Origin of the sequence: Paraburkholderia sp. BCC1886, from assembly GCF_900996245.1 — a bacterium.
In the GTDB taxonomy this organism is placed as follows: Bacteria; Pseudomonadota; Gammaproteobacteria; order Burkholderiales; family Burkholderiaceae; genus Paraburkholderia.
On sequence record NZ_CAAJGK010000085.1, the window covers coordinates 173,015 to 288,357 of the forward strand.

Genomic DNA, 115,343 nt, shown 5'->3' on the forward strand with positions numbered 1-115,343 from the left:
GCGTGTCCGCTGACCGTCCTGTATCTGAGCATCACCACCGAGCCGAGCCGCGGCACCGCCTGCTCGGACGTCGATTCGAACTCGACATCCGTCGAACTGCCTTTCGGATCGAGATCGACGGTATTGATGCCATAGGGCGTGAGATACGGCACGACCGCATAACCGCGACTGTCGAGCCTCACGCCCGGCGAACTGCTCACGGCCGCACCGGCCGCGCCGGGCGCCTCGACGATCGCGAAGGTATCGCCGACGGTCTGCGACAGCGTCACGCCGCCCGGATGCGCCACCACGGTTCCGCTGATCGCCGCCGATACCTGGCTGACGCCCGCCCCGACGCTCGCCGACGTCGACAACTGCGCATACGGCGCGCGCCAGGCGCCGCTCGCACCGGCATTGCCGCCGTCGCGGCCGTTGCCCGTGCCGTACGTCCCGTACGCGTTGTACGAAACCTGGCTGCTCTCGCCGAGCGTGCCGCTCAGATTGGCCTGCAGATTCGTATAGCCGCGCGACGTCGACAGGTTGGTCGACAGCAAGGGCGCGTGCTGGACGTGTCCGAGCGGCAGCGTCGTGCTGACCATGAACTGATTGGACATCGAGCCGTCCGCGTTGCGCGTGCGGCCGGCGCTCAGACTGTAGGTGCCGAACCGGAAGCCGTTCGTATAGCCCGCCTGATAGAACGAGTCGCTACCGCTGCGATTCCAGTATTGCTGGGCCGACGCGCTGACGAACACCGTGCCGTACCCGCCGAACGACTGGTTGACCGTCATCTGGAAACGGTTGCGCTGACGGTAGAGCGAGTCGGTGTCGCGGCCGCGCATGGCCAGATCGCGCACCGACGCGGCGTCGGACAGATTCAGATAACCGGCGGTCGAATAGCGGTACGCCGCGACCGCGATGTTGGTGTTGGTCGGATCGATGAATTTGGAGTAGCCGACCCGCAGGCTGGTGCCGCGCTGCGTGCCCTGGTTCGGCACCTGGGTCTGCGAGCCGGTCACGTCGGCGGAAAACGCGCCGATCGTCGTGTTCAGGGCGGCGCCGAGATTCGCCGTCACGTAGCCGTTCGCGAGCGCCGCGCCGCCGTAAGCCGTCACCAGGTTCGTGAGGCCGCGTTGCAGCGTGAATTGCGCGAAGTTCGGCTGACTGTCGAGCCCGGCGTTGCGCAACTGGCCGCCGGTCGCGGAGAACCGCGTCGTGCCCGGCCGCAGCGACTGGACCACCGCCGCGTACGGCACGGTGAAGCTCGTGGTGCGGCCATCCGCCTCGGTGACGACGACATCGAGGTTGCCGCCGTAGCCCGTCGCATACAGGTCGTCGATTTCGAACGGACCGGGCGACACGCTGGTCTCATAGATCACCTGGCCGTTCTGCCGCACCTGGACCCGCGCATTCGATTCGGCCGTGCCGCGCACGACCGGTGCGTAGCCGCGCAGCGATTCGGGCAGCATGCGGTCGTCGGTGGCGATCTGCGCGCCGCGAAACTGCACGCTGTCGAACACGTCGCCGGTCGTGTAACCGTCGCCAAGCGTCAGCTGCGATTTGAGCGCGACGAGGTCGTGTTGCACGTAGGTCGCGAGATTGTCGAACTGCGCGCTATACCCGCTTCTCTGCGACAACGACGACTGATGCCGCAGATGCCAGCCGCCGATATTCAGGCCGGCATTCAGGCCGAGATAGTTCTGCGCCGACTGCGCGCCCTTGCCGACGGTGTAGTACGTGTTCGCGACGTAGCTGACGAAGCCGGCGTTCACGCCGCTTTGCCACATGTCGGGCGGCACGTAGCCGCGCGCCGTGCTGCGCAGGTATTTCTGCGGCACGCTTAGCTCCAGCTTCTGTTCCGCGAAATCGAATTCGACGCTCGATTCGGGCACGCTCGCCTGCAGGTCGATGCACGCCGAGGCCGGGTTTTTAGCCGTGGACGCGTCCTTGCCGGCGAGCGCGTCGAGCCGGGCGAAATCGACGCCGAGCGCTTCCAGCGTCTTGCGGTCGAAGCAGGGCTGCGCACTGCCCCCCTCGTGAGTCACGACGAAGGCGATGTCCTGATGGGCCACGCGAATGTCGTTGATCCAGATATCGACCGGATACATCCCGGGCTGGATGGCATTGCCGTGCGCGAAGCGGGACACGTCGACCGGCTGATGCGGGTCGTAATGGAGAAACGTCGTATCGAATTCGACGGCCGTGCCCGCGTCGTTGACCTCCGCTGCATGCGCCCGCACCGGGCAAACTCCGCCGGCGAGCGCGAAGCTCGTCAGCACCAGCGCGGCGACGGGGCTGAGTCCGGTCGAAGCCGGGGCAATGCCGGCTTTGGCGGGCAGCGAGGAGCGGCGTGAAGCGTTCATGATCCGATGTGTCCAATCCTTCCCAGCGGGCGAACAGGGACCCGAGCGTTGGCCGGGGCGCGCTCGCGGCGGGGCGAAACTGAGATTGAAATGGGCGGAGAACGCCGCCCTGCGACAGATCGGTGAGGCTTGCCGGCCCTGGCGGTGAGGTGCCGGGCGACGGGGTGGATGTGGGGCGGTTGTTGTCGGGGTGAGTATTTGGCTCAGCGGCCTTGTGGTTCAGCGGCCTGGTGGCTTAGCGGTTTGGTGGCTCAGCGGCCTTGTGGCTTAGTGGCCGAGCGCGGCGTCGCCGCTGATCGCGCCGCCGTAATCGCTGATCGCCGTGTAGTGGACCTTCGCATCCGACGCCACGCCGTTCATTGCGTCGATCGGCAAGCGGGTCGAAGCCCGCGGCGCCACCATGCCGCCGAGTTCGTTGTGATAAGTGCGCCCGCCGCTTTCGACCGCGACCTCGCTGAAAGACACGTAGTACGGCGTGGGGTTCGACACGCTCAACGCCCGTCCAGGGCCTCGGCCCGGGTCGTCGTCGGGTGTGTCGGTGAGACGCCAGGTCAATTGCGCGGGCGCCTCCTCGGGTTTGCCGGGTAACGAGGCCGGCCGCGCGAACACCTTGATGCGGGTTCGGTAAGCCAGTTGCAGCGAGTTGCTGGCGGCGTCGGCCTGCTTCGGCGGAATATCCAGCACGTTGAGCCAGTAGACCGATTCACGGTCCGTTGGCAGCGCCTCGCCGCTATACATGATGCGCAAGGTCTGCGCTTTCTTCGGATCCATCCGGAAAATGGGCGGCGTAATGACGAACGGGACCTTGGCGTCGCCGGGTTTGGCCTCGGCGTCGCCGTCGTCGATCCAGACCTGCACCAGCGACGGCGTATGACTGTCGTTGTCCAGTTTCACGGTGACTTCGCGCTGATCGAGCGGATACACCACGCGCGTTCCGCCTATCGTCACGCTCGCCACGGCCGAGGCCGTCAAGCAACACGCGGCGAAGGCGAGTCCTGACTTCGTCGATTGAAACCACTTCATGGTCTGCTCCCAGGCACGATCCGCAAATGCTGATTGGAAAAAGGCGTTCGCCCGAACGAACGCCCGATGCGCCGGTTACTGGTATTGCATCGTGTATTGCACCGACGTACTCAGTGCCCCCGCGGCCGCCTTGCCGGTCGCGTAGTACTGCGCGAAGTACTGCAAGGCGGCGCTACCGGAGGTGATGGCCGCGCCGTTCGTGGCGATGTCGTTGTTCGCGCCAGTGGTGATGTTGATGGGTTGCATCGACGCGTTCAGCAGGCGGACTTCGACGTTCGTCGCCGCGCCCGTCGCCGACTGATTTTTCAGATAGCCATTGGTCTGGTCGACGGTCGAGCCGTTTTCGAAGCGGGCTACGGCTTTGGTCGCTGTGCCCGTGCAACCGGTGAGATTGAAGGTCAGGTCGGTCGGATTCGAAGTGCCCGCGACCGCGCCCTGGGTCGCCAGACTGCTGGCGGATACCGTCGGCAGCACGACGGATTTGTCCGCCGCCGAACCGGTGGCCGTGCCGTTGATCGAGCACGTTGTGTCGGTAATCGTGCCGGTGATGGTGATGGTGCCGTCCGCCGCGTGAGCGCCGATCGCGACCACACACAGAAGACTGCAGACGACGATTCGGGACGCGCTGAAAATGGCTTTCATATGGGATGTCCGATTAGTTTTTAGGAACTGACCGACCCGCTGTGCATCGCGACGTTTCAACGGTTCGTGTCAGAAAAGACAGCCTGTACGACGGACTGTCGGCCGCCTCTGGAGACGGCGTAGGACGCATCCTATATTTGGGCATCCTGACGGTCGTTAGGACAAATCCTATTTACTTGGACGATTCCAAGGGGTCTCTCGGACGTTGCCAAACCCGTGGCGACGGGTGTTCGCGGGATCGATGCCGACTTTCCGTCAACGCGTTAGGACAATTCGACGCGGTGTTCGAGTCGAAGGCAAAGGTGAGGGTTTCCGGGACCCGACACGGTCCCAGTGCGGATAGCGCAAAACGGGACGCGCGGACCGGCATGGTGAAGAACCGTTCAGCACGAGGATGACGCTGGCTGAACCCATTGGCCGGTATGCGAACGCGGCGTGGCAACGATACTTCGCATCGCCTGGGAAGGCCCGCCAGCAGGGGCTAACGAGAGTTTTGAGGAAAGCGGCGCCAGGTGGCCGCGAAGAAACGAAGCGTCGCGCACACCCTACTTCGCAAGGCAATACGTCTGGCGCCACGAAGAACGGCGCGCCACGTCGAGCGTGCCTGAATGCTCGCACCCGACACTCGGCGCCCCCTCGAAGGTGAGGGTTTTCAGGACCCGCCGAGCGGTGCGGGAAAGCCGCCCGGCGACTTCACTTCAGGCGTCGATCAGGAAGCGCTCGCGGTTCTTGCCCACCAGCCAGTTGGGCGAACGGCCGCGGCCGCTCCAGGTTTCACCGGTCTTCGGATTGCGATACTTCGCGACAGAAGAAGTCGAGCCCGAGGCCGCGCCGCTTTTACGAGGCGGTGCTCCGCTGCTCGAAAAACCCAGCTCTTCGGCGGTCAGATCGTATTCCGCGACTTTCTGCTTGATCTCGGCAATGGCTTCCGCGATTTCCTTCGCGCGCGCCGCCGCGACTTCCTTATGGAGTTTCTCGAGCTGGGCGGTTAACTGCTTGTAAGAGGCCATGCGAATGCTCCGGTCGATTTGACGGACTGTGTGCAGTGCGCACACTATCAGACGAAAAAAGTGTCGGATAGAGAAGGCCGGAAGCGGCTGCCCTTGAGCATTGCGGAGCCAGTTAGCGCCCCGCGCTTCTAGATGTCAATGGCGTCGTAGACCCGGCGTTCGAAGTCGACCGCCATCGGAAACGGTTCGAGCCCGCGCCGCTGGATCAGCATCAGGCCGATCATTTCTTCGACCGGATCGGCGAACCAGCTGGTGCCGAATGCGCCCGGCCAGCCGAACGAGCCCATCGAGCGATAGCCGAGCGGCAACTGCTGCGCCGGATCGTCGACCACCGACACACCCAGACCGAAACCCTGGCCCGCCCACAGGACGTGACCGAACGCCGGCACGCGGCGCTGATCGCGCGTCAGGAAGTTGGAGCGCATCAGATCGACCGAACGATGCGAGAGCAGACGCGTGTCGCCGACCCGTCCACGGCCGAGCAACAGTTGCGCGAACTGGAGATAGTCCTGCGCCGTCGACACCAGGCCTCCACCTCCGCTCTGGAACCGGTCGGTCCTGGACCAGCGGCTCGCCGACGGATGATCTTCGACCACCAGTCGCTGCGTACCCGGCTCGACGCCATAAGCCGTGGCAAGCCGGCCGAGCTGCGCGTCGGGAATGGAGAAAGCGGTGTCGCGCATACCGAGCGGTTCGAAAATGCGCGTGCGGAAAAAGTCGCCGAGCGGCATACCGGTGACACGCTCGATCAACACGCCCAGCACATCGGTCGCAATGCCGTAATGCCAGCGCGTTCCCGGCTGAAACATCAACGGCAACCCGGCGATGCGCGCGAGCCATGCGCTCCCGTCGCCGCGAGCGTCGATTCCGTTGAAGGCTTGTGCGTAAGCGTCGGCCATCGGGCCGCTCGCGGTGAAGTGGTAGGCAAACCCGGCCCGATGCGTAAGCAGATCGAGCACGGTGAGCGGCGCCTTAAGCGGATCGGTTTCGTCGAGCGGACCGCTCGGATCGCGCAACACGCGCAGCGCGCCGAGTTCAGGCAGCCAGAGAGAAACCGGCGTGTCGAGCGCGAGCCGATCTTCTTCGATCAGCATCAGGATCGCCGCGCTGGTTACCGGCTTGGTCATGGATGCGATGCGAAACAGCGTGTCGCGCTCCATTGGTAGCCCGGCTTCCTGGTCGCGCCAGCCGAGCGGCTCGAAATAGCCGATCTCGCCGCGCCGCCAGACCAGCGACACCACCCCCGCGACTTCACCCCGTTCAACATAGCCTTGCATGGCATGGGTCAACGCCGTGAGCCGCGCGGCGGCTAGTCCTGCTGGTTGCATGTCGGTCCTGGATCGGAGAGTAGGTTTCGGCCGTGAATGCCAACGCGGCAGGCGAAGCATGAGTAAAGCGGCACTGGCCGGTCGCCGTCATTCTCTCACTTGTGTGGAAATCAGTACCCGATCGCACTCACTCCTGCGCCACATGCCGCAACCTTGTCTCGCTACGAACCTTCAGGCTTTTTGCCCGCTTTCCAATACCGACAATGCCGCGTTCAACCGTTTGACACGGCTGGCTTGAGCCGGCATACGCACCGCGCCGGATACCGAGTCGATCCGGTTGCGCCAGTATGAAAGCGGAATTCTGTCCTGGCGGGAAATATGAGAGATAACGTGCTCGAGATGCAGAATGTCTTTTTCGAGTTGATGGTGATTCATTGTGTTTCCCCGTATTGCTTCTGAATAGTTTCAAGGCAATGCTATCAGCATAAAGTGTGCCGCGTGAACCGCGCGCATTTTCTTATTAGAAACGGCAATTATTTCTGTGTTATGCGGCGGCGCTGATAATCATCGGAAAACCTGCCCAACTGGATTCATTGCATGCTACGAGACGACGATACTGCCGCGTATCTTCGCGTTCCGTTAGGTTCCGCACGGAGTCAGCATAACGCGCCAGATTTTGGCCTAATCCGTAAAACGAAACTGTTAAAACTACACGGTCGATTAAGCCAAAATTGTTAAAGAGGTTTAAATGCCCTATTCCGGAATCAGCAAAATGCGAAGTCTAACAAAATTCAGCAATGCTTGCCGGATTTCGCGGTAATTAATAGCAAGAAAGGGAATTCCGTACCGGGTAAGCGATTCCGGATTTAAAACCGGCGGTCAGCAAGGTTGACCGCCCGGAGTTATTTTGCGCGGCAGGCGTAGATAAGGCTGAACGTACCGTTGTCGCGCGACTCGCGCACGGTGTCGTACGCGCCGCCACAACTGGCATTGGCCTGCTGCACGCACGAGTCGGAACCTACCGGGCACTGCACGAGTGTGGTCGCGCGGCCGTCCGACATGAACAACGGCGGGCTGCTGCTGCAGCCGCTCAGGGCGGCAATCGCGGCGATCGCGGCAATTGCGCCAATCGCGATATTTGCCGTCAGCGTCAGCGAAACGCTGGCCCTGCATGCGACGAAGAAGAGACTGTGTTTCATGGCAAACCCCGCTCACATCTTGTTTTTCGATGCCGCGATTGTGCCATGCAGTAATTACCCCGCGTCATTCGAAGTTACCGGTCGGTCTCCACCTCGATCCCGTACGCGGCAATCTTCTTGTAAAGCGTCGCGCGACCCATGCCGATGCGCGTCGCCGCTTCGCTGACCCGTCCGCCGCTTGCGCGCAGCGCGTCGGTGAGAAACCGCTTTTCGAACGCCGCCATGGCATCGGACCACGACGCGGCGGCGAACGCCTCGGGCGCCGCATTTTTCCCCGGCGCCGCCTCCCCCAGCGCCGGCGGCGCTGCCGGCCGGTTGCCGGCGCGTGTCGAACCCATCACCGGCGCCAGCAAACGTGCGTCGATCCGCTCGCTATCGGCCACCATCACGGCCCGCTCCAACGTATTGCGCAGTTCGCGCACATTGCCCGGCCAGTCGTACGCGCAAAGCAGGCGCAACGCGTCGTCGGCCAACTCGAAGTGAGCGCGCCCGCGCGTTTGGTTCGCCAGGTCTTCGAGCATGGCGTACGACAAGGCTTCGATGTCTGCGGTCCGCTCGCGCAAAGGCGGCGCGTGAAGAGTCAGCACGTTCAGCCGATAGAACAGGTCGGCGCGAAAACGTCCCGAGGCGACCAGCGCGGGCAAATCCAGCGACGTCGCTGCGATGATGCGCAAATCTACGCGGACGCTGCGGTTCGTGCCGGGCAGCTCGAACGCCTGATCCTGCAACACGCGCAGCAGCTTGCCCTGCAGGGGCAACGGCAACTCGCCGATCTCGTCGAGAAACAGCGTGCCGCCGTTCGCCAGCTCGAGCTTGCCGGCGCGACCTGGAGACTCGACACCCTGTGCCGCATCGGCCGGAGTATCAGGCGCGGCGCCGAACAATTCGACTTCGAGCGCCGCGGCGGGCGTCGCCGCGAGATGCACCGTCACGAGCGACTGGCTCGCCCGCGCCGACGCCCCGTGGATCGCCTGCGCGAGCAGCGCCTTGCCCGTGCCGGTTTCGCCGAGCAGCAGCACCGGCGCTTCGAGTAGCGCCGCGCGTCGCGCCTGGCGTTTGACTTCGAGGCTCGCCGGGCTGCTGCCGACGAAACTCGCGAACGTCGACTGGGACTGCCGCGCCTGGGCGAGCGACTGTCGCGTCGCGATCAACTCGGCCTGGACGCGCGAGTAATGGGAAAAAAGCGGCGTGAGCGCCTTCAGTTCGTCGAAGAGCGCGAAACCGACGGCGCCCACCGTCACGCCCGCGTCGTCTTTGAGCGGCAGGCGCGTCACGACCAGCGGTTCGCGATCCGTTTCGAGGATGTCGAGCAGAATCGGCTTGCCGGTGCTCACGACCTCGCGCATCAGGCTGTTCGGAATGACCGCTTCGCAATCGCGGCCGATCGCCTGCCCGGGATCGGCGAAACCGAAGCGCGCCGCGTACCGTTTGTTGATCCACACGACGCGCGCCTCGGCGTCGACGATAAACGTACCTTCGCTAAAGTTTTCGAAGGTGCGAAACAACGAGTCCATCGCCCGGCGCAGCACGTCGCCGTACGCGGCGGGCAAACCTGCCCAGTCGTTCATCATGGTGTCGCTGTCTCCGGCTATCGTTATTTCTGCTGTTGTCTCTATTTGGAGACGATGTTATCTCACGATGGAGATCTCCAAGAGGCTTTGCTCGTAGGGGTTTAACCTCATTTCCCCGTTTGAACGGCGGTTATGCGTCCCGTTTACGAGACGCTTGGGTACAATCGGCGCCGGGTCGTCGCGCCGGTGTCGCTAAGGCGTACAGATCGAACAATCAAGCTTTGGAGACTTCATGTCCTTTGTCATCGTCCTCGCCGCGCTGGCGTTTCTGATGTTTGCCGCGTATCGCGGCTACAGCGTCATTCTGTTCGCGCCCATCGCCGCGCTCGCCGCCGTTCTGCTCACCGATCCCGCCGCGGTCGCGCCGGTCTTCACCGGCATCTTCATGGAGAAGATGGTCGGCTTCGTGAAGCTGTATTTCCCCGTGTTTCTGTTGGGCGCCGTGTTCGGCAAGGTGATCGAACTGTCCGGCTTCTCGGAGTCGATCGTGGCCGCCGCGATTCGCTATATCGGCCGCTCCCGCGCCAACGCCGTGATCGTCGCGGTGTGCGCGCTGCTCACTTACGGCGGCGTGTCGCTGTTCGTGGTGGTGTTCGCCGTGTATCCGTTCGCGGCCGAGTTGTATCGTCAAAGCAATATTCCGAAGCGGCTGATGCCGGGCGCCATCGCGCTGGGCGCGTTCTCGTTCACGATGGACTCGCTACCCGGCACGCCGCAGATCCAGAACATCATCCCGACCACCTTCTTCAAGACGACGTCGTGGGCCGCGCCCGTGCTCGGCGTGAGCGGCTCGGTGTTCATCATCGTGGTGGGGCTGGCTTATCTGGAATGGCGCCGCCGTGCGGCAATGGCGACCGGCGAAGGCTACGGCACCAATCTGGTCAACGAACCGGAGCGCGTCGAGTCGAAGCAACTGCCGCATCCGCTGCTGGCCGTCGCACCGCTGGTGCTGGTGGGCGTCGCCAACTTCCTGCTCACGCGCTGGATTCCGAACTGGTACGGCACGTCGTACACCATCGCACCGGAGATCCTGCCGGGCATCCATGCGCCGGTCACCACGACGATCAAAAGCGTGGTCGCCATCTGGGCCGTCGAAGGCGCGTTGCTGCTGGGCGTCGTGATGGTCGTGGTCACCGCATTCGGCCGCGTACGCGAGCGTTTCGCGGTCGGCACCAAGGCTGCCGTCGCGGGTGCGCTGCTGGCTTCGCTGAATACCGCATCGGAATACGGTTTCGGCGGCGTCATTGCGGCATTGCCGGGCTTTCTGGTGGTCAGCGACGCATTGAAGAGCATTCCCAATCCGCTTGTCAACGCGGCCGTGTCGGTAAGTTCGCTGGCGGGCATTACGGGTTCGGCGTCGGGCGGCATGAGCATCGCGCTCGCGGCCATGTCGGATGTGTTCATCAAGGGTGCGGAAGCCGCGCATATTCCGATGGACGTTCTGCACCGCGTGGTCGCCATGGCCAGCGGCGGCATGGATACGCTGCCGCACAACGGCGCGGTGATTACGCTGCTGGCGGTGACCGGGTTGACGCACCGTCAGTCGTACCGCGAGATTTTCGCGGTCACGGTGATCAAGACGCTGGCGGTGTTTTTCGTGATCGGCCTGTATTACGCGACCGGGCTGGTTTGAGTGGGAGGCGGGAGGCGGGAGGCGGGCCGGATGCCGGCGCCGCCACCCGCGCTCGAGCGGACGGATCTGTCCGCTATACGGATCGACGTGCGCGGCAGACGCGCTAGCCGCGTCATACGCCACGCCGATCAATCATCGAGTCCGTAGTGCTCGCACAGCGCGTCGTGCAGGGAAACCGCGTGTTCGTCCAGCTCGGCGCTCCAGTGTTCGCTGGCTCTGCAGAGCGCTTGCAACTGCTGGCATCGGTCGACGAAACCGGTGTGTTTCACGACCAGAAACGCACCGCTCGCGCTATGCAGCCAGCCGGCCAACGCCCGCAGGTCTTCGGCATCGACGATTGCTAGCAGGCGCGGCAAGTCCGTGCGCAGATGCTCTTTGAGCATCGCGACATAACGCGCCTTGTCGTCGGGATCGAAGACGCTGGCGGGACGCGCATCCGCGACCCATGCGTTCTGCGCGTTCGCCGCGTCCCCGTCGCGCCCAGCCACCGCCGCAAGCAGAGCGGACTGCAACTCGGCCAACGAAGCCGGCTTGGCGACATAGCCGCTAAACCCGCGCTCGGACCAGTTTTCTTCAGGCTCGCTTTCGGTCACCGCGCTGAACGCGAGCACCGGCAACTGCGTATCCGGATGACGCCGCCGCAGTGCGGCCAGCAGTTCATAACCGTCCATCACCGGCATGTGGATGTCGGTCAACACCACATCGAAGCGCGTCTGTTCGAACAGGCTCAGCGCCTGTTGGCCATCCACGCCGATAGTCGGCACGCAGCCGAGCTCGGCAAGCTGCTCGACGATCAGGCTCTGGATCAGCGGATTATCTTCGGCCACCAGAATCGCAAGTCCCCGCAATGCAGGGTCCGCAGTCGTAGCAGCCGACGCAGCCGACGTTATTGACGCTGCGGGCAAACCCGTCGGCCCGGCGGAAGCGGTACTCGCATCCGCGCCGCCCTCCACTGCCGCTTCGATCGCCGATAAAAACGCGCCCCGGTTGAAGGCGCTCACTTCGAGCACCCCGTCGGCGCGCCGCTCGGGACGATGCGGGCCGGCACGCGTAATCCACACGGCGCCAAGCGGCCGCACCGCACGCAGGCTGGCGATCGCGTCGAGATCGTATTCGCCGGACACGATCATGAGCGCCGGACGATTCGCCTGCAGCCAGCTTTGCGCGCTCGCCACCGACGCCAGCGAATGTCCGACCCAACCATAACGATCCAGCCAGCTATTCAGCAGCACGCCGGCCTCTTTCTCCTGGCACAACACGAGCGCGCTGCCGCGCCGCGCCGGCTTCTCGACTTGCTGTGAGCCCGGCGGCCCGGCGAGCGGAATCGTCACCTGAAACGCGCTGCCCACGCCGACCACGCTCTCGGCCGCAATCCGTCCGCCCATCAGCTCGCACAGCCGCGCGCAGATCACCAATCCGAGTCCGGTGCCGGACGTCCCGCGCGACGTGCCGGCGTCGCCTTGTACGAACGGTTTGAAGAGCCGCGCCAGCAGGTTCTCGCTCATGCCTGTGCCGGAATCGGCGACCCGGAAGCTCAGCGTCGGGCCGCCGTGAACGTCGTCGCTCACGTGCGCCTGCAAGGTGATCTTGCCGCTCGACGTGAACTTGAAGGCGTTGCTCAGCAGATTGTTGGCGATCTGCGCAATGCGCATGCGGTCGCCGATCAGCGTGCGCTCGAGCGTCGGCGACAGCAGCGCATAGAACCGGATCGCCCGGTTGCCGTGCATCGGCGCATACGCAAGCGCGATGTTTTCGAATTCGTCGATCACGCTGAAGGGTTCGGCGACCAGCAGCATTTCGCCCGCATCGATCTTCGAAAAATCGAGGATGTCGTCGACCACGCGGCGCAGCGCGTTGGCCGCGATGCCCAGCGTCGCGAGCCGCTGCGCGTGCGCATCGAGCCCGGGCGTGCGGGCGAAGAGTTCGAGATTGCCGAGCAGTGCGTTCAGCGGCGTGCGGATTTCGTGGCTCATCGCCGCAAAGAAGTTGGTGCGCGCTCGCATCATCGCTTCGGAAGCTCGCTGCGCGTCGCGCAGTTGCTGTTCGAGCGCGTGCTGCGCGGTGACGTCGAGGATCGCGCAAAACAGCACGCTTTCGCCGTCGTAGCGCGCGGGAGCGTAGGTGAATTGCAGAAATCGCGGGCGGGTCGTGTTGTCATCGCTGGCGGCGGCGCATGATGGTGGCGGCTGATGCTGATGCTGCGCAAGATTCGGGGCCGGGGTCGGCGCGGGCACGACGAAAGCCGCGATCTGCGCGAACGCCGCCGCGCTCGGGCGCTCGGGCGTCATCGCCAAGAATTCGCCGACGATAGGCAATGGCAAGCGGCTTGCCCCGGGCTCGATCCGCAACAAGCCGGTGGCCAGCGCATTGGCGGTGAGGATCGAGTAATCGCTTTGCCGCACGATGCACAGACCGACCGGCGTCGCGCTGACCAGAATGTGATTGAGCGTTTCGCTCTCCAGCGCACGGGAAGTCTCGGCGAACGCGCTCTGCAGCAGACGCAGTCCGAACACGCGTGCCGTAACCGCGATACCCAACAGAATCAGCAAGGTCAGGCAGGCGATAGTGGCCAGTTGCCAGTCGAGCGCCACGATCAGCGCGCTCCAGGATAGCCAGCCGACCAGCATGCCGAAGCCCGGTCTCAGCGGCTCGTGAAAACTCGCGCCGAGGCGGCCGTAATGCACCACGTGGAAAGGCGTGATGGCCACCGCCCGCTGCAACGCGTCGGCGACCGGCGCCGTCAGCGGCGACGAAGCGACCACGATGCGCCGGTCGCCGCTCATCAGCAGGGTCGCGCCCGCGCCGTCCGCAGGGGCGACGCGCGTCGCAAGCTCGTCCAGCGGCAGGTTGATGACGATCAACGCTGTCGGTTGCCCGCCGCGATAGTAGGCGCTCACTGCGGAAATGACCGGCACGCCTTGCAACGGATCGCGGTACGGCCCGAGCCAGACGAGTTCGCCTCTGGCCGGCCAGCGTTTGCCGGTTTGTCTTTCTAGTTGGCTTTCGAGCGTGGCACGCAAGGTAGTCACGAGCGCTGCTTGCGGCGGTGGTGGCGCGGTTTCCGATGTCGAGGCGGAATTCAGAGCCGAACCCGAAACCGAACCGACCGCCTGCGCCAATGCCGGCAAGATTGCCGCGTAGTCGTCCGTCAAGCCGATCAGCAGCGCGCGCTGCCGCAACTCGAAAGCCTGCTGGGTAACCAGCGTCGACTGCGCGGCTTCGTAGAGACGTCCGAGCTTGCCACCCAGCTGCGCGCCCCACGCGGCGCGCGTCGCTTCGCCGACCAGCAGATCGAACTGCGCGCCGATCCCGTTCACCGTCCCGTGGGCCGCGCCCCGCTGCTCGATCGACTGCTGGAATTCGGCGGGCACGCCGCGCACCTGCTCCGTGCCGTCGTAGTAATCGAGCGTGAATTCGGCGCGTCGTAAAAACGAGGCCTGGCGCTGCAGCAGCAGCGAGATATCGGTGGCGCTCTGCAGCGCCAGCGTGCGCCGATATTCCAGTTGCTTCAGCCCGGCGACCACCGCCAGCACGAGCGCGAAAATCACCACGATCAGCATCAGCGACGCGATTGTCGCGAGATACATACGACGCTGCCGCTTCGCGCTCTGGGCAAGCGCCGCGAAGGCTTGCGCCAGCGATTCCTGCGTGCGATCGAGGATTTTCTGCATCACTGCGTGGGATGTGTTTGCGCAGGCAGACCGCTGCGAAACGGGCGGCGTCCTGCCATTTACCGCCTCTGCGGGACACGTAACGGCGCAGTGTAGTCCTTTTGCCGATGCGCAAACCGTCATCCAGCATAGGTCCGATGCGGCTGTCCGACCGGCATCAAGGAACCTGAGGTTGACGGCACGAAACGGACTAAACCTGAGTGGTTTAGTGGGAAACCCTAAAGCGCATAGGGCCAATTGCCGTTATGCCTTGCACGATGTACGCGACCCGCCGTCGCAGTCGGCACCGGCGAGTCGGCACCAGCAAGGAATGCCATGCGCAACAACCAGCCCGTCAGCGGGCACGAGTACGACTTCCCTTCTTCTCACATGCTGGTTTCCGCGACCGACCTGAGCGGTCGCATCCAGTATTGCAATCCCGCGTTCATCGCCGTGTCGGGTTTCACGCGCGACGAGCTGATCGGGGAACCGCACAATCTGATCCGTCATCCGGACATGCCGCGCGAAGCCTTTGCCGACATGTGGACGACCATTCGCGATGGGCGGCCGTGGACCGCGCTGGTCAAGAATCGCCGCAAGAACGGCGATCACTACTGGGTGCAGGCGAACGTCACGCCGGTCGTCGAGAAAGGCAAAGTGGTCGGCTACCTCAGCGTGCGCGTGAAACCGGAACGCGATGCGGTGCGCGACGCCGAAGCGCTGTACGCGCGGATGCGCGCAGGCCAGGCGCAGGGCTGGGCGCTGCGGCGCGGTGCGGCGGTGCGCACCGGTCTGCGCGGCCGGCTGCAGGCGATGCTGCGTCTGCCGGTGGCGACCCGCGCGGCGTTCGGCTATGCGGCCACGCCGCTCGCGCTGCTGGCAACCGGCCTCGCCGCCTGGCAAGGCACGCCGCCGACGCCGTTCTGGATGGCGGTCGGCGTCGCGACGCTGATCAACCTCGCGTCGTGGCGTGTGCTGAAGGGGCAACTCGGCACGCCGATCCGCTCGATGGCCGGTTTTGCAACCCGTCTCGCGGCGGGCGACCTGACCGCCGACCTGCCGATCGGCCGCCACGACGACCTCGGAGACGTACTCCAGGCGCTGAACCAGTTGAAAGCGAATCTGGCGGCAATCGTCTACGACGTGCGCGCGCAGATCACCGGCATGCTCGACAATGCGCGCGAGATTTCGAGCGGCAACGTCGATCTGGCGCGCCGCACCGAGTTGCAGGCCGCCTCGCTCGAAGAAACCGCCGCGACGATGGAGCAGCTGACCACCACCGTGCAGGCCAACGCCGACGCCAGCGTGCGCGCGCTCGATCTGGCGCGCGACGCCCAGGATGCGGCGGCGCTCGGCGGCCGCATCGCGGGACAGGTCGAGCAGACCATGGCCGGTATCACGGCGGCATCGCAGCGGATCGCGGACATTACTGGCGTGATCGACGGGATTGCCTTCCAGACCAATATCCTCGCGCTGAATGCCGCGGTCGAAGCGGCGCGCGCGGGCGAAGCAGGGCGCTCGTTCGCGGTCGTCGCGGGCGAAGTACGGATGCTGGCGCAGCGCTGCGCGGCGTCGTCGAAGGAAATCAAGTCGGTGGTCGAGGCGAGCGCCAGCGAAGTCGCGGCGGGCACCGAACTGGTGGCCCGCACCACGGCGCAGATGCGCGCAATCGACGAGGCGGTCGGCCGCGTGTCGTCGATCATCGTCGAGGTCGCCAATGCCAGCGGCGAACAGGCCGAGGGGATTCGCCAGGTGAACCAGGCGGTCACGCATCTGGATGGCGCTACGCAGCAGAATGCGTCGCTGGTCGAACAGGCCGCCGCCACGGCGCGACGTCTCGTCGACCAGGCCGACGTGCTCGACGAAGCGGTGCGGCTGTTCACCCTTGCCGATGCGCAGCCTGCGGCGCGCGCCGCCGCTTGGAGCACGCCGCAGCCGAAGCAGACCGAAGCAGCCGAAGCCGCATTGCTCTGACAGATCCGCATTAGCCCTACCTCGACAGCGAGCTATTGGCGCATCACGATCTACCTGGTCAGTGTCCGCAATATTTGGTAAGGACCGACTGACCCCAAGTAAAACGGCGTTTAATGGCCCGCCCTCTCACGGACGGGCTATTTTTTTGCCTCTGGGGTTGTGTCGCGTGGCGCTGGCCGCCGTCCTTGGCCTTCTCCCCCCGCTCCTCTTAACCGATTCGGGCGTCATCCGCATGACAGCCGGGCCGAAGCCGCGCACCGCCTCGGGGCACGAAAAATGCAGCTAACGTTGTCGGCAGTCGCGTTAAACTGATTGCCGAACGTGAACGCGGCGCGACAGACGGCATGCTTTCGTGCCCGTACAATGGCTCGATCAACCACGAAACAAGGACAACTTCGATGCGCACTACCGGGTCCTCCGGGTCAATGGCCCTGCTCACCGAATACGACGACGCAACTTCTCGCGAACTACGCTCGCTGCGCCTCGAATCGACAGAAGACGGCAAAGGCATTCTTCTGATCGAAGTCGACGAGCGCAAGCCAGGCATCCACCGCGAAGTGCGCTATGAAATCACCCCGGCCGAACTCATCGCGGCCATCCGTGCACATGGCGCCGAACTCCCTGGCGAGCAGCATAATCATCGGCAGTAAAACCCGTTTGCGGTGTGGCGCTTCGGGTTGAAACCGAACCTCCACATCGCCTGTTTCCCCTCCTGAGCGCCGGCACACCCCAATGCCGCGCGTGTGCCCGAAAGCAGCCGGGCATTATTTCCGGCCAGTCTCCATAGCGCGAAGTTTTAACCGGTCGCGGATCGTTCTAGCCGCGCGAATAATCCTTCGTGCAAATCGCTTCAACGTATTGCAATAACGTTATCCGCACTCAGATAAAGGGCTTGTTTTGTGCGGGTTTTGCACGTCTCGAAAATGCGTCCATAATCCCCGAATTCCTCTTCGCTTCGCCAACCTGCGCCGTACCCGAAAGGGCAGCGGAATTTGACCGATGCTACATGACCTCGTCGAGCAATATGGGCCGGCGCTCGTCTTCGCCAACGTACTCGCCGCCTCGCTCGGGCTGCCGGTGCCGGCGATGCCGGCGCTCGTGTTGTTCGGCGCCATGGCGGCCATGCATCCGGGTTCGGTCGGCACGCAATTGGCACCGGTTCTGATCCTGTCGATATTCGCCACGTTGATCGGCGACAGTGCCTGGTTTCTCGCCGGTCGTCTATATGGCGGCAATACGCTAAAGACCATTTGCCGCCTCTCGCTTTCCCGTGACACCTGCGTGAAAAAGACCGAACGCTTTTTCGGCCGTTGGGGAGTGCGCGTGCTGGCGGTGGCCAAGTTCGTCCCTGGCCTGTCGATCGTGTCGATTCCAATGGCCGGCGCCATGGGCACGCGCTATCGCACCTTTCTCACGTACGACAGCATCGGCGCTGCGCTGTGGTCGGGCACCGGGCTGATCATCGGCGCGCTGTTCGCCCAGCAGATCGACATGCTGTTCGGCATCGCCGGACGTCTTGGCCGCACGGCGGCTCTGGTGGTCGTCGTGTTGCTGCTCGCGTATGCGACTTATCGTTGGGTGCGCCGCCGGCAGTTGATCGCCAAGCTCGCGTCCGCGCGCATCGAAGTCGACGAACTGGCCGTGCTGGTCGCGGCGGGCAAAACGCCGGTGCTGTTCGATATCCGCTCGAACGAGAAGCGCAAGCTCGATCCCTTCGTGATTCCAGGCTCGGAGTTCGCCGACGAAAGGCAACTCGACGAGATCGTCGCCAGATATCCGCACGATCAGAAAGTGGTGATTTATTGCTCATGCCCGAATGAGATTTCCGCGGCATGGATGGCCAAACAGTTGAACGAAGCCGGCTTCGCCGACGTGCTGCCGTTGCGCGGCGGCATGGAAGCCTGGCGCGATTCGGGCAAGCCCGTGGATGCGCTGCCCAATATGCCGCCGCCGCATGTCGCCGTGGACGACGTCGCGCCAAAGGCCGTATAGCGCAGTCGTGCTGTCGTGCTGCGCGCCGTACGCTCGCCCCTTCGCCACGACAGTGGCGACCAGGCGCGAGCGTTGCACGCGCCGTTGCACGCGCCGTTGCCGCGCTCTCGCCTTCGTATCGAACTTATCAGAATGAAGCTGCATCAAGCTGAAGGAGCGGTTCAATGCTGTCGACTCAAGAAATAGACGCCGTAGCAGATCCCGACGTCACCGCCGTGGACGCTACGCGTGCCGTCGTCGCCGACGCGCCGTTTTCGTCGCTTTCCACCCGGATGCATCAGATGTTCCCCGCACTGACCTGCGCGGAAATCGACCGCCTGCGCCGTTTCGGCGAAGTCGGTCATTGGGAAGCCGGCGAATTGCTGTTCGAGACCGGCCATACCGGACCCGGCATGTTCGTGCTGCTGAGCGGCCGCGTGAAGGTGTATCAGCGCGACGGGATCGGCCGCGAAGTGCTGATCGGCGAACATGGCGCCGGGCATTTTCTCGCCGAAGTCGGCCAGTTGTCGGGACGGCCTGCGCTGGTCAACGGCATGGCGCTCGCGCCACTCGACGCGCTGCTGATTCCGCCGGACCGATTGCGCGCGCTGATCGTCGCCGAAGCCGAACTGGGCGAACGCATCATGCGCGCACTGATTCTGCGGCGCGTCTCGCTGATCGAAAAGGGCGCGGGCGGCCCGATCCTGATCGGCAACAGCAGCGACTCCCGGCTCGTGATGTTGCAAGGCTTTCTGTCGCGCAACGGCCATCCGCACTCCGTGATCGACGAACGCGACGAAGACGCGCTGCGTCTGATCGAACAATTCGGCGCGCAACGCGAAGACATGCCGCTCGTCATCTGCCCGGACGGGTCGGTGCTGCGTCATCCGAGCATGCCGGAACTCGCCACCTGTCTCGGCCTGCTGCCCGATCTCGACGATTCCGTGGTGTACGACGTCGCCGTCGTCGGCGCGGGACCGGCGGGCCTTGCCACCGCAGTGTATGCCGCGTCCGAAGGACTCTCGGTGATCGTGCTCGACAGCCGCGCGCCCGGCGGTCAGGCGGGCGCGAGTTCGCGAATCGAAAACTATCTCGGCTTTCCGACCGGCATCTCCGGCCAGGCGCTGGCAGGCCGCGCGTTCGTGCAGGCCCAGAAGTTCGGCGCGCATATGGCGATTCCGGTGCACGTCAAGGCGCTGCATTGCGCCGAGTCGCCGCATCGGCTGGAGCTGAAGTGCGGCGGCCACATCTCCGCGCGCGCGATCGTCATCGCGAGCGGCGCGGTGTACCGGCGTCCCGCGCTCGCCGGTCTCGACAAATTCGACGGACGCGGCGTGTATTACTGGGCGTCCCCGGTCGAAGCCAAGCTGTGCAAACGCCAGCAGATCGTGGTGGTCGGCGGCGGCAATTCCGCCGGCCAGGCCATCGTCTATCTGGCGAGCCACGCCGCCAAGGTGCACGTGTTGATCCGCCGCACCGGCTTCGAAGCGACGATGTCGCGCTATCTGATCGACCGTATCCGCTCGTTGCCGAACGTGTTCGTGCATCCGCAATCGGAAGTCGGCCGGCTGGAGGCGGACGATAGCGGTCTGTCGGCAGTCGGTTTAAAGAAGCCGCTACCCGACGGCACCGATCATATCGACACGCGCCATCTGTTCCTGTTCACCGGCGCGGATCCGAATACCGACTGGCTGCGCACGTGTGGCGTCGGCCTCGATGCGAACGGCTTCGTGCTGACGGGCTCCGCGAGCGACGGCGCGTCGGCCTGCGACCTGGCCACCACGGTGGAGGGCGTCTACGCGATCGGCGATGCGCGCGCCGGATCGACGAAACGGGTGGCGGCGGCGGTCGGCGAAGGCGCGGCCGTGGTCGCGCAGATTCATCAGATGCTGGCGGCGACGGCGGTGGCCGAAGGAGACGTCGCGGCGGCCGTGGCGTTGGGAGCGTAGGTGCGTTGGCGGATCGAGGTGAATGCGCTCGCGCCTGAACGCTCGAGCGTCGACGCGCTGCCGGGCGACGCAACATTGATTAACCACCTCTTCCGCCTCGCGTGATCGCGCTGCCGCTTTCCGCTGCACGCGCGCTGCATCTGGCCGCGCAAGGTCTGCTCACGCCGCCGCGTCGCAAAGCCGTGAAGGCGGATGTGCTCGACGCGATCCGGCGCATGGCGCAGTTGCAGATCGACACGATTCACGTCGTCGCGCGCAGCCCTTACCTCGTGCTGTTCAGCCGCCTCGGCGCGTACCCTCAGACGTGGCTCGACGAACATCTCGCCGAGGGAGCGCTGTTCGAATACTGGTCGCATGAAGCCTGTTTCGTGCCGACCGAAGACTATGGCCTGCTGCGCCATCGCATGCTCGACCCGAGCGGCATGGGCTGGAAATACGCCGCGCAGTGGCATGAGCAATACCGCGACGACATCGAGAAACTGCTCGCGCAAATCCGCGCGACGGGGCCGGTGCGCTCGGCCGATTTCGCGCGCGAGGCGGGAAAGGGCAACGGCTGGTGGGACTGGAAGCCGGAGAAGCGGCACCTGGAAGTGCTGTTCGCGACCGGCGAGTTGATGGTGGCCGAGCGGCGCAATTTTCAGCGCGTCTACGATGTGACCGAACGCGTGCTGCCCGATTGGAACGACGCACGCGATCTGCCGCCGGCGCATACCGTCGTCGACCGGCTATTGCTAAAAAGTTGCCGCGCGCTCGGTGTGGCGCGCGCCGATTGGGTCGCCGATTACTACCGGTTGCCGCGCCGTCCGTATCGCGATGAACTGCATGCGCTCGCCGATCGCGGCGAATTGATTCCCGTGCAGGTGGAAGGCTGGAAACAGGACACGTTCGTGCCTCGCGACTACGCTTCGCTGCTCGACGAGGCGGCCAACGGCAAGCTGACCTCGACGGTGACAACCGTGCTGTCGCCGTTCGATCCGGTGGTGTGGGACCGCAAGCGCGCCACCGCGCTGTTCGATTTCGACTACACGATCGAGTGCTACACGCCTGCCGACAAACGCCGCTACGGGTACTTCGTGCTGCCGTTGTTGAGCCGCGGCCGCCTGGTCGGTCGCGTGGATGCGAAAGCGCATCGCAGCACGGGCATCTTCGAGTTGAAGTCGCTGCACATCGAACCGGGCGTGCGTCTGAGCGCGCGACTCGCCGACGATTTACGCCGCGCACTGCAACGTTGCGCGGATTGGCACGCTACGCCGCACTTGCAGATCGGCGCGGGTCCAAAGGAGTGGATCACGGCATTGAGTGCGTGATTCAAACCATAGCGTTGTTCAATGCAGCGCCGCCCACGCGAGCGACAACGAAAACACGCCGAGCACGATGGACGCGCCACGCTGCAACTTCACGGGATTCAGCCAGCCGAGTTGACCGCTGCCGAGCGCGGCGCCGAACGCGATCCACGCCAGCGCGATCGGCGTTGCGAGGCAGGCGAACAGCAGCATCGCAAAGCCATACGCCGGCCAGTGAACGAACGCGATGGCCGGGAAAATGGTCCCGGCAAACAGCAGGCCCTTCGGGTTAAGCAACGTCGCCACGAGCAACGTGCGCAAGCCGATGCCCGGTTGCGCGGAATCCGGCAGCGCGACGGCCGCGCGCCACATATTCACCGCGAGATAGGCGATGTACACGCCGGCCGCCACACGCAACAACGAAGGCAGCCACGGCAATGCATGCGCGGCGTGCGCGAGAAAACGGCCCCACACGGAAATCGACACGAGATAGCCGCCCAGCTCGGCGACGATCAACGGCAACGAACGACGCACGCCCTGGCGCAGACCGGCCGCCGCGAGCAACGTGTTGGTCGGGCCCGGCGTAATCAGCACGACGACGATGCCGATGGCCAGCAGCGCGATAGCGGACACAGAGAGCATAAAAAAAGGTGCGATGTCGAAAGACAAAGCACCCTTTTATCACAGCGCGATGTGAACGCGACTTCAGCTATCCAGTTTCGCGCGCAATTCGCGGGCGGTTTCCAGCAGACCTTCGTAACCGGAGCGCGCGTGCTCGGGCAGATCGGGGTCGCCGACGAACGCGCCAAGCGTTTCGATCAGACTGTACAGAATGCCTTTCGCAGCACCCGTTGCAATACTGCCGGACGAGACCTGCTGATCGACATGAGTCAGCGCGGCGTCGAGATGATCGAGATCGGGGCGATCACCGGCCGGCGGCTTGGGCGTGAAGTCTTGCGTCATAAGAACCATCTCTCCTTTTCAGCACCGTGGACGACGATACTTTCACGCTTTTATATACCGATCGGGCGACGGCGTCCATTCGGGGTGGAGATGGGATGATGCGGGTCAAGGCGTCCACCGGTACATCAGGATCTTCGCGCGCGCATCGTCCTCCAGCAACACCACGTACTCGCCGTTCGCGCGTTGCACCGCGCTGATCCCCAGATAAACGTCCACCCAGCCGCTCGTATTGCCCACACTCGGGCCCGGCGTCATGAAGCCCACCGGCTGAGCGCTACGCGCGTCGTACACATCCACCTTCGCCGTGTACAACTCCGCGACGAAAATATAATTGCCCGCTACGGCCACACCGACAGTCGTAGTCTGCGGATCGCTCTGCGTATTCCAGGGCAACGCAATCGCATACTGCTGCGTCGGCGTGCCCGAGGACCAGTTGTCGTATCGCGCGAGCACGGGTCCCGCCTCCTTCCAATGCGTCGCGTCGTACGGAATCGCGCTCGTATATCCAGACAGATACATCGTGTCCGTCGCCGCGATATACACCAGTCGCGCAAGCCGCGTGAACGGCGCGGGCATCGCAAACATCGTCGCACTCGCGTACGTATAGACCGGATTGCCGACCGCATCCAGGCCTTGCAAAGGCATCTCGCGAACCCCGCTCGTCGGCGTCGCGAGCCATACGTTGCCTATCGTATCCACCCACCAGAAGCCATTGCCCACCGTACTGCCCGTCGCCGGATTACTGCTGATCTCGCTCGCGTCGACCACACCGTCGCCATTGCTGTCACGCCATAGCCATTCACCAAACGTCGGCTGCGCTGCCGGCCACGTGCCCGGCAGCGGATTCTGCGCCAGCAGGCCCGACGGAATCGCAATATCGCCATGCGCGGCATCGAAGCGATACACGTTCAGATAATGCGCGCCGGAGTCGAGGGTGTAGAGAAACGGCTGGCCGTCGAAGCGCCGTACCATCGGCTCGCCGCGCACGCCGCGAGGCTCGTGGAAGGCCGGGTCGTCGGGATAATCGAAGCGGTCCAGCGTGAAGGCCGTGTACGACCACTCCTTCCCCACCGGCTGGCCGTAGTCGAGCGTGAACCGCTTCGAGCCCGTGTACACCGAAGTCGGATCGGCCGGGTCGAACGCCGCGCTATCGACGAACACCAGACCGTAAAGCCGCCAGTTAAAAACATGCGAGCTGAAAACATAGCTCTCGAGCACCGCGCCCTGGCCGACCGTCGCCGAGCCAGGCGGTCGCGGTCCCTCGCCGTTCTGCGCGACATACAGATTGCCCGCAGGATCCACCGCGATCCCCGTGATTCCGTTGAAGCGCACTTTGCCCGGCACGCCTCTCACCGCATGAAAAAGCCCATTGCGCGTACCGATCGATACTCCCGCCTGAACCCGGCCACTGGCATCTTTGGTGTACACGAGTATCTGCTGTGAAGCGCCGTTATCCGCGACCAGAATCTGGCCCGAGGGCGTGACCGTGATATCGGTCGGCACCGAGCCGGCGGGCAACGCAATCGTATCGGCAAGCGCGGTACCATCGGCGGCGTAGTGAAGAATGCTTAGGCTTCCGGATGAGAAGCCACTTATCACCCATAACGACGAATCCGTGTCCACCGCAATTTTGCCCGGCGAACCGACTGGCCACGATCGCAACGGCTGCATCGTATTCGCGTCGAGCACGACGATCCGATTGGCGTAGGTGTCGGCCACATAGAGTTCGGTATCGGTTGCAGCCAGACCGCGCACGGCGGCATCGATACCCGTCGCGACCGTCTCGACGGGCAGGAAGCTATTCTTCGTCGCATTCGCGCTATTGCCGATGCCGCCGCTAAACGGCGCGCCGGTGGCGAGACTGGCGAGCGTGCGCCGCGTAATGCCGAACCAGGTCAGGTCCGCCGGCGGATAATCCGCGCCCACCAGCGCATTGCTCTCGTTGCCAATCGACATGGCCGCATACAGGTAGGTGTGATTCACCGCGACGGCATCTCCGCCGGCCGCCCCCCAGCCATGTGTCGAACCCGCCACTGCGAGCTTGTCGCCGCCGCGATACGCGGCGATTTCACTGCCGCTTTCGTCCCACGGCGCATTCGTGTAAACCGTGCCGTCGGCGCCGACGCCAATCGCCTGGATATCCTGCTGCATCCATTTGCCGTCGCCGAAACCGAAGCTGTTGCCGATCCACGAAGTCGTGTAGATCAGTTGCGATTGCGCTATAGCGTCGGCGGACATCAACCCGCTTAAGGACAGCGCGGCCACGCCGAGATGCAATAAAAGTTTCACGGCAGGACGTCCTTGCAATTAGGCGAAGCGCGCATCGGTCGATCGGCGTTTTTATCCTCGCATGGAAAGTCTGAAAATTAATTGGTAAAAAAATCGGATTCGACGAACAAAGCTCGAAACAAATTCGACGCGCATAAGATCGCGGCCATCGCTCCTTAACGAAGCGATGGCCGCATGGCAAGCGAAGCGATGAAGACGGAATCGTCAGCCGTGTTGTGCGTGTGCCTGAGCCTGCGCTTCGGCCGCGGCAATCGCCGGCGACACGATTGCCGGCTGCCCCGTCTGACGACGCGAGCGCCCCGAACTCAGATAGTCCGCGATCGAATCCTGCGTGACTTCGCCGACATAACGGTTATCGCTATCCAGCACCGGCATCCAGGAAGAATTGAACTGGTACATCTTCGACAACACGATGCGCAGATGTTCGTCCGCACTGACCGTGGCCTTGAACGGCGTCAGATGATCGCCGCATGTGCCCTGCCCCGCGCGCGCCGCGCGACGCGTCACGTAACCCAGCGCCTGTTGATGATCGTCGACGATGGTCAGATAGCGGTTGTCGCTCTCGTCCATCATCTGGAAAGCGTGGGCAATCGGCGTCTGAGCGCGCGCGGTTTCCGGTTGGGTCGCGGCGTCGCCGGCTTTCACGAGCAGCAGGCGCTTCAACGTACTGTCCTGACCGACGAACGCACCGACGAAGTCGTCGTGCGGATGCGCGAGCAACGTGTCCGGATGATCGTACTGCACCAGTTGACCGCGGCGGAACACGGCCACGCGATCGCCGAGCTTGATCGCTTCGTCGATATCGTGACTCACCATGATCACCGTCTTCTTCAACTGACGTTGCATCTGGAAGAACTCGTTCTGAATCGATTCGCGATTGATCGGATCGACCGCGCCGAACGGCTCGTCCATCAGCAACACCGGCGGATCGGCAGCGAGCGCGCGAATCACGCCGATACGCTGTTGCTGCCCGCCCGACAACTCACGCGGATAACGTTTCAGGTATTGCTTCGGATCGAGCGCGACCATCGACATCAATTCGGCCGCGCGATCGCGGCAGCGTTTCTTGTCCCAACCGAGCAGACGCGGCACCACCGTGATGTTCTCTTCAATCGTCATGTTGGGGAACAGACCGATCTGCTGGATCACGTAGCCGATATGACGGCGCAACTCCACTTCGTTCAGACCCGACGTATCCTTGCCGTCGATCAGCACGCGACCCGAGGTCGGCGCGATCAGGCGGTTGATCATCTTCAGCGTCGTGGTCTTGCCGCAGCCCGAAGGTCCGAGGAACACGCAAATTTCGCCTTCACCGACGGCGAGGCTCACCGAGTCGACGGCGCGCACCTGCTGGCCGTCTTTCTGCGTAAAGGTCTTGGTCAGTTTATCGAGTTCGATCATGTCTTCTGTACTCCCTTCGGTGTCAGCAAGCGTTGCAGCGCTTGCAGCAGCAGGTCGGCGACGATCGCGAGCAGACTCACGAGCACGGCGCCCACCAGCAGTTTCATCATGTTGCTCTGGCCGATCGCGCGAATGATCAGCGTACCCAGCCCGCCCGCGCCGATCACCGCGGCAATCGTCATCACGCCGATATTCATCACGACCGCGGTTCGCACGCCGCCGAGAATCACCGGCACCGAGAGCGGCAGATCGACGAGGCGCAGCCGTTGCCACACGGTCATGCCGATGCCGATGCCCGCTTCCTTGATGCCGGCGTCGACGTTGCGCAACGCGAGGTAGGTGTTGCGCATGATCGGCAGCAACGAGTAGAGGAACACCGCGGTAATCGCCGGCACCGCGCCGATGCCCTGGCCGAAGCGCGAGAACACCGGAATCATCAGGCCGAATAGCGCGATCGAGGGCAACGTCAGCACCACGGTCGCGATACTCAGCAACGGCGCCGCGAGCCATTCATGGCGATTGATCAGAATCCCGAGCGGCACGCCGACGAGAATCGCGCAACCCACGGCGATCCCCACCAGCCACACATGTTGTGCGGTGAGTTGCAGCAACTCGGGCCAGTTGCTGGACAGATAGTTGAATAGCGTCATCAAAGGTCTCCGCTCAGGGCAGTTTGTGCGTGCGAAGAAATTCCGCTGCAACGTCATGCACCGATTTGCCGTCTATGTCGACCTGCTTGTTCATCTCCAGCATGGTGTCGTTGTTCAGCGTGTCGGCGAGCGCATTCAGTTGCGTCGCGAGTTGCGGGTTCTGCTGCAAAATCGCCTGCCGTACCACGGGCGTCGCGTTATACGCGGGGAAGTAGTGCAGGTCGTCTTCGAGCGGGGCGATGTTGAAGCCCTTCACGCGTCCATCCGTCGTATAGATCAGACCGATCGTCACCTGGTTGTTATGCAACGCGGTGTACACGAGGCCCGGGTCCATCTGACGCGTCTCCGCGCGGCTAAAGCGCATGCCGTAAGCGGCTTCGAGCGGCTTCAGACCGTCCGGACGATTCGCGAACTCGGCGTCCATCGCAAACACGTGCTTCCTGTTCGGCTCGGCCTTCAGCTTCGCGGCCAGTTGCGAGATCGTGTGAATGCCGGTCTGCTGCGCGACCTGTTGCGGCAAGCCCAACGCATACGTGTTGTTCAGCGGCGACGCATGCAGCCACACGAGACCGCGTTTGGCGTCGAGTTCCTTCACGCGCTCGTACATCGCTTTCGGATCGAGTTTTTCAGTGAGCTTGTCGTAGACCAGCGCAGCCGTGCCCGTGTATTCCCACACGACGTCCACTTGCCCGTTCTCCTGCGCACTGCGCAACAGCACACTGCCGAGGCCGGTACGCGCATCGATCTGATAACCCTTGGCACGCAGGTACTGTGCGGTGATTTCGGTAAGAACGTACTGTTCAGTGAAATTTTTTCCACCCAATACCAGGTTGGCCGCGCTGGCCTGCAGACTCGCGACAAGCATCGCGCCCGCTGCAATCCATCGCACACTCTGTTTAAGCAACGATATCGTCATGCAGCCACCCCGCGACGCGCGAGCAGATAGCGGCTGCCCAACGACACGATGCCGTCGAGCACGAGCGCAAGAATCGCCGTTGCAGCAGCACCGAGCAGCAGTTGCTGTTCGTTGTTCAGATAGATGCCGGGGAAGATCAGCGTGCCGAGACTGTCGGCGCCAATCAGGTAAGCGAGCGGCGCGCTCCCCACGTTGATGGCCAGCGCAGTGCGCACGCCGCCGATGATGATCGGCATCGCATTAGGCAACTCCACGCGCACGAGCGACTGCCAGCCGGTCATACCGAGACCGCGCGCCGCCTCGCGCAACGCGGGCGAGACGTTCTTCATGCCTTCGTAGGCATTGCGGGTGATCGGCAGAAGCGAAGCGAGAAACAGCGCTACCAGCGCCGGAATATCGCCGATACCGAAGATGCCTAGCGCAATGGCCAGCACGGCGAGAGACGGCACCGTATTGCCAATGTTGAAGATCTGCATGAAGCGCTCGGCATGCCGCGCGAACGCGGGCCGGCTGAGCAGCACGCCGGATGGAATACCGACCAGGAGCGCCGCAGCCATCGAGTAGCCGACCAGCAGCAGATGCCGTTCGGTGTAATAGACCAGATCGGGCGCGTATTGATGCAACGCGGCGGGATCGATCGCGCGACACAACAACGCGACGACGACACCGATGGCGACAACACTGCCGATCAGTCTGGCAGGACGATGATTCATGGAAATACGCCTCCGGGTTCGAGCGACGCGCGCACAAGGCCACGCCGCACAGGCGTCTGGAAAGACGCTGCGAATGGGAAGTTCGGGACGCGGCAGGAGCCGCGAGGTGAACCGAGTGGTGCCGGGTCGTGTTGAAACCCGGCGCGGGAGCGGAAAGCAATCACGCTCCCGGTGACAAGCCAGTCAGCAAAACTGGTGCCAGATCCATCGATGAGAGCGGCGAGCAGCGCAAGGGCGACTCGACCAGTGGGGTTCGGGAACCCCGTTTCGACGCGACTGCCGGATTGGACGAGCCGAATGCGACAGCAGACAATCTGCATTCAACCCCTTCTTACGGAGTCTAATGTGCTGCGAATATGATGCGATGTCTCGGTTGAGAAGACGGGGATTATACGGACGCGAGGCGCGTCCGTCCACCTGCGACAATCTGGCTCACTGCAAGGCCATCGCCAGAACGCGCGCGACGTGAAGCGCTTCGACATTCGCGCCGTCGTGAATCTGGTGTCGGCAACTGGTGCCGTCGGCGACCATCAGCGCGTTGCCACCGAGCTTGCGCACGGCGGGCAGCAGCGACAATTCCGCCATCGCCTGCGAGGTTTCATAGTGCTCGGCTTCGTAACCGAAGCTACCCGCCATGCCGCAGCACGACGACTCCACGGTCGAGACCGTCAGTTCCGGAATCCACTTCAACACGGTCTGAACGGGCGTGAACGCATCGAACGCTTTCTGATGGCAATGTCCGTGTACTAATGCTTCGCGCGTGGCCAAAGGCTTTAACGCAAGGTGCAGACGCGTGGCCTCGTGCTCGCGCACCAGAAACTCTTCGAACAGAAATGCATGGCTCGCCAGACGCTGCGCTTCTTCACCGAAACCGTAGTGCAGGAACTCGTCACGCAACGACAGCAAACAGGACGGCTCCAGACCGACGATGGGCACACCGCGCGCGACGAATGGCCGGAACAGATCGAGCATGCGCCGCGCTTCCTGCTTCGCCTCGTCGACCAGACCCGCTGCAAGGAAGGTGCGTCCGCAACAGACCGGCCGCTCGCCCTGACGCGTGTTGAAATGGACCGTGTAACCGGCGGCTTCCAGTACGCGTTGCGCGGCCCGCGCGTTCTCGGGCTCCATGTTGTTGTTGAACGTGTCGACGAACAGCAGGACTTCTTTGAGCGTGCTGCTTCCGGTAGCGTTCGTCCGGGTACCCACGCCCGATAAAAACGAGGTCTTGAAGCGCGGCAGCGAACGCTGCGGCGCGAGTCCCACCGAACGCTTCAACCACGCCGACACCAACGGTACGTTGTCGGCCAGCGCCATCAGCCCCGGCACACGGCTCGCTGTCGCCGCATAGCGCGGCATGAACGCGACCAGCCGGTCGCGCAGACGCAGACCATGACGCTGCACGCGCGCCGCCCGCGCTTCGATCTTGAACTTCGCCATGTCGACGCCGGTCGGGCAATCGCGCTTGCAGCCCTTGCACGACACGCACAGGTCGAGCGTGTCCTTCACGTCGTCGCTCGCGAGCCCTGCTTCGCCAAGCTGACCGGAGATCGCGAGCCGCAGTGTGTTGGCGCGTCCGCGTGTGACGTGCTGCTCGTCCTTCGTCACGCGATAGCTCGGGCACATGGTGCCCGCGTCGAACTTGCGGCAATGGCCGTTGTTGTTGCACATCTCCACGGCCTTCGCGAGTCCGCCCGACAAATCGTTGCCGCTGCCGGGCGCCGTTTCCTGTCCCGTCAACGGGTCGCGTTCGACATTCCAAGCGGACCAGTCGAGCGCCGTTTCGATACGCGGCACCTGATACCCCGGCGCGAAACGAAAGTTGCGTGCATCGTCCATTTTCGGCGGACGCACCATCTTGTCCGGATTGAAACGGTTCTGCGGATCGAACAGCGCTTTGATGTCGGCGAACGCCTGGTTCAGACGCGGCCCGTATTGCCACGCCACCCATTCGCCGCGGCACAGGCCATCGCCATGCTCGCCCGAATACGCGCCCTTGTATTCGCGCACCAGCGCCGCCGCTTCTTCGGCAATCGCGCGCATTTTGAGCGCGCCGTCGCGGCGCATGTCGAGAATGGGCCGCACGTGCAGCGTACCGACGCTTGCGTGCGCATACCAGGTGCCCTCCGTGCCGTGCCGATGAAACACCTCGGTCAGCTGGCTCGTGTAGTCGGCCAGATGCTCGAGCGGCACCGCGCAGTCTTCGATGAAGGACACCGGCTTACCGTCGCCCTTCATGCTCATCATGATGTTCAGGCCGGCTTTGCGGACTTCCCACAACGCTTTCTGTTCGTTCGCCTGCGGCATCTCGACCACGCTATCCGGCAGACCGAGATCGGCCATCAGTTCCGTCAGTTGCCGCAGCGACGCGAGTTGCGTGTCGCGATCCTCGCCCGCGAATTCCACCAGCAGAATGGCTTGCGGCTCGCGCACCAGCGCCTTTTCGATCACGGGGCGGAACGCGGGGTTGCTGATCGCGAGATCGATCATCGTGCGATCGACCAGTTCCACGGCGACCGGCTTGAGCTTGACGATGTGCTGCGTGAGCGCCATCGCTTGCCGGAAAGTCGGAAAGTTGACCACGCCCAGCGTTTTGTGCGCGGGCAGCGGCGCGAGTTTGAGCGTGAGTTGCCGGCTGAACGCGAGCGTGCCTTCGGAGCCGACCAGCAGATGCGCGAGATTGGCAATGCCGTCGTCGGTGTACGCGCGCGGGTTCTGGCAATCGAACAGGTCGATGTTGTAGCCTGCCACGCGTCGCAACACCTTCGGCACGCGTGCCACGATTTCGTCGCGCTCGCGTTCGGCAATCTGCTTCACGCCCGCGAGAATCTGTTGCATGCGCGCGCCCGTCGGCGCATCGCGCAGCGAAGCGAGTCGCGCGTGACTGCCGTCGGCGAGAATCGCGTCGATCGCCTCGACGTTGTGCACCATGTTGCCGTATTCGATCGAGCGCGAGCCGCACGAGTTGTTGCCGGCCATGCCGCCGATCGTGCATTGCGCAGCGGTCGACACGTCGACGGGAAACCACAGGCCGTGCGGTTTGAGCCACGCATTCAGATGATCGAGCACCACGCCGGGCTCGACCGTCACGGTGCGCGCGTCGGCATCGAAAGAGACGATGTTGTTCAACCACTTGCTCGTGTCCACGACGAGCGCTTCGCCCACCGTCTGACCGCACTGGCTCGTCCCCGCGCCGCGCGCGAGCAGCGGCACGTTCTCACTGCGGGCGATGTCGAGCGCCGTGTACAGGTCTTCCTGATCGCGCGGCACGACCACGCCGATCGGCGTGATCTGATAGATGGAGGCGTCGGTTGCATAGCGGCCGCGGCTCGCGGCATCGAACAGCACGTCGCCACGCAAGGACTTGCGCAACAGTTGCGCGAGCGGACTCGTCAGGCGTGCCGCGGACGGCACCAGATGAACCGGTTTGACGAGTAAAGCGGAAGTCGGATTCGTCATGTCCTCGGCCTTTCTTGAGAAGAACCGGCTAGTCGAGCGTCACGCTCACGGGAGGCAGCCCTTCGATGCGTCCGCTCGCCGTGCCCGCGCCGCGCGGGAAGAACATTCCCGTGTACGAGCCCGTGGTGACGATCATCTCGGGCGTCACCGCGATGCCGCGCGCGCTCGCGTGATTCACGAGCCATGTGAGCAGCCGCCGCGGATCGCCTGCGGGATTAGCCGGCGAAGCCAGCACGACGTTCTCTCCGTCGAAATCGAATGTCAGCGAAGGCGCGACGTACGGAAAGTCCTCGCGATACGGCGTGAATTCGCCCACGATCAGCGCGCCGTTGTTCTGCAGGTCGGCGAGTTGCGCGAGCTTGTCGCCTTTAGGCCAGTCGGCATAGCGGCTCGCCACGATCTCGATGGTCGCGCCAAACGAGCCGATTGCCGCGTGCACGTCGGCTTCGCTATACGGCGTGGCCGACGGTTCGAAGCGGCGGTCGAAGCGGAACGCGACTTCGAGTTCCAGGCCGAGCGAGGCGAAGTCGGCCCGGCGCAAACGCGCGCCGTCCGCATGCACATCGACGTCCGGCAGCGGCGCGCCCTGAATCGGCCCGGTCGCGGATTTCGCACCGATTTTCCAGCCGGCGATGCGCGTACCGGACAGGCTCAGAATCTCGTGCTGGATGGCGTAAGCGGCATCGAAGCCGGCGGGGACCTGGTCGGACGGCAACGTGTCGAGTGTCGTGTGATCGCGGCGTGCGTCGGCGAGGCGCTGGCTTAGAGAAGTCGTCATAGAAGCTTTAGATAAAAAGAAAAGGCGCCGCTCATACGCCGAGGCTGGTCGGCACCGGCGATTCCTCCGCCGTACCGATCGCGAACTTGCTCTCCGGTTGCATACGGAACGCGAGCACCACACCGATTGCCATCAACAGCATGCTCCCGACGAAGGGCAGTTCCCAGCTTCCGAAGTAATCGATCAGGAATCCGCCGGCGACCGGCGAGATGATCGCGGCCAACGCCGAGCCTGTGTTCATCATGCCGCTTGCGGTGCCCGAGCATTCCGGCGCGATATCCATTGGAATCGCCCACATCGGACCGATGGTCATTTCGGCGAAGAAGAAGCCCGATGCCAGACAGGCCATCGACAGATAAAGGCTGTGCGTGAACATCAGCGGGATGAGCGAGAACAGGCAGAACAGCATGCAGAGCGACACCATCCAGCTACGCGCGCGTTTCAGGCTGCCGGTGCGCGTGAAAATCGCGTCGGTCACGATGCCGCCGAGCGTATCGCCGATCACGCCGGCGAAGAACACCACCGAAGAGAAGATCGCCGACTTCTGCAGATTCAGGTGATAGCTGTGCAGGAAGTATTGCGGAATCCAGCTGAGAAACAGCCACAGGGTCCAGCCATAGCAGAAGTACACGATCGTGACCGGCGCCATGCGACGAAACAGTTTGCCCCACGGCACACCGGTGACTTTCGGCTTCGGAACCGGCAGCACCGCGAGTTCTTCGCTCGTGATACGCGGATGATCTTTCGGATGTTCGGTGAACGTGATCGCCCACACCGCGACCCACACCAGACTGAACACGCCGCAAATGTAGAACGACTCGCGCCAGCCCCAGGTCGCCATCACCATCACGATGAGTCCCGGTGCAATCGCATTGCCGATGCGCGAGGCAGCGTGCGTAATGCCTTGTGCAAAGCCGCGCTTTTCTTTTGCGACCCAGCGGGCCATTGCCGCGGTCGCTGCCGGGAAAGTGGCGCCCTCACCGAAACCGAGCAGCAGACGCGCGGCGAGAAGCGAAATCAGGCCGCCGGAGAAACCGGTCAGCAAGGTCGCGACGCCCCACACCGCACCACAGAACAGCAGCGTACGCCGTGCGCCGAAGCGATCGCTCACCCAGCCGCCGATGATCTGAAACAGCAGATACGGATAAGCAAAGGCCGAGAACACCAGGCCCACTTCCGTATGCGAAAGATGAAATTCCTTGCCGAACCCCGCGGCCGCCGTGCTGACGTTGACGCGGTCGAGGTAAGTGATGAAGTACATGATGCATAGCATCACTAGAACGATACTGGTCGCACTGGTCACACGGAACCGCTTCATCGTCTCTCTCCATGGCAGTCTATCGACGGCTCGCCTGAATGGCGCGCTTCGTCGTTGCCCGTCGCGCTACATCCCGCGGGCGCATTGCATGTCGTTCAGGGCCGCCTCTGTCGTGCGGATGCCTGAGGAAAGGTTCTTGCCCCTTCCGGTCGAGCGTTGTTGTTCGTCGTTCGTTGTCGAGGCAATGCGCCGTGCGCATTGCCTCGCTTTTGCTTCGCTTCCTGTACCCGGCTTACGCCGCGGCTTTCAGACCAGCTGTCTCGAGCGGCTGGCTCAGGTATTCCATCGCGGCGGGCAAGCCGCTTTCCTTGAGCGGCACGCCCGCGATCTTCAGGCCCATTTCGCAACCGGCGAGCGTGGCCATCAGCATCAGGTCGTTGCAATCGCCCAGGTGACCGATGCGGAACATGCGCCCTTTCATCTTGCCCAGACCCGTGCCGAGCGACATGTCGAAGCGTTCGTAGATGACCTTGCGCACCGCGTCGGCATCCACGCCTTCGGGCACCATCACGCCGGTCAGCACCGGGCTATAGACCGACGGGTCAGCGCACTGAATCTCGAGACCCCACGCGCGCACTGCACGTCGTGTGGCTTCGGCGAGCCGGTTATGACGCGCGAACACGTTGTCCAGTCCCTCGCCGAGAATCATTTCCAGCGCTTCGTTGAGCCCGTACAGCAGGTTCGTGTTCGGCGTGTAGGGCCAGTAACCCGTCTTGTTCATCTCGACGATGTCGGCCCAGTCCCAGAAGCTCCGCGGCAGTTTGGCTTCCTTGCTGGCCGCGAACGCTTTCGGCGAGATGGCATTGAAGCTGATACCGGGCGGCAGCATCAAACCCTTCTGCGAGCCCGACACCGTGACGTCCACGCCCCATTCGTCGTGACGATAATCCGCGCAGGCGAGGCCCGAGATGGTGTCGACCAGCAGCAGCGCCGGATGACCCGCCGCGTCGATCGCGCGGCGCACCGCGGCGATGTCCGACGTCACGCCCGTCGAGGTTTCGTTGTGCACGACGCAAACCGCCTTGATCGTGCGCCCGGTGTCGGCGCGCAAACGCTCTTCGATCAGTTGCGGCTGCACGCCACGACGCCAGCCTTCGATGCCCGGCAAACCGAGGAACTCCGGCTTGAGGCCGAGCGCTTCGGCCATCTTCTTCCATAGCGTGGCGAAGTGGCCGGTCTCGAACATCAACACGTGGTCGCCGGGGCTCAACGTGTTGGAGAGCGCCGCTTCCCATGCGCCCGTGCCGGACGCCGGATAGATCACGACGGGCTGCTGCGTCTTGAAGATTTTCTTGATGCCGTCGATCACCTTCAGGCCGAGTTCGCCGAACTCGGGACCGCGATGGTCGATGGTGGGATAGCTCATCGCCCGGAGAATGCGATCGGGCACCGGGCTCGGACCCGGGATCTGCAGGAAGTGACGGCCGGCGGGATGAAAGTCGAGCTTCAGCATAGTACGTCTCCGATTGAATTTTGCATTCAAAAAACTATATCAGACGAACGAGCGTCATCCCAAGGGCAAACTCAATCGGTTTTACCCGTGTTTACCCGCGCTATTAACTATTCTTTTGGCATACGATAAAATCCGAACCCAATAAGTAAAGGGCTTTTTGTATGCAAAATTCGGATCTGGATGCGGGTTTGACCGCTGCCCCGCTCATGCCGAAAGTGGAGCGGCAGCGTCTGCACGACACGGTGGTGGAGCACATTCGCCGCTTTATCGTCGAGGGCGCGCTGGAACCCGGCAAGAAGCTGAACGAGCGCGAGTTGTGCGAGACGCTGGGCATTTCGCGCACACCCTTGCGCGAGGCGTTCAAGGTATTGGCCGCAGAAGGTCTCATCGAGATCTCGCCGAACCGCGGCGCATCGGTGTCGAAGATGTCGGAAGCGGAGTTGCGCGAGACTTTCGAATTGATGAGCGGGCTGGAAGCGTTCGCGGGCGAACTGGCGGCCGAGCGGATGACCGCCGCGGAACTGGCCGACATCAAGGCACTGCATTACGCGATGCTCGCTTGCCGCACTCAGAACGATCTGGCTGGGTACTACAGCCGCAATCAGGCGATTCACGACAAGATCAATGAAGCGGCCAGGAATTCGGCGCTGAGGCAGACCTACATTTCGGTGAATCGCAGGTTGCAGGCTTTACGGTTTCGCTCGAATTTTCAGGTGCCTAAGTGGGATCGCGCGATTCACGATCACGATGAAATGCTCAAGGCGCTCGAGGCGCGCGACGGGAAACGGCTCAGCGCGATTTTGCGGCAGCATCTGCTGGATAAGCGCGATGCGGTGTTGCAGGTGCAGGCACAGGAAGCGGCAGCAGGAGGCGGCAAAGAAGCTTGAAGTAAAGGCGTTCGTTCAGTGAACGACCCTCGGGCGAATTTTTCCAGATAGCGATACAGTAGCTCTCCACCACTGCCTGACTATGTACGGAGCCGCCATGGACCGCGATACGTTTACCGAAAGCCTGACGAAAGACGGCTTTCCCGAAGCCGTTGCCGTTACCAAAGAAGCCGGCGGCACGATGGATGTGCATGCCCATCCTTTCGAAGCGAAAGCGTTGATTCTGGATGGCGGCATGCACATTCGCACGGATGAAGAAGAACGTGCTTATGAGGTCGGCGATGTTTTTCATTTGCCTGCGGGCAAGCCGCATTCCGAGCGGTACGGGCCGAATGGCGTGACGTATCTGGTGGGAAGGAAATAACCTGGCGATGAAGCGGAGCGACTTTTCAATCCGTCCGCTTCATCGGCCCACGAGAACAGTTTTACGGCGCCCTCGCCCGCGTCGCCGCAAAAACTTTTTGACGTAAAATGCGCTGCCGCCGCGAAACCCGGCGTAAGGCCTTACGTCAGGATGCATGTCGATCTAATCACCCTCTATCTTCTCGCCATCGGAACGCTCCTCACCAGTTCCTGCATGACGCTATGGGAAGCCCGAACGCATCCCGGGCGCGCAAGGGAATTGCGGATATTCGCCTCGGCCTATGCGGTTCTCGCCCTCGGCTGTCTGGCTGCGGCTTTCCGTCGCGACCTGCCCGGCATGACGGGTTCGGCACTAAGCAATCTGCTGATCGTCAGCGGGTATCTGCTGATCCTGCGCGGCGCAGCCGCGCTCAGCCGACGCCGTTACGGCGCGGTTTCAGTGGGCATGCTGATCGTGCTTGCGGCGGCGTGGATGCTCGGCGGCGTGCCGGGAGAAGGCGTCATGTGGGCGTACGGCAGCGCGGTGCCCATCGCCGTGGCATGCGGTATCACCGCCCGGGAACTCTGGCGCAGCAACGGCACGTCTTCGGTCCAGTCGCGCCACATCGCGGCCGTCGTGTCGGGCTCTCATGCGCTCTTCTACGCTTTCAGATCGTTCATCCTGCCGTGGCTCGCGAACGTGTATGGCCTGGATTTCCTGATCGTGGTCGGCAAGATCACGATGTACGAGGGCGTGCTGTACTCCGTGGTGCTGCCCATGAGCTTGCTGGGCCTCGTCCGCGAAGAAGCGCATGGCCAGCTTCTACGGGAATCGCTGACGGATTACCTCACCGGCCTCGGCAATCGCCGCTGGTTCTTCGAAGAAGGCGCACGGGTACTCCGCACCAGCAGGGAGTCGAAGCTGCTGTCTCAGCCCATACCGCAACCCATGTCGCTGCTCGCCTTCGACCTCGATCACTTCAAGGCGATCAACGACCGCTACGGCCACGAGTCGGGCGACGAAGTGCTGAAGTCGTTTAGCCGCATCGCGCGTCAGGTGGTCGGCGCGGAGACGATTCTGGCGCGCATCGGTGGTGAAGAGTTCGCCGCGTTGCTGCCGGGAGTCGACGGCTTGCGTGCGAAAGCGGTGGGCGAGGCTGTCGTGCAGCGATTCGCCGTTGCGGTCTCGCATCGGAGCGCGGGCGTTGAAATCCACGCGACGGTCAGCATCGGCCTCGCTCACTCGACGAGCGACGTCTCCACATTGTCCGATCTGCTTGCCGCCGCCGACGAGGCTTTGTACCGCGCGAAATCGCACGGCGGCAACTGTCTCGTTACAGCCGGAGATGGCGGCAATGCGGGCACGCACAGGCACCTCGGCATCGCCCGTCATCGCAATACTGCGGTTCGATAACGCGGCATCGAATCGTGGCGGAGCCACACTGCTTCGCTCATTGCGCCGATGTTTTCTCGATGAAAGCCGCCAGATCGCGATTGAATCGAACCGGGTCTTCGATAAACGGCGCATGGCCCACATTCGCATACAGTTCGCTTCGCGCCTGCGGATCCAACTCCTTCACCCGCGCAATCGCGGCATCGGGATCGACCAGCGCATCATGGGCGCCGTAGATCAGCAGAACGGGCACGTGGACCTTGCTCAGAGCGTCGGCCGCCGCAACGGTCATCGACTGAACGGCGCTCTGCATTGTCCATGACGCCAGCGCCGCATTGGCAAGCAAACGCCCAGTCGTCACCGTGTCGGGCTGCGTCTGGAAGCACAGGGCGAGGAAAGTGCGCTCGCCATCCAGATGGGTCTTCAGATCGGCGGAAGTCATGTCGCGATACACCTGCGGATGCGCGACGATCTGCGCCGCATTCAACTCGATCACCCCGTCGACATACACGGCACCGGCAATCCGGCCATCGCCGTACGCCGCCAGATAGTTCGATATCACCGCGCCGCCCAACGACCAGCCGACCAGCACTGGCCGCTTCGCATGAGAGGCGGCGATGACGGCGGCAAGATCGTCCGCCCAGCGCCGGCCGTCGCGATACGCGTCGGGGTCCGTCGGCTTACCGGACAGCCCGTGACCGCGCAGGTCGTAAGTAATGATGCGGTAGCGCGCGAGTTCGGCGCTATCGACCTGCGCCGCCCAATTCAGGCGGCTGCCGAGCAAGCCATGAATCAGCACGACAGCCGGCCCGGCGGGGTTGCCGGCCTCCTGCACGGCCAGCGCCACGCCGTCGGGCGCGGTGACCGTGTAGTTTTTCGATTCGGCTAGCGCGGCGGACGATACGCCAAGCGTGCCGAGCGTCAGCAGCAGCGCGGCGAGACTACGACTAAAGAAGGAAAGGACCATGAGCAGGACTCGGGAAAGGAGTTGAGTTATCCCTAGTCTCGACGCTGACACTGGTGTGAGGGTCAAGCGGAAGCTGCTATTCTTTTTGCCATGATCCAATCCACCCGGCAAAACGTGTTGTCTATCGGCGAGCTCGCGATCGAAACGGGCGCCAGCGTACGCTCGATCCGTCATTACGACGATCACGGCCTGCTCACGTCCGTTCGCGCCGGCAATGGCTACCGGATGTTTCCAGTCGCCGCAGTCGGCCAGGTCAGGCAGATACAACGCATGATCGCGACGGGTTTCAGTCTGGCCGATATCCGCTCTTTTCCCGACTGCATGCGGATGATCGAAGGCGCGAGTACCTGCACCGAAACCACCAGCGCGCAACGCAAGCGGCTGGCGTCCATCGAACGCCAGATCGCGGACCTCGAACGTCGTCGCGAGCGTCTGTTGAAGACGCTGGCAGAGGGCCGGGTGCCGCCGCTGGACTGAACCGGACGGCGGCATCGGGCCCTCGCGATTTCAATGCCCTGCGACCACGGCGTTCGACGCTCTATCCCCGCGCGGAAAGCCATGCGAGCGAGCCGCTGCGGCAATCGCGAGTCCGGCCAACGCGAGAACCAACGCGACCCACGCGAACAACCCGACACCGAACCGCCCGAGCAGCACGCCGCCCAGCAAACCTCCGCCGGCGATGGCGCTGTTCCAGGTGACGACGTTCATCGACAGCGCAACGTCGGCGGCCTCGCCGGCGGCATCGGCCAGAGCGGTCTGGAGCAAGGTGGCCGCGCCGCCGAAGCTCAACCCCCAGACGCCGACGCACACGAACACGACGACGGCCGAACCCGGCATGAGACCGAGCACGAGCGCGGTGGCCGCGAAGGCGCCGAGACTGGCCAGCACGGCGCCACGCAGATGACGATCGACGAACCGTCCGGTTATCCAGATGCCGGCTAGCGCGGCCACGCCGAACACGAGCAGCACCACGTCGACACGCCCGCCGAGTCCGGCCGCGCTCACGAGCGGAGCGACATACGTATAGAGAACGTTGTGCGCCAGCATCCACATGACGACGACACCGAGTACGGGTCGCACGCCGGGCGTATGCAGCACGTGATGCAGGCGCGGTCGCTTCGCGCCGGATTGCCCCGGATAATCCGGCACTTTTGCGAGCACCCAGCCGATCAGCACCAGCGTCAGCAGGGACATGATGCCGAACGCGATACGCCAGCCCACGAGATTGCCGAGCCACGTGCCCAGCGGCACGCCGAGCGACAGCGCGACCGGCGTGCCCACCATGGCCACCGACATCGCGCGGCCCTGCAAGTGCGGGGCGACCATGCGGCGCGCGTAGCCCGCGAGCAGACTCCACGCGAGCCCCGCCGACACGCCGGCGAAGAAGCGCGCGACCATCACCACGACGAAGCTCGACGACACCGCGGTAATCAGGTTGAAGACGAGAAAGCCGCCGATGCTCAGCAGCAGCACGCTGCGGCGGCGCCAGCCGCGCGTCGCGATCGTCAGCGGAATGGCGGCGAGCAGCGAGCCCAGCGCGTAGGCCGTGACCATCTGACCGGCGAGCGCGGCGGAAATATTCAGGCCGCTGCCGATCTGCGGTAACAGCCCGGCCGGCAACGTTTCGGTGAGGATGCAGATAAAGCCCGTCATCGCCAGAGCCAGCAGTGCGGCTAGCGGAAGTCGTTCGGCTGGCCGTTCGGCTGGCCGTGCGGCAGCGTCGCCAAGGTGGGACGTAGTCGTTTGATTCATGAATAACCCAGGTTAGAAAAACAGTCGCGATCAGCCACGCGTGCCGCCGAGTCCCGCGCGACGGTGCACCGCTTGCGCCAGAATCGACCAGTCCTTGTCGCCGAGACCGTCGCGAACCGCTTCGAGCATGTGCTCCCGCACGATCTGCGCGCCCGGCAAAATTGCCATGCGCTCGGCGGCCGCCTGCAAGGCCAGGTTCACGTCTTTCAGGCCCAACGTAAGCTTGAAACCCGGCTCGTAACTGCCCTGCGCGATATTCCTGCCGTAGCGCTGATAGCTCGGGCTCGCAAACAGCGTCTGCGTGACGACAGCCAGAAAGTCGGAAGCCGCGAGTCCATAGCTTTCCGTCAAGGCGGTGGCCTCGGCCATCGACTCGATCGCCTGCGTGATCATCAGATTGCCCGCGATTTTCGCGATGTTGGCGTGGCGCGGATCGGTGCCGAGGCGCCACACCTTCTTGCCGATCAGCTCGAACAGCGGCATGACGCGCTCGACCGCTTCGTCCGCGCCCGCAGCGAGAATGTTGAGTTCCGCGCGAGCCGCCGTTGCCGGCACGCCGAACACCGGCGCGGCGACATAGGCGACTCCGGCCCGCTCATGCGCATGCTGCAACTCTTCGACCAATGCGGGAGAGATAGTGGACATGACGACATGCGTGACACCGCTTTCTGCCGAGTCGAGCGCCCCGCTGTCGAGAATCACACTGCGCACCGCGTTGTCGTCCGCGAGCATGGTGATGACGACGTCGTGATGGACGAATGCCTCGGCCGGCGCGGACAACACCGTGACGCCATGCAGTGCAGAGGCAGCCGCCGCGCTGCGATTCCAGACGGAAACAGCGTGGCCGCCCGCGACCAGATGCGGCGCGATGGCCGCCCCCATACTGCCGATGCCAATGAAAGCAATGTTCATGACTCAACCCCGATTTATATATCGACCAGTACAAATGTAGGCCAGGAGCGATCAGCTTGTCAACGACTTCTGTATCAAATAGTATGTATGTCCATGTAAAGAGGAGACGACACATGGGACAGATGGGACGCCCTCGCACGTTCGACCGCGATGCTGCGATCACGCAGGCGATGCATCTTTTTTGGGAACGTGGTTACGAATCGACGTCGTTGAGCCAGCTCAAGGCGAGCATCGGCGAAGGCATCTCGGCGCCCAGCTTCTATGCGGCTTTCGGATCGAAAGAAGCGCTGTTTCAGGAGACGGTGAGCCTCTACCTCGCAACCCACGGTCAGGTGACGGAGTGCCTCTGGAACACGGAACTGAAGCCGCGCGACGCGATTGAAACCGCGCTGCGCCGATCGGCGAAGATGCAATGCGAACGCGGACACCCGAAAGGTTGCATGGTCGCGCTCGGTGCAATGAGTGCATGCTCGCCGGAAAACAGTGCGGTGCTCAAGCCGCTCTTCGACTCGCGGGCCCGCACCCGCGCGGGCATCAAGGCTTGCGTCGAGCGGGGCATCGCCGCCGGCGATCTGCAGGCGCAGACCGACGTGCGTGCACTGACCGCAGTGTTCGACAGCTTCCTGCTCGGCGTGTCGACGCTGGTTCGCGATGGCATACGTATGCCGGTACTGGAGGCAGCGATCACGCGTGTGATGACGGTGTGGGACGCGGCGCTCAAGAGTTAAACCTGGTACACGCCCAACACCGCCGCGAATAAAATTCGCCTTTGCCTAGCCGCGCCGGCCCACCCACATGACACAAGAAAACATTTCGCTCAAAGCAATCCGTGGCTTTCACATTGGTGGCGCACGGCAGAGAGTGACAGGTTTTCCCGAGACCGCCGTGGTTCGCGTGCCCGGCGACAAACCCAGGTCCCTGAGCATGAACGGCGACCATATGGTCGGCCAGATGTACGTGACGCATTATCAACAGGCCGCGCCCCGTTCAAAGCTGCCGGTTCTGTTGTGGCATGGCGGCGGCCTGTCGGGCGCGAGTTGGGAAGACCGCCCCGATGGCGGCCCCGGTTGGCTCGACTACTTCCTGCGCGCGCACTACGACGTGCTGGTGTCGGATGCGTTCGAGCGCGGACGTTCCGGCTGGCCCGCGTATCCGCAGGTCCTGCCCGATGCGCCCGAGCATCGTTCGCTCGATTCGATCTGGCATCACTTCCGCTTTGGACCCGAGGGCGGCTATCCGGGCAACGACATTGAGAAGCTTGCCGTCGCGCACGCCCACGAGGGTCAGCAGTTTCCCGTCGAACATCTCGAACAGTTCGGCCGGCAATTCGTGCCGCGGTGGGTAGCGACGCAACAGCAGGCGCTCGCCGCGTATGAAGCCTTGCTACGCCGGGTCGGACCGTGTGTCGTGATCGGTCATAGCCAGGGCGCCGCCTATGCGCTGGAGTGCGCGCGCCGTTTCCCCGAGTTGATCGAAGCCGTAGTCGCCGTCGAACCACCGAATGCGCCGAATGCTACGAATGCACCGGCTACGTCACCGGATAGTTCGGCGGCCCGCGCATTGCCGCCGCATCTGTTTATCTGGGGCGACTTTATCGATGAGCGCGCGCCCAACTGGCAGGAATATCGCGCGCAAGTGGAACGCTATCACCTCGCCTTGCATGAAGCCGGCACGCGCAGCGAGTTTCTGGATTTGCCGCGAATCGGCATTCACGGCAACAGCCATCTGCTGATCATGGACCGCAACAATCAGGACATCGCGAAACTCGTCGAGCAGCGCCTGCAAGCCATGGTGAACAACTAGGCGCCGAGCAGCACGCCGGTCCTGAAAGCCTTGGCGCCCGTCACGCGTCCTAGCGGCGCGCCGGCCGTTACGAAGCGGATAGCCCGGCGCATATAGAACACGCCTTCCGTGTGACTGAACAGCGTCGTGGTTTCGTCGGTCAACGGATCGACGATATCGAACAGCGCCTGGCCCACGCGAATCGTTTCGCCGATCTGCGCGCGGTGAATCAGAATACCGCTCACCGGCGCATAGAACTGCTCGCTGCCCGCGAGCGGTGTGGCCGGAGCCAGCAACTCGGGCATCGGTTTGACGGCATCCACGCGAATGGCCTTGCGCCAGACCAGATAATCGACGATCGCATCGGCGTCGGCCTGCGCAACTTCGTACGACACGTCGCGTTGCCCGCGGCATTCCACCGTTACCGCAATCGCGCCGTTGGGCACGGGTTGATCGGCGGGCAGTTCCTGCTGCAGCGTCCACCACACGAGGCTATGCGTCTCGTCGAACGATTCGCCGCCCGAGTTCGTCGCCAGCAGCGAAGCCTGCGCGCCAAGATAACGCGACAACGGTTCGAACTCTGGCCACGCCGCTTCGCTCGTATAGAGATGCATCGCGGCTTCGAGCGAGCAGTGCAGGTCGATCACCACGTCCGCGTCGAAAGACAGTTTCAGCAGCGCGAGTTGCAACGAGTCGAACTCGGTCAATGCTTTGGCCTGCGCCAGTTGCTCCGCGATCAGTTCGCGAACGATGCGCCGGTTGTCCGTTGCATCGGCACCCAGTAATGCTTTGGCGCGCGCCGCCAGCTTCGAAAACTGCAGAAAGTGGCGATTGAAGTTCTTGCCGCTGCCCAGGTCGAAACGGCCGACGAATTGCCCCATCACGACCTGCCCTAATCCGACCGGATTCGCGACCGGCACCAGTACGATCTGAGCGTCCAGCGCACCCTGCCGTTCCAGTTCGAGCAGACGACGCTTGAGCAGCACGCTGGTGAGCATCGCCGGTGTCTCGTCGGCATGCAGCGACGATTGAATGTAGATTTTCTGCCCGCTATTTTCAGAGCCGAAATGAAACGACACCAGTTCGCGGTGCGTGCCAATGGCCGGCGAGAGAAGCGGAATCGATTGCTGGTTCATGAGCGGAGGATCAAATGGGAAGAAGGGAAATCAGTTGCCGTACGGATCGAAGTCGAAATACTTCTTCGCGATGCGCGCATACGTGCCGTCCTGACGCATGGCGGCGATCGCTGCGTTGATGGACGCCTGCACGCTCGTCTCGTCCTTGCGCAAGCCGATGCCGACGCCGCGATCGCCCATCGAAAGCGGCTCGCCGACGAACGCAAAACCTTTCCCCGCCGGCGTGCGCAGGAAGCCGATATCCGCTTCCACGGAACCGAGCAACGCGCCGTCGAGCCGCCCGTTTTCCAGGTCCGCGAACACTTCGTCCTGCCCCTTGTAAGGCACGACATGAACGCCTTGTGGCGCCCAGTTCTTCAACGCATAGGCTTCGAACTGCGTGCCCGACTGTACGCCGATCTGCTTGCCGGCCAGTGCATTCACGCCACCCGCAAGCGGCGAACCCTGACGCGCGACGAGTCGCGATTTGAACTGGAAGAGCTTGGAGGAAAACAGAATTTGCTGCTCGCGCTTCCCGGTAATGGCCATCGACGAAAGAATCGCGTCGATCTTGCGGGCCTGCAACGCGGGAATCATTCCGGCGAATTCGAGTTCGACCCATTGGCAATGGGCGTTGATGCGCCGGCAGATTTCGTTGCCGAGATCGACGTCGAAGCCCTTGAAGCTGCCGTCGGGCGCCTTGGCGTCCATCGGCGGATAGCTCGGGTCGATGCCGAGACGCAAGGTAGTCGCGTCAGCGGCGAACGCGCCGCCGCTGAAAGTCAGCGCGGCGCTCAGAATCATCAGCAGAGTTTTCATGGGGCGCAGGGAAAGGTGGGGAAAAATACCCGCGAATGCTATGCCGCCCGCGCGCATCGAAGAAGCCCCTTTCGCACTATCATGATCACCTTTCCCGATCACCGGACAGGACTCGCCGATGGCGATGACGATTTCACAACTACGCGCGTTCATCGCAGTGGCCGAGCACGGCAGCTTGCGCGCCGCATCGCGTGCGCTCGGCATTGCGCAAAGCGGCATCACGCAGCAGGTGCAGAACCTCGAATCGATGCTGGGCGCGACGCTTTTTACGCGGACCAATCGTGGCATCACGCTCACTGCGCTGGGCCAGCGTCTGTTGCAACGCGCCGGCGCGATCATCGGCGAATGCGAGCGGGCCGAGCAGGAACTGCAGCAATTGCGCGGCGATTATGTGGGCGACGTCACTTTCGGCATGACCACCGAGCCGCTCATCGACGCATTCGCGCCGGTGCTGATGGAATTCCGTCAGCGCTTCGACAAGGTCGCCGTGCATCTGCGGACCGGCACGTCGCGAATGATGATCTCGTGGATTCGCGAAGGCACGCTGGACTTCGCCGCGGCGCTAGTGTCGAAGCAGACGGATACCGCGGATCTGTCGGTCACGCCGCTCTATGCGTCCGATCCGGTGATCGTCTGCCGGCAAGGTCATCCGCAAGCGGGCGCGACATCGCTCGCCAAACTCACGGGCTGCACGTGGGTGACGACGCGCTCGCCGAATCTCACGGACGATCCGCAGGTCCACCGCCTGAGCCATCTGTTCGAACGGCATGGCTTGCCGCCGCCGCGAATCGTCGCGACGGTGGAAGGTTTGTACGAGACGCTGCATCTGGTCGGCGCGACCGACTGTTTGTCGCTCGAGTCGTCGGTGGTGGCGAAACGCGGGCCGTTTGCGGGCACGCTCACGACCATCGACGTGCGCGAACGTCCGGTCGATCAGAACGTCTGCCTGCTGCAGCGCGCCGCCATGCCGCTTACGCCCGCCGCCCAGGAACTGGCGACGATGATCGCGTCGTACACGCGCACCGTGCGGGCGCGTTGATCGCGGTCACGGATCACGGGCTCGGGCACGTTTCGAGCTAACCTGTCTAACCTGCCTAACCTGTCTTAGCCGCCTGCGCGTACACCGACGTCGACTGCGCGTGTGCAATGCAAGCTGTTTGTCATCTACCCCACTGCACGTCATCCAAGGAGTTTTCACATGATGAATCGAGACAACCCCGTCTGGCTGATCACAGGCTGTTCCACCGGCTTTGGCCGCGAACTGGCCAGGCTCGTGCTCGAACGCGGCTGGCGCGCCGTGGTCACCGCGCGCGATCCGTCGAAGGTGAAGGACATCGCCGAAGCACACGGCGACCGCGCGCTGGTCCTCGCGCTCGACGTGACGAAACCGAAAGATATCGAGAACGTGGTGGCGCAGGCCGAAAAACATTTCGGCCGCATCGACGCGCTCGTCAACAATGCGGGCTACGGCTATCTGGCCGCGATCGAGGAAGGAGAAGACGACGAGGTCCGCGCGATGTTCGAGACCAACGTGTTCGGTCTCGTCGACATGACCAAGGCGGTGCTGCCGATCATGCGCGCGCAGCACAGCGGACTGATCGTGAACGTGTCGTCGATTGGCGGCATTGCGAGCTTCGCGGCGACCGGTTATTACCACGCCACCAAATACGCGGTGGAAGGCTTGTCCGAATCGCTCGCCACCGAAGTAAAGCCGCTCGGCATTGGCGTGCTGCTCGTGGAACCGGGACCGTTCCGCACCAACTGGGCCGGCCCGTCGATCAAACAGTCGGCCACGGTCATCGACGACTACAAGGGCACGGCCGGCGAGCGCCGTCAGCAAACGGAAGCCCGCAGCGGCAAGCAGGCGGGCGATCCGGTGCGCGCGGCGCAGGCGATTATCGACGCGGCATTGTCGGACAACCCGCCGCTGCGCCTGCTGCTCGGTAAAACCGCGCTCGAACTGGCGCGCAAGAAGCTGGATTTCCTGCGCGGCGACTTCGACGCATGGGAAGCCACGACGATCGGCGCGGACTTCCCGGAAGGCGCTTAGAACTCCACCAGCGCGAAGTCTTCCTTGCCCACGTCGCACAACGGGCAACGCCAGTCGGCCGGCACATCTTCCCAGCGTGTGCCCGGCGCGAGGCCGTCTTCCGGCACGCCGACGGCTTCGTCGTAAATCCAGCCGCAGATCACGCAGACCCACTGCTTGAAGTCGTCCGCGGCGGCGGACGCCGCCGCTGTCGCTGCCGCGCCGGTATCGGCCGCGGCAGGCGCGGCGGCCGTTTCGTCGAGACTTACGACCAGCGGCGCAGCGGTAGCCTCGTTGTTATCGGCTAGACGCGCCTGCAGGCTTTCGAGCAAACGTTGCGCCTCGGCCTGGGTCAGGTCGATCCAGTAAGGATCGCCCGCGCCGTCGTTGAGCCGCTCGGGGGAGAACTGGATTTCTACGGCTACGCCCTTCTTGTACATGGCAAATCGGAATGTCGATGATGCCGGCGGCGAACGCCGGCGTAAGTCGGAAGCGCGATGACGCTGAGGCTCGGCGAAAGAATCAGACGAACTGGTTCAGGACGATGGCGACGATCAGCGCAATACCGCCGATCAGGCCGAGCATTTGAAGAAGAGTCAGGGATTTGCGCGGGCGCGCGGGGATCTGTTGCGTATTCACGGGCATGCTGGCAATTGGGAAAAAACGAAATACTACACGGATGCGCGGCCGCTCACGCCGATCTGCGTCAAGCTGCGCGCAGGCACTGTCCTCTACGGCACGAGCATTATCGCCGCCCGTGCGTGACGAATTGCGCATCGTAAGGAGATGAATTACTTCCTGACGCGGCGCAACGGCTGCATATGGACGTCCCGGCGCCCGCTTCCGGCCAGATGCCCTACCATCTCATGCCGGACGACAGGCCGACCCAACCGGAGGACCGAATGACAGGCGCAACCGTATTCAACGATCGGACCGATCACTGGCTCGTCGCGCGGCGCGATCCGGAGACGGGCATCGAAGCATTGCGCGCGCATTTCAGCGGCCACGCTTACGATCCGCACGACCACGACGACATGTTGATCGGCTACACCGAACAAGGCGTGCAGCGCTTTCAGTGTCATCGGTCGTTGCATACGAGCATTCCCGGCCGCGCGATCCTGATCGAGCCCGGTGCCATGCACGACGGTCATGCGCCGGAAGCTGGCGGCTTCACGTACGCGATGCTGTACTTGCCGCAAGGCTGGGTCGAGCAGGCGTCGCGCCGGCTGAATCTGCCGGGCCTGCGCGGCGCCGAGGCCGCTTTCAGCCACACGCTGGTGGACGATCGAGACCTCGTCGAAACCATTCGGGCTGCGTTCTTCGCCATTCATCACGAGGAAGGCCGGCTCGCGCGCGATGAGACGCTCGACCGCCTGCTGAGCCGACTCGGCGGCCAGTTGCGCAACGCGCACGTGCAAAGCCGCGATCTTGCCGCGCCGCTCGCGGCTCTGCGCGTGCGCGATCTGCTGCACGAACAGATGGACGGCAACCTCGGACTCGATGAACTCGCAACCGTCGCGGGTATCGACCGGTTCCGTCTGACGCGGCAGTTCAAGCGCACGTTCGGCACGTCGCCTCATGCCTATCTCGTGCGCTTGCGTCTGCGCGCCGCGCGCCGGTTGCTGGCAAGCGGGCATCGGCCCGCGCAGGTTGCCGCGATGGTCGGCTTCTCGGATCAGAGTCATCTCGGCCGCTGGTTTCACCGTGCTTACCGGATGACCCCGGCGGCCTATCGCCAGATGTGCACAAACGTTCCAGACTGATCGCCGCGGTTCCAGCACCATCGGCGCTTCAAGGAGGAACCTTCATGTTCGATACCAAAGTGGCGCTGATCGTGCGCGACGATCTGGCGGTCTGGCAGAAACTCAACGTCGTCGCCTTTCTCGCGACCGGCGTGGCGGCCGCGATACCGGAAGCGCTGGGCGAGCCTTACGAGGACGCCTCGGGGCATGTATACGGCCGCATGCTGGGCCAGCCGATGCTCGTATTCGCCGCCGATCTTTCCGGCTTGCAGGCCGCGCATCGGCAGGCGCTCACGCGTGAACTCGACATCGTGCCGTACGTGCAGCCGATGTTTGCCACCGGCCACGATGCGGCGAACCGCGAGGCGTTTCGCGCTCAGGACACGAGCCACTTCGAATTCGTGGGCCTGGCGCTGCATGGCGCCAAAAAAGCGGTGGACAAGGCCGTGAAGGGACTTGCGCTGCATGGCTGAGATCGCTCGCGCAATGCGACACGATTACAAGTGGAAGATCGCCACCGACGACGCCAGCATCGCCGATTGCGCATTCAACGATTCCCCCGCTGCCGTCGCCTGCTCGACGAGCGCGGCGTTCTGCTGCAAGTCGGCATCCATCGTGGAGATCGCGTCGCTGACGCGCTGCAAGCCCTGACTTTGAGCGGTGGAAGCCGTGGAGATTTCGAGCATCAGGTGATCGACTTGCTGAACCGCTTGCGCAATGGATTGCGTCGCGGTGCCCGCCTCTTCGACACGAACCCGGCCGTGTTCGACGTTGTCGACCGAACGACCCACGAGCGTGGCGATCTCATGGGCCGCGGCGGCCGTACGCTGCGACAGCACGCGCACTTCGGCGGCGACCACGGCGAACCCGCGGCCCTGCTCGCCGGCCCGTGCCGCTTCGATCGCCGCGTTGATGGCGAGAATGTTCGTCTGCGCGGAAATACCGTCGATCAGACTCGTAATCTCGACGATCTTCTCCGAGCTTTTCGCCACGTCGCGAATCGCTTCGATTGCGTGCTCCATGCGCTCCGCGCCTTCGCGCACTAGCCCCGCGGTTCCCGTGGCGATGCGCGCCGCCTCACCGGCGTGGATCGCGTTCTGACTCACCGTGCGGGTCAATTCCTGCATTTCGGTTGCCGAGGTTTGCAGCGCAATCGACGCGCGCTCGGTACGGTTCGACAGATCCGCGTTACCCGCCGCGACCTGACGGGTGGCATCGGCCAGTTCGCCGGCGCCGTGGCTGATGTTCCCGACGATCAGCGAGAGGCTCGCGCGCGTGAGATTCAAGGCGCGGGCGACCGGTTCGAAGGCGCGCGAGCGACCTGCATCGAAGCGCTCCGACAGGTCGCCGGCGGCAACGCGGTACAGGTAATCGGTGACTTCGTTCAACGGCGCAAGAATCGAGCGCTTGAGCGCACGCGTCTGTAGCAGGCTCAGGACGGCCGCACTCACCAGCGCGCCCGCGCCGATCGCGCGCGCGTTGGGCGAGCCGGGCCACAGCCATTCCACGAGGTCGACGACGAGGCAGGCGAGTACGCCGAGCGGCGCGAGTGTCAGCGTCGAACGCGGCACGATGCGGCGCACCACCCGCAGCGACTGCGCGAGTCGACCGCTTCTGACGAGGCGGCCACGCTCGATGGCGTAGCGCGAACCGTCGGGGCCGTTCAGTTGCGCGTACATCTGCTTCGTCTCGGCGATCATTTGCGGCGATGCTTGCGAGCGCAACGAGGTGAAGCCGATCAGCTTGCCGTCGCGCCAGCACGGCGCGATATTCGTCACGGTCCAGAGCAGGCTGCCGTCCTTGCACACATTGACGTTGACGCCCTCCCAGCGACGACCCACGTCGATGGTCGCGCGAACATCCAGAAACGCGGCGCGCGGGGAAAACGCCGGGACCAGTCGTGCGTAGGGAAAGCCGACGAGCTGATCGACTTCATATCCCACTGCCTGAGCGAACGCCGCGTTCGCGTAGGTGACATTGCCCTTCAGGTCGGTGCGGGATATCAGGAAGTCGGTGGGCCCGACACTGCGCTCGCCCGGATGATTACGCATGGAGATCTTCGCCTCAATCGTCGATTTGTTCCACATATGGACAACTGTTTTTAATGTGGAATATTTTAGAGGCTGGGCGTTTGGACAAAAAGATTTTTCGATGTGGAAAGCCACGCCATTTCCGACGACTGCCGGAGAGCGTGTCTTAACGAACAAGCTGAGGGAGGAAGAAACAGACATGACGACCGCCCGATCGGGCGGCCGCGTTGAATCGCAAGCGCGTTTAGCTCTTCGCGAGCGGATTGCCCTGGCGAGAGTCCCAGAAACGAATAATCGCGGTATCGCCAGTGCCGGCGCCCACGATCTGATCCGGCGCACCGCCCTCGCGCAGCAACGCGCGCAGTTCGTTGATAACCGGAAACACCTCGTGATTCCAGTCCGCGCCTTGCGAATCGTGCGCGCGTTGTTCCGCTTCGACGATCTCGCGGTCTTCCTTGAAAATCCGCTCCGTGAACCAGACCAGCAGTGGCCATGCGAGATTCAGCACACCGGGAATGCCCGGTTTGCGGATCGACAGCAAGCCGAACGTGCGGTTGGTGCGCTGCTCGCGATCGAGCGGCACGTAGACGATCCACAGGCTCATCACCAGCGTCTGATCGGACGTGCGGATCTGCAGCGTCTGATACGGATACTCGGTGCGGATCGTCATCACGTCCTTGTCGTTATCGCCGCCGGTCTTGCGGCTCTGACCGAACACGATGGCTTCCCCGATCGGCTGCTGACCCGCCATCCGCGCGAACGTGTAATCGACCTCGACCCAGTTCTCGCCGCGCCGCCGGCCGACCGAACGCGCCCGCATCTGCCCCATCTGGCGGCGATGCAGGAACTGATGGTTCATGTCCATCAGGTTCTCGTGCATGAACGAGTAATGGCAATTCACCGGACGGCCGAAGCGGCGCGTCTTGTACTTCGGGTCCGCGACGGCGGCAAGCGGCGGAATCGGCCGCTCTTCCGCGAGAGCCGCGTCGCCGGGAAATACGAAGATCAGACCTTCCACTTCGCGGCAAGGGTACGAGCGCACGCCGTTGGGCAAACGTTCGCGGCCCAGATACGGCACGTCGATGCATTTGCCGGAACAGTCGTAAGTCCAGCCGTGATACCCGCAACGAATCGACTCGCCGTCCACCACGCCCTGATGCAACGGCACCTGACGGTGCGCGCAACGATCTTCCAGCGCGAACACCTTGCCGGATTCCGTACGCGCCAGCACGATGGGATCGCCCGCGAACGTCACGCCATGGGTCTTGCCGCGTTTCACTTCGTGCGACCACGCGAGCGGATACCAGAAGTCCGGGTGAATCCCCACGCGCCGCAGATCGCGCACCGGCGCACCGCTGACAGCCTCGAGCGTCGCGCGTTCGCTGGCGGACGTGCGGGTGGTGTCGGCGGAATGAGCGGATGGAGCGGATTCGGCGGGAGCAGCGGGAATGACTTCAGGCGATGCGGCAGCATGAGCAGGCGAGGTGTCGACGGGCGCATCGACCAGGTCTTGTTCAAGCGGGGGGACAGCATGCATATATGGAGCCTCCGTGCACGGGCGGATAGAGGGTTGCGCCCTGCAAGTTGCGGGGCGGCATCGTCCGCCAGTCTACTAGATGCCGCCGTCGCATGGTTCGGGTAACGACCCCGCCGGGCTACCCGCTTCGCTGCGGGCCTGGCGGAACCGTGGCGTTTGCGGCTCAGGGCTCGTCGCGCGCCGCCAGTCCGGTGCGGCGCTGCACGCCCCATGCGCGTCCGCCGCGCAGAAATTGCAGCCAGCCGAGCGCCGCCCCCAGATGCCGTACGAGTTGAAACGTGAACGGCTCGGCAATCGCCGCCAGCACCGCCATCCCGACGCTATTGCCGGTCCGCTCGCCCGTCCAGCGTCGATACAGATGAATGCTCCACAAATAGAACGCCAGGTCGATCGCCGTTTTTACGCCGATCACGCTGAAAATCGACACCACGATCGCGCCATGCCCGCCGAACAGAAAGCCCAGCAGCAAAGCGAACGCGGTCAGCCCGTAGATGGGCTGCATCGTGTCGATGGCCTTGACCGGCAGCATCAGCATGCCGAGCGTGCCGTAACGCGGATTGCCGGTCATGTCGCGATTCCAGTACTGCGTCTGTAGAAAGCCCGCGAACCAGCGCCGCCGTTGCCGCAGGAAACTGGCGAGGTTGTCGGGGGCATCGGTATGCGCATGCGCGCCGCCGACCACCTGCACGTCCCAACCCAGACCGTGATCGACCGAATAACGGCGCAAGCGGTGAATCAGTTCGTAGTCTTCCACCAGACACTGCGGATCGAACCCGCCGACTTCCACGAGCGCGTCGCGTTTGAACGACGCGAACGCGCCCGAGATGAGCAACAGACTGTCGGCGCGCATCCACGCAAAACGGGCGATGAAATTGCGCATGTATTCGTAAGTCTGGAACCACTGGAACACGCGGCCGGACACCGTTTTTCCGCACAGCGGCACGAGAATGCCCGCCGCCGCGACCAGCTTCGGTGCGTTCGCGAAAGCGGCGCGCATTGCGTAGGTTGCGTCGTCGTCGAGCAGCGTGTCGGCGTCGACGGTCATCACGGTTTCGGTCGTCATGACCGCGATGGCCGCGTTCAGCGCGCGCGCCTTGCCACCGTGCGGCACGCGCAGCCAGTACAGGTTCGGGTACTGTGCGCTCGCGGCGCTCAGCACGCCTTCCGCTGCGGGCGTCAATCCGAAACGTTCGGCGAGCAGGACGCCGGTGTGGTCGGTGGAGCCATCGTCGGCGATGACGATCTGCGCGACGCCATGGGCCTGACGCAGCAACGCGGCGATCGTCACCGGCAGCACCGACGCCTCGTTATGCGACGCGACGATCACGCCCATTTCCGGCAGACGGCGCACGTCGTCATCGGCATCGAGCGGAACCGGCCGGTGCATCAACGGCAGCGATTTCCACGTGACGAAGGCCAGCAGCAACGTGTCGTACACCACGTAAGCAATGCCGGTCGACCACGCCAGCGCGCCCTGCAGAAAAAACGCGCGCGCGAAGAGCAGCGCCCACAGCACGACCACGCTGAAGTGGATCAACGTGCTCAACAGCGTGGTCGGCCTCGGCCGGATGCGCGGGGACGCGAGTGCAAGCGCCTGTTCGAGTGTGTTCTTCACAAAATGACCTAAGGCAGCATGCGTTTCAAAACCGACTTGCGGTCGATCCACTGGTGCTTCAGCGCACCGACGATATGCATGGCCAGCAGCGCATACAGCGCGTAGCCGAGCCACGTATGCAACGCGCCGAAGCGGTCGTGCAAACTTTCCCTGAGCGTGGGATCGAGATGCATGACGAAGCCGATACGCGGCCACGGAAACAGATTGAACAGACGCATGGGATGCGTCGCCGCATCTTTCCACGCGGAATCGTGCAGCCAGCCGGAAAGCGGCAGCCCGATCATCAACAGATACAGCAGGAAATGTGCAACGTGCGCCGCGACTTTTTCCCACGACGGAAATTCGCGCGGCAGCGGCGGCGGCCGGTGCGACACGCGCCACAAGATGCGCAGCAGCGCGAGACCGAGCACCGTAATGCCGATCGACTTGTGCGTGTCCACGACCGGACGAACCCAGTCGTCGGGCCACGACTCCGCACTTAAGCCCAGGCAGACGTTGACGATGATCAGCAGCGCGATCAGCCAGTGCAGCGCCATCGCCGTACGCGTATAGCGCGTGGGCGGCAGCGGTTCAGTGATGGCGCTCGGGGTAGCGACGTGTCGACTCATGGCTCGTTCCGTTCGCAAAGGCGGGTTCGATGAAAGCAGTTTGAAAAAGCGCGTGCCGCGAAAAAAGCGTGTGCGACACAAAGACTTCTCAGTGTGCCGCTTTCCCGTCGTGCGCGCGGGGCAGTGTGTTTCAGATTATTTCGCGGCGCCATTCAGAAGTTCGATCAGATAAGGCTTCCACACCTCGGGATGCGCCAGCGTCTGATGCCCGTACGAGTCCGCGGTTTCGGGCAACTCGACGAAGCGCCCGCGCGGCACCTTCGCGACGCTTTGCTGCATGACGCCGAGATCGGTCGCGTTGATCAGATCGTCGGCGAAGTTCACCGCGATGAGCCGTGCGCGGATGCGCGGCAGTTGCGGCGCCGGATCGTAATCCCAGGACGATTCGAACCAGTACAGCGCATCGTTCGCGTCGGTATGGCCGGCGTCGGCCACCAGCGAGTCGTACCAGCGTGTCGTCGACGCCCGGTCCGGCGCGCTCGCCTGCATGCGCGCGGGGTTACCGGTCATCAGCGTGAAAATCGGCATGACGCGCAGCCACTGCGTCGGTTGCGCGGTGTAGTCGCCGTCCTGCCAGCCGGGGTCGTGCCGGATCGCGCCGATGACCATCTGCCGCCATAACCCGTTGCGGCCCGCCATCGCGACCGGCTGACTGGAAATCGGCATCAGCGCATCCGCCATGTCGGGATAGCGTTCGCCCCACATCCACGTTTGCATGCCGCCCATCGACGTGCCGAGCACGAGGCGCAGATGCGTGACGTGCAAACCGTCCACCAGCAGTTGGTGATTGGCCTCGACCACGTCGCCGTAGCCGTAATGCGGAAAGCGAGCATGCAGGCCGTCGCTCGGTTTGGTCGAACCGCCGCGGCCGAGGCCGTCGGGTATCACGATGAAGTAGCGGCGCGCATCGAGCGGCGCGCCGGGCGCGAACAGTTCGCGACGCATGGCAGGCGTGAGAAACGCCTGGCCGGTGCCGGTCGTGCCGTGCATCAGCAGCACGGCGTTCGTGACCTCACCGTGAGCATCGCGCTGCGGCGTGCCGAGCGTCACATAATGAATGCGGATTTGCGGAAGCGTGCTGCCGTCGGAAAAATGGAATGACGTCGCCGTGAAGTCGGCGGTGGTTTCCTGCGCATGCGCGGAGATCGCTGCGCTCGCAGCGATGACACCCGTCGCAAACAGAACGAAAGCTAGCCGATACATCGTTGTCTCCCCCTTGTCGACGCGCAGGTTGGTGTTGGCTGTGCGCTATGTTAGGGGAAACCGGAGTTGGCTGTTTTACCGCCTTGCGGGAAGGTGGCCTTTACTATCGTTTTACGAAACGGTAATGGCCGACGCCCCATTCGTTGCCGTTCGCATAGCCGAACAGCTCGGCCACCGCCATGTAGAACATGCGCCAGCGTTGCAGCCACACGGCCGCTTCGCGTGCGCCGTAGGTATCCACCAGCATCGGCATGACACGATCGCGCGCCGCATCGAGCGCGGCGAGCCAGTGGTTCGCCGTGCGTTCGTAGTGCGTGCCGCTCACCCACCATTGCCGCTCCATGCGCAGATCGTCTTGAAAGTTCAGCAGCAGCGCTTCGGAGGGCATTGTCCCGCCCGTGAAAAAGTACTTCGACATCCAGTCGCTGCCGTCCTGCACCTCGAAGTGATAAGCAAGTGTACGGTGCACGAAAATATGCACGAACAGCTTGGCGTCGTCGCGCATCCAGCGTGAGATCTTGGCGAGCAACAGGCCATAGTTCTTCATGTGCTCGAACATTTCGATCGACACCACGCGGTCGAATCCCGCGCCCAGTTGCGCGGTGTCGAATTCAAATTCGACGACATTGCCCGTGACCACCGAGAGGTTGTGCAAGCCACGCTCGGCCGCCTGCGCTTCGATAAACGCGCGCTGGCCATGCGAGTTCGACAGCGCGACGATCTGCGAACGCGGATAGCGCGCCGCCAGCCACAACGACAGCGAACCCCAGCCACAGCCCAGGTCGAGGATGCGTTGACCATCGGCGAGTTCGGCGCGTTCCGCGTAACGCTCGAGCATGGCCGCTTCGGCCTGCGCGAGCGTTTCATTGCCAGTCGGGTACAGACAGCACGAATACTTCAGATGCGGCCCGAGATGCGCATGGAAAAACGACGCCGGCACTTCGTAATGTTGCGTGTTGGCCGCTTGCGTTTCGATGGCAATCGGACTCGCGCGCAAGTCGTCGAGCAGCCGGTTCAGTCGTTGCGCGCGCAACTCGCCGTTATCGAGTGCTTCGTCGCGAAGACGCTGGCGCATCAATTGCCGCATGCCGAAGCGGATCAGGCCGTCGGGCAGCCAGCCACGCTCGCAACTCTGGATCAGCCAGCCGTCGCCCGGTTCGGCGGGTGCGTTGGGCGGCATCGTGTGACCGGTGGTGGAAGCGCTCATCGGACTAGCTCCTGCTGTTTTTTTGGTTGGAATGAACACGTGGATGCGGTGTGGTCGGATCCGCTGGATTCAATGCCGCGGCGGCCACGGGATCAGTGCACTCGTGGTCCGCATGTATTCCGCGTAGCCCGGGCGACGCTTCGCCATGCTTTCCTCGAGCATCGGGATGCCGGAGAGCTTGAGCAGCAGAAACGCCATCAACAGCGGCGGCAACAGGGTGAACCAACCCCATGGCGTGCCGATCGACAGCGCGATATAAGCGAGCCAATGCACGCACTCGAAGAAGTAATTCGGATGCCGCGAGTAGCGCCACAAGCCGACCCGGCATACCTGGCCGTGACTGGCCGGGTCCTGCTTGAAGCGTTCGAGCTGGCGGTCGGCAATCCCTTCGCCCGCGACCGACACGACCCACAGCGCCACCGCGAGCAAGGCCCAACCAGGCGCCGGCGTCGTACTGCGATACGAGGGGACGAGAAAGGCAATCGACAGCAACATCGAAATGACGACCTGCGCCTGGAAGAACCAGAACATCTTGCTGGCCGCCTTGTCGCCCCATTGCTCGCGAAAGCGGTGGTAACGCGCGTCTTCCGGCTTGCCGTAGTTGCGCTTCCATAGATGCGTGCCGAGTCGCGCGCCCCACACCAGACCGCCGAGTGCGCTGAGTCCGCGCGCAAGCGGGTCGCCCGTGCCGAGGGCGGCATACAACACCGCGACGAGACCAAGCGAATAGGCCCAGACGGGATCGACCATGCCGGCGTTTTCGGTCTTCAATTGCCACGCCCACACGGCGCTGAATATCAACACCAGCAGGATCAGGGCAATCAACGCGGTGACGGCTGGCGACATGCGGTCCTCGGAGTTAAGTCTTGCGGTTTATACGCGGCGAAAGTTCGGCCGGATGCGTTTGCGCGTGGGTCGGGCATGTCGTGCGCGGTCGACGTTAATTGCGGAATCAATCCTTCTCGCCCGGCGTTGCAAAGCCCGGCTTGCCCAATTGATCGGGCCGCTGCGGCACGCGCCTGAAACGCGACGTGTCGTAACCCATCGCATCGAGACGGCCCAGCATCGACTTGTAGACCTCGTCGCTCATGTCGGGCTCACGCGAAAATATCCAGCCGAGGTTTTTGCCGGGATAGCCAAGAATCGTGTAGCGGTAGTCGGGATCGACGTAGAGCGTCAGTTGCGTCACGTGGATCGGCCAGAACAGTTGCACGCTCCACTCGCCGCCGTCCTTGCCGGGCACCGGCGTGTCGAGAAATTGATAATGCTTTTCCGGCGCGTCGAAACTTTTCTTGTGCCCGTAGTACGAATCGTCGATCTTGCCGTCGGCGCGCAAGTTCCATTCCGCATGACTACCGACCATATCGCGTTCTGCGAAATAGGGGATCAGCGCGATGATGTACCAGCGTCCCATATAACGGGGCAGGTCGACGGGAACGGTCGCAAGCGGCTGACTCGCGCGCGGATTCGGATTCGGCGGATCGTTGGAACAACCCGCCAGCGACAACAGCAATGCGGTCGCGATTGCGGCGACGCCGGCAGTGGCAAAGGACATAGAAGCAAAACGGCGCATGGAGACAGCCTCGGCTTTTTCTGGAGCAGGTTGCGGGTTGCGGCTTGTATAAGTATTACGTTCAACAGGGCCGGATGGATGCGCGCGGGGCGCGATGAAGATGCGAAGTCTTGTCCGCGCTGCGTTCGCCGCATCGCAAGACAAAAATCTCTGTGAGACGGACCCTGCGATAGATCGATTCAATTGGTATCGCCGCAAGGCGCGTTCTCTAATACGAACTCTGCGTGTCCGCGCCATGTCCCCATCTTTTCGGAGAAGTCCATGTCTCAGCCTGAGCCGAATATCGACGAAGTGGTGAAGAGTATTGCGGAGGAGACCGACACGCCCGCCGAAACGGTCTCCCGGATGTACGCCGACACCTTGGCCGACTATCGGCACGACGCGCGCGTCTTCGACTACGTGCCCCTCTTTGCAGCGAAGAAAGTCCGCGACAAGCTGCGTCAGAACACCCATCGCAAACATTGATTCACAGGCGCCGACGCTGGTCCTAATGTTTCAGCGTGCTCTGGCGCTAACACTCGCGCAGAAAATTTCTTATGCTGACGGACTTCGTGGCGTCGCCCACTATCCGGCTGCAGGAGCTTTGCGCATGTCTGAACCGATTCGAATTCGCCTGATCGAGCGTGATGATTTCGACGCGTGGTTGCCGCTATGGGACGGCTATAACGCGTTTTATGGCCGCTCGGGGGAGACGGCGTTGCCGCGCGAGGTGACCGACACGACGTGGGGGCGTTTCTTCGATGGCTACGAACCGATGCATGCGATGGTCGCCGAAAGCGGCGGCCGGTTGCTCGGTCTCGTGCACTTTCTTTATCACCGGCATACGACGATGACGGGGCCTATCTGCTATCTGCAGGATTTATTCACGGTCGAATCGGCGCGGGGTGAGGGCGTGGGTCGGGCGCTGATCGAAGCGGTGTATGCAAGGGCGAAGGCCGATGGTGCACAGCGGGTTTACTGGCAGACGCATGAGACGAATCAAACCGCGATGAAGCTTTACGATCAGGTTGCGGATAAGTCGGGGTTCGTGGTTTATCGCAAGGGGCTTTGATTGGGGGCGGGGGTTTCCCATGATGCGATCAGTTGTGACGATGCGCCCGCCGACTCACAGACCGTACGCGCGAGATTGAACGAGGCTGCCAGGTCTGGAATATCGTTGGAATCCAGACCTGTTTCACGCAACACCGATTCATAGCCATGCATGATGCGCGAAGCCATGATCCGCAAATCGATGTCCGCCTCTTCCCGCGCATAACCAAAGGTTTCGCATGCGCCAAGCACGTTTTCCACGTTGATGATCGCTGCGCCGTCACGGTTCATCGCCATGGCCAGCGTGCCGCCATGCTGTGGATGAGGGACGAGATCGTAAGCCGGGGATAAACCCCACGCGCCGTCACGATGCAATACGGCATGATTGCGAGGATGATCGTCGCCGTTGCCGATCAACGCATTGAACGCCATACGCCGCCACAATTCTCTTTGCATCGGCACGACGTCCTGACCTGCGGCGCCGCTCCATCGACGCAATTCATGAGCGAAGCCAGGGTACGAGCGTAAGCGGTCGCCGCGAACTTCTCCCCGCCCCAGATGCAGAACGGTATGGGCACTGGCGAACGCGTGCCGCATCACGCCGGCATCTGTGCGCGAACGATCGAATCGTTTGACCACGATGAATTCGCGGTCTCCCGCGCGTTCAAATTCGACCGGTGCAACTTCGATCCCGCAATGGGTTGCAAGCTGCATTGCCACGAATTCGCGGGCGGGATAGTGCGGCAGGTCTGCGCGGTCCTGAAGCTTGGCCAACCACCATTCATTTCGATAGATCACCGTCATTTTCGGCCGCTCTCCACCCATGCTCGTGCCGGGCAAGCCGCTCGCCTCTCGTGCTGCGACACCATCTCCACGCGTATCCGGCAACCTTTCGAGTGCATCGACAAGGCGCTGAACGGGTGGCGGACGCCATTCGAGTTTTTGAGAAATATCGTCGCCAATCTCGATAGCGCCAACCGAATCGCCCGGCGCCTGTTCCAGGCGGTCCAGTTCGTCCAGCGACCGGCCCGTTTTGCGCTCGAGCAGTGCGAGACCGAAACCCTCCGGTGACGCATCCCGGAACACGCCGAATACGCCATTGTTAGCGGTTTCCGTTGCGGCGCGTGTGGAACGCGTGAATGGCAGTCGCAGAGGGTCGAGCGGAATGGCGTTCGGCAGCGCGCGGTAATCGCGGTCGTAGCTAAACCGGCCAAGCCGGGGTTCCCACGAAAAAACGCCCGCCAGCACGGGTTCACATGAGCCGGGCGGCCAGAACCAGACCGGTTTCGAACGGGCGGTCGTCACGACTGCGGCCCTCTCACTCTGCGCGGCAGACGTTTCTTCAATTCGGCCATCCCTTCCGGATCGTCTTCGAGACGTGCAACGCCTTCGACTGCATCGAGCAGATCCATCGCCCAAAGCGCAAGAAACCAGCTGCCGATTTGCACTGTTTGCGCGCCGCCCTCGATGTTGACGATGGTGTTCAGCCCCACGCCTGCTTTGACGGCCAGGTCCGCCTGGGTCCAGTAACGTGCTTTGCGCGCGACGGCGACGCGCTCGCCCAAGGCTTCGAGCGCGTCCTCGACGGCAAACGGCAACAGCGAAGTCGGGCGGGAATTTTTCACGCTATAGCAACATTTATTGGACTTAGTTTTTATTATAAGCACATATTTTCGGATATACCAAATTCTGGATGGTTGCGCTCCGGGGTCGCCTGATCGTCTTGTTACGTCACCTGAACGTTGAATTTCCCAGCGTGGAAATCGGCCACTGCCTCGCGCAACTCCTGCTGGGTATTCATCACGAAAGGACCGCCCGACGCGATTGGCTCGGTCAACACTTCGGCATGTCCGAATAGCAGAACCGACGCCTCTTCTGCAGCGAGTTCCAGCGCGTCGCCGTCACGATTGAGTTCCGCCAGATTGAACTGCGAAACCCGTTGCTCGCCGATCGAAACATGGCCGCGAACGACGTAAAGAAAAATCTGGCGGCCTTCGAGTTGGTCGAACTGAATCCGGCTTCCTGCCGGCATCCGGATAACGGACATGAAGGTGTCGGTCAGCGAATCGACAGGACCGCGTACGCCTTGCCAGTCACCGGCGATCAGTTGAACGAGCACTTCGCCGTCGGGCGTGCTCACGACGGGGATATCGCGTTCCTGCAAGCCAATGTAGCGGGGTTGCGTCATCTTGAGTCTGGCGGGCAGGTTCAGCCATAACTGCAGGATTTCCAGTGGACCGCCCTGCTCCATGTACGACTGCGGCGATAGCTCTGCGTGAATCAGGCCGCTGCCGGCCGTCATCCATTGGATACCACCTGCATCGATCACGCTCTCGTGCCCTCCGGTGTCGGAATGGGCGAGGCTGCCTTCGACCACGAACGTCACGGTTTCGAAGCCGCGATGCGGGTGTGGGCCGAAGGGCAACCCGCCGTTGTGCGGCGGGTACACCTGCGGGCCGTGATGATTCAGGAACAGGAACGGATTCAGATGCGGTATGGCCGGACCGGGCAGCGGACGCCGGGTGGTCAGGTCGGCAATATCGTCACGATGAGCGCGATGCGTGGCTTTGAGGGTGAGGAATGGCATGCGGGTTCCTTGGGGGCTACGGAGGCGCGAGCGTGTGGGTCGAGGTCGAACTCTATCGGAAAGCTTGACCTACCCCGCTTCAGATACAGAAGGACCGCGAATGGGACTCTTTTGCCACAACTTGATCCACAAACAAATCTACTTGTTTATGGCTATGCTCGCTGCAAGAAAAACAATCCATCCGCCATACACAGGCTCGATCTCAACGAACACTTTTTCCCCTCGTTCAATAGCAGCCACTTCGCGTTCAATCACTGGTAACCAGACTGCCTCATTCCTCTCGTCACTGCGCACTCCGGACAGCAGAAGCGCTAGCGAATCCCAATAGTCATTCGGCTCACTCGCCGAATCCCACAGATGAATTCTGTCAACAATGTTCTGCTCGCGGAATTTGTCAGCAACAAAGCGATCCACCCCTTCCGCAACCAGAGTGAAGCAATGCCTGGCTTGTCCGCGGAAAAATATGCTCATGCGTTTATCGTCCTCAGAAAAGAGGATGCCGGTGACATGCGCCTCCACGAAACCCGAGAAATCAATCATCGTTGCGCTCCCGTGCGTCAAGGTTCCCGGGGCCACGGTGAGTAAGGACGCCCCGGTTCCTCGCGTACGCCCCTCGGCCATTCATGCACATGATCCACTTCGTTGCCTTGATGCGGTTTGTCATAGTCACGTTGCGGCAAGCCATCCGGTCCGTAATCGCGCCCCCGCCGGGGGCCCCCAATCCAACCATTTGCCGGGCCCTCATCGGGTGGATTTTTTGGCCTATTGAAAGTCGGCCCGTTAAACAGATTGTTGAACCAATCTGGAACGCCCGCCGAACCCGAACTGCAACCCGGCCCAGTCGGTGGAGGTGGCGGCAAGATGGGAATTGCCTGCGACCCAAACGGATCCGTGAACTGCAGCGGATTACCGTTGACGTAAGCATACGCATTCGTCTGCCCACTCGCCCAGCCGATCGGATCTTCACTGATGAACCGCGCGGTGCCCGGACTGTAATACCGCTGCCGATAGTAATACAGCCCCGTCCCGTCATTCTCCCGTGCGGTGTACTGCTGCGAGTTCACATCCGCCGCACCCGTCTGCGTCGTCACACCATATGGATCGTACCGGTACTGTGTGCGGATCTGCTGCGCGTTATCGGTCAGCGCGATCACATTGTTGGTCGCGTCGCGCAGCGCGTATCTGTCCTCGCTATCATCGTCGCCGATCCGCCGGAACAGGAACTCATCCACGGCGCTCCCGGGGTACGGCGAGAACACACGAATACGCTTGAGCCGGTCGTCATCCGGGATGAAGAAGTTGAGGTCGTGACCGATCCACGTCGACTGCAGCCGATGACCGTTGACCGTGCGGTCGATGCGCCGCCCAAAGTTGTCGTAGGCGAAATTCGCCGTCACGCCACCGCTGATTGCGCCCAGCAACCCCTGTTCATTCCAGCGGTACTGGTCGACGCCGTCGCTAACCAGATTGCCGTTCGGGTCGTAGGAGAATGTTTTGCCCGCCCAGCGCGTTAGCTGGTTGGCGCCGTTGTATTGCGCATCGTCGACCGCCTGCGGCAGATCGACCTTCGCCAGCGTGCCGCCAGCCTTCGTTCGACGACCGGCCAGATCGTAGCCATACGTCAGGTCCCCCAGCACACTGCCGTCGGACCGCGTGTACGTGATGCCGGTCAGCTGGCTGGCTGCATCCCACGCATAGGTGACCGTGATGCCGTTGGCCAGCGTCGCCTGAACGAGCCGACCGAGCGCGTCATACGCATAGCCGAAGTTACGCGGCGCTTCTTCGTTCACCGTGTACTGGACCTGCGTCAGGCGGTGATCGGCATCGCGACTGTATTCGACCGTCGCCATCGGCATATCGAGTCCGACGACTTCCCGCGTGTCCGGGGCGTACCGGAATGACCAGACACCCTGGATGTTCGGAATCTCCAGCATGCGCGTGAGCCTGCCCGTCACGCCGTCGTAGTGGAACAGCGTATCGGTTTCCTTCTCGTGCCGGCCATCGGCGGTCGGGAACAGGTCCCGTGTGCTGTCCAGTCTGTTCAGCGCCTTGTTCCAGTCATACATCCAGCTTCGCGTCGGCAGCGTGCCCGGTGCCGACTGGAAGTCGGTCTGCTGCGCACGGCCGGCCGCGTCATAGGTGTAGGTCGTCCACTGGCCCTTGCGATCGCGTACCGTGGCAAGCTGTCCCGCGCTGTTCCATGTGTAGGTGTCGGTGTGGCCGAGCGGATCGGTCCGGGTCAGCGGACGGCCCGTCGCGTTGTAGGTATAGCGGGTGGTGACGCCCTTCGGATCGGCCTCGCTCAGTAAATGACCACTGGCGTCCCATGTCAGACGGGACACCCCGCCCATCGCATCGGTGACGTCGGTGGTGCGGTCCAGCGCATCGAGCGTGCGGCGCGTCGTATTGCCCAGCGGATCCTGCACCGCAGTGACGCGACCCGCCGCGTCCGTCGTGAAGCGTGTCGTCCGGTCGAGCGGATCGCTTACAGCCAGCAGGTCGGCTCCGCCCCACGCGTACTTCGTCACGCCGCCCAACGCATCGGTGACGGTGAGCGCACGGCCCTGATCATCGTTCGTCCACGTGGTGCGATGGCCCGAGCGGTCGGTCACGCTGAGCAGATTGCCTCGGGCGTCGTACGCGTAACGCGTACTCACGCCACGCTGAGGATCGCCCGCCTGCGCTTCGGTAAGCAACCGGCTGCTGTCGTCGAACGTGCGCGTGAGCAGCGTGCCGTACTGGTCAGCCTCACTGGTCCGGTTGCCATTCGCATCGTAGGTATATGCGTACTGACGATCCGCTGTGGCGAGCTTCGTTACCCGGCCCGTCGTGTCATAGACAAACGTCTGTACCTGCGCGATCTCGAGTCCCGCCGGATATTCATTGCGCAGTACACGGCCGTTTGCATCGAAATCCAGACGGCGGATGCTGCCGCGACGGTCTTTAACCTCCGTGCGGCTTACTTTGCCGGCCGCGATCGTGTACGCAAAATCAAACGTGCTGTTATCGGCGAGTTTCTGTGCGACCACGCGGTCCTTGACATCGCCAGCATCGCCGTAGGTGTTGGTCACCTGCACGTTACCCAGCGGATCGGTCACGGTAACGAGACGGCTCTGCGCGTCCCACCCGTATCGCCAGACGCCGCCGCCCGCATCGGTGCACTGGACGAGCCGGTCCTGACTGTCGTACTGGTACGCCACCACCCGTCCCAGCGGATCACTCACGCGTGAGACCAGCGGCGTGCCGCGGTTGCCTGTCAGCGTCGTGAACCTGAGCACGCGCCCGTTCGGGCTGGTCACACCCGTCAACGCGCCCGTACCGCTGTCCCGCGCAATCACGACCGCATTGCCGTTGCGATCCTGCAGACGCGTCAGCCGGTACACGCTGCCAAATATCGTGAACTGCTGCGTGCGTCCATCGCGCAGCGTCAGCGTCATGACCGAACTGCTGGTCGTATCGATCCGCGCGCGGTAATACTCGCCGGGGCTGGTCAGGTCGTCCCAGGTCCGATTGCCCGCCCGGGGCGCAAACGGCACGCGAATCCCGGTCGCCTGCCGCAGTTCGAGTCGCTCACGATCGGCGCTCATTGCGAGCATCGTGTCGTAGGTCAGGCCCATCCCGACACCGAACGCCGCCGCGAGCGGTCGGCCCGATGCGTCATACGCGCCGGTGCGATACACCCGAGTCAGCGCCAGAGCACCGGCTGAATCGTCCACCGACAGGTCATGCGTGTACTGGAAGAACTGCCCGGTATAAAGATTCACCGGATCGGCACCCGACGTGCTGTTGCCACACCCGGCCGATGCGTCAGCGGAGCAGTTGCCCGAACCTGCGGCGGCATCCGGCATGCTGTCTTCCGGCGATACCGGCTCGCTCGTATCGCTATCCGACGGGCCGCTGCAATACGCCGCAATTACATCGGGGTCGCCGCAGACGTAGCCACCCATTCCGCCAAAATCGGCGGCTGCTGCCTTCAGCGGACATTGCGGATTCGCCGGATACGCACCGGCCGCGCTGTATCGGGAATCGCAGAATTGGTTCGCCGACGCCTGCGGTGCAACCAGCCACGATAGCAGCGTGAACAGAAGCAGGACGAACGGACGCAGCAGCGCGCGACGCGCCGCGAGGGGATCGATAACTGACATGGAGATTCCCGAACGAGACGAAAGGCAGAAGCGGAATGAAAAGCCGTCGCACGCGTTTCCGCTAAGGCGGCACAACCTCGCTCACCGCCCGTCGGATCGCAATGACATTCCCGGCCGCATCGTAGTCGTACGAAGCGACCGAGCCCGCGACCGAAACCGAAACAAGCCGCCCGAGCGCGTCATACGCATAGGCAATCTCGTCAGCCTGCGCCGACGCGGCAAAGGCCCACAACCCGCCCCCAGCACCGAACAGAATCCAGAGAAATAAGCCCCGCATAACCGATACCCCCGTCACCAACCTACCCAACGACGATATCCAAACCGAAACCCAATTCCTATGCGACGCATCATCACGTAACGTAGGAAGTTCCCTACAATCCAAGGCCCCCAAAAAGCAAAAGGGCGCACCACCCAGTGCGCCCTTCGGCCTCCCTACAATCGCGGTATCACGACATCAACCGCCCACCAAACTCCTCACGCCTCCAACTGCTCCAGCACCTTCCCTTTCGTCTCGATCCCGAGAAAGTGCACGACGACCGCTGCCAGAAACGGCACCGCCGCCAGAATATAAAACGCCACTTCCAGATTGCCGCCGATCATCGTCTTCGAAACGATAGTCGGCGCAAAAATCGCCGCCACCTTCAGCCACGCGCCGCCGACACCACAACCCATTGCACGGATACTCGTCGGATAAAGCTCCGGCGTATAAACATACGCGGTGATAAACCCGGACGCCAGAAAGCCCAGCGAAAACGCGCAACACGTCGCGACCACATAAACCGACGACGCATGAAACACCCCCGCCAGCAACAACGACAACGCGCACAGCACGAACGACAGATTGATAATCGGCTTACGTCCCACCTTATCGACCAGCAACGCACAAGCCAACGAACCCACCACGCCCAGTACCGAAGCGGCCACCGCCAGATTCAACGCCAGTTGCAGCGGCGCGTGATAAATCGTGCGATAGATCGTCGGCAGCCACGTCGACAGACCGTACTGAATGAAGCCGCAGGTAATCCACAACATCGCAACCGCCAGCGTGCGCTTCAGATACGCGGGCCCGAACAGATCGGCCATGCGGCGCTTAGGATGACTGTTCACCATCGTCTCGAACTCGGTCGAATGCGCGACCGGGGGCAACGGACCCTTCACCGCACGTTCGAACACATGCACGGCGTCGTCGGCTTCGGCCATCCGTTCACGCTCGGCGAGCCAGCGCGGCGATTCCGGCACGAGCTTGCGCAGTACGAAGAACAGAATCAACGGCATGCCGCCGATGAAATACATCGCCTGCCAGCCGAAACGCGGCACGATCCACGCACCCAACGCATTGGACGCCAGCAGTCCCACCGGAAACACGATCTCATACAGCAGCACGAAGCGGCCGCGCCCATGCGCGCGACTGATTTCGTTGATGTACGTTGCCGCCACCGGCAACTCGCCGCCAAGCCCCAAACCCTGAATCACACGCAGTACCAGGAACGCCGCGAACGTCGGCGCGAAACCGCAGGCAATACTCGTAATGCCGATAATTCCCGAGCTCAACGCAATCGCCCGCACACGCCCTTTGCGCTCGGCATACCACGGGAACACGAACGCGCCGATCAGTTGACCGACCGAGCCGGAGCCGATCAGAAAGCCGATTTCCCACGGCGTCAGATGCCACTTCGCGATCAGGATCGGCAACGTGGCCGCAATCGCGATCACATCGAAGCCGTCGAAGAACGTGGCGAGACCGATCAGGATGCGCGCGCGCACCTGCATCGCATTCTTCGGCAGGCGCTCGAGGCGAGCGATGATCGATCCGCGAGTCACGGCGCCTGAAACGCCGGCACTGCTGCGGTCCCCGATGGGTTGGTCGATGGTTCTCATGCGGTGGTGCCGTCCGTAATGTGGTTAGGCAAGTGCCGTAGTGGCGTCGGTCAAAGTCGCCAGGTCCATCGTGCGGCCCTGGTTCATCCATTTGCGCGAGAGCTTCAACTCGCGCGGGGTATTGATGGCGATCACGCCGCGAATCGCGCCGTCTTCCAGATGGAAAAGCGTCGCGCGTTTGCCCGGCAGATCGCTGCGCACGGCAAGCTGCGCATCGGCGGGAATGTCGCCGAGTATCTGCAGATTGACGTCGTACTGATCGGACCAGAACCACGGAATATCCGCGTACGGTTCGAACGTGCCGAGCATCGCTTTGGCCGCGGCAATCGCCTGGTTCTGCGCATTGGCCCACGACTCGAGCCGCACGCGACGCTTGAGCCATGCGCTCGGATGATTGGCGACGTCGCCACAAGCGAAGATGCGCGGGTCGTCGGTCCCGCCGAAATGATCGACCACGATGCCGTCGTCGACCGCCACGCCCGCAGCTTCGGCCAACGCCGTATGCGGCGTCAGACCGATGCCGGCGACGGCAAAGTCGGCGTCGAGCGTCGCGCCATCCGCGAACGTCGCGCGAATGCGGCCGGCTTCCGTCGGGTGATCGTCGATACTCACAAGCACCGCATTCAGACGCACGTCCACGCCGTTCGAACGATGCAACTCAAGCAGGAAGTCCGACACCATCGGCGGCAACGAGCGCGCGCACAACCGAGAAGCACCTTCCACGACGGTTGCGTCCACACCGAGTTTGCGCGCGGTCGCCGCGACTTCGAGGCCGATCCAGCCGCCGCCCACCACCAGCACGCGCCGGCTGGCGCGCAGCCGTTCACCGAGCGCGACGGCTTCGTCGAGCGTACGCAGATAAGCGATGTGCGAGGTCTTCACGAGGCTCGCGGGCAGGCGACGCGCCGCGCCGCCGGTCGCGATCACGAGGCGGTCGTAATGCACTTCGCGTCCCGACTGCGTGCGCACGATGCGCGCGTCGCGATCGATCGAACTCGCGCAATCCGGCTGCCAGGCCTCCACGTTCAGCGCAGCGAATTCGTCCGGCTTCACGAGGCGCACGGTGTCGATATCCGCTTCGCCCGCGAGCACGGCTTTCGACAGCGGCGGACGTTCGTACGGCAAGTGAGTCTCATCGGCAATCATCACGAGGCGGCCGTCGAAACCCTGCTTGCGCAAGGTCTTCACCATCCAGCCGGCCGCCTGACCGCCGCCGATCACGACGATGGTCTGCGGCGCTTCAAGACCGGCGTGGGCGGCTTGCGCCTTCTCGAGCGCGGCGTCCGTCATTTCTTCTGCTCCGTCATGAACTTGCCTTCCGGCGCTTTCGCATTGACCTGGCGACGCGTATTGCCGTCGATGCCGCCGTCGATCGCCCATTCGGCAAACACGGTCGGACCCGGTTCGAAATCGCGCGGCTGCCATTCCGGCGTGAGCTGGTCTTCGTCGGCGTAATACTCGATCAGACCGCCAGCCGGATTCTGGAAGTACCAGAAGTACGCGGACGACACCGGATGACGCCCCGGTCCCAGTTGCGTGTCCCAACCGCAGCGGCTGATATGCATGCCGCCGCCGAACACTTCATGAATATCGCGCACGGTGAATGCGACGTGATTCAAACCGCGCTTACCGTTGGGCAACGCCAGCAGAAAAATGTCGTGATGGCCGCCGTGCGGCGCGCAGCGCATGAACGCGCCGCGGCCCGGATAACGGTCCGACATCTCGAAGCCGAGCAGTTCCTGATAAAACTTTTCCTGCGCGGCCAGCTGGTTCGTGAAGAACACGACGTGCCCCACTTCGACCGGCTCGGCGCGTTCGTAAATCGGCGACGGCTGATCGACGCGCAGCGTCTGGCCCCACACGTTCGACGGCGAACCGTGCACGTCGAGTTCGCGCTTGCGCGTGACTTCGACGCGAATCGCCATGCCGTTCGGGTCGATGCAGCCGACTGCATCATCCGTTTCGAAATGACCGGGCTGACCGGCGAAGCGGCCGCGCAGTTCGTCCAGTTCCGCCCTGGTCGCCACACCCCAGGTCACTTCGCGCAACGTTGGGCCGTCTTCGAAAGCGGGCGGCAACGAAGGATCGCTCGCTTCGACCGCGAGCACGGTGCAACCGTTGAGCGTTTCGAAACGCGCCTGGTTGTCGTCGTGCGCGACTTCCTTCAGGCCCCAGTCCGCGAAAAATTTGCGGCAGGCGGCCAGGTCGGTCACGCCGTAAATAATCTGTTCAATGCCGAGAATCGTCATACCGTGCCTCTTGCGTAACTTGCGTAACCTGCGTAACCCGGGTGTCTGTATCAGTTCGCCCACGCCAGCGGCGCGTCGTTCAAGCCCCAGTAAAGGCTCTTCTGCTGCATGTATTCGCGGATGCCCAGGCGCCCCTTCTCGCGGCCCATCCCGCTTTCTTTCCAGCCGCTGAACGGCGTCGAAATCGAGAACAGCTTGTAGGTGTTGATCCACACTGTGCCGGTTTCCAGTGCGCGGGCAATCCGGTAGGCGCGCTTGTAGTCGCGCGTCCAGATGCCGGCAGCGAGGCCGAACACGCTGTCGTTCGCTTCCTTCAACAGAGCGGCTTCGTCGTCGAACGGCATTGCCACCAGCACCGGCCCGAAGATTTCTTCCTGGCAGATGCGCGCTTCGTTGGTCAGGCCTTCGAGAATCGTCGGCTGGAAATAGGTGCCCGCCTCGCGGCCGTCGCCCACCGGACGCTCGCCGCCGCACAACAGGCGGCCGCCCTCTTCCAGACCGAGCGCCACGTAGCGCTCGACGGTCTCGCGATGCGCGGCGGTGATGAGCGGGCCCATCTGCGTTTCCGCGCGCGACGGGTCGCCGACGCGCAGCTTGCGCGCGCCTTCCACGAGACGCTTCATGAACGCGTCGTAAATCGAGCGCTGCACGAAGAGGCGCGAACCCGCAATGCACGCTTCGCCCGACGAACTGAAGATGCCGTACAGCACACCGTTCACCGCGTGATCGAGATCGGCGTCGTCGAACACGATGGTCGGCGACTTGCCGCCGAGTTCGAGCGAAACCGGCATCAGCTTGTCCGCGGCGAGGCGCGCGATACCGCGGCCCACTTCCGTGCCGCCGGTGAACGACACTTTCTTCACCAGCGGATGACGCACCAGCACGTCGCCGATCACCGAGCCTTTGCCCGGCACCACGCTCACGACACCCTTCGGCACGCCGGCTTCTTCGCAGATGCGCGCAAGCGCCAGCGAGATCAGCGGCGTGACTTCGGCCGGCTTCAACACGACGGCGTTGCCGCCCGCGAGCGCCGGCGCGAGCTTCTGCGCGTCGGAAGCGATCGGCGAATTCCACGGCACGATGGCCGCGACCACGCCGACCGGTTCGTAAATGCTCATCGTCAGATAGTCGCCGCGCGAGGGCGTCACTTCTTCGTCGAGCGTTTCGAGGCAGGCCGCGAAGTAGCGGAACGTGTTCGCGGCGCTCGCCACCAGCACGCGGGTTTCGCCGATCGGCTTGCCATTGTCGCGACGCTGCAGTTGCGCGAGCGCTTCATGCTTCGCGGTAATCAGGTCGGCGATGCGATACAGCACCAGCGCACGTTGATGCGGTTTCAGACCCGACCAGTCGGCACGCCGCCATGCGATATCGGCCGCTTCGACGGCTTCGCGCGCGTCGTCGGCATTCGCGGTCGAGATTTCCATATTGACCGACTGATCCGCCGGATACAGGCTTTTGTACGGGTTGCCGCGCCCTTGCCGCCATTCTCCGCCGATAAAAATATCGCCGTTGGGCACGAGGCTGGTATCGAAGTGAGTCATGTCGGTCGTTCCGGTTTGCTTCAACTAGTCGGCGGGTGAGCCGGTTCTTAAATCACGCAGCGCGCCGCGCGATTGCGCAGCGCACGCATCGCGCTATAAGCGGTCAGCGCGGAAGTCTTCGGGTTGTCCGGCAAAGGCTTGCCGCACATTTCCAGCGACATCTCGCCGAACGCGCCGCGCGCCACCACGCGATGCACGTTGCGCGTCACGTTCGGGTCGGCAATCAGACGCACGGTGGTCTGATCGAGGCCGAGACCCGCGAGCGCGATGGTCGCCGCCACGTTTGCGTTCTTTGGATAGAGGCGCGCGGCTTCGCGCGCGCTGCCTTCGAAGATCACCTGTTCGTGCGTCAGCGTGTGCAGATTGCACACCTGTTCGGCGGGCGTGCCGAGCCAGCCGTTCGGCGGCTTGCGGCCCGTGTACAGCACTTCGTCCAGACCGCCGAGCTTCGCGGCGGACAACGCGTCCACCCCGCCGATCGCACCGGACAGCAGCGTGAGCGTAGCGTCGCCTTCGTCGGCGGCGGCGGACAGCGCGTCGAGCAGCAGCATGTCGGACAGCGCGCCGATCGACGCCACCGCGCAGTCGGTGCCTGCTTTCAGCAACGGCACCACGTGGTCCACGAGTGCGCTATGCCCGGCGCACTCCAGCGCGAAATGCGGCTGGCTGCTCAGCGCGGAGACCGACGTCACCACGTCGACGTGCTCGCCCACGACGTCCTGGACGGCGGCGCGATTGCGTTCGGACACGATCACGTGCGACACACGCACCATCGGATCGTTGGCGACCGAGCGATACACCGCCTGGCCGATCGCGCCGAAGCCGATCATTGCGACGTCGACGGGTGCGTGATGCCCCGCGTAGTCAGCCTCACGCATGTTCCGGCTCCTTCTCCTTGACCGGCGGACCCGCGAACGCGGTCGCGAACGAGCCGACCGACAGCATGTCCACTTCGACCAGCACCGGACCGGTCTTCGCCATGCCCTGGCCGATGATGTCTTCGGCCTGATCCAGCGACTTGATGCGGTAGTGCGTGAGCTTCAGGCTCTCGCAGAACTGCGCGAAATCCGGTTGATGCAGGTCCACATAGCAGCGGCGGCCGCCGTATTGCGCATCCTGAATATTGCGGATCACGCCATAGCACTGGTCGTTCATCAGCACGATCATCACGTTGGCGTCTTCCTGCACGGCCGTCGCGAGTTCGCCGACGTTGACCATCAGGCCGCCGTCGCCGACCAGGCACACGGTCTTCGCGGCGTTACCCGCGAGCGCCGCGCCGATACCCATCTGCATGCCCTGCCCGATACCGCCGCCCAGCGCGTGCACACCCGCACGCGGCGAGAAAATCTGCAGCATGCGGTTGCCCCACGTGCTGTTCGAGATCGTCACGTCGCGCACCCAGTTGTAATCGCGGCCCACCGCTTTTTGCAGCGCGTCGACGAGTTGCCTGTACGGGCCGAGACCCTTGCCGACGTCGGCGACCGCGCTCTCACGCGCGGCGGCCAGGTCTTGCGCAAACGAAGCGTCCACCGCGATGCGGCCTTCGAGCAGCGTCGCGAGTTCTTCCAGCACTGCCGATGCATCGCCGTGCACGAACATCTCGTTGCGATAGCCGCGGTTATCGGCGAGCGCGTCGGCGTCGATGCGATACAGCGGTTGCGGCAGCGCCAGCTTGTACTTCAACGTTTCATTGCCGCGCAGACGCGAGCCGACGACCAGCAGCGCGTCGCAAGTCTTGTAGAAGCTTTCCACCGCCGCATGCACGTTGAACGCGCCGAGCGAGGCCGGGTGATCTTCCGGCAACACGCCGCGACCCTGCACGCTGGTCACGACGCCGAAGCCCAACGCGACCAGACGCTCGACCGCGCCACGTGCATGGCGCGTGCCGCCACCCAGCCACAGCAACGGACGCTTCGCCTTCACCAGTTGCTCGGCGAGTTGCGCGACGCGCTGGCTCGAATGCGTGAGCGTGGTGACGTGCGGCGCATCCAGATCGGCGGGCCATTCGATTTCGGCGGCCTGAATGTCGATCGGAATCTCGACGCTGACCGGACCGCTCGGCGCGGTCTGCGCAATGCGCACGGCTTCGCGGATCGTCGGCAGCGCGGTCTCGACCGAGCGCACGCGGAACGCGGCCTTGGAGATCGAGTGCAGCATCGACAGTTGATCCGGCGCTTCGTGGATATACGCGAGGTCCTGATCCAGATACTCGGTTTCGATCTGACCGGTGATATGCAGCAGCGCGGTGCCTGCCGTCAGTGCTTCGACCATCGCGCCCGCTGCGTTACCCGCCGCGGTGCCGGTACTGGTGAAGGCGACGCCGAGACCGCCGGACACACGCGCGAGGCCGTCGGCCATGTTCACCGCGCCGGCTTCGCCGCGCGCGCCGACGTAGCGGATCTTGTCGCGGTTATGAATCGCGTCGAGGATCGGCATGTTGTGGATCGAGATCACGCCGAATGCAGTTTTGACGCCGCACTGTTCGAGAAAAGCGGCGATCAGCTCGCCAACGGTGGTTTTGTTAGACATGTCGTGCAACGCCTCCAGAAACATCGATATGACTGCCCGTCGTATAGGACGACAGCGTCGTAGCCAGATAAAAAAGCGCCTGTGCGGCTTCTTCGGGACGACCGAAGCGGCCCAGCGGAATGTTTTTCTTGCGCGCCAGCTCCGCCGTCCAGTCTTCCCAGCTCTGGCCCGGCTGCGCTTCTTTCGCATGACGGCGGCGCCATTGGCCCGACTCGACGATGCCGATCAGAATCGAATTCACGCGGATGCGCTGCGGCGCGAGTTCGACCGCGAGCGACTTGGTGAGGCTCAACACACCGGCACGCGCCGACGACGTCGCGACCATGTGCGGCTCGGGTTGTTGCGCGAGCAGCGAGTTCACGCAGACCACGGCGGCGTTCTTTCCCGCGCCGGCTGCGTCGCGCAGCATCGGCAGGAACGCGCGGGTCGGGCGGATCACGCTGAAATACTTCAGGTCCAGTTCTTCGCGCCAGGCTTCGTCGGTGGTGTCGGAGAAGGTGGAGACGCGGCCCTGGCCGGCATTGTTCACCAGCATGTCGGTGCGGCCGAAGCGCTGCTGCACCGCGTCGGCGAATGCGGCGACCTGTTGCGCGTCCAGCACGTCGCAGGTTTGCGCGAGCAGCGGCGCTTGCGGAAACTTTGCGCCAAGCGTCGCTTGCGCTTGTGCAAGGCGTTCGCCGTTGCGCCCGCAGATCGCCACCGAGGCGCCTGCCTGCAGGAACAGTTCGGCGGTCGCGAGGCCGATGCCGGACGAACCGCCCGTCACCACGGCAACCTGTCCGGTCAAGTCGATTTGAATCATCAGAGTCCCAATGCCTTCATGTATTGGCTGCCCGCATTCGGGCCGGCTTTCGGCCGATAGTTGAGCCGCTGCGAGAGTTCGTCGGCCGCGCGGCGAACCTTGTCGATCAGGCCGCTGTCGAGCAGCGACGCGTCGATCTCGTGGCGCGGAATCGTCGTCGTGATGACCGCGACGATGCGGTCCGTGTCGTTGCGAACCGGCGCGCTGACCACTGAGATGCCGCGCTCGAACGACGACTCGCTAATCGCGAATCCGCGCTGCGCGTCGTCGCGAATCCGCTCGTACAGATCGTCGAGTGTCGACGGGGTCTGCTTCGTGAAGCGTTCCAGTTCCGGCTCGGGGTACAGCTTTTTCAGATCGTCGAGCGTCATGTCGCCCATCAGCACCTGACCGTGGGTGGTCGCATAAGCGGGCAGGCGTGTGCCGACGTTGACTTTGACCGAGCTGAAAATCGGCGCATGACTTTGCGCCTTCGCGACGAAAACCACGTCACGTCCATCGCGAATCACGATGTGGCTGGTCAGGCCGGTCTCGTCGCGCAAGGCTTCGATGATCGGCAGGCCGAGGTCGGTCAGTTCGAGCGAGCTCAGGTATTCGAAACCGAGCCGCAGTACCGCGACGCCGAGCCGGTAATTGCGGTCTTTATCGGCGCGCTCGAGGAAGCCGAGCGACTCGAGTGTTTGCAACAGACGGAAGACCGTCGTGCGCGGGATCTTCAACCGTCGAGACAGTTCCGGTGCACCGAGCACCGGCTCGCGTGGCGAAAACTCCGTGAGGATTTTCAGGCCGCGTTCGAGTCCGGGCACGCGGTAGGCGGTATCGCCGCCGCTGTCGTTGCTCGTGTCGTTGCTCGTGTCGTTGCGGTCTTCGTCCGCGTCGCGCTCGGCGTTAGTCGTGTCGGGCGTCATTCATTGGCTCCGTTGTCCGTCGCAATCGCGGCAGAACGTGTCGATGATCGCGGTGTACGCCGCGGGGGCTTCGATATAACCGGCATGCCCCGCGCGTGGTACGACCTGCAGTGATGTACCGGCGGCCCGCGCGAGTAGCTCGCAGGCTGCGGGCGGTGTGATGGTGTCTTCCGCGCCGACCGCGAGGGCGAGCTTTTGCACCAGCGGTTGTGCAAGCCGGCCATCCAGGCGCGCGAGGTCGCTCGCGAGATCGGCGTTGGCGAGCAGATGCGTCGCCTGCGCGTAGCCTTGCGGAACGACCCGCGCCATGTTCCAGCGCACCCATGCGCGGGCTTCGTCGCTCGCGTGCGCGGACACCATGTTGGCGCTGCGTTTTTCAGCGAGACCTTGCGGTCCCAGTTCGTTCAGCATCGCGAGACGTTGATCGCGCTTCGTCTCGCGCACTTCCGCGGATGCCTCGCCATAACCGCCGGCGGGCGATAGCAGAAGCAGTCCGGCCACGCGCTGCGGCCAGCTCGTGGCAAACGCTCCCGCGATAATCGCGCCGAGCGAATGGCCGAGCAGCACGCAACGCTCGATACCAAGTGCGTCGAGCCACGCTTCGAGCACCGTTGCGTAATCGGCGGCGGCGGGAGATTCGGGCGCGACGGGTGTCGACACGCCATAACCCGGCGCATCCCAGGCCATCACACGACGCGCCGCGCCCAGCACCTCGAACTGCTGCACCCACGAAGCCGCGCCCGAGCCGATACCGTGCAGCAGCACCAGCGGCAACGCCGCGCTGTCGGCGCCGTGCGCTTCCCGATAGCTCAGCACACGTTGCGAAGCCAGCCCGACCTGCTGCGCGGGAAAGCGCGCGAGGCGCGTTTCGAGCGAAGCGTTCTGATCGGCGATGCTGGCGGACGGGACGGCGGACATGGTTTCCTTCGCGGGTGTTTTACGTTTCGGGGCTAAGGGTGTGGCTGTGGCTGTGGCCGGGGCTCAGCGCTTGAGCGAAGCCAGCGGCGAATCCGGCGGATAAGTCGGTGTAACCGGCTTCGCCGAACCGAGCATCACGCACATCAAAGCGTCTTCTTCGCCGATGTTCACTTCCGTGCGGTACACGCCCGGTGGCACCGAGATCAGATCGCGTTCGCCGAGCACGGCTTCCCACGTCTCGCCGTCTTTCTCGCAGATCACTTTCATCTTGCCGCGCAGCACGAAGAAAATTTCTTCGACATCCCGATGAATATGGCTCGGGCCGATGTTGCCGGCCGGAATCACCATCGTCGAGAACGTGAAGCCGCCGGCCGGGACCGTGTTCATGTCCTTCGCGACACCCGTGCCGCCGGTGCCTACGTAGCGCATTTGCGCGCGGCGATACTTCGGGTCGTAGTCGGCCTGGAACTTCAGCGCGTCCCAGTCGTAACGACGCGTTTCCAGACGTGCCACGCGGCTGTCCAGCCATTGTTCAAAGCTCGCGTCCGCGGGTTGTTCCCACGATTTGCGTTCGATATCGGCGTCCGCCATCTCTTTCTCCTTTCGATTCGACAAGATCAATTCATCACGAAGCCGCCGTTGACCGGCAGCAACTGGCCAGTCACGAAGCGCGCGGCGTCGGACAACAGGAACAACACCGGCCCGGTGACGTCGTCGGGCACCTGAGCGCGCGTCAGCGCGCGGCCTTGCAGGTAATACTGATGACGCTCGGCCGGCACGTAAGCCGTCGCTTCCACTTCGGTGAGACCTGGCGCGATGGCGTTGACGGTCACCTGATGCGCGCCGAATTCGCGTGCGAGCGAACGCGTCATGGCAATCACCGCGCCTTTGCTGGCCACGTACGCGAGCAGTTTCGGCGCGCCCCACATCGCCGTGTCCGACGCGATATTGACGATGCTGCCGCGCCCCGATTCACGCAGATACGGCAGCGCTGCGGTACTCATCAACCATGTGCCGCGCACGTTGACGTTCATCACCGCGTCCCACGTGTCGACCGACAGTTCGTCGGCGAACTTGCCGCCGGAGTTGGTGATGGCCGCGTTGTTGATCAGCGCGTCCAGTCCGCCGAGCCGCTCCGCTGCCTGCTTCGCGAACTGCTGGATGCTCGTGGGATCGGCGAGATCGAGCGGCAGGTACGTGACCGCGTGACCTTGCTGCGCGAGCGAAGCGGCGAGCGCCTCGCCTTCCGCATGCAGCACGTCGCCGAACACGACCTGCGCGCCGGCTTGCACCAGCGAGCGCACGAACGCCGCGCCGAGTCCGCGCGCGCCGCCCGTCACGAGAACGCGCCGGCCTTGGAGTGCGGCAGCGGCTTCGTTATGCATGGCTGTGGCCTGCTTCGGCGACTTGCGGCGCTTGCGCTTGAGCCGGAGATTGAGCTTGCGCTGCTGCAGCCTCTGCCGCTTTCGCGCGATGCGCATCCAGTTCGGCAAAGTGCTGTTGCGCGCGCTGACGGAACATGCGGCGCACGCGCGTCATGCCGACGTCGTGCTGATAGAGGAATTCGTGTTCGCGTGCATCCGGCGCCATGCTTTCGAGCACGTAGCGGTCTTGCTCGAGCACGGCCCAGTGCAGACCTTCAAGACGGTTGCGATACAGGAAGCGCCATGCATCGCGCTGCCAGCCCGAGACCTTGCGCGTGCGCCAGAAGTACACCTGGCAATTCTTTTCGTCGACCGGCACCGCGAAGCCGACGATGCCGAAGCTGCCGCCCGGGCCGAACTTCTTTTTGTACGGAATCGCGAGGCGCATCCACAGCGCGCCGGTTTCACCGAGTTCGACCCAGTCGAAATTCACATCGCGCTGGCCGACCTTTTCGAACATCAACCCGGTGTCCGTCTTGCGCACGCGCATGTCGGCCTGCTTGTCGCCTTCGGCCATCGAGTGCGATGTCGCGTGCAGATACGCGCCGTGCATCGGGTCCATCACGTTGTCGATCGCATACTGGTAATTGCACTTCCAGTTCGACATGCACAGGAAGTTCGCGTACTCGGCGCCGACCAGCTCGTCCGGCAGCACGAGCGGCGCCGGTTCCTTGTGGGCTTCGTCGCCGAACCACAGAAAGATCGCGCCAGCATGCTCTTCGACCGGATACGACTTCACGCACTTCTGACCTTCCAGCGGGCAGTTCGACACCGCCGGCACTCGCGTGACCGTCCCGCCGCCATCCACCTCGATACCGTGATACCAGCACGCGACGCTGCCGCCGAGATTCCAGCCGAGCGACAGACGCGCGCCGCGATGCGGGCAACGGTCTTCGAGCGCGCGCACCTGGCCTTCCTTGTCGCGCCACAGCACGATCTGCTCGCCCAAACGCGTGACGCCGACCGGCGCATCGCCGACCTGCCAGCTCGGTGCCACGGGATACCAGTAATTGCGCAGGCCGCGATCCAGATACGCCTGGATCGGATCGGCGGCGCCTTGAGTCGTTGTATTAGGGGACGTCATGAAAAGACTCCAGAGACGAAAGCGGGATACGTAGATCGGAATACGTCGATCGGGAAAGCGCGCTCAGTCGGCGAGCAGACGGAATTCGACGGCGAGACGCTCGGCGTCCCACGCGCTGCCATCCGGCGTCCGGAAGCCCACGTGGTTCAAACCGTCGGCGACTTCCTGCAATTCCAGCGCGCCGGCTTCGAACACTTTTTCGAGCGCATCGCCGAAGTCGTTTTCGTATTGAGTCGGCTCGGCCTTGCGGTTTTGCCAGATGAAGTTGCCGCTTTCGCCCGGCTTCTCGATCACGCCCTTGCCGGCGACGTTGTTCGGCTGCGGTGCGAGCCAGGGCTTCAGGAAGGGATTGAAGTTCACGATGTGTTCGGCCATGTCATTCCACCTTGATCTGGATTTCTTCACCGGCCAGGCGCACCGAATACATCTTGAGGTCGCGGCCACCGGGCTCTTTCAGGCATTTGCCGGTCGGAATATGAAACACGGCTTCGTGTAGCGGGCATTCGACGGTGTCGCCGTCGATAAAGCCCTGCGTCAGCAATGCGTACGCGTGGGGGCAGACGTTCTCGAGCGCATAGAGCGCATCGCCCACCTTGTAGATGCCGATTTCGGTGCCGTCGAGCTTGAACTCGATCGGCGCGTCTTCGGACAGTTCGCCGGTATGGCCGGCGCAGCGCCACTGTTCAGTCATTTCTCACCTCTTTCCTGTAGCTCTGTGTTCCATATAAGGAACATCAGTTCGTGTATGGATAATTATAGGATTGGGTGGTGCAGGAAAAAAATAAAAATCTGCGGGAGTGAGGGAAAACACTGTGTGTGGTTTCTACAACACGGGGGCGGCAGTGGCGGAGTACGCAGGCGAAGTGCGTCCACAAGCTTGCTGGGCTTGGTTCTAACGCGCTTTTAGCTTGCCTGGAAACCGTCGCCATGGGGTTTGTACGGACCTCTGATTTTTATTTTGACCAATTTCAGCGTGCCTATACTTTTCCATAGGCGATACACACGCCCATAGGTGGAACAAATCGTAGCAGTTTTGGCGCATAAACCCAACGCTGCATTCAACTAAAGCATGGATCGACGTCGGCGATATCGGCGCATGCCACTCGTCGCGGGATCGGGAGAATCAACGGTGAAGCACATCATTGCGGCCGGCTTGACGGCAATCTGCGCAACGACAGGCGCGTGGGCGCAAAGCAGCGTGACGCTATACGGCAGCCTGGATGCCGGCGTTGCGTACATCAGCAATGCGAGCGGTCATTCGAAGTGGATCGAGGAACAAGGCAACATGCAGCCGGACCGCTGGGGCCTGAAGGGCGTCGAAGACCTGGGCGGCGGTCTGAAAACCGTATTCCAGCTGGAAAATGGCTTCTACACGACGACGGGCGCGATGGCCAAGTCCGGCACGCTGTTCAACCGCCAGGCTTTCGTGGGTTTGAGCTCGGATAAGGTCGGCACGGTCACGCTCGGCCATCAGACGCCGTTCAGCTTCGACGTGCTGGGTCCGTTGAGCACGGCTTATCTGGCGGCAAGCTGGTATGCGTTTCACCCGGGCAATCTCGACGAACTCGCCGATACCGGTGTCGTGCCGTTCGACAATTCGGTGAAGTTTCGTTCAACGAGTTTCAACGGCTTTACCGTGGGCGCAATGATGGGGTTGGGCAACACGACCAACTTCTCGACCGGCAAGACGTTGAGCTTCGCGTTGACCTATGCGAACGGCCCATTCAAGGCCGGCGCGACCTACGCGAACGAGCACAACCGCACGCCGTCGATTATCACGACCGGCATCACCAACTTCCAGGGTATCGCGGCCGCCAGCTACACGGCGGACAAGGTGGAAAACATGGGTGCGGGCGCGTCTTACCAGTTCGGCAAGCTGCTGGTGCATGGCCTGTACACGCGTGTGAAGCTGGAGTCGGCCGGCCATTCGGATACGTACCAGAGCTACGATGCGGGCGCGAATTATCAGTTCACGCCGTTCAACAGCATTGCCGGCGGCGCCGCGACGACGACCCTGGCGGGTCATCGCTGGACGCAGTTCGAAATCGGCGATATCTACGCGCTATCGAAGTCGACGCAGGTGTACGTGAACGCGCTCTACGAGCGCGCGGGCTCGAACACCGATGCCGCGTTCTTTACGGCTGGCGTGTCGAGCGGCCGCAATCAGACGATCCTGTTGAGCGGCATCCACCACTCGTTCTGATGTTTCGAACTTAGGGCTTCAACCCTGTGAGCGGCGCGCCTGAATCGCGGTCGGATCGTCCGGCCGCGGTCGATAGCTGAGGCGCTCGGACAATTCGAGCGCCGCCTGGCATACCGCAATGACCAGCGGCTCGCGCTCATCGGCTTCGCCGATATCCGAGCGCGGAATGGTGACCGTCAACGCGGCGACGATCTTGCCGCTCTGATCGCGCACCGGCGCGCTCACCACGGAAATGCCGCGCTCGAAGGACGCTTCGCTCAACGCATAGCCGAGTGTCGCGCTTTCACGCACGCGTTCGTACAACTCTTCGACCGTGGTCGGTGTGCGCTCGGTGTAACGCTCGAGCGGCGACTCGGGATACAACGCGCGCAACTCGTCGAAACTCATATCGCCCATCAACACCTGGCCGTGCACGGTCGCATGCGCGGGCAAACGCGTGCCGACGTGCACCTTCACCGAGCTGAACATCGGCTCGTGAGTCTGCGCCTTCGCGACGAACACCACGTCGCGTCGATCGCGAATCAGCAGATGCGTGCTGAAGCCGGTCGCATCGCGCAAACGTTCGAGCAGCGGCGTGCCGACATCGGTGAGTTCCAGCGAACTCAGATATTCGAAACCAAGCCGCAACACGGCAATGCTCAGCCGGAAATGGCGGTCGCCGTTCACTCGCTCCAGAAACCCCAGGGACTCGAGCGTTTGCAACAGACGGAACGTGGTGGTGCGGGGAATGCCGATGCGCCTGGACAACTCGGGCGCACCCAGAACAGGTTCGCGCGCGCTGAATTCGGCGAGGATGCGCAGGCCGCGCTCCAGACCCGGCACCAGATAGGTGGGACCGCCCGTGTTTTCTTCATCGGTGGAGTCTGCTGGATCGGGTGCATCGACAACGTCCTGTCGGGACGCCGCAGCGCGTGGCGTCGCTGCCTTGCGTACCGCTCCTGTCTGCTCTTCTTTTGCCATCTTGGCTGCCGTGTCTGCTGTTCGTCGGGTACGGACCAGCATGATAGCGCGAAGCACTCGCCCCTCTTCGCGCGGGCGGCACGGCATATGTGGTGAGCCATGCCCTCCGGCGTGCCGCCGCCAGCAAACGCGGTGCTATGCTTTGAACCGGTCCGGCGCGCGAGACTCAGGCTTCGTGCGTTGGCAACGCCTGGCGTGCGGAGGCTTACATCATGTCCGATTCCATTCAGATTCAGGTTGCCGACTCGCACCTTTATCCGGGTTGTGCCGTAAGCATTGCGCATCTTCCCGAACCGACCCGCGGTGCGGCCGCGCGGGTCGAATTCGCCGACGGCTCAGGCGCGCACGCCACCTGCCATCGACGCACGTTCGACGAAATCGAGCTGGCCGTAGACGGTTATGCCACGCAGAAACGCCATCCCATCGACGCCCGACACTGGCTGCTGCTCGCAGTCGACGCAACGCACCATAGCTGGCGCGTGAAGCGCCGGCTGACGTGAAATCGTGACGTCACGCGACGTGCTTCAACCTGAGCCACCTCTCTCGCCTTCCCGACGCTGCCCACCCGAAGCCCACTCGAGGCCCACCGATGACAGACCACGACGCCAAGCTCCCACCTGACTCCGAACCAACGGCCGGCAGCGCCCCAGACGACCCCGAGCGCCGCCGCGTACTCACCGGACTCGCCGCGGTCGGCATCGGCCTGGCACTGAGCGGTTGCAAGACCGAGTCAGGCACGTCGGGCGACACAGCCAATCGCAGCGCGGCCGACTTGCGGCTCGATGCCGCGCTGCGCGATCAGGTCAAACAGATCGTCGTGATCTACGCGGAAAACCGCAGCTTCGCGAATCTGTACGGCAACTTCCCCGGCGTCCAGCATCCGCTCGACAGCGTGAGTGCCGAGCGCTCTCTGCAACTCGATCGCGACGGCAAAACGCCGCTGCCGCGCCTGCCCGCGATCTGGGGCGGCCTCGTGCCGCAAGCGCAGGAAGTGGACGGCAAGCGCTACATGATCGACGAGAAACATATCGTCGGTCTGCGTAACGGGCCGTTCCATCTGACCGATGCGCAAGGCGCGCCTTTACCCAGCGGCGTGATCACGCGAGACCTCGTGCATCGCTTCTATCAGAACCAGATGCAGATCAACGCCGGACGCAACAACCAGTTCGCCGCATGGGGCGATTCCGGCGGGCTCGTGATGGGCCACTATCGCAATTCGGCGGACACGCTGCGCCTCTGGGGTCTCGCGCAGCAATACACGCTATGCGATAACTTCTTCATGGCCGCGTTCGGCGGCTCGTGGATGAACCACATTTTTCTGATCTCCGCGCAGGCGCCGTTCTACCCGGACATTCACAACAGTCCCGCGAAAAAGCTGGCCTCGGTGGTGGAAGGCGACGACCCGGCCGGCACGCGGCTGAAGCTGGCGGCGGACTCGCCCGCCTCCGCGCTCGACGGGCCCCCGGTTTTCGTCAACGACGGCGCGTTCACCGCCGACGGCTACGCGGTCAACACGATTGCGCCGCCGTATCAGCCGAGCAATGTGCGGCCGGCCGAAAACGGCAACCCTGCATTCGCCGACCCCGCCAATCCGCGCGTGCTGCCGCCGCAGCATTACGCGACGATCGGCGACCGGCTGACGGACAAGGGAATCGACTGGGCGTGGTACAGCGGCGCGTGGCAATACGCGCTCGATCATCAGGACACGGGCGCGGTGCCCGATTTTCAGTACCACCATCAACCGTTCAACTACTTTGCCAGTTACGCGCCGGGCACGGCTGCACGCCGCAAGTATCTGCGCGATGCGGGGCTTGGCAACGACGCGTCGACCAATCGCCTGATCGCGGATATCGACGCGGGGCGCTTGCCCGCCGTGACGTTCTATAAACCGCAGGGCGACTTGAACATGCATGCGGGCTATGCCGACGTGGAGTCGGGCGACCGTCACATCACCACGATCATCGAACATCTGCAGCGCGGGCCGCAGTGGGCCAATACCGTAGTGATCGTCACGCACGACGAGAACGGCGGCTGGTGGGACCCGGTCGCGCCGCCGAAGGGCGATCGCTGGGGCCCGGGGTCGCGCATTCCCGCGCTGGTCATCTCACCGCTGGCGAAGAAGGGTTACGTCGACCACACGGTGTACGACACGAATTCGATTCTCCGGCTGATCAGCCGCGTGCATGGATTGGCGCCGCTGGATGGCGTGGTTCAGCGCGATCGCGCGTTTGCGCAGAACGGCCTCGCGCCATTGGGGGATTTGACGGGGGCGCTGGATCTCGCCTGAACCTCATTTAAGCCTGACTTAAGTTTGCCCGCCTACAGTACGAACTCCACGCATTAGGGTCGCTGCAAAGCGGCCCGTTTTTTTGCGTGCGACTGGTCTGCTGCAGCGCATCGTTATTTCCCGACGATCTCCCGCGCGACGCTATACTTTTGCGCCCTGCCCTCGTCCCGCCTACTCATGAAGAAGTGGTTTTCCTGCCTGCTGCTCGCGCTCGCCGCTCACGCCAGCGCAGCGCCCTCCTGCTCCGACTTCACACCGAACGCGCAATGGCCAATTCTGACCAATCAGAAGATGGCGCCGAAAACGCGCCTGCTCTGCTATAGCGATTTCGCGGTCTTGCACTCGGGTCTCACGCATGGACCGCTGTGGTCGGCCGAGCATCTCACGCGCGATCACATCGAAGCGGCCAAAGACATGGTGCGCACCAACAAGTTCTTCGAAGACGCGCGTCTGCCGGAAGGCGAAGGCGCGACGCTCGCGGACTATAAACGCAGCGGCTTCGATCGCGGTCACATGGTATACCCGGTTAAAAATATACTCAACGCGGTATAGCACTGTTTGCATTTGAGTATTTATACTCGACACCCTATACTCGGTCCCCAATAGTCCAAATTGGGAAGTTATGACCGTACGCAAAATAGCGGCGTGCCTGACAGCCTTCTTGCTGCTCTCGATCGGGGTCACTGAAAGTCGCGGCCTGCGGGACTTCGTAAAGCTCGCTATACCGCATGACAGGCAAGAGCACCGCGCTAACCCCCTCGGACGGAATGAAGCGCTGGCTCTATATTCGTTGTCGCAAAAGCAGCTTTCATTCGAAGCTTGTATCGAACAATTCCCGGCGCGAAAGCCACTAGACATTGGTCAGGTGGCGGCATATATGAAACCATTGGCGCTGTGTTCGGACAACTTTGCAGTGGTGTACTCGAAAACCAGCAAAACGCCGCTGGTGGTTGTCGAGCGGCTGACAGCGGCCCAGCTTCAGGATGCCAAGAGTGAAGAACGGACCAATCAGTTCTATCCTGACCCGCGCATTCCCCAAGGCGGTCGCGCGGAACTGAGTGACTACCGGGGCCAGCACCCGTCATTGGACCGAGGGCATCAGGCGCCAGCCGCAGACGCACCAAATCAGAAGGCAATGGCTCAGTCATTCGCGCTTTCGAACATGGTGCCCCAAGACCCAACAAATAACAGAAAGGTCTGGAACAAAATCGAAGGCGACGTCCGGAAGTTTGCCCGACGAGCGAAAGGAAACGTCTTCGTTTTTACCGGCCCGCTCTTTGATCAGGGCTACTCGACAATTGGAAAAAACAAGGTGTGGGTGCCCACCCGATTGTTCAAGCTGGTATATGACGAGTCTTCACGGCGCGCGTGGGCTTATGTTCTTCCCAATGCTCAAACTGGAATCGAACGGCCTTTGGACTACGCAACGTTCGTGAGCGCCACCGGCCTGCACTTTTTGGACGATCTGCCGGTGGCCGGTTCGGTCGGCCGCTCCTGAAAATCGAGGGTTCATCATCCCAATGATTTATACGGAATCTGTTCTCGTCCGGGACAATATCCGTGCAGACACACCGACCATCTTGCTTCTCGTTGGCTCGGTGCCGTTTGAACCACTTCTCGAATTTTTCCGAGAAAAGTGCGTTTCTCTTTCCTCCGAGCGCAGCTACGCCCAAGCAGCGGGGCGGTTCATCGAATGGCTCTCGGTGCGGGCGGATGAGTTCGAGGAGACATCGAAACGTAGCCTGCTCTACACGGCATTTGTCCATGACTTACGCTTTGGCACATACCAAAATTGCCTGGACGTCCACGGGCTGAACTGGACGCCGACCAGTCATCAAAATCTTAAACGGCTAATAAACGCACTTTTGGAGTTGAGCGACTGGTTAAGCCGCCGTCATAGCGCCACGATGCTGAACCCAATTCATCATCAAGCATCGGCCGCTGACCAACTTATTTTCTGGCGCAAATGGAATAAACAGAAGAGCGGCTCTCTCTTGGCGCACACGAAGAGTCATCGCCGAGTTGCCGAAAGTGTTTTCGCAGTGCGCCAGGCTGGCTTGCCTAGGACGCGGAATGGGATGCTGGAAGAAGCCAAGGCTTTTCCAGCCGACCGTCTGAATGATTTGCTATGGAATGGATTTGCCAATCCCGGTAACGAAGGCGACCCACGACCATGGGTGAAATACAACTTGCGAGACATCCTCATTACGCTGCTGTGTGCCTACGGTGGTTGCCGCGCCTCGGAGCCCCTCCACCTGTGGGCTGACGATGTATTCGTAGATCCGGACCATCCAGACATGGCGCTTGTTTTGATCCACGACCCTAGCGATGGCATGGCCGAATACACTGACCCATTCACCGGAAACCGCCGAAAGATCGTCCGCGCCGACTTTTTGCAACGCTTTTGCGGAGGCCGAAAACCGTTGACTCGGGAAACTGGCCGTCGGCATGCTGGATGGAAAGGATGTCTGCTGACACACCGAGAACGCAAAGCTTTCCAGGTCATCTGGGTTGATAGGAATGCCGGACGGATTTTCCTGACACTATGGCGGTTTTATATTCAGTATGTTCGGCCCGTCACTCCGCACGTTCCTTGGGCATTCGTCACCAAGCACGGCCAGCCCTTGGGCGTAGAGGGCTTTGACGATTCGTTCAGGTCCGCCGTACGTCGTATTGGGCTAACACCTGCTAAATGGGCTGGTACGTCAAGCCACGGACTCCGACACCGTTACGGTCAGTGGCTTAATGAACTCGGCTTAGGCGACAAGGAAGGGCAAGTCGCGATGCACCACCTTAACTCCAAAAGCCAAGAGGTCTATCGCCAGCTAGGTCTCGCGAGGGTGGTTGACGCAATTGACAAGGTGTCAATTTCGACGTTGCCTGAATTTAAGGAAGCCGAATGACTCTGATTTGCCAGCTCGACCAGTATTCCGTCGCGACCAGCGAACTGACCGGCCGAACCATATATATAAACGATGCGCTTGACCAGTATCTCGTATCGCCCGTCATCAGTTTTGCAGACGTGGCAACGATTGCGACTGGCTGGCTGAGAAAGATCGAGGCGGCTCCTCCCGAAAGGCGTCCTCCGCCACGACTGCGTGCGGCGGTGGCGGTATTGGCTGAATGCCGGTCTCGTGAGGACGTAGCCGAGGCGTTGCACGCCGTCCTTGTTATCCAGTATCGCGATCGGTTGACTACCAGTTCAGTGCATATTTTCCAGCAACTGCTGGTCGTGCTGCTCCTGCAACTTTGGTCTTGTGGCGCTATCGCCTGGCCCGCGAAAGAACAAGTTCCGTTTTCCAATCCTGCGCTAATGCTGGCCAACCCAGGATTCACCGAACAACCCTTGTCCTATCTGACGCGGATTCGCTCGTATCTGAACAGAGGCGGCACAGACGACGCAGCCAACTTCCGATTCATCTTGGACCACATCTTGTCGCGGGCCGGCATCATGGAAATTGGCGACATTACCCCGAAAACGTTTTATCTTATAGAGGACCGTACTCGGCGCGGCAAACTGCGTTCCACTGGAATTCAAGGTGTGTTGAATGTCTTGCGAGAAGAACACCATCAGCAAGCCATTAGCTGGGCTCCCGAAGACTTCGGCTTTTTCAAGTCCAAGATGGGTCATCTAGCGCGAGACGAGAATTTCGCCTGGCTGGTCTCGAATGACCCCGCAATGGCTAGCTGGGCGCGGTTAGCCATTGAGCATCTAGAAACCAATCCAACAAACTTCCGAAAACGGAAGTCTTCTCTCAACAACTTTCTAAAGCATTACCTTGATCATCCGGAATTGCCGCGCAATCCGGCCGAGTATTTTGACGTCCGGCGACGGCCGGAGGCGCTGTTCGTCACGCCTGGGAACAAGGGCCGTCAAGTCATGGCAGTTATCCACGAATTCCTGAACGAAGTGCTCTTCAAGGTCTGCGCCCAGCCGAACGACAATGAAGTTCCCATCTTGATGCCGGGTTTTGTAAATCCACTTCCGAAGCCAAGCTACAAGAACGTGAATAAAGGCGAAACCCATAGGGAGGCCATGCCGACTCGAATGATTTGCCTTGCAGCTCACATTCTGACGGAGAACGACTTCGCTTGGGCCAAAGAAGCTGGGCGTATCAACGATGCTTTCCGATGGCTAAATCCGGAAACCGGCGAATTCGACACGGTGTGGAGCCCAGTGAGGGCGTACGCCATCCTGATCAAACTCCTGTTGCCCGCCCGAACCTACCAGGTACGCATGCTCGATAGTGGAGAAGGAGATACCTTTCGCTACGAATGCGACGATCTGTGGGAAATTAACCAAGGCGTTCATCGACCACCGGTTGCCGGAAAACCAATTGAACGTGGCGTGTTCCGAAAGTATAAGCGCAGGGATGGCACTGACGGCGCAGTGTTCTATTTCAATACCAACAAGACCGCGGACATTGAGAGCGTTGTGAAGGGCTATCTCATGCCTTGGGAGAAGAAGGACGCGTTAAAACTCCTGAAGGACCTGCGCAACTGGCAGGAGAAGTACAATCCGGTAAAAGGACCTACCGCGTGGTCTGACATCGTTGAATTAAAGAAGATCAAGCATGCCGACGATCTTGCCAAGATGGGGTCCAACTTCTTCCTGTTTCGTGACCCAGCCAACAAGACTCGTCCGGACCTGCCTATAACCGATACGCGTGTGCGCAATCTGTGGCTGAAGCTAATGGACGAAATGGAGCATCGCCTAGCGGAGGGGGGCGAAAATCTCAGCAATGGCGACGCTATTAAGTTGATTCTGGCCCGGGACCATACGGGGCAGCCCACATCCGCGACCTTCGATCTGCATAGCCTGCGGGTCTCCATCATTACCGCCATGTACGAAGAAGGCGTTCCGCCGGAATACTTAATGAAGATCGTCGGCCACGCCACTGTTCTGATGACTCTCTACTACACAAAGATCAATGCGGAGACTTTGAGCTTGCGTATGGACGAGGCGTTACTGGAACGTCAACGTAAGTCACAGGCGGAAATGGCTGGCTTCATTAAGCGAGCCAGTCGGCAGGAACTGGAGCACGCTGTTGCCTTTCGGCATCCCTCCGCACTGGACGCGACAGCAAGCGGAACTGGTGTGGGGATGCTGGTCATGGACCACGGAATCTGTCCTGTCGCGGCCAAACGCTGTCATGAAGGCTTGGCGGTCACAGACCCCGCCGTCGGCGTCACTCGCTATCAAGCTGTACCAGGCGGCGCTACGAATTGCACACGTTGCCGGTTTTTTATGACCGGTCCAGCCTTCCTCTTTGGGTTGGAGGCGCATGTAAATGATTTGGCATATCGGCTAAAGAAAGCCTCCTTCACGTTCGAGAAAGCTCAAGTGAATTTCGACACATTAGTCGACGTCCACGCAGCTGTTCTGGGGGAGAAGAGGCCTTTCCATCAGCAGCGAGATTTGGAACTTGCTGAAACTGCTTTCGAATCAGCGACAGCAGAGGTGGACGGTATTGCTTTGAGCCTTCAGTCAGCGTATGCCCTCACCGAACAATGTCTTCACATCGCTTCCAGGTACCTTGGCGATGGTCTCTCGCTCGTTGCGGCGGGCGGCACCGGACAGCTGGAAGCCGTCCTGTCTGAAAGCCACGAATTCGATCAGCTCAATCGCATCTGCACAAGTGCAACGCTATTCGACGGCTTGCATATCAACTGGCAGCGCCCGAATCTTGAACGAGCGAGACTGTTTGACCGAATGCTTCGCAATTCCGGGCATGAACCGCGCCTCTCTTTGCTCGATGACGAAGCCACCCTTCATGTGGCCAACGCCATGGCCGGATTTCTATATGCCCGTTTGGACCTAAGCACAGTACACGCACTAGTCGACGGCCGTACCACGCTGCAAGCGCTCGGGCTGGACAAAGCCTTTATGGGCGAACTAGAGCGCCTAGAGCCCAAGACCTTGGCTTCGGCCAGATCTCCGCATGTATTGGAACAATCATGACCAAGCAATATGCCTCAACGACCCTCGACATTTTGCGAGATGCCCGACAGCTTTATCAGATGCACAGAAACATGACAACCAAATCGTCCAAAGTTGAGAACCTCGATAAGTTATGGGAGGTGCTCAAGATGATTCAGGACGAGGGCGGCAGAGACTACTCTCTTGCTGAAGTGGGGCGACGCCTAGAAAAGCTCGACGGACCAAAGACGCAGAGTCTTCGAAATACCCAAGGCGCTCACTATCGGGAAATTATCACCGCGTACGCGAACGCGGTCAGTGGTGCAACTCGATACGTGGCCAAAACCAAATCTAACGTGGAGCAGGCCCTAGCACTGGTTACCGATCCCAGTATTCGATCGATCCTCCGGGTGGCACTCGATGAAGCTAAGCGACTGAAGGTGGTCAATGACAACCTACACGCCGCCTTCAAGACATTTCAGGTGGGAACCGCATTACCTAAGGCAGAGATCCCAGTAGCGGCGGAGACGCAACGACCGAGCCTGACGAATGAAAACGCCCCCGCAGCGCTATCTCCGCGCCTGCTCAACGCTCTGCGAAAAGGCCTCGATAAAACTCGCCTTGCGCAGCAAGGCTTGCAAGTGGCCATAGACGGCAGCGTGCAGAACGATCATGGCGACAAGCTATTCCCCCCTTCTTTCGCTACCGCGATTCAGGCGATTCTAGACAATCATGGCGTCTCCGCTTCAAGCCGACCTCGTTAAGATGCAAAATTGCAAACGGGACACGCTCGGAGCGCATCTAGGGCATTCTGCAGGGGAGCGGAAACTGTTGGACTGGGCGTCCTCATAAATCAAGAACTTGCCAACAAGTTCGATCACGCGCCAGACGACGTGGAACCGAATAAACTAGACGCGGCGGACTTTGACGGGAATCGTTGGATTTGCCGGAGTGTGAGAGCGGCCCGCGTTGCGCCGGTCGTGAAGGCAGCGTGCGGCCGGCCAAGGCCGCCGCCGGTAACGGTGCCGCCCGTGTGGTATATCACTCCTGCACCGTAGTTTTGTCGTGCACTTTGCGTCATGCAATACGCATCAGACGAACACTGAAGTCGCGAAAGTGAGCGCACAATCAATATAAAAACGACGAGAGGGTGCCTCTTGGAGTGGCGCAGAGACGGGCAATGCATAGCGTTGTATAAATAAAGACGAGAGGCCATCAATGGAAGACCAAAACGCAGAAAACGCTTATCGACCTGCCGACGCGCCGGAGGGAGAAGCCGCCGTCGATCTCGAAGTCAAACGAGCCGCCGCTCGGCTTAAAGCGAAAGAGAGTTTGATTGCATCACTTGCCGGTGGTGATTTTTCAAATCAGCAGACGCGAGTCGCGCATATCCTTAATTTGCATCCCGCTGCTCGCAATAGTGACGTCACGCTATCTCTGAAATACTGGGAGACATTCCAGCCCGAACTGTACAACCCAGAAGGAATCAAACCAGCAGATTTTTTTAAACTCGATCGGGTTCCGTTTCTTGTTCGGGCGCGGGCGAAGATTCAAAACGAATATGAGTTGTTTCAAGCCGAAGACCAGATACGACGGCGTCGCAAGAACCGCGAAGACGACATGCGTGAGGCGGTATTAGGTGATGACGCGCCAAGGCAAACGCTGCAAGTCTTCTCGGACGAGACTGGCAAGAACGAGGAGCACGTGATCATTGGTTCAGTTTGGGTATTGAATGGGCGTGCCGTCTATGACGTGACTAAGGCCATCAAAGATTGGCAGGCTGGTTCGAAATTTGCGAAGCGTGAAATGCACTTTTCCGCGTTTGGCCGTGGAGATTTGCACGCTGTGGATGAGTACCTGAATATTGTGGCTGCGAACCGGGAATATCTGAGCTTTAAATTGATGGCGATGCCCAAGCGCAACACCCGACGCTCCATTGAAGAAATCGTGCAGCGGCTGCACGAGATGATGCTGGTGCGTGGTCTGCGTCACGAGATCGAGAGCGGGCGGGTTGGGGTACCGCGCCACGTTGGGGTGACGGTGGACGAGGAACAATCGATTGACCGAATCGTATTATCAGAGATTCGGAATACGGTAGCAGAAGGGGTCGAACGTGCCCATCTCGATGGAGTAACACTTGACGAGCGCTTCAACGCGGTGTCGTCAAAAGAAAGCGCTCTTATACAGCTTGCAGACGTAATAGCAGGAGCCGCGAATCGACGGCTCAATTTTCGAGGCGATCGAAACTTTAAGGATGATATCGCTGACCGCATAATGGATGTTTTGGGCCTGCAATTGGAGGAAGGCGTCGCAGCGGAAATAGATGCGGCGGTGCTTTTCAAGATTTGATCCGCCTCAGGCAGATTCGTTAGTATCTTGTGAGTCGGAATGAGCCGAACAACTAGAATCGCAGCACTTCGAACAGGTTAAGTACAACATGATGCGAGAGAAATTGTTCACCGTCACTGCGACGGCGAAGATCAAAGGGGTAAAGGACCGGCGCAACATTCGCCCCCTCGCGGACATCAAAGAGCGTATCGCATACGATCCAGGGACAGGCTCGTTCACGTACCGTATTGACTGCGACGCAGGTTACGCCGGAGAGGATGCTGTGTGGCGTTGCCGCAGAACTGACAACGTTGGTACCCCCTACGAGAGCACGCGTTACTGGGAGTTGGTCAAATTCGCGAGCGACCATTGGTACGATCCGCGCAAACTCGCATACTACTTTGTGACTGGCGCGTGGCCTCCCATCGACATGTGGGTCGCAGGTGGCAAGAAATTCGACTACTCCGCCGAAACACTGCAACTCGTGGTGTCTGGTGAACGCCCTCTGCACGCCACGACTGCAGAATCAGATACGACCCCGATCGTATCGGAGACGCGCGCGCTGCAGCCGAAAAAAGGACGGCTCGCACGCCTGTTTCGCCTCTAGCCAACTGAAACGGATTCCCAGCAAATCGAAAAACTCAGGAATCTGCTGTCTTTGGCCGGTCGGGAGCGACATCAACGACTCGACCGGCCTCGCGATCCAGATAGGAGGTTCGAATCCCTTTCAAATGCAAATCACTTACGGCGCGCGCGATGGCTTCGTTTGCGCGATCCAGGAACTCTTGGCTGCGCATGAAGCGTCCCAATTTGTCAGGCGGCATAGCTTCCCCACATCTGTTTAGTCTTATCCGAAGCATACGCGTTCGATGCCGGACTTACGAGGGTCCCGCTGGGCGCGACCAAATAACCTCAAGTAGGAATTCGTTTTCCAAGAAGATACGCTTTGCGCCAGCAACGGTCGTTCCAACAGCAGCACCTGCGTCCCTCGCACCGCTGGAGCCCAGTTGCCACCCGCCACCGCGTCGAAGCAGATACAGTAGCATCAGTAGCCAACCGATCTGTCGGACGCTATTGCGCGATGGTCACGCGATGCTGGCTTCGCCCCGCGTCTCTGTCCCAATCTGGTCCGCACCGTAAGGAATTGCAATGCTCGCCCACATCAGCTTTGCAGCGCAGCAGCACTTTGGCCGGGCTCCCGACAGGTCAAAGTGTCGCGGGGGCCCAACACTCAAGACCTAAGTGTATGCCAACAGCTTTAATGGCTTGGTAGATTCCAGATTCTATAGGAAAATACAATACCCAGAATTCAAAGTTTCTATTGCGCGATGAGCCTAAAACCAAAATTTATTAGCTTATTTTCGGGGTGTGGCGGCCTAGATTCTGGGTTTATAGAATCCGGATTTAACTGCGTACAAGCTTTCGACATTGATAAAAAAGTTATTGATGTACATACAAGAAATCTGGGAGATGCTGGAGTCGTCGCAGATTTGCGCGATATAACGAAAGAACAGCTTCTGCAATATGGCAAACCCGCGATAGTTGTCGCTGGATCACCTTGTCAGGGTTTCTCGACAGCGGGAAAGCGAGATCTTCATGATCCACGCAACTCTTTGCTTTTGCATGCCGGCCGGCTCGCAATCTCGGTCAAGCCACGCGTTTTCATTGCAGAGAACGTCGCTGGAGCACTATCTGGCGAGCATAAGGCGTATTGGCTTCAGCTAGAGCAAATGCTTAGGCATGCGGGCTACCACACCAAAACGTTAAAGCTCAATGCTTCCAATCTTGGTTTAGCTCAGCTCCGTTCGCGCGTAATAATGATGGCATGGACAGGGTCAACTGATCCGGACTTTAAAGAGCCGGAATCAGACGCTCAAACTTTGGGGGATGTACTTAGCAACATGCAAGGACTTCCCCAACATGACCCGAGACGACTTGCCCGCGATTCGTCTCACTATCTAATCGCAAAACGTATAGGACGAGGTCAGAAACTTTGCAATGTTCGCGGCGGGAAAGCGTCCATACATACATGGGATATCCCTGAGGTGTTCGGTAGCACGACGCTCGATGAGCGCGCCCTGCTGCACGTGACAATGAAACTGAGGCGGCGTGAACGGATACGTGACACAGGCGACGCCGACCCTGTTTCGATCACCTCTCTGAAAAGGGAAATTGGCGCGGGTGCAACGAACCTTGTTAAAGGATTAGTTCGTCGCGGTTATATGCGAAAAATAGATGACGCCTACGATCTTGCCAATACATTCAATGGCAAGTATAGAAGGCTAGATTGGAACTCGATGTCCTTGACAGTCGACACTCGTTTTGGAGATCCTCGATATTTTCTTCATCCCTCCGAACACCGGAGTTTCACGGTACGCGAGGCTGCTCGGATTCAAGGATTTCCCGATAGCTTTATTTTTGACGGACGTCCGGTCGATAGTTATCGGATGATTGGAAATGCTGTTCCGCCACCCATGGCTAAATTCATAGCGGACACTATAAAACCGTTATTCAAATGATGGGTTAGTTATCTCTGCCGTCTTGGGAAAATTGATGAATTATCCGGAAAGTCCAATCGACAGTTGGATCCAGTACTCGGTGGAATACAGTCAAAAAACAGTACGCCTGAAGCAACTCTACGAGCTTCAGGCCGAGTTTTTGTTCAATCAGTATGAGCCGACTAAAGCCGTCCCCGCAGACGACGGCATGGATTTTATCCTACGCTTGGATCGGTGGGTGGCAGGATTTGACCAACCCGAGCACAGGTGGAGTGCATTCCATGGCCTGCGCTATTTCTTCTTCGTCGGGCAGCATGAGACAGACGAACTATATCGCTGCGCCGTCCAGCACATCTTCCTTCGGTGGCTGTCCGATCACGCTGGGTTAGATATATTTGCCGAAGACTTCCCGACCGCTCTTCAAGCGGAGGCGGACTTTTGCTGGCCTTGCCCGGTCACGGACAGCTTGCGAATAAATAGTCTCTTGCATCGAACCGGCATCGATAGCCAATCTTTGAGGCCGGACTGGTTGAGCCTGAAACAACTCGGAGATCGGGACAAAATTGAAAAATACGTCTCAAAGAAAAATATCAAATATCTAGTACTCTTCGAAGACTTTGTTGGATCCGGCCAGCAATGTGAAAGAGCAGCGAAATTCGCCTTGCAGGCATTTCCCGGCCCTATCCTTTTGATCCCTCTCATTGTTTGTCATCCGGGCGATGAGATCCTGCGGCAACTGGCTTTGGACTCAGGTGGTCGGCTAACCTACTCGCCCGTCGTTGTTCTTAATTCCGAATGTCTGATTGGCGAGATGGTATCCGAAAATGAACCTAAATCTTTTGACGGTTTCAGAAAGGCTATGGATTATGGATACAAAAAAGGCGGATTCAATTTAAACGGCGGGGCCTATGGATACGACAAGGTCGGTAGCTTAGCAAGCTCGTACAGCAACTGCCCAAATAATACTCCGCCAATTTTTCATGCACAAAGCGAGACTTGGCCTTTCCCACTGTTTCCCCGAAAGAGGAGAGTCTAATGGCTACGCTCAGATTCGATAACCCATTTCATGACCTGTGGGTAACTGAGATATTGGACCCATGGGCTTATGTTCGTATGTTTAGTCCGATTCTGGTAAGTGATACGGAGGAGCTATTTTCTCGAGGCCATGTTGTGCTTAAAGGCAGACAAGGTAGTGGAAAAAGCATGCTCCTGAATCTCTTGGAGACATCTACGAGAGTAGCGTACGCGCATAGCCAAACGAAGTATCCTGTACCGTTGAAACAACGGCAATTTATTTCGGCCGGCGTGCAGCTATCAAGAGAAAATTCGTCGTTGGTCGCTGCACGTTCAGCGGAATTGCCGGAGAACCAGCGAGCAAATATTGTTGCGGCCAATTTTGCTGACTATTTAAATTCGCTTCTCTGCTTAGATCTTTTGAAAAATGTTTCATACTTAGCCCAAGAGCAAGCGAAAGACCACAAAATTTTGGAAGAGGTGCCGGTTAATCTAACTGGCGAGTGTCAGCTCTCACTCTTCGCAGCGTTATTTAAAGGGGAAGGTTGGTCAGGATTCGTCGATGAGAAATGCGCGACGATCGATCGGGCGATCGAGTGTCTCGAAGACCGGCTGCGCGCTCACAAAAATTACTTCAACCTTAATATTGATAAGTTGCCGGACGAGATCGAGACTAGCCGCTCCACCGCTGGCGTCCCCATGGCCGAATTGGCATCTGCTCTACGCGAGTCTGGAATTCTTCCGATCGAAACACTAGTGCTCCTGCGGATAGATCAGCACGAGGAACTTTTCGAATTGGAGAGGCACACGGGGCTCGGGCATGTTTTTAGGCAGGTGATAAATTCGGCGTTGGCCCGCCGTGACCCTCGGGTCGCATATCGGATTGGTACGAGACACTATGCTTGGAAGGCGGATCTGACTGCTTGGGGAAGTGGTGCTCCGCTGGAAGAACTTCGCGATTACAGCGTAGTCGATCTCGACGCGATCTTGCGTCGCGGAGAGCACACAAAGAAGTGGAAATTCCCCACGCTGGCGAAGGACGTGTTGCGAAAACGATTGGAAGGTGCGGGATTTAAAGTAGATGGCAACGACATGGAGGTGTTGTTTGGACGCTCGATGGAACCTGCTGATCGGGCCCGACGGTATATAGGCGGATCGAAAAGTCTGGTGCGAGCCGAGTCATCATGGGCTCCCGAATGGAAATCCTATCTTGATAGCCTTTGGAACGGCGGTGACCCGTTGGAAGCTCGCTTCGGTGAGGCGTGGTTGCGGCAAGCGATACAGAAGCGCCGGCGGATCGCGCAGAATGGCATGCAAGCTACTGGTTTGCCGTGGAGAAAGAGCCCATGGTGGGTGAAGGAACGAAATGAGATTGCTCTTATGCAGCTAGCCGGCGAGCGGCAACAGGCGTTAGTTTGGAGCGGCGAAAGGCAAATTATCGATCTCGCAGGTCATAATATTTTGGCCTTTATGACAATTTGCAAAACTGTTTGGGCAACGTGGCAGCGCCGCAATCCAGGAGACGCTGATAAAAGATCAGCACTTCCGCGCTTTTCCGTAGATGACCAAGTTATCGGCATCACCGAGGCTAGCCAGATTTGGTTCAAAAAAATTCAGGTGGGGTTAGAAGCCGATCAACGCACCCGTCTGGTCACTGTGCTAGGAGGTTGGTTCAGGCGTAGGATGCTTGAGGACCAGGCGTTATCGTACCCTGGACACTCAGGCTTCAGCCTACTGCAATCGGATATCTCCGCTGAAGATTTTATTGTGTCGATAATAAAATCCTGTCGAGATCACGGTGATCTATTGGAGTCAGCTCATACCACGAAGCATCGAGACCAAGCGCCTCGGCTTAAGTGGTACTTGCATCCCCTTCTTTGCCCATTATTCAGAATACCCCACATCAGAACCAAGGAGCCTATCTATTCGTCACCGCAGGAAATTCAGCTTTTGTATGCAAATCAAAAGCGGCAAAGCACGTCCTTCCGCGAATCAAGCTCATTTAAGGACGACACGCAACTTGGATTGCCGGGGATCTAACAACTATGAATCTGAGACCCTGGGGCTCCATTGGCTGGCTCCTTCCCAAGATCGGCATCGAAGCATGGCATGTTATAACCTCCGCCTCGTTTGAGGATCGGTGCATCGCACTCGTCGATCTGATGAATTCGAACGGTCCTCGAATCAAATCATCCACGTTGTACAAGATCTCAAATCCTCCGTCGGAATCATGGACAGAAGCAGCTCCCGTCGTTAAGGCCAACTTCGACTCCCTCAGCGCCTCCTTGAGCGCGCAGAGCACCGCGATCATTGAGGCGGATCTCCTTTCTCAACTAGGGTCAGTACTTTCGTTGGACCAACTTAACCCCGATGGTTCTGAGTCCGTGGTTCTTGATATCACGACGCTGCCCAAGCGTTTCTTCCTATTTGCATTGAAACAACTAGTAAATAGCGCCAAGGTTCAGAACCTTGTCGTGACGTACGCCGCTGCTAAGCAGTATCCAGAAGCTGCGCTTTGCGAAAACGCTCTGCCTCCGGCTGCGCTCCAAGGCTTCGGCCGCGTTCAACGGCTACGAAACTCGCCGCGTATGTTTGTGGGAGTCGGATATACGGCACTTAGCATCGAAGGACTTCTCGAAAAAGCGGGGAACTCAAAACTGGACTTCCTGTTTCCGTTTCCGCCTGCTTCGCCTGCCTTTCGCAGAAACTGGTACCTATTGTCGAAGCTGATGCCAGCAGACAAGCCGTTCGGTACGGAGATTCACCGCGTTCATGGGATGGATGCTTTCGAGGTTTTTGAACGCCTCTATGCGTGGGGACAATTTCGAGACCTAGACCTCGTCCCGCTTGGCCCAAAGCCACACGCTCTCGGTATGGCAATGGCATCCATGCGGCTCGAGGGGACGGCAGAGCTAATCTACGCGCAACCTCAGTCTTATCACGTCAACTACTCGCAAGGGATAGCGCTAGATGAGAGTGGTAGACCAAAGATATACGCGTATTGCCTGAAACACCGTGGAAAAGTACTCTTTTGATATGCACGCAACAACTGAAGCGTCTTTGTATTCAGAGACGCTCCGAACCGTCGACTTAATGCTTGAGCACGGCGTCAAGCTCCTTCGCGAAGCTAAATGTCAGCGCGCTATGGCGGTGATGCTGTCGGCAACTCGACCTGTCACGTTACGCGCGGGCGACAAACCTGTCGTGTAAATCTAGGCTCGCCGTTGACCTGCTTGACCACTGACACATAGCCTTCGTCAACATGAACGGTAGGAATATCGTCCGGAATATCAGTACAACTTCCATCTGCCGTATATTCCATAGCGGCAAGTATCCGCATTAAAGAATCGTGAGCAACCGACCCATTCATAAGTTCCTGCGGCGCCACTACTAAGGTGACGGACACAATGAGGAGGGCAATCGGAGTGAATAGCTCACTCAATTCTCGTAGCCGCGGCCCGGCGATAATATTCCGATTACTGACCACGTTGCTGCCGTCACGAATGCGTCTCCACCAGCGGTGCAGCTTGCCCGGTCCTCCAGCACGCCACCATGAGAAACTATTGCCCGTATTGCGCAAAACTAGTCTTGGAAAATTGAGCGAAAACTGCGCAAGTGCACAAAGAAACACTAAAGCTGCCACGCATTGCATAAAACGCAAGCAAAAGCAGCAAGATGACAGCAAGCCAACAAAGCTTGGAAAGTACTTCGCATCAGCGTGTGCGAGGCTTCTAGTGATTCGCGTTGCGTCAGCGTGACCAAGCCATACGCAAAATGCTGTTGCCGAAAGATACAGAATTTTCCCCAGCGCCTTACTCCACCACCATCTCGCTATAGTTTTAAATGTGGCATATCCGTGCCTGCATGCGCCAAACGCTGCGGCGGTTGCAACCGTTGTAATCTCGGCGGGCGTAGAGAGAAAATTCGAACGCCGTCCTAGCATCACCAGAGCAAGGGACCCGAGCGAATACATCATAAGTCCGCCGTAAATTATCGGTACGTCGGGAGGAACCTCCCTAAGTGGCCTTAAGGCCTTCATTACTCGCATGAAGCGCCTTCCAATCCTGTACCGGAAGAGCGACCAACACTTTAACCATTCGTGGAATATCTGCGTGAGCATCCATATCAAAAGTGCAGAAGCAACGTACTTCGAGCCACTTCCGGTAGTGGCTAGCTTGGTTGCTGCCACTAAACCTACGAACACTACGGCCAGACGGACGATAGGCCGCCGGAAGCTCAATACGAGTAGTTCAATCCAGTATCTCGGATGCATAACGATGTTTTTTTGAGTGTAATCGTACAGCTTGATTCATGACCTCTCCAAGCCGAAGACGACGCAGCTTGCTCTACGCGAGGAGTGCCGCCTTGCTAACGCCTTTTGTACAACCGCCGACGTGCCCCGAAGGCAGCAGGTAGATTGTCCCAGTGTCAGACCAAGATTAACGGCTCGAGATCGGGGAATCTTGATACGGTAGGGCGAGGCGCATCCGGAAATATTTTGCTGCAGTTGTCGGCAACGCCGCCGTACGAGCATATCCGGTCGGCGTTCGTAACCCGGTGAGGGCGCCTCATGACAGCGCAAAGGCCAGATAGACGGCCGCTGCTGACCTGAGCTATTGTCTGGCTGCCACGGCGCATGTCGAAAATGACGGATTCGATGACGACCCGAAACTGCGGGTGACCTACAGCTCATCGGCCATCGTCCCATATGGCCTTGCGGCGATGGCGCTCTAGGATGAATCTACGCGACGCGCACGCCCAGTAGCGGCAGGATGTGTGCAACCCTCCATGATGTTTTCAACAGATCAACGATTAAGTTAGGCCGCATCTCACGGAAACGCGCCGTCAGCACGGTGCCAGACCCGCGCACTGCACCGGCGCACGCGGCAGGCTTGCCACGTTGATATTTTGGCGACCACAATCGGGCTTTTTCGCTTGAAAGAATTACAGCGCATGTGCTCGATGTCTTCCCAAAACCACATCGCTGATTGGATCATTTGTTCCAAGAGGCGTTCGGGCAGAGTAATGGCTTCGAAGGGCGGATGCTTGGGGCCATCGTGCGGTCCAACGATACGGTAGGGACCTGCTACTAACACTTCTTTTGGCTCTATCCAGTGGAACCAGAGTTTCGGGCAAAGCTCATGCACCTTCCGTGCGGAAGCACCGTCGCCATGCCTGATAGCGTTCGCCAGATTTTGTAGGATGTCGAGGTCCGGAAAGATGTCGAACGCATGAAGTGGAACACCCATCAGCCGAACGAAGTGATCTTGCAGGCTGTGCGGCTTTCCTTCCCAAGTTGCCCGCTCCAAAGCGTGGGCGTTAGGCGTGTTGGTTAGCTTCCTCTCTCGCTGAATCAACATCGCTCGCAGCCCACGTTCCCACATCGACTGCACTGCGATTAGGTAACCCTCAACGGTCGTTTGGAAGAGCTCAGCATAGTCGTCAGTAATAAAGATTTCTGCTGGATCGTCGCTTGCATGAAGCCTGGTGATCTCTGCATCAAGCGCTTGAAGTGAGGGTCGAACAACTTTTTCCCTGAAGAGTTCAAGCGACTGCAAGTGGCTGTCCGGAAAACCAACTGATTCGTGATCAAGCCAGGCGTAGTTTGTGATGTCGTAGTCCAATTGGCTCATGCGCTTGTTGATTGGCGAGAAAAATGAAGGGATTCTGTGTTATCAAGCGGCAAATATACTAGCCGAAATCAAATTGGTCGAATGACCGGTAGCAGCCGAGTTTCAGCCATTTATCACCGTCCAGCGAGCCCCCCTTCTGGCCGATCACTGACTCATGCAAATGGCAGACCACCTGAATCTCACACGGCCGGGATCGGCAGCACGCGACCCTTAGCAGTCACTTGGACGATGTCTCAAACAGCTTGCTGCGATCTGTCAGACAGACGGTGTGGCATTTCTATTGAGCCTGTTTTTTGATTATCGGATAGCATTACAGTCGAACTGCTCTGAAGGTTAAACTAGTCAATTGAACCTCTTCCGTAAGAACACTGATCCCGCCCGAAAAAACAGCCATGGCAACCGTTAAACGTCGCTCCTTCAATCAAGTCAAAGAAGAGATCTCCTTTCGCGTGCTGAGGCAAAAAATCCCAGAGGCATGGGTGATACACGAGTACGGACCGGACTACGGAATTGATTGCGTTGTTGAACTTTTCGACTACGTTGACGAAGCCAAGGAAGTTGCCGAAACGCTTGGCGAGCACTTCTACGTACAACTCAAAGCTTCCGACTCGGTTCATTACACAACTAGGCGTGCTTATTCCCGCGGCAATGTAGCGAAGGGAACGCTATCGGAAAACAAAGCTGAGTACATCGACATAGCAGTCGCAAACTTTCAGCTTGATGTTTCTGACCTCTTGACTGTTGAACTTCTAGGACCTGCGGTACCCGTACTACTAATACTTGTTGATATCCAGACTGAACGCGCTTTCTTTGTTTGTTTGAATGATTATCTCGAAAAGATCATCCTGCCCGAAGATCCATCATTTTTCGAAAAAAGTTCTAAGCAGCTTCAAATCCCTATCCAAAACGAAATATTGCCGCGCGATGTCAATTTGGTCCCGCTTAGGGCCTATGGAAAACGAGCAAAGATGTATGGGGCGTTTACGCGCTTTGCCTTTCAGAAAAAGGAGATTGAAAGAACAAGAGGTTTAGCTAATTTCAATCCGACGACATCTGCTGAGGACGATCTTGAAATGCTCCGTGTATTTACTGAGAGCGCATTGCGTCAGGAGGTATGGCGGGGACACGACTTTTGGGAGCCAATGCAATGGAGTCTGAACGAGCTGGAAGACGTTCGACAGAACCTCGCAGCGGGCATCGAGCACCAAGATCTCGATCACTTCAAACAGTACTGTGAGGAATACGTTTGGCACCGGCTTTGCAATCTTTCCAGTATGTACGAGGAACTCGTGCGGGAGTGGTTCTTGCCAACTGTACTCGCACAACTCGCCTCGTATCCTGAGGTTGGCAAGCTGCATACAGGAGAGAGCTAGTCCGTCGCATGAGTCGACTTACGTCGGCAGGCCACCTATCCAAACTTGGCGTCGGCGTTGAGTGTCCGCTTCTTTCCTTTGGTAATGACCGCTTCTGGCCGGTCCTTGCCCGTCGCTGATCGACCGTTTTTTCACTGACTTCGGCAGTGCGCGACGGATATTTCACTTTCCGTGGCACGTGCTGGTCGCGCGATGCCACTCTTTGTGAAAAACCGCCTCGAATTCAACGAGGCATCTTTTGTCAATGGTGACGCCCGACGCAGTGGTCGCGCGCTGGCTACTCGCCATGCGCGTTCCGCCAATAGCCGACCTCCGTATAAGTATGAATCCGTACCGGGTATTTCATATGAGTCCGGCGGGCAATCGCTGGAATCAGCAGGCGATGGCACAATCGTTCTCGCTCGCCAACGTGGTGCCGCAGAATCGCGAGAACAACCAGCGTCTGTGGGCGCGCATCGAAACGTCCGTGCGCAAAATCGCCACCTCGTACGACGACACGTATGTGGTCACCGGACCGATTTTCAGCGGCCAGCAGTTGCAGACCATCGGACCCACGCGCGTGTTCGTCCCGACCCAACTGTTCAAGGTCGTCTACGTACCGTCGCGCAAACTGGCGTTCGCGGTGATGGTGGACAACGTCTCCACCAGCCGTTACGACATCAGAACGGTTCACGAACTCGAAGCGGCTTCGGGCATGCGCTTTCCCGGCATACCGGAGAATCTGAAAGATCAACGTCCGGGAGGACTGAAAGGTGTTTAAACCCTATTCGAACGACGACGACGTCCTCAACATTCAGGGCGACGCGCTGAGCGTGACCAATGGCAGCAGCCGCATCGTGCTGAACGGTTCACTCGAACTGACGAAAGATCAACGCGGCCTGAAGGCGGCGCTTGCGTTGAAACAGGCCGTGGATGCAATCGTCGCTACGTTGCAGGCCGACGGCAATCTGCCGGCAAAAGTAAAAGACGAGCCCGATGCGAAACCGGGCGTGGTCGACAATCCGTTCAAGTAACGCGACTCGAACGCATGGTCAGTCAGGTGCGGCATCCAGCCCGGCCAGCGCAGCGAGCTTGCGCGCATCGGCAATTTCGATTTCCGCGTAACGCAGCTTCAACGCGCCCTGCGTTTCGAACTGCTTCAACACCTGGTTGATGGTCTGCCGCGACAAGGCGAGCATCATCGCGAGATCTTCCTGCGGCACCTTCAGCACCTGCCGCAACATGCCGCCGCTTTCGCCGTAGCCGCCGGCCATCAGCAGCAAGCGGCGCGCGATACGCGGCGCGGCCGGCAGCAACGCGGCTTCTTCGATTGCCTCGAATGCGAGCCGCAACTTCTGCGTAAGCAGCAAACCGAACGCATGCCAATACTCGGGCGCACGCTCGAGCAACGCGGCGAGCGCAGTACGCGGCATATGAAACAGCACGGAATCGCGCTCGGCATACGCGTTATGGGTTCGCGGCCGATGGTCGAACAGCGCGATCTCGCCGAACCAGTTCACGGGTTCGATCACCGCGAGCAACGCCTCCTTACCCGCCGCACTGGCCGCGCCGATGCGCATGAGTCCATCGAGCACGCAATAAAGACCGTCGTCGGAATCGCCGCGTGTGAAAAGCCGTTGACCGCCGTCCAGACGCAGCACGCGCCCGGCCTCGACCAGTTGATGCTGCAGGCCGGCGGGCGCCGCGCGAAACCATGCACTGCGTTCGAGCAGCACGGCAAGCTCGGTCGATGAAAGACTCGCGGTCATGAGACGGCTTCCTGCACGATTTGCACGATTGTCGGCTACCCGATGGTTTCCATTTCGATTGCCCGCGATTATGCTGCCTTTGGTCAAGGAGCGGCACTCATGAGAACGCTGACGCAGCAGCTTACGCAATACGCGGCTTACCATCGCGACCGCCGCAATATCGCCACGCATTTCATCGGCATTCCAATGATCGTGCTGGCCCTGGCCGTATTGCTGAGCCGGCCTGCTTTCGGCATCGGCACGTTGTCCTTCGCGCTCTCGCCCGCATGGGTGCTGTTCGCCGCGGCCACGCTCTATTACCTCGTGCTCGACGTGCCGCTCGGCATCATGATGGCGTTCGTGTCGGCGCTATGTGTCGCGATCGGCGAATGGCTTGCGGCGCAGTCCACGCTCGTGTGGCTTGCCGCGGGAATCGGTCTTTTCGTGGTCGGCTGGGTGTTCCAGTTCATTGGCCACGTGGCCTACGAACATCGCAAGCCGGCTTTCGTCGACGACGTGATCGGCCTGTTGATCGGCCCGTTGTTCGTGCTGGCCGAAGCGCTGTTCGGCTTCGGCTGGCGGCCGCGCCTGCGTGAAGCAATCGAAGCGCAGGTCGGCGAGACGCGCATCAACCCGACGACGAGTGCGTCACCGCATTAGGCCATTGCGTTGCACTCATTGCGGTGCGAGCCGGAACACTCGCACGCTATGCACCATCGTCAACGCGACCGCCATCCAGATCGGAATATACGTGGCCATTTGCGCGGCGCTCAATGTTTCGCCGAGCAAGGCGATCGACACCAGAACGATCAGCACCGGCTCGACGTAACCGAGAATGCCGAACAGCGCGATGGGCATCAAGCGGCTCGCATGCAGGTAGGAAGCCAGCGCGACCGTGCTGAGCGCGCCGAGTCCGGGCAGCAGCACGCACCACATATCGATGCGGCCGGCGATCAGCGTAAGCGATCCGCCGGTGATCAACGCGAAGAGTGCGACGGGCAGCAACAGCATCGTCTCGAGCAGAAACATCGCCAGCGAATCCTCGCCGATCTTGCGACGCAGCACGAAATACGGCGGATAACCGAACACGACGAGCACGGTCGGCCACGAGAAAGCGCCGGTGATCCACAATTCGTGCGCCACGCCGAGCGCGGCGCACGCAACCGCGAGGCGCTGGAAAACATCGAGCCGCTCGTGGTAGTAGAACCGTCCGACCAGCACCATCACGAGCGGCAACAGGAAATAGCCGAGCGAGACATCGAGCATGCGTCCGTGCAGCGGCGCCCATAAGAACACCCACAACTGCGCCCCGAGCAAGCCCGCGCAAACGAGCATCGAGAGGGCCAGTGCCGGCTCGGTCACTACACGGTAAAGAAGGTGGCGGAAAATCGGCCAGCGTTTGCGCAACACGATGAAGCCGAACGTGAACGGCACGGTCCACACGATGCGCCACGCGAAGATATCGAGGCCGCTCAGCGGCTTGAGCAACGTGGCATAAGCGGAGAGCAACGCGAACAGCGCCGACGCGCCGACCGACAACGCGATGCCGCGCTTTGGGTCATACTCGCTCACTGCGCGGCCTGCCGGCTAAATGCTGCCTGTCGCGAAACGGTTTTTATCGTTGTCATCGTGTCGAGTGTTGTCGTGAGTTTTATAGCGAGTCTCTTAAGCGGCCGCAGTGCTGCACGGCAGGTCGGTGCAGGTCGCTGCGGGGCTGAAACCAAGCCGGCATTCTAGACGGCAACTCGACACTCCGCTCAAGCGCGGTTCTTGCTACGAAGATTGGCTGCGCAAATCGAAGCCTGCCGTCAGGCTCGAACTTGCTCTCGCGGTCGGTCCGCACCTGCACGAACCGAGGTTCGCCCTGCCGCTCATCGAATACGATTTCTGGAGACAGCATGACTCAACCTGCCCTGTTGCACGACGCCTCGGCCGACGCCTCTGCTGCACAACGCGCCGCCTTCGCCGCTGACGTTCGTGCGGGCCTGACCCACGCCCCGCAAAAGGAGTTGCTGTCGAAATATTTGTATGACGAAGTGGGTTCCGCGCTGTTCGAAGTCATCACCGTGCTGCCCGAATACGGTGTGACGCGAGCCGAAGAGCGCCTGCTCACCGAACACGCCGAGGACATCGTCGCGCACCTGCCGCACGATGTGACGGTCGCCGAGCTCGGCAGCGGCAGCGGCCGCAAAACCCGCCGCATTCTGGAAGCGCTATGTAAAAAGCGCCCCACTTCTTACTACCCGATTGAAATTTCGCGCAGCGCATTGCAGTTGTGCCGGCGCGAACTCGGCGACATCGAACGTATTTCGATCGTCGGTTATGAACGCGATTATCTGGCCGGGCTCGCCGAAGTCAGCCAGAACCGCTCGAAGGGCGAGCGTCTGCTCGTGCTGTTTCTCGGCAGCACGATCGGCAACTTCGGCCGGCTCGCCGCCAATCGCTTCTTGCGCGAGATTCGCAGCATGCTCGCGCCCGGCGACGCGTTATTGCTCGGCACCGATCTGCTCAAGCCGACGCCGGTGCTGGTGGCCGCCTACGACGATTCGATCGGCGTGACGGCGTCCTTCAACCTGAATCTGCTGGCGCGCATCAATCGGGAACTCGACGGCGACTTTCCGCTCGACGCATTCGAACACGTGGCGCGCTTCAATCCGGACGCGCGCAGCATCGAGATGCATCTGCGCGCCAAACGCGACGTGACGGCGCACGTGGGCGCCGCGCAATTGACGGTGTCGCTCGCAGCCGGCGAGACCATCTGGACCGAAAGCAGCCATAAGTACAGCGCGGACGAAATGCCCGCGATCGCCGATGGCGCGGGCTTCACCTGCAGTCATCAATGGGTCGAGAAGGAATGGGGCTTCGCGGAGAGTCTGCTGGTCGCGAAGTAACAGACGCGCGCTTCAATGCTGCTCGAAGCGCTCGTAGCGTTTATCGTTCGCGCGCTCCTCGCCTTCCACTTCGGTGACGCGCGCCGCCGGCGGTCCGTGACGCAGCCACGACAGCATCCGGTCCACCTGGTTGGCCGAGCCCTGCAACATCGCTTCGACCGAACCGTCTTCGAGATTCGCCACCCATCCTCTGATACCGAGCGCATGCGCCTGGCGCACGGTCGCGTGGCGAAAGCCGACGCCTTGCACGTGTCCGCGCACGCGCACGTAGTACGTTTCGATCCGCTGATCCAGATCCGGGGCCATGCCGTCTTCTCCTGACATTCTTTCAAGCGGGCATTCTAGTCGGGTCGCGGCGAGCTTGCAGTGTCCGGGGTGCCGTTCACGCGCGCGCCACGTACAATCCGGCGACTGTCACGCAGGGAATCAACAGAATGTCCGAACAGAATCGCGATCTCGTGCTCGTAACCGGCGCGTCCGGCTTCGTGGGCTCGTCGGTGGCGCGCATCGCGCTGGAGAAAGGTTTCAAGGTCCGGGTGCTGGTGCGCGCAAGCAGCCCGCGCAAGAACGTCGAAGCGCTCGACGCGGAAATCGTCGTGGGCGACATGCGCGACGAAGCGTCGATGCGCAACGCGCTGCGCGGTGTGCGCTATCTCTTTCACGTGGCCGCCGATTATCGACTGTGGGCGCCCGATCCGCTCGACATCGAACGCGCGAATCTGGAGGGCACCGAAGCGACCATGCGCGCGGCCTTGCATGAAGGCGTCGAGCGGATCGTGTATACGAGCAGCGTGGCCACGCTGAAAGTCACGCACTCGGGCGCGTCGGCGGACGAGACTTCGCCGGTCAAGGCCGATCAGGCCATCGGCGTCTACAAACGCAGCAAGGTGCTCGCCGAGCGCGCGGTGGAACGCATGATCGCCGAAAACGGTCTGCCGGCGGTCATCGTCAACCCGTCCACGCCGATCGGTCCGCGCGACGTGAAGCCGACGCCGACCGGCCGCATCATCGTCGAAGCGGCGCTCGGCAAGATTCCGGCCTTCGTGGATACGGGCCTGAACCTCGTGCACGTGGACGACGTCGCGGCCGGCCACTTCCTGGCGCTGGAGCGCGGCAAGATCGGCGAGCGCTATATTCTCGGCGGCGAAAATCTGCCTTTGCAGCAGATGCTCGCGGATATCGCCGCGCTGACGGGCCGCAAGGCGCCCACGCTCAGTCTGCCGCGCTGGCCGCTCTATCCGCTGGCGATGGGCGCGGAGGCCGTCGCCAAGGTCACGAAGCGCGAGCCATTCCTGACCGTCGATGCGCTGAAGATGTCGCGAAACAAAATGTACTTCACGTCGGCGAAGGCGGAACGCGAACTGGGTTTTCGTGCGCGGCCGTATCGCGAGGGCTTGCGCGATGCGCTCGACTGGTTCAGGCAGGCGGGTTATCTGAAAGGCTAATTCGCGGCCAACCAGCATTTTGTTACAACGTCACGGTGTTTGCAGCGGGTAAAAGCCCACGTGCAGCAGGTAAAATCGCGGGTCTTACCAGAGAAACCTCGCATGAATCTTCACGAACAGCTCGGCGCGCTGGAAGTGGGCGTCGATCAGCTCATCCAGGCTGTCGTGGCCCCGCAGCAGGCCGAACAAACTCCTTCTGAAACGTCTGTCGCGTCCGATGCGTCCGTTGCGTCCGATGCGTCCGAAACGGCGGTCGCCGCTGCGGTGGATGCCGCGGTACCCGCGGAGGCCAAAGAGTCCGCCGAGGCCGCGCCATCCGCGCCGGCGCTGCAACCCACGCTCGAAATCAATCGCCCTATCAAGGACGGCATTACGTTGACGATCGGCGGCCAGACCGTCGCGCTGCGTCCCGAGCAGATCAGCGAGTTGATCGAGCAGTTGTCGAACGCCCGCGCGTCGATGACGCCGGAGGTGGCGCCTGGCATTCCACCGGGCTGGCGTTTCGTCTCCACGAAAAATCCGGTCATGGCGGTGCAGAAACAGTCGAACGGCGACCGTCTGCTGGTCATGCGGCACACCGGGCACGGCTGGGTGCCGTTCTCGTTCTCACCCGATATGGTCATTCAGCTTTACATGATGCTCACCAAAGGCTGATGAACAAAAAAACGGCGCTTCGAACGAAGCGCCGTTTTTTTCGAACCGTTCCCGCACTATCGCCTGCATCACGCAGGTCAGCGGTCCTGCACCGGCGCCTGCACGCGCGCCTTCCACTGCCCGCCCTTGCCGCGCCAGTAACGCACCGCCGACGCAAACGTCGCGCCGACATAGAACAGCGCCACCAGCGGCAGAAACGGCGCCCACAACGGCGAACGGCGGTAATAGCTCAGCATTGGCGCATACGCGCAGCACATCGCCGCCCATGCAAGCCATGCGGGCCAGCCGGTCGGGCCGAGCACCAGCGCGGCAAGCGGCGGCAAAAGATAAATGATCGCCATGCCCACCAGCGTTCCGGCCAGCAGCAGCGGCGAGTAGTGCAATTGCGTGAACGCGGTCCGCGCAATCATGTTCCAGATCTCGCGCCAGCTATCGTACGGACGCAGCGACACGCTGCGCGCCGCCACATCCAGCCGGATCGGATGACGTCCCGTGCCGCGATGCTTGATGCGCGCGGCGAGACTGCAATCGTCGATCAGTTCGGCGCGGATCGACTCGATGCCGCCCGCTTCTTCCAGCGCACTGCGCCGCACCAGCATGCAACCGCCCGCCGCCGCCGCCGTGCGATTGCGCGGATTGTTGACCCATGCGAACGGATACAGCTTGGCGAAGAAGAACACGAAAGCCGGAATCAGCGCCTTTTCCCAGAACGAATCGCAACGCAGCCGGACCATCAGCGAAACCAGGTCGCGCTGCTCCGCCTGGGCGCGGATCACCAGTTGCGCGACGGCGTCCGCCGGATGACCGATGTCCGCGTCGGTCAGCAGCAGAAAGTCGGCGGGCAGGCCGAGCGTGCGCACGGCTTCGATGCCTTGCGACTGCGCCCACACCTTGCCGGACCAGCCCGTCGGCAACGGCTTCGCGGTGAGCACCGTGAGCCGGTCGGGACACTGCAACTGCAACGCGGCAGCGCGCGCGGCCTCGGCGGTGCCGTCGGTGCTGTGGTCGTCGACCACGATCACGTGGAAGTTGCCCGCATAGTCCTGCTGCAGCAACGTGGTCACCGCCGCGGCGATCACGTCGGCTTCATTGCGCGCCGGCACCACGGCCGCGACCGCCGGCCAGGCGTCGCGCGGCGTCACCGCGAGCGGCGCGGCGGGACGCGCACGCCAGAAGCCGCCGCGCGCGAACAGCAGGACGGCCCAGATCAGCAGCGAAACACAGGAGAGCAGAAACAGAACGACGACCATCAGGCATTCCCTTCGATTGAACGCGCCGCCACGCCGACCCGGCGCGAGAGCCGCATCATCAGCGTGCGCGCCGCCACGACGCACCAGTCGAACGTATTGAGCACCGGGCGCTCGCGAAACACGTCGTAACCGGCTTTTTCGATCCGTTCGAGAAAGCGCAGACCGCCGTGCACGGCCCCGCACAATTCGATACCGAGACGCCCGGGAATGCGCAACGCGAGCGGCGCACCACGCACCAGCGTCGCCCGCACGAAGTCCACCTCGTGCGCCATCAGCGCACGCCAGGCATCGTCGACCGTGCCTTTGGCGATTTGCGCCTCGGTCACGCCGAAGCGCTGCAGATCGGCCAGCGGCAGATACAGGCGATCGTTTTTCCAGTCGGCCGACACGTCCAGCCAGAAACTGATGAGTTGCGACGCGGTGCAGATCGCATCGGCATCGGCGAGATTGCGCGGCGTGGCCGCCTTCACGAGATGCAGCATCAGATGCCCAACCGGATTCGCCGAGTGGCGGCAATAGTCGAGGAGCGCGGCGCGGTCCGGGTAACGGTGCGTATCGATATCGTGCGCGCAGCCGTCGAGCAGATCGTAGAACGGCGCGAGCGGCAGCTTGTATTGCGCCACCACGCCGGCGAGCTTGCCGAATAGGAGCGCATGGACCGGCGCCGCGCGCCGCCCGGCCACGGCGTCGAGCCCGGCGCGGAAATCGGCGAGACGCGCATCGCGCTCGGCCGCGCTCCAGTCGCCCTGGTCGGCCAGATCGGCGGCCGTGCGCACAACCTGATAAATTATGTCGACCGGCGCGCGCAGCGCCTTCGGCAGCAAGACCTTCGGCACCGGAAAGTATTCGTGTTGATCGACGTCCATCCAGCGAGCCTCGAAACCTTTCTGTAATGTGGGCGCCAACGGGCGCCGCAGGACCGCGTAGTTTAAGGGTTCCGATAAAGCGGCGCAGCGTGTAATCATTGCCATCTGCACGCGGGCGCAATCGGGAGGCCTTCACGGAGCGTAGGTGGCACTCGTAGCCGGTGAGTCGGGCCACCAGCCGGCCCCCTCAAAGCAAAGCCCGGCTGATAGCGTTAGAATGCGCGTTTGGTTTTGCTGTACCGGCCCGACGCCGGGGCTCAAGACGTCAACTAAATAGATAGATGATCGCGGCGATCGAGTCACAGTTACCGACTTCTTCACAGCCCGCGTCAGTCGGAGTTCGCCCATTTATGCGAGTCATCCTTGCCCAGCCCCGCGGCTTTTGTGCGGGCGTTGTCCGTGCAATCGAGATTGTCGATCGCGCGCTACAGCAACACGGCGCGCCCGTGTATGTGCGCCACGAGATCGTCCACAATCGTCACGTGGTCGACAATCTGCGTGCGAAAGGCGCGCGTTTCGTCGAAGAACTCGATGAAGTGCCGCACGGCGCCGTCGCCATTTTCAGCGCGCACGGTGTGGCGCAAACCGTCGAGCGCGATGCGGAACAGCGCGGCCTCGATATACTCGACGCCACCTGTCCGCTGGTCACCAAGGTCCACGTGCAAGGCCGGCAATATGTCGCCGCGGGCCGCACGCTGATTCTTATCGGTCACGCCGGGCATCCGGAAGTGGAAGGCACCATCGGTCAGATTCCCGGCAAGGTATTGCTGGTGCAAAGCGAAGCCGAAGTCGCCCATCTGGACCTGCCGCTCGACACGCCGCTCGCGTATGTGACGCAAACTACGCTGTCGGTGGACGATACGCGTGGCATTATCGATGCGCTGCTGCGCCGCTTCACCAACATCGTCGGACCCGATACGCGCGACATCTGCTACGCCACGCAAAATCGTCAGGCTGCCGTGCGGGAACTGAGCAAAGAGGTCGACGTGCTGCTGGTGGTGGGCGCCACCAATAGTTCGAACTCGAACCGGCTGCGCGAAATCGGCAGCGAAAGCGGCGTGGCGAGCTACCTCGTCGCCGACGGTTCGGAAGTGAAGCCGGAGTGGTTTGCCAATGCGCAAACGGTCGGCGTCACGGCCGGTGCTTCGGCACCGGAAGAAATGGTCAGAAACGTAATCGATGCGCTGAGCGCATTGGGGCCCGTCGATGTCACGACGATGGCGGGCCGTGAAGAAAAAGTCGAATTCAAGTTGCCGTCGAAACTGATGCAACCACTCGCTGCACGCGAAGTTTAAGGAGGACGTCTTGTCTATTCCGCTGCTACAGAAAGTCCGGGTCGGCGCATACATCATGCGTCAGCATCTGTCTGGCAATAAGCGCTACCCGCTCGCCTTGATGCTGGAACCGCTGTTCCGCTGCAACCTTGCCTGCAATGGCTGCGGCAAGATCGATTATCCCGATCCCATCCTGAACCAGCGTCTGTCGCTGGAAGAATGTCTTGGCGCCGTCGACGAATGCGGCGCGCCGGTGGTCTCGATCGCTGGTGGCGAGCCGCTGCTGCACAAGGAAATGCCGCAAATCGTCAAGGGCATCATCGCGCGCAAGAAGTTCGTGTACCTGTGCACGAATGCGCTGCTGATGGAAAAGAAAATGGACGACTACCAGCCGAATCCGTACTTCGTCTGGTCGGTGCATCTGGACGGAGACGAACAGGCGCACGACCATTCGGTGTCGCAGGAAGGCGTGTACGTGAAGGCCGTTGCCGCGATCAAGGAAGCGAAGCGCCGTGGTTTCCGCGTGAACATCAACTGCACGCTGTTCAACGACGCCGTGCCGGAGCGCGTGGCCAAATTCTTCGACTCGGTCAAGGAAATGGGCGTCGACGGTATTACCGTGTCGCCGGGTTATGCGTACGAACGCGCGCCGGATCAGCAGCACTTCCTGAACCGCGACAAGACCAAGCATCTGTTCCGCGAAATTTTCAAGCGCGGCAACAACGGCAAGAACTGGTCGTTCAGCCAGTCGGCCATGTTCCTCGACTTCCTGGCCGGCAATCAGACGTATGAATGCACGCCCTGGGGCAATCCGGCGCGTACGGTGTTCGGCTGGCAGAAGCCGTGCTATCTGGTCGGCGAAGGCTATGTGAAGACCTTCAAGGAACTGATGGACACGACGGAGTGGGACAAGTACGGCACGGGTAACTACGAGAAGTGCGCGGACTGCATGGTCCACTGCGGC

General features: G+C 61.6%; 100 protein-coding genes and 2 pseudogenes (2 of these 102 running past the window's edge). 41 read left to right on the top strand and 61 right to left on the bottom strand.

The window, feature by feature from the left end; translation table 11 throughout:
- From FQ746_RS27380 to FQ746_RS27415, 8 genes are all read right to left on the bottom strand, one after another.
- A protein-coding gene (locus tag FQ746_RS27380) for a fimbria/pilus outer membrane usher protein (protein ID WP_144112922.1) crosses the window boundary here: on the bottom strand, nt 1–2,339 show its 5' portion. Its footprint begins 322 nt before the window's first position; 2,339 of the gene's 2,661 nt are visible here — the first part of the coding sequence; the start codon lies at nt 2,337–2,339; its stop codon lies beyond the left edge, outside the window.
- A 267-nt stretch (nt 2,340–2,606) separates the two neighbouring features.
- Nucleotides 2,607–3,362, bottom strand: coding sequence for a fimbria/pilus periplasmic chaperone (locus FQ746_RS27385; RefSeq protein WP_144112923.1), 756 nt, complete (start codon nt 3,360–3,362; stop codon nt 2,607–2,609).
- A 75-nt stretch (nt 3,363–3,437) separates the two neighbouring features.
- Nucleotides 3,438–4,004, bottom strand: a complete 567-nt coding sequence (locus FQ746_RS27390; RefSeq protein ID WP_144112924.1) for a fimbrial protein — start codon at nt 4,002–4,004, stop codon at nt 3,438–3,440.
- A 698-nt stretch (nt 4,005–4,702) separates the two neighbouring features.
- Nucleotides 4,703–5,014 carry an H-NS family nucleoid-associated regulatory protein gene (locus tag FQ746_RS27395; protein WP_144112925.1) on the bottom strand — a complete coding sequence of 104 codons (312 nt, stop codon included), beginning with the start codon at nt 5,012–5,014 and terminating at the stop codon, nt 4,703–4,705.
- Nucleotides 5,015–5,142: 128 nt separating this feature from the next.
- Nucleotides 5,143–6,342 (bottom strand): serine hydrolase domain-containing protein, encoded by a 1,200-nt coding sequence (locus tag FQ746_RS27400; protein ID WP_144112926.1) that lies wholly within the window; start codon nt 6,340–6,342, stop codon nt 5,143–5,145.
- A 171-nt stretch (nt 6,343–6,513) separates the two neighbouring features.
- Nucleotides 6,514–6,717, bottom strand: coding sequence for a hypothetical protein (locus FQ746_RS27405; protein ID WP_144112927.1), 204 nt, complete (start codon nt 6,715–6,717; stop codon nt 6,514–6,516).
- Nucleotides 6,718–7,184: 467 nt separating this feature from the next.
- Complete coding sequence (locus FQ746_RS27410; RefSeq protein ID WP_144112928.1) at nt 7,185–7,481, bottom strand: hypothetical protein; 297 nt, start codon at nt 7,479–7,481, stop codon at nt 7,185–7,187.
- A 74-nt stretch (nt 7,482–7,555) separates the two neighbouring features.
- Nucleotides 7,556–9,052 carry a sigma-54 interaction domain-containing protein gene (locus FQ746_RS27415; protein ID WP_144112929.1) on the bottom strand — a complete coding sequence of 499 codons (1,497 nt, stop codon included), beginning with the start codon at nt 9,050–9,052 and terminating at the stop codon, nt 7,556–7,558.
- 232 nt (nt 9,053–9,284) lie between these two features.
- Between FQ746_RS27415 and FQ746_RS27420 the strand changes: the two genes are divergently transcribed.
- Nucleotides 9,285–10,685: a GntP family permease gene (locus tag FQ746_RS27420; protein WP_144112930.1), complete on the top strand. Its 1,401-nt coding sequence runs from the start codon at nt 9,285–9,287 to the stop codon at nt 10,683–10,685.
- A gap of 128 nt (nt 10,686–10,813) precedes the next feature.
- Here FQ746_RS27420 and FQ746_RS27425 read toward each other — a convergent pair whose 3' ends face one another.
- A complete protein-coding gene (locus FQ746_RS27425) occupies nt 10,814–14,356 on the bottom strand; it encodes an ATP-binding protein (protein WP_144112931.1) in 3,543 nt (1,180 codons plus the stop codon).
- Between the two features lie 315 nt (nt 14,357–14,671).
- On the opposite strand from FQ746_RS27425, the gene FQ746_RS27430 reads away from it, so the two are divergent.
- From FQ746_RS27430 to FQ746_RS27450, 5 genes are all read left to right on the top strand, one after another.
- A complete protein-coding gene (locus FQ746_RS27430; protein ID WP_144112932.1) occupies nt 14,672–16,309 on the top strand; it encodes a PAS domain-containing methyl-accepting chemotaxis protein in 1,638 nt (545 codons plus the stop codon).
- A 398-nt stretch (nt 16,310–16,707) separates the two neighbouring features.
- Nucleotides 16,708–16,959: a hypothetical protein gene (locus FQ746_RS27435; RefSeq protein WP_144112933.1), complete on the top strand. Its 252-nt coding sequence runs from the start codon at nt 16,708–16,710 to the stop codon at nt 16,957–16,959.
- A 349-nt stretch (nt 16,960–17,308) separates the two neighbouring features.
- Entirely contained in the window at nt 17,309–18,301 is a 993-nt protein-coding gene (locus FQ746_RS27440) for a DedA family protein/thiosulfate sulfurtransferase GlpE (protein WP_144112934.1), read from the top strand.
- Between the two features lie 164 nt (nt 18,302–18,465).
- Nucleotides 18,466–20,229: an FAD-dependent oxidoreductase gene (locus tag FQ746_RS27445; protein ID WP_144112935.1), complete on the top strand. Its 1,764-nt coding sequence runs from the start codon at nt 18,466–18,468 to the stop codon at nt 20,227–20,229.
- 101 nt (nt 20,230–20,330) lie between these two features.
- The gene (locus FQ746_RS27450; protein ID WP_144112936.1) at nt 20,331–21,536 is read left to right on the top strand and encodes a winged helix-turn-helix domain-containing protein; all 1,206 of its coding nucleotides are present in this window, start codon (nt 20,331–20,333) and stop codon (nt 21,534–21,536) included.
- An 18-nt stretch (nt 21,537–21,554) separates the two neighbouring features.
- Here the strand turns inward: FQ746_RS27450 and FQ746_RS27455 are convergent, their stop codons facing one another.
- The 11 genes from FQ746_RS27455 to FQ746_RS27505 all read right to left on the bottom strand — a co-directional run bounded on the left by FQ746_RS27455 (nt 21,555) and on the right by FQ746_RS27505 (nt 35,449).
- Nucleotides 21,555–22,154, bottom strand: coding sequence for a LysE family translocator (locus tag FQ746_RS27455; RefSeq protein WP_144112937.1), 600 nt, complete (start codon nt 22,152–22,154; stop codon nt 21,555–21,557).
- Between the two features lie 63 nt (nt 22,155–22,217).
- Nucleotides 22,218–22,475 carry a hypothetical protein gene (locus FQ746_RS27460; RefSeq protein WP_144112938.1) on the bottom strand — a complete coding sequence of 86 codons (258 nt, stop codon included), beginning with the start codon at nt 22,473–22,475 and terminating at the stop codon, nt 22,218–22,220.
- Between the two features lie 105 nt (nt 22,476–22,580).
- Complete coding sequence (locus FQ746_RS27465; protein WP_144113148.1) at nt 22,581–24,713, bottom strand: hypothetical protein; 2,133 nt, start codon at nt 24,711–24,713, stop codon at nt 22,581–22,583.
- A gap of 255 nt (nt 24,714–24,968) precedes the next feature.
- Nucleotides 24,969–26,165 carry a betaine/proline/choline family ABC transporter ATP-binding protein gene (locus FQ746_RS27470; RefSeq protein WP_144112939.1) on the bottom strand — a complete coding sequence of 399 codons (1,197 nt, stop codon included), beginning with the start codon at nt 26,163–26,165 and terminating at the stop codon, nt 24,969–24,971.
- Nucleotides 26,162–26,815 (bottom strand): ABC transporter permease, encoded by a 654-nt coding sequence (locus FQ746_RS27475; protein WP_144112940.1) that lies wholly within the window; start codon nt 26,813–26,815, stop codon nt 26,162–26,164. The genes FQ746_RS27470 and FQ746_RS27475 overlap by 4 nt, the downstream gene beginning before the upstream one ends.
- A gap of 13 nt (nt 26,816–26,828) precedes the next feature.
- Entirely contained in the window at nt 26,829–27,731 is a 903-nt protein-coding gene (locus FQ746_RS27480; protein ID WP_144112941.1) for a glycine betaine ABC transporter substrate-binding protein, read from the bottom strand.
- A complete protein-coding gene (locus FQ746_RS27485) occupies nt 27,728–28,444 on the bottom strand; it encodes an ABC transporter permease (RefSeq protein ID WP_144112942.1) in 717 nt (238 codons plus the stop codon). The genes FQ746_RS27480 and FQ746_RS27485 overlap by 4 nt, the downstream gene beginning before the upstream one ends.
- Nucleotides 28,445–28,876: 432 nt before the next feature.
- Nucleotides 28,877–31,900 carry an FAD-binding and (Fe-S)-binding domain-containing protein gene (locus FQ746_RS27490; RefSeq protein ID WP_144112943.1) on the bottom strand — a complete coding sequence of 1,008 codons (3,024 nt, stop codon included), beginning with the start codon at nt 31,898–31,900 and terminating at the stop codon, nt 28,877–28,879.
- Nucleotides 31,901–31,928: 28 nt separating this feature from the next.
- A complete protein-coding gene (locus FQ746_RS27495) occupies nt 31,929–32,678 on the bottom strand; it encodes a 2-keto-4-pentenoate hydratase (RefSeq protein ID WP_144112944.1) in 750 nt (249 codons plus the stop codon).
- A 31-nt stretch (nt 32,679–32,709) separates the two neighbouring features.
- Nucleotides 32,710–33,996 carry an MFS transporter gene (locus FQ746_RS27500; protein ID WP_144112945.1) on the bottom strand — a complete coding sequence of 429 codons (1,287 nt, stop codon included), beginning with the start codon at nt 33,994–33,996 and terminating at the stop codon, nt 32,710–32,712.
- A 232-nt stretch (nt 33,997–34,228) separates the two neighbouring features.
- Nucleotides 34,229–35,449, bottom strand: coding sequence for a pyridoxal-phosphate-dependent aminotransferase family protein (locus FQ746_RS27505; RefSeq protein WP_144112946.1), 1,221 nt, complete (start codon nt 35,447–35,449; stop codon nt 34,229–34,231).
- Nucleotides 35,450–35,610: 161 nt separating this feature from the next.
- On the opposite strand from FQ746_RS27505, the gene FQ746_RS27510 reads away from it, so the two are divergent.
- From FQ746_RS27510 to FQ746_RS27520, 3 genes are all read left to right on the top strand, one after another.
- Nucleotides 35,611–36,336 (top strand): GntR family transcriptional regulator, encoded by a 726-nt coding sequence (locus tag FQ746_RS27510; protein WP_144112947.1) that lies wholly within the window; start codon nt 35,611–35,613, stop codon nt 36,334–36,336.
- A 97-nt stretch (nt 36,337–36,433) separates the two neighbouring features.
- Complete coding sequence (locus FQ746_RS27515) at nt 36,434–36,700, top strand: cupin domain-containing protein (RefSeq protein WP_144112948.1); 267 nt, start codon at nt 36,434–36,436, stop codon at nt 36,698–36,700.
- Nucleotides 36,701–36,850: 150 nt separating this feature from the next.
- Nucleotides 36,851–38,092, top strand: a complete 1,242-nt coding sequence (locus tag FQ746_RS27520) for a sensor domain-containing diguanylate cyclase (RefSeq protein WP_144112949.1) — start codon at nt 36,851–36,853, stop codon at nt 38,090–38,092.
- A 37-nt stretch (nt 38,093–38,129) separates the two neighbouring features.
- On the opposite strand, the gene FQ746_RS27525 is transcribed toward FQ746_RS27520, so the two are convergent.
- Nucleotides 38,130–39,038: an alpha/beta fold hydrolase gene (locus FQ746_RS27525; RefSeq protein ID WP_144112950.1), complete on the bottom strand. Its 909-nt coding sequence runs from the start codon at nt 39,036–39,038 to the stop codon at nt 38,130–38,132.
- A 90-nt stretch (nt 39,039–39,128) separates the two neighbouring features.
- Here FQ746_RS27525 and FQ746_RS27530 point away from each other — a divergent pair, with 90 nt between their 5' ends.
- The gene (locus FQ746_RS27530; RefSeq protein WP_144112951.1) at nt 39,129–39,515 is read left to right on the top strand and encodes a MerR family transcriptional regulator; all 387 of its coding nucleotides are present in this window, start codon (nt 39,129–39,131) and stop codon (nt 39,513–39,515) included.
- A gap of 30 nt (nt 39,516–39,545) precedes the next feature.
- On the opposite strand, the gene FQ746_RS27535 is transcribed toward FQ746_RS27530, so the two are convergent.
- Nucleotides 39,546–40,691: an MFS transporter gene (locus FQ746_RS27535; RefSeq protein WP_222105898.1), complete on the bottom strand. Its 1,146-nt coding sequence runs from the start codon at nt 40,689–40,691 to the stop codon at nt 39,546–39,548.
- Nucleotides 40,692–40,820: 129 nt separating this feature from the next.
- On the bottom strand, nt 40,821–41,702 hold the full coding sequence (locus tag FQ746_RS27540; protein ID WP_144112953.1) for an NAD(P)-dependent oxidoreductase: 882 nt from the start codon (nt 41,700–41,702) through the stop codon (nt 40,821–40,823).
- A gap of 113 nt (nt 41,703–41,815) precedes the next feature.
- Between FQ746_RS27540 and FQ746_RS27545 the strand changes: the two genes are divergently transcribed.
- Nucleotides 41,816–42,430 (top strand): TetR/AcrR family transcriptional regulator, encoded by a 615-nt coding sequence (locus FQ746_RS27545; RefSeq protein WP_144112954.1) that lies wholly within the window; start codon nt 41,816–41,818, stop codon nt 42,428–42,430.
- A 196-nt stretch (nt 42,431–42,626) separates the two neighbouring features.
- A complete protein-coding gene (locus FQ746_RS27550; protein ID WP_186310855.1) occupies nt 42,627–43,505 on the top strand; it encodes an alpha/beta fold hydrolase in 879 nt (292 codons plus the stop codon).
- On the opposite strand, the gene FQ746_RS27555 is transcribed toward FQ746_RS27550, so the two are convergent.
- A complete protein-coding gene (locus tag FQ746_RS27555) occupies nt 43,502–44,620 on the bottom strand; it encodes a succinylglutamate desuccinylase/aspartoacylase family protein (RefSeq protein ID WP_144112956.1) in 1,119 nt (372 codons plus the stop codon). The two genes, FQ746_RS27550 and FQ746_RS27555, sit on opposite strands and share 4 nt — an antisense overlap.
- A gap of 30 nt (nt 44,621–44,650) precedes the next feature.
- Entirely contained in the window at nt 44,651–45,418 is a 768-nt protein-coding gene (locus tag FQ746_RS27560; RefSeq protein WP_144112957.1) for a transporter substrate-binding domain-containing protein, read from the bottom strand.
- Nucleotides 45,419–45,536: 118 nt separating this feature from the next.
- Between FQ746_RS27560 and FQ746_RS27565 the strand changes: the two genes are divergently transcribed.
- Together FQ746_RS27565 and FQ746_RS27570 are read left to right on the top strand one after the other, a co-directional pair.
- Entirely contained in the window at nt 45,537–46,457 is a 921-nt protein-coding gene (locus tag FQ746_RS27565) for a LysR family transcriptional regulator (RefSeq protein WP_144112958.1), read from the top strand.
- 159 nt (nt 46,458–46,616) lie between these two features.
- Nucleotides 46,617–47,468 carry an oxidoreductase gene (locus tag FQ746_RS27570; RefSeq protein WP_144112959.1) on the top strand — a complete coding sequence of 284 codons (852 nt, stop codon included), beginning with the start codon at nt 46,617–46,619 and terminating at the stop codon, nt 47,466–47,468.
- Here FQ746_RS27570 and FQ746_RS35520 read toward each other — a convergent pair.
- Nucleotides 47,465–47,887 (bottom strand): rubredoxin, encoded by a 423-nt coding sequence (locus FQ746_RS35520; RefSeq protein WP_144112960.1) that lies wholly within the window; start codon nt 47,885–47,887, stop codon nt 47,465–47,467. The genes FQ746_RS27570 and FQ746_RS35520 overlap by 4 nt on opposite strands.
- A gap of 462 nt (nt 47,888–48,349) precedes the next feature.
- On the opposite strand from FQ746_RS35520, the gene FQ746_RS27580 reads away from it, so the two are divergent.
- Nucleotides 48,350–49,210 (top strand): AraC family transcriptional regulator, encoded by an 861-nt coding sequence (locus FQ746_RS27580; RefSeq protein ID WP_144112961.1) that lies wholly within the window; start codon nt 48,350–48,352, stop codon nt 49,208–49,210.
- A gap of 44 nt (nt 49,211–49,254) precedes the next feature.
- The gene (locus FQ746_RS27585) at nt 49,255–49,662 is read left to right on the top strand and encodes a DUF2000 domain-containing protein (RefSeq protein ID WP_144112962.1); all 408 of its coding nucleotides are present in this window, start codon (nt 49,255–49,257) and stop codon (nt 49,660–49,662) included.
- A 24-nt stretch (nt 49,663–49,686) separates the two neighbouring features.
- On the opposite strand, the gene FQ746_RS27590 is transcribed toward FQ746_RS27585, so the two are convergent.
- The 8 genes from FQ746_RS27590 to FQ746_RS27625 form a co-directional block, all read right to left on the bottom strand.
- Nucleotides 49,687–51,240, bottom strand: a complete 1,554-nt coding sequence (locus tag FQ746_RS27590) for a methyl-accepting chemotaxis protein (protein ID WP_186310856.1) — start codon at nt 51,238–51,240, stop codon at nt 49,687–49,689.
- Between the two features lie 223 nt (nt 51,241–51,463).
- Nucleotides 51,464–52,756, bottom strand: a complete 1,293-nt coding sequence (locus FQ746_RS27595; RefSeq protein WP_144112964.1) for an aromatic ring-hydroxylating oxygenase subunit alpha — start codon at nt 52,754–52,756, stop codon at nt 51,464–51,466.
- Between the two features lie 163 nt (nt 52,757–52,919).
- Complete coding sequence (locus FQ746_RS27600; RefSeq protein WP_144112965.1) at nt 52,920–54,371, bottom strand: glycosyltransferase family 2 protein; 1,452 nt, start codon at nt 54,369–54,371, stop codon at nt 52,920–52,922.
- Nucleotides 54,372–54,379: 8 nt separating this feature from the next.
- A complete protein-coding gene (locus FQ746_RS27605; RefSeq protein ID WP_144112966.1) occupies nt 54,380–54,979 on the bottom strand; it encodes a cytochrome b in 600 nt (199 codons plus the stop codon).
- Between the two features lie 135 nt (nt 54,980–55,114).
- A complete protein-coding gene (locus FQ746_RS27610; RefSeq protein WP_144112967.1) occupies nt 55,115–56,182 on the bottom strand; it encodes an alpha/beta fold hydrolase in 1,068 nt (355 codons plus the stop codon).
- A gap of 103 nt (nt 56,183–56,285) precedes the next feature.
- Complete coding sequence (locus FQ746_RS27615) at nt 56,286–57,389, bottom strand: SAM-dependent methyltransferase (protein ID WP_144112968.1); 1,104 nt, start codon at nt 57,387–57,389, stop codon at nt 56,286–56,288.
- Nucleotides 57,390–57,458: 69 nt separating this feature from the next.
- Entirely contained in the window at nt 57,459–58,235 is a 777-nt protein-coding gene (locus tag FQ746_RS27620) for a DUF1295 domain-containing protein (RefSeq protein WP_144112969.1), read from the bottom strand.
- Between the two features lie 106 nt (nt 58,236–58,341).
- Nucleotides 58,342–58,944 (bottom strand): lipocalin family protein, encoded by a 603-nt coding sequence (locus tag FQ746_RS27625; protein ID WP_144112970.1) that lies wholly within the window; start codon nt 58,942–58,944, stop codon nt 58,342–58,344.
- Between the two features lie 279 nt (nt 58,945–59,223).
- Between FQ746_RS27625 and FQ746_RS27630 the strand changes: the two genes are divergently transcribed.
- Nucleotides 59,224–59,427, top strand: coding sequence for a DUF3562 domain-containing protein (locus FQ746_RS27630; protein ID WP_144112971.1), 204 nt, complete (start codon nt 59,224–59,226; stop codon nt 59,425–59,427).
- A 124-nt stretch (nt 59,428–59,551) separates the two neighbouring features.
- Nucleotides 59,552–60,013, top strand: coding sequence for a GNAT family N-acetyltransferase (locus tag FQ746_RS27635; protein WP_144112972.1), 462 nt, complete (start codon nt 59,552–59,554; stop codon nt 60,011–60,013).
- Here FQ746_RS27635 and FQ746_RS27640 read toward each other — a convergent pair.
- From FQ746_RS27640 to FQ746_RS27735, 19 genes are all read right to left on the bottom strand, one after another.
- Nucleotides 59,995–61,296, bottom strand: coding sequence for a type II toxin-antitoxin system HipA family toxin (locus FQ746_RS27640; RefSeq protein WP_313955583.1), 1,302 nt, complete (start codon nt 61,294–61,296; stop codon nt 59,995–59,997). The genes FQ746_RS27635 and FQ746_RS27640 overlap by 19 nt on opposite strands.
- Nucleotides 61,293–61,616: a helix-turn-helix domain-containing protein gene (locus FQ746_RS27645; protein WP_144112974.1), complete on the bottom strand. Its 324-nt coding sequence runs from the start codon at nt 61,614–61,616 to the stop codon at nt 61,293–61,295. The genes FQ746_RS27640 and FQ746_RS27645 overlap by 4 nt, the downstream gene beginning before the upstream one ends.
- Nucleotides 61,617–61,717: 101 nt before the next feature.
- The gene (locus FQ746_RS27650) at nt 61,718–62,578 is read right to left on the bottom strand and encodes a pirin family protein (protein ID WP_144112975.1); all 861 of its coding nucleotides are present in this window, start codon (nt 62,576–62,578) and stop codon (nt 61,718–61,720) included.
- Nucleotides 62,579–62,716: 138 nt separating this feature from the next.
- Nucleotides 62,717–63,118 (bottom strand): hypothetical protein, encoded by a 402-nt coding sequence (locus tag FQ746_RS27655; RefSeq protein WP_144112976.1) that lies wholly within the window; start codon nt 63,116–63,118, stop codon nt 62,717–62,719.
- Nucleotides 63,119–63,135: 17 nt separating this feature from the next.
- Complete coding sequence (locus tag FQ746_RS27660; RefSeq protein ID WP_144112977.1) at nt 63,136–66,723, bottom strand: RHS repeat-associated core domain-containing protein; 3,588 nt, start codon at nt 66,721–66,723, stop codon at nt 63,136–63,138.
- 474 nt (nt 66,724–67,197) lie between these two features.
- The gene (locus tag FQ746_RS27670; protein WP_144112979.1) at nt 67,198–68,601 is read right to left on the bottom strand and encodes an MFS transporter; all 1,404 of its coding nucleotides are present in this window, start codon (nt 68,599–68,601) and stop codon (nt 67,198–67,200) included.
- A gap of 24 nt (nt 68,602–68,625) precedes the next feature.
- Entirely contained in the window at nt 68,626–69,891 is a 1,266-nt protein-coding gene (locus tag FQ746_RS27675) for an NAD(P)/FAD-dependent oxidoreductase (protein ID WP_144112980.1), read from the bottom strand.
- A complete protein-coding gene (locus FQ746_RS27680) occupies nt 69,888–70,850 on the bottom strand; it encodes a VOC family protein (RefSeq protein ID WP_144112981.1) in 963 nt (320 codons plus the stop codon). The genes FQ746_RS27675 and FQ746_RS27680 overlap by 4 nt, the downstream gene beginning before the upstream one ends.
- Before the next feature lie 50 nt (nt 70,851–70,900).
- Entirely contained in the window at nt 70,901–72,391 is a 1,491-nt protein-coding gene (locus tag FQ746_RS27685; RefSeq protein ID WP_144112982.1) for an aldehyde dehydrogenase, read from the bottom strand.
- Between the two features lie 47 nt (nt 72,392–72,438).
- Nucleotides 72,439–73,269, bottom strand: coding sequence for an aspartate dehydrogenase (locus FQ746_RS27690; RefSeq protein WP_144112983.1), 831 nt, complete (start codon nt 73,267–73,269; stop codon nt 72,439–72,441).
- Nucleotides 73,262–74,920, bottom strand: coding sequence for a thiamine pyrophosphate-binding protein (locus FQ746_RS27695; protein WP_144112984.1), 1,659 nt, complete (start codon nt 74,918–74,920; stop codon nt 73,262–73,264). Before FQ746_RS27695 ends, FQ746_RS27690 begins: the two co-directional genes overlap by 8 nt.
- A complete protein-coding gene (locus FQ746_RS27700; protein ID WP_144112985.1) occupies nt 74,913–75,722 on the bottom strand; it encodes an SDR family oxidoreductase in 810 nt (269 codons plus the stop codon). The genes FQ746_RS27695 and FQ746_RS27700 overlap by 8 nt, the downstream gene beginning before the upstream one ends.
- A complete protein-coding gene (locus FQ746_RS27705) occupies nt 75,722–76,630 on the bottom strand; it encodes an IclR family transcriptional regulator (RefSeq protein WP_144112986.1) in 909 nt (302 codons plus the stop codon). Before FQ746_RS27705 ends, FQ746_RS27700 begins: the two co-directional genes overlap by 1 nt.
- Nucleotides 76,631–77,548, bottom strand: coding sequence for an alpha/beta fold hydrolase (locus FQ746_RS27710; protein WP_144112987.1), 918 nt, complete (start codon nt 77,546–77,548; stop codon nt 76,631–76,633). It abuts the gene before it with no gap.
- A 63-nt stretch (nt 77,549–77,611) separates the two neighbouring features.
- Entirely contained in the window at nt 77,612–78,139 is a 528-nt protein-coding gene (locus FQ746_RS27715) for a cupin domain-containing protein (RefSeq protein ID WP_144112988.1), read from the bottom strand.
- Between the two features lie 26 nt (nt 78,140–78,165).
- On the bottom strand, nt 78,166–78,933 hold the full coding sequence (locus FQ746_RS27720; protein ID WP_144112989.1) for an SDR family oxidoreductase: 768 nt from the start codon (nt 78,931–78,933) through the stop codon (nt 78,166–78,168).
- Entirely contained in the window at nt 78,926–80,056 is a 1,131-nt protein-coding gene (locus FQ746_RS27725; RefSeq protein WP_144112990.1) for an aromatic ring-hydroxylating oxygenase subunit alpha, read from the bottom strand. The genes FQ746_RS27720 and FQ746_RS27725 overlap by 8 nt, the downstream gene beginning before the upstream one ends.
- Before the next feature lie 63 nt (nt 80,057–80,119).
- Nucleotides 80,120–80,431 (bottom strand): recombinase-like helix-turn-helix domain-containing protein, encoded by a 312-nt coding sequence (locus FQ746_RS27730; RefSeq protein ID WP_144112991.1) that lies wholly within the window; start codon nt 80,429–80,431, stop codon nt 80,120–80,122.
- 1 nt (nt 80,432) lies between these two features.
- Nucleotides 80,433–80,747 (bottom strand): non-heme iron oxygenase ferredoxin subunit, encoded by a 315-nt coding sequence (locus FQ746_RS27735; protein ID WP_144112992.1) that lies wholly within the window; start codon nt 80,745–80,747, stop codon nt 80,433–80,435.
- Nucleotides 80,748–81,152: 405 nt separating this feature from the next.
- On the opposite strand from FQ746_RS27735, the gene FQ746_RS27740 reads away from it, so the two are divergent.
- Nucleotides 81,153–82,259: a porin gene (locus FQ746_RS27740; protein ID WP_409932443.1), complete on the top strand. Its 1,107-nt coding sequence runs from the start codon at nt 81,153–81,155 to the stop codon at nt 82,257–82,259.
- Between the two features lie 18 nt (nt 82,260–82,277).
- Here the strand turns inward: FQ746_RS27740 and FQ746_RS27745 are convergent, their stop codons facing one another.
- On the bottom strand, nt 82,278–83,219 hold the full coding sequence (locus tag FQ746_RS27745; protein ID WP_144112994.1) for an IclR family transcriptional regulator: 942 nt from the start codon (nt 83,217–83,219) through the stop codon (nt 82,278–82,280).
- 212 nt (nt 83,220–83,431) lie between these two features.
- On the opposite strand from FQ746_RS27745, the gene FQ746_RS27750 reads away from it, so the two are divergent.
- The 13 genes and pseudogenes from FQ746_RS27750 to FQ746_RS27810 all read left to right on the top strand — a co-directional run bounded on the left by FQ746_RS27750 (nt 83,432) and on the right by FQ746_RS27810 (nt 100,301).
- Nucleotides 83,432–83,719, top strand: coding sequence for a hypothetical protein (locus tag FQ746_RS27750; RefSeq protein ID WP_144112995.1), 288 nt, complete (start codon nt 83,432–83,434; stop codon nt 83,717–83,719).
- A gap of 89 nt (nt 83,720–83,808) precedes the next feature.
- On the top strand, nt 83,809–85,506 hold the full coding sequence (locus FQ746_RS27755; protein ID WP_144112996.1) for an acid phosphatase: 1,698 nt from the start codon (nt 83,809–83,811) through the stop codon (nt 85,504–85,506).
- Between the two features lie 177 nt (nt 85,507–85,683).
- Nucleotides 85,684–86,022, top strand: a pseudogene (locus tag FQ746_RS27760) (DNA/RNA non-specific endonuclease); the annotation flags it as partial.
- Nucleotides 86,023–86,128: 106 nt separating this feature from the next.
- Nucleotides 86,129–87,004, top strand: coding sequence for a DNA/RNA non-specific endonuclease (locus tag FQ746_RS27765; RefSeq protein ID WP_144112997.1), 876 nt, complete (start codon nt 86,129–86,131; stop codon nt 87,002–87,004).
- Nucleotides 87,005–87,026: 22 nt separating this feature from the next.
- On the top strand, nt 87,027–88,409 hold the full coding sequence (gene gmtY, locus FQ746_RS27770) for a gamma-mobile-trio recombinase GmtY (protein WP_144112998.1): 1,383 nt from the start codon (nt 87,027–87,029) through the stop codon (nt 88,407–88,409).
- Nucleotides 88,406–91,468, top strand: a complete 3,063-nt coding sequence (locus FQ746_RS27775) for a VPA1269 family protein (RefSeq protein WP_260854180.1) — start codon at nt 88,406–88,408, stop codon at nt 91,466–91,468. The genes gmtY and FQ746_RS27775 overlap by 4 nt, the downstream gene beginning before the upstream one ends.
- On the top strand, nt 91,465–92,190 hold the full coding sequence (gene gmtX, locus FQ746_RS27780; RefSeq protein ID WP_144112999.1) for a gamma-mobile-trio protein GmtX: 726 nt from the start codon (nt 91,465–91,467) through the stop codon (nt 92,188–92,190). The genes FQ746_RS27775 and gmtX overlap by 4 nt, the downstream gene beginning before the upstream one ends.
- A gap of 454 nt (nt 92,191–92,644) precedes the next feature.
- The gene (locus FQ746_RS27785; protein WP_144113000.1) at nt 92,645–93,775 is read left to right on the top strand and encodes a DUF3800 domain-containing protein; all 1,131 of its coding nucleotides are present in this window, start codon (nt 92,645–92,647) and stop codon (nt 93,773–93,775) included.
- Nucleotides 93,776–93,863: 88 nt separating this feature from the next.
- Nucleotides 93,864–94,361, top strand: a complete 498-nt coding sequence (locus tag FQ746_RS27790) for a hypothetical protein (protein WP_144113001.1) — start codon at nt 93,864–93,866, stop codon at nt 94,359–94,361.
- Between the two features lie 721 nt (nt 94,362–95,082).
- Nucleotides 95,083–96,273, top strand: coding sequence for a DNA cytosine methyltransferase (locus FQ746_RS27795; RefSeq protein ID WP_144113002.1), 1,191 nt, complete (start codon nt 95,083–95,085; stop codon nt 96,271–96,273).
- Nucleotides 96,274–96,307: 34 nt separating this feature from the next.
- Nucleotides 96,308–97,288 carry a hypothetical protein gene (locus tag FQ746_RS27800; protein ID WP_144113003.1) on the top strand — a complete coding sequence of 327 codons (981 nt, stop codon included), beginning with the start codon at nt 96,308–96,310 and terminating at the stop codon, nt 97,286–97,288.
- On the top strand, nt 97,288–99,306 hold the full coding sequence (locus tag FQ746_RS27805; RefSeq protein WP_144113004.1) for a hypothetical protein: 2,019 nt from the start codon (nt 97,288–97,290) through the stop codon (nt 99,304–99,306). The genes FQ746_RS27800 and FQ746_RS27805 overlap by 1 nt, the downstream gene beginning before the upstream one ends.
- Before the next feature lie 5 nt (nt 99,307–99,311).
- On the top strand, nt 99,312–100,301 hold the full coding sequence (locus tag FQ746_RS27810) for a hypothetical protein (protein WP_144113005.1): 990 nt from the start codon (nt 99,312–99,314) through the stop codon (nt 100,299–100,301).
- Nucleotides 100,302–100,441: 140 nt separating this feature from the next.
- Here the strand turns inward: FQ746_RS27810 and FQ746_RS27815 are convergent, their stop codons facing one another.
- The gene (locus tag FQ746_RS27815; RefSeq protein ID WP_144113006.1) at nt 100,442–101,242 is read right to left on the bottom strand and encodes a hypothetical protein; all 801 of its coding nucleotides are present in this window, start codon (nt 101,240–101,242) and stop codon (nt 100,442–100,444) included.
- Nucleotides 101,243–102,095: 853 nt separating this feature from the next.
- Nucleotides 102,096–102,899: a hypothetical protein gene (locus tag FQ746_RS27820; RefSeq protein WP_144113007.1), complete on the bottom strand. Its 804-nt coding sequence runs from the start codon at nt 102,897–102,899 to the stop codon at nt 102,096–102,098.
- Between the two features lie 392 nt (nt 102,900–103,291).
- Here FQ746_RS27820 and FQ746_RS27825 point away from each other — a divergent pair, with 392 nt between their 5' ends.
- From FQ746_RS27825 to FQ746_RS27835, 3 genes and pseudogenes are all read left to right on the top strand, one after another.
- Nucleotides 103,292–104,272, top strand: a complete 981-nt coding sequence (locus tag FQ746_RS27825) for a DUF4365 domain-containing protein (protein WP_144113008.1) — start codon at nt 103,292–103,294, stop codon at nt 104,270–104,272.
- Nucleotides 104,273–104,615: 343 nt separating this feature from the next.
- A pseudogene (locus FQ746_RS27830) lies at nt 104,616–105,032 on the top strand (DNA/RNA non-specific endonuclease); the annotation flags it as partial.
- Entirely contained in the window at nt 105,025–105,285 is a 261-nt protein-coding gene (locus FQ746_RS27835) for a hypothetical protein (protein WP_144113009.1), read from the top strand. The pseudogene FQ746_RS27830 and the gene FQ746_RS27835, both read left to right, overlap by 8 nt.
- 18 nt (nt 105,286–105,303) lie before the next feature.
- On the opposite strand, the gene FQ746_RS27840 is transcribed toward FQ746_RS27835, so the two are convergent.
- Nucleotides 105,304–106,020: a Crp/Fnr family transcriptional regulator gene (locus FQ746_RS27840; RefSeq protein WP_144113010.1), complete on the bottom strand. Its 717-nt coding sequence runs from the start codon at nt 106,018–106,020 to the stop codon at nt 105,304–105,306.
- 99 nt (nt 106,021–106,119) lie between these two features.
- On the opposite strand from FQ746_RS27840, the gene FQ746_RS27845 reads away from it, so the two are divergent.
- A complete protein-coding gene (locus FQ746_RS27845; RefSeq protein ID WP_144113011.1) occupies nt 106,120–106,659 on the top strand; it encodes a DUF962 domain-containing protein in 540 nt (179 codons plus the stop codon).
- Between the two features lie 15 nt (nt 106,660–106,674).
- Here the strand turns inward: FQ746_RS27845 and rarD are convergent, their stop codons facing one another.
- The gene (gene rarD, locus FQ746_RS27850; RefSeq protein ID WP_144113012.1) at nt 106,675–107,571 is read right to left on the bottom strand and encodes an EamA family transporter RarD; all 897 of its coding nucleotides are present in this window, start codon (nt 107,569–107,571) and stop codon (nt 106,675–106,677) included.
- A 326-nt stretch (nt 107,572–107,897) separates the two neighbouring features.
- On the opposite strand from rarD, the gene egtD reads away from it, so the two are divergent.
- Nucleotides 107,898–108,890, top strand: coding sequence for an L-histidine N(alpha)-methyltransferase (gene egtD / locus FQ746_RS27855; protein ID WP_144113013.1), 993 nt, complete (start codon nt 107,898–107,900; stop codon nt 108,888–108,890).
- Between the two features lie 12 nt (nt 108,891–108,902).
- On the opposite strand, the gene FQ746_RS27860 is transcribed toward egtD, so the two are convergent.
- Complete coding sequence (locus FQ746_RS27860; RefSeq protein ID WP_409932444.1) at nt 108,903–109,196, bottom strand: acylphosphatase; 294 nt, start codon at nt 109,194–109,196, stop codon at nt 108,903–108,905.
- Nucleotides 109,197–109,324: 128 nt separating this feature from the next.
- Between FQ746_RS27860 and hpnA the strand changes: the two genes are divergently transcribed.
- Together hpnA and FQ746_RS27870 are read left to right on the top strand one after the other, a co-directional pair.
- Entirely contained in the window at nt 109,325–110,335 is a 1,011-nt protein-coding gene (gene hpnA, locus FQ746_RS27865; protein WP_144113015.1) for a hopanoid-associated sugar epimerase, read from the top strand.
- A gap of 102 nt (nt 110,336–110,437) precedes the next feature.
- Entirely contained in the window at nt 110,438–110,989 is a 552-nt protein-coding gene (locus FQ746_RS27870) for a hypothetical protein (RefSeq protein ID WP_144113016.1), read from the top strand.
- A gap of 77 nt (nt 110,990–111,066) precedes the next feature.
- On the opposite strand, the gene FQ746_RS27875 is transcribed toward FQ746_RS27870, so the two are convergent.
- Complete coding sequence (locus tag FQ746_RS27875) at nt 111,067–112,239, bottom strand: glycosyltransferase (protein ID WP_144113017.1); 1,173 nt, start codon at nt 112,237–112,239, stop codon at nt 111,067–111,069.
- Entirely contained in the window at nt 112,239–113,105 is an 867-nt protein-coding gene (hpnC, locus tag FQ746_RS27880; RefSeq protein WP_144113018.1) for a squalene synthase HpnC, read from the bottom strand. Before hpnC ends, FQ746_RS27875 begins: the two co-directional genes overlap by 1 nt.
- Nucleotides 113,106–113,455: 350 nt before the next feature.
- On the opposite strand from hpnC, the gene ispH reads away from it, so the two are divergent.
- Together ispH and hpnH are read left to right on the top strand one after the other, a co-directional pair.
- Entirely contained in the window at nt 113,456–114,400 is a 945-nt protein-coding gene (gene ispH, locus FQ746_RS27885) for a 4-hydroxy-3-methylbut-2-enyl diphosphate reductase (protein ID WP_144113019.1), read from the top strand.
- A gap of 10 nt (nt 114,401–114,410) precedes the next feature.
- A protein-coding gene (gene hpnH, locus FQ746_RS27890; protein WP_144113020.1) for an adenosyl-hopene transferase HpnH crosses the window boundary here: on the top strand, nt 114,411–115,343 show its 5' portion. It continues 219 nt past the right edge of the window; the window shows 933 of its 1,152 coding nt (coding positions 1–933); the start codon lies at nt 114,411–114,413; the stop codon falls past the right edge of the window.

Bases quoted from the DNA above. Each gene is read 5' to 3' on its own strand.
- FQ746_RS27385 (WP_144112923.1), bottom strand. From the start codon at position 3,362: ATGAAGTGGTTTCAATCGACGAAGTCAGGACTCGCCTTCGCCGCGTGT.
- FQ746_RS27390 (WP_144112924.1), bottom strand. From the start codon at position 4,004: ATGAAAGCCATTTTCAGCGCGTCCCGAATCGTCGTCTGCAGTCTTCTG.
- FQ746_RS27395 (WP_144112925.1), bottom strand. From the start codon at position 5,014: ATGGCCTCTTACAAGCAGTTAACCGCCCAGCTCGAGAAACTCCATAAG.
- FQ746_RS27400 (WP_144112926.1), bottom strand. From the start codon at position 6,342: ATGCAACCAGCAGGACTAGCCGCCGCGCGGCTCACGGCGTTGACCCAT.
- FQ746_RS27405 (WP_144112927.1), bottom strand. From the start codon at position 6,717: ATGAATCACCATCAACTCGAAAAAGACATTCTGCATCTCGAGCACGTT.
- FQ746_RS27410 (WP_144112928.1), bottom strand. From the start codon at position 7,481: ATGAAACACAGTCTCTTCTTCGTCGCATGCAGGGCCAGCGTTTCGCTG.
- FQ746_RS27415 (WP_144112929.1), bottom strand. From the start codon at position 9,052: ATGATGAACGACTGGGCAGGTTTGCCCGCCGCGTACGGCGACGTGCTG.
- FQ746_RS27420 (WP_144112930.1), top strand. From the start codon at position 9,285: ATGTCCTTTGTCATCGTCCTCGCCGCGCTGGCGTTTCTGATGTTTGCC.
- FQ746_RS27425 (WP_144112931.1), bottom strand. From the start codon at position 14,356: ATGCAGAAAATCCTCGATCGCACGCAGGAATCGCTGGCGCAAGCCTTC.
- FQ746_RS27430 (WP_144112932.1), top strand. From the start codon at position 14,672: ATGCGCAACAACCAGCCCGTCAGCGGGCACGAGTACGACTTCCCTTCT.
- FQ746_RS27435 (WP_144112933.1), top strand. From the start codon at position 16,708: ATGCGCACTACCGGGTCCTCCGGGTCAATGGCCCTGCTCACCGAATAC.
- FQ746_RS27440 (WP_144112934.1), top strand. From the start codon at position 17,309: ATGCTACATGACCTCGTCGAGCAATATGGGCCGGCGCTCGTCTTCGCC.
- FQ746_RS27445 (WP_144112935.1), top strand. From the start codon at position 18,466: ATGCTGTCGACTCAAGAAATAGACGCCGTAGCAGATCCCGACGTCACC.
- FQ746_RS27455 (WP_144112937.1), bottom strand. From the start codon at position 22,154: ATGCTCTCTGTGTCCGCTATCGCGCTGCTGGCCATCGGCATCGTCGTC.
- FQ746_RS27460 (WP_144112938.1), bottom strand. From the start codon at position 22,475: ATGACGCAAGACTTCACGCCCAAGCCGCCGGCCGGTGATCGCCCCGAT.
- FQ746_RS27465 (WP_144113148.1), bottom strand. From the start codon at position 24,713: ATGTCCGCCGACGCTATAGCGCAATCGCAACTGATCTACACGACTTCG.
- FQ746_RS27470 (WP_144112939.1), bottom strand. From the start codon at position 26,165: ATGATCGAACTCGATAAACTGACCAAGACCTTTACGCAGAAAGACGGC.
- FQ746_RS27475 (WP_144112940.1), bottom strand. From the start codon at position 26,815: ATGACGCTATTCAACTATCTGTCCAGCAACTGGCCCGAGTTGCTGCAA.
- FQ746_RS27480 (WP_144112941.1), bottom strand. From the start codon at position 27,731: ATGACGATATCGTTGCTTAAACAGAGTGTGCGATGGATTGCAGCGGGC.
- FQ746_RS27485 (WP_144112942.1), bottom strand. From the start codon at position 28,444: ATGAATCATCGTCCTGCCAGACTGATCGGCAGTGTTGTCGCCATCGGT.
- FQ746_RS27490 (WP_144112943.1), bottom strand. From the start codon at position 31,900: ATGACGAATCCGACTTCCGCTTTACTCGTCAAACCGGTTCATCTGGTG.
- FQ746_RS27495 (WP_144112944.1), bottom strand. From the start codon at position 32,678: ATGACGACTTCTCTAAGCCAGCGCCTCGCCGACGCACGCCGCGATCAC.
- FQ746_RS27500 (WP_144112945.1), bottom strand. From the start codon at position 33,996: ATGAAGCGGTTCCGTGTGACCAGTGCGACCAGTATCGTTCTAGTGATG.
- FQ746_RS27505 (WP_144112946.1), bottom strand. From the start codon at position 35,449: ATGCTGAAGCTCGACTTTCATCCCGCCGGCCGTCACTTCCTGCAGATC.
- FQ746_RS27510 (WP_144112947.1), top strand. From the start codon at position 35,611: ATGCAAAATTCGGATCTGGATGCGGGTTTGACCGCTGCCCCGCTCATG.
- FQ746_RS27515 (WP_144112948.1), top strand. From the start codon at position 36,434: ATGGACCGCGATACGTTTACCGAAAGCCTGACGAAAGACGGCTTTCCC.
- FQ746_RS27520 (WP_144112949.1), top strand. From the start codon at position 36,851: ATGCATGTCGATCTAATCACCCTCTATCTTCTCGCCATCGGAACGCTC.
- FQ746_RS27525 (WP_144112950.1), bottom strand. From the start codon at position 39,038: ATGGTCCTTTCCTTCTTTAGTCGTAGTCTCGCCGCGCTGCTGCTGACG.
- FQ746_RS27530 (WP_144112951.1), top strand. From the start codon at position 39,129: ATGATCCAATCCACCCGGCAAAACGTGTTGTCTATCGGCGAGCTCGCG.
- FQ746_RS27535 (WP_222105898.1), bottom strand. From the start codon at position 40,691: ATGACGGGCTTTATCTGCATCCTCACCGAAACGTTGCCGGCCGGGCTG.
- FQ746_RS27540 (WP_144112953.1), bottom strand. From the start codon at position 41,702: ATGAACATTGCTTTCATTGGCATCGGCAGTATGGGGGCGGCCATCGCG.
- FQ746_RS27545 (WP_144112954.1), top strand. From the start codon at position 41,816: ATGGGACAGATGGGACGCCCTCGCACGTTCGACCGCGATGCTGCGATC.
- FQ746_RS27550 (WP_186310855.1), top strand. From the start codon at position 42,627: ATGAACGGCGACCATATGGTCGGCCAGATGTACGTGACGCATTATCAA.
- FQ746_RS27555 (WP_144112956.1), bottom strand. From the start codon at position 44,620: ATGAACCAGCAATCGATTCCGCTTCTCTCGCCGGCCATTGGCACGCAC.
- FQ746_RS27560 (WP_144112957.1), bottom strand. From the start codon at position 45,418: ATGAAAACTCTGCTGATGATTCTGAGCGCCGCGCTGACTTTCAGCGGC.
- FQ746_RS27565 (WP_144112958.1), top strand. From the start codon at position 45,537: ATGGCGATGACGATTTCACAACTACGCGCGTTCATCGCAGTGGCCGAG.
- FQ746_RS27570 (WP_144112959.1), top strand. From the start codon at position 46,617: ATGATGAATCGAGACAACCCCGTCTGGCTGATCACAGGCTGTTCCACC.
- FQ746_RS35520 (WP_144112960.1), bottom strand. From the start codon at position 47,887: ATGTACAAGAAGGGCGTAGCCGTAGAAATCCAGTTCTCCCCCGAGCGG.
- FQ746_RS27580 (WP_144112961.1), top strand. From the start codon at position 48,350: ATGACAGGCGCAACCGTATTCAACGATCGGACCGATCACTGGCTCGTC.
- FQ746_RS27585 (WP_144112962.1), top strand. From the start codon at position 49,255: ATGTTCGATACCAAAGTGGCGCTGATCGTGCGCGACGATCTGGCGGTC.
- FQ746_RS27590 (WP_186310856.1), bottom strand. From the start codon at position 51,240: ATGCGTAATCATCCGGGCGAGCGCAGTGTCGGGCCCACCGACTTCCTG.
- FQ746_RS27595 (WP_144112964.1), bottom strand. From the start codon at position 52,756: ATGCATGCTGTCCCCCCGCTTGAACAAGACCTGGTCGATGCGCCCGTC.
- FQ746_RS27605 (WP_144112966.1), bottom strand. From the start codon at position 54,979: ATGAGTCGACACGTCGCTACCCCGAGCGCCATCACTGAACCGCTGCCG.
- FQ746_RS27610 (WP_144112967.1), bottom strand. From the start codon at position 56,182: ATGTATCGGCTAGCTTTCGTTCTGTTTGCGACGGGTGTCATCGCTGCG.
- FQ746_RS27615 (WP_144112968.1), bottom strand. From the start codon at position 57,389: ATGAGCGCTTCCACCACCGGTCACACGATGCCGCCCAACGCACCCGCC.
- FQ746_RS27620 (WP_144112969.1), bottom strand. From the start codon at position 58,235: ATGTCGCCAGCCGTCACCGCGTTGATTGCCCTGATCCTGCTGGTGTTG.
- FQ746_RS27625 (WP_144112970.1), bottom strand. From the start codon at position 58,944: ATGTCCTTTGCCACTGCCGGCGTCGCCGCAATCGCGACCGCATTGCTG.
- FQ746_RS27630 (WP_144112971.1), top strand. From the start codon at position 59,224: ATGTCTCAGCCTGAGCCGAATATCGACGAAGTGGTGAAGAGTATTGCG.
- FQ746_RS27635 (WP_144112972.1), top strand. From the start codon at position 59,552: ATGTCTGAACCGATTCGAATTCGCCTGATCGAGCGTGATGATTTCGAC.
- FQ746_RS27650 (WP_144112975.1), bottom strand. From the start codon at position 62,578: ATGCCATTCCTCACCCTCAAAGCCACGCATCGCGCTCATCGTGACGAT.
- FQ746_RS27655 (WP_144112976.1), bottom strand. From the start codon at position 63,118: ATGATTGATTTCTCGGGTTTCGTGGAGGCGCATGTCACCGGCATCCTC.
- FQ746_RS27660 (WP_144112977.1), bottom strand. From the start codon at position 66,723: ATGTCAGTTATCGATCCCCTCGCGGCGCGTCGCGCGCTGCTGCGTCCG.
- FQ746_RS27670 (WP_144112979.1), bottom strand. From the start codon at position 68,601: ATGAGAACCATCGACCAACCCATCGGGGACCGCAGCAGTGCCGGCGTT.
- FQ746_RS27675 (WP_144112980.1), bottom strand. From the start codon at position 69,891: ATGACGGACGCCGCGCTCGAGAAGGCGCAAGCCGCCCACGCCGGTCTT.
- FQ746_RS27680 (WP_144112981.1), bottom strand. From the start codon at position 70,850: ATGACGATTCTCGGCATTGAACAGATTATTTACGGCGTGACCGACCTG.
- FQ746_RS27685 (WP_144112982.1), bottom strand. From the start codon at position 72,391: ATGACTCACTTCGATACCAGCCTCGTGCCCAACGGCGATATTTTTATC.
- FQ746_RS27690 (WP_144112983.1), bottom strand. From the start codon at position 73,269: ATGCGTGAGGCTGACTACGCGGGGCATCACGCACCCGTCGACGTCGCA.
- FQ746_RS27695 (WP_144112984.1), bottom strand. From the start codon at position 74,920: ATGTCTAACAAAACCACCGTTGGCGAGCTGATCGCCGCTTTTCTCGAA.
- FQ746_RS27700 (WP_144112985.1), bottom strand. From the start codon at position 75,722: ATGATTCAAATCGACTTGACCGGACAGGTTGCCGTGGTGACGGGCGGT.
- FQ746_RS27705 (WP_144112986.1), bottom strand. From the start codon at position 76,630: ATGACGCCCGACACGACTAACGCCGAGCGCGACGCGGACGAAGACCGC.
- FQ746_RS27710 (WP_144112987.1), bottom strand. From the start codon at position 77,548: ATGTCCGCCGTCCCGTCCGCCAGCATCGCCGATCAGAACGCTTCGCTC.
- FQ746_RS27715 (WP_144112988.1), bottom strand. From the start codon at position 78,139: ATGGCGGACGCCGATATCGAACGCAAATCGTGGGAACAACCCGCGGAC.
- FQ746_RS27720 (WP_144112989.1), bottom strand. From the start codon at position 78,933: ATGCATAACGAAGCCGCTGCCGCACTCCAAGGCCGGCGCGTTCTCGTG.
- FQ746_RS27725 (WP_144112990.1), bottom strand. From the start codon at position 80,056: ATGACGTCCCCTAATACAACGACTCAAGGCGCCGCCGATCCGATCCAG.
- FQ746_RS27730 (WP_144112991.1), bottom strand. From the start codon at position 80,431: ATGGCCGAACACATCGTGAACTTCAATCCCTTCCTGAAGCCCTGGCTC.
- FQ746_RS27735 (WP_144112992.1), bottom strand. From the start codon at position 80,747: ATGACTGAACAGTGGCGCTGCGCCGGCCATACCGGCGAACTGTCCGAA.
- FQ746_RS27740 (WP_409932443.1), top strand. From the start codon at position 81,153: ATGCCACTCGTCGCGGGATCGGGAGAATCAACGGTGAAGCACATCATT.
- FQ746_RS27745 (WP_144112994.1), bottom strand. From the start codon at position 83,219: ATGGCAAAAGAAGAGCAGACAGGAGCGGTACGCAAGGCAGCGACGCCA.
- FQ746_RS27750 (WP_144112995.1), top strand. From the start codon at position 83,432: ATGTCCGATTCCATTCAGATTCAGGTTGCCGACTCGCACCTTTATCCG.
- FQ746_RS27755 (WP_144112996.1), top strand. From the start codon at position 83,809: ATGACAGACCACGACGCCAAGCTCCCACCTGACTCCGAACCAACGGCC.
- FQ746_RS27765 (WP_144112997.1), top strand. From the start codon at position 86,129: ATGACCGTACGCAAAATAGCGGCGTGCCTGACAGCCTTCTTGCTGCTC.
- gmtY (WP_144112998.1), top strand. From the start codon at position 87,027: ATGATTTATACGGAATCTGTTCTCGTCCGGGACAATATCCGTGCAGAC.
- FQ746_RS27775 (WP_260854180.1), top strand. From the start codon at position 88,406: ATGACTCTGATTTGCCAGCTCGACCAGTATTCCGTCGCGACCAGCGAA.
- gmtX (WP_144112999.1), top strand. From the start codon at position 91,465: ATGACCAAGCAATATGCCTCAACGACCCTCGACATTTTGCGAGATGCC.
- FQ746_RS27785 (WP_144113000.1), top strand. From the start codon at position 92,645: ATGGAAGACCAAAACGCAGAAAACGCTTATCGACCTGCCGACGCGCCG.
- FQ746_RS27790 (WP_144113001.1), top strand. From the start codon at position 93,864: ATGATGCGAGAGAAATTGTTCACCGTCACTGCGACGGCGAAGATCAAA.
- FQ746_RS27795 (WP_144113002.1), top strand. From the start codon at position 95,083: ATGAGCCTAAAACCAAAATTTATTAGCTTATTTTCGGGGTGTGGCGGC.
- FQ746_RS27800 (WP_144113003.1), top strand. From the start codon at position 96,308: ATGAATTATCCGGAAAGTCCAATCGACAGTTGGATCCAGTACTCGGTG.
- FQ746_RS27805 (WP_144113004.1), top strand. From the start codon at position 97,288: ATGGCTACGCTCAGATTCGATAACCCATTTCATGACCTGTGGGTAACT.
- FQ746_RS27810 (WP_144113005.1), top strand. From the start codon at position 99,312: ATGAATCTGAGACCCTGGGGCTCCATTGGCTGGCTCCTTCCCAAGATC.
- FQ746_RS27815 (WP_144113006.1), bottom strand. From the start codon at position 101,242: ATGATGTATTCGCTCGGGTCCCTTGCTCTGGTGATGCTAGGACGGCGT.
- FQ746_RS27820 (WP_144113007.1), bottom strand. From the start codon at position 102,899: ATGAGCCAATTGGACTACGACATCACAAACTACGCCTGGCTTGATCAC.
- FQ746_RS27825 (WP_144113008.1), top strand. From the start codon at position 103,292: ATGGCAACCGTTAAACGTCGCTCCTTCAATCAAGTCAAAGAAGAGATC.
- FQ746_RS27840 (WP_144113010.1), bottom strand. From the start codon at position 106,020: ATGACCGCGAGTCTTTCATCGACCGAGCTTGCCGTGCTGCTCGAACGC.
- FQ746_RS27845 (WP_144113011.1), top strand. From the start codon at position 106,120: ATGAGAACGCTGACGCAGCAGCTTACGCAATACGCGGCTTACCATCGC.
- egtD (WP_144113013.1), top strand. From the start codon at position 107,898: ATGACTCAACCTGCCCTGTTGCACGACGCCTCGGCCGACGCCTCTGCT.
- FQ746_RS27860 (WP_409932444.1), bottom strand. From the start codon at position 109,196: ATGGCCCCGGATCTGGATCAGCGGATCGAAACGTACTACGTGCGCGTG.
- hpnA (WP_144113015.1), top strand. From the start codon at position 109,325: ATGTCCGAACAGAATCGCGATCTCGTGCTCGTAACCGGCGCGTCCGGC.
- FQ746_RS27870 (WP_144113016.1), top strand. From the start codon at position 110,438: ATGAATCTTCACGAACAGCTCGGCGCGCTGGAAGTGGGCGTCGATCAG.
- FQ746_RS27875 (WP_144113017.1), bottom strand. From the start codon at position 112,239: ATGGTCGTCGTTCTGTTTCTGCTCTCCTGTGTTTCGCTGCTGATCTGG.
- hpnC (WP_144113018.1), bottom strand. From the start codon at position 113,105: ATGGACGTCGATCAACACGAATACTTTCCGGTGCCGAAGGTCTTGCTG.
- ispH (WP_144113019.1), top strand. From the start codon at position 113,456: ATGCGAGTCATCCTTGCCCAGCCCCGCGGCTTTTGTGCGGGCGTTGTC.